Consider the following 111,919-nt stretch of genomic DNA (forward strand, 5'->3'; position numbering starts at 1 on the left):
CAGCCTCAAGCACGCCACCCACTTCAAGCGCCACAGCCAGGCCGGCATGGTCATGGTCAACCTGCCCACGGCCGGCGTGGACTACCACGTGCCCTTCGGCGGCCGCAAGGGCAGCAGCTACGGCCCGCGCGAACAGGGCCGCTATGCGCAGGAGTTCTATACGACGGTGAAGACGGCGTATACGCTGGCCTGAACAAGGCTTTGCTGTACGAAAAAGCACCTGCCCAGGTGCTTTTTTCATTGGGCAAGCGCGATGGAAATTCACCCACCTCTGCGGCGCAGCTTTCCAAAGGCCATCAACCCGATCAAGCAGGCTGCAGAAAAGAGAGCCCATGCACCTGAGGCAGGCACCGGCGTCGGTGCTACCGCTTCGTAAGGCCTGAAGCTGTAACGCACCGTGCCAATTTTCGAATTTGGATGCAATCCAACATTGTATTCAACATCCAAATCAAAACTCACCGGATTGTTTGACGTGAAGTACATGATCATCGGACCCACATACTGCACATCAACTCCAGAGGGAATATTTCCTCCTACAAAATTCGCTGTCGCGCCATTCACGAATAAAGCTGAACCACAGCCAAGATTAATATCAGCATTGTATTTATTATTGACTGACGAGTACCACCACTTCAGTTGAACTGATGCTGGCGGCGGAACCCATACCGAGTATGGAAGATTTTCATCAAACGAGGCGCCAACAGAATCAGTGACTTTTAATCTATACCCAGAATGACTTCCAGAAGTAGAACAATTCACAGAATCATTCAGCTCCTCAATACTGAGCAAACCATTTGGCGATACAGAATACTTCAGATAGGGAGGGCTCCCATTCGCTTCAATTTCAAAAACATAGGGAGGAACCCCGCCGTCCGCTTCGACCTGAAGCGATACAATCTCACCGCGGATACCTGTAGGCACCCGAAATGGTTTGATGACAAGATTTGCCGCAACTGCCATCTGCGCAGCCCCGCCAATAAGCAGGACAACAAATAAATTTCTTACCGCCATGGTTGTCAAATGCCAAATTTGATATGATTCATTTTATAACACAATTTACACGGCTTTTATATTTTTAAAGCCTTCGCGCCGCATTTTTTCCGTTTCGCGCATTTCATTGCCAGGAATCTCTTTCAACAGGCACAGCAGGCCAATTCACAGCAATTGCATATCGCTTTGCTGTCGCACCAGCAAAACCCGCCCTCGGTCAACCGTCAGGCAGACACTTGGCTTCGAAAAGCAAACATGCGGCAGGGCCTGAACAAAGCGGCGTCTACGCAGGCCTGAGGCACAGCGCGGGGCGCAGGAAAGCGGGCATTGCAGCCCACCTCTGCTGCGCCCAGGTCAGCCCTTCAAGCCGACCAGGGCTGCGGCCCTGCGCCGCAGTACCGCCGGGTCTTCCTCCCAGTACTCCACCCGCCCTGCCTCTTACTCCACGGATTCGCCCAGCCTGTCTGCGCTGTAGCGAATCGCCTGCAAGGCACTGGCCAGCACCTCCAGGTCCCCTCGGGCGTCTCCAGCTAGGCCCGTGCCATGCGCACCATAGCCGCCACCTCGCCACAGCTCTGCTGCACCAGCAGCGCCACCTCGGCCAATACATCGCCCGCCTGCTCGGGCCTAGCCTGTGAAGAAAGAACGGCATTCATACCTGCAACCTCCCCAGATCGGGCACCTGGATCGGCGATGAAAAAGGCAATGCCAAAGATTGAAAGACGGCGGACATGGTTAGTACTCCTTTGCGAGAGATCAGCACCACCATCCCGCGTTCTTGCACACAGAAAGGTGGACGGGATGTTAAGAACACGAACGAAGCCGTGCGGACGCCCTTGCGGGTAGCCCCATCCCGTCCGTAACCGCAGGAACGCAGGCTTGCGCCCACTCCCCGCAACCGCCACGGCGCAGGTGGCCCCGCAGCGAAGCGAAGGGGTCGCGGACATCCGGGTCGCCTTCTTTGATCTGACCTTTCTTGGCGAATCAAGAAAGGGCAGTCGGCTGCCGGGCCGAGACCCGGCCTCGAAAAACAACCACCCGGCAGGGGCAAAAGATTGCACCTAAGCCAAAAGCAAACAAGGTGAGCGGGAGGCAAGACCATGTGCAAGGCATGCTGACGCCCCCACGGGCAGCCCCATCCCGCCCCAAACCCAAAGACAGCCAGGCCCCCAAAAGCCCCAGCCATCAAACCCGGGCCAAGGATGGCAGCTCCCGCATCACTTCAGCAAATCACTTCAGAAAAACAGCACCCTCACCCAAGGCGCCACCACCACATTCAACGCCCCCGCAATCATCATCACCAACGAAGCAACCACCGCCTGCACATCCCCAAACTGCCGCGCCTTCGCCACCCCGCTGCCATGCGCGGCACCGCCCAGAATGGCGCCCGCAGCCAGCTTGCTGCGCACGTGCGGCAGCAGCCGCAGGATGGTCTCGCCCATGAGCATGCCGCTGACGCCCGTGAGCAGCACGAACAGCGCGGCCAGGTCGGTGGGCCCGCCCAGCACGCGCTCGGCCTCGATGGCGAAGGGGGTGGTCACCGAGCGCACGGCCAGGCCCTTTTGCAGGTCCACGGGCAGTCCGAAGGCCTGTGCGAACCAGATGGTGGTGGCAATGGACACGCCACTGGCCACGAGCACGCCGGTGGCGATCGACATCCAGTGCTTGCGCAGCAAGTGGCGGTTTTCGTGCAGGGGCAGCGCAAAGGCCACCGTGGTGGGGCCCAGCAGCCAGACCAGCCAGTGCGTCTGGGCGATGTACTGCGGGTAGCGCACATGGGTCAGCAGCGCCAGCGCGATCAGCACCATGGGCGTGGCGACGATGGGCATGAGCAGCGGATGCGGATGGCGGCGGTACACGCGCTTGTTGGCCGCATAGCAGGCCAGCGTGGCCAGCAGCGACAGCAGGCCTATGGCTTGGTCGGACATGGCGTTCACTCCTGCTCCCTGTGCAGCCCGGCGCGCGTGGAGCGGCGCCGGGCCAGCCACAGCTCCAGCCGGTAGACGCGGTCCACGGCCAGCGCCGTGGCGGCCATCACGCAGGCCGTGCTGGCCACGATGACGCCCAGGATGCGCAGACCCTGGTGCTGGATCAGGTCGGTGTATTCGGTGACGACCAGCATGGCAGGCACGAAGAACAGCAGCATCTCGGCCAGCAGCCAGTTGGTGCCGCCCTGCAGCCAGCGCGCCTTGACCAGCCCGCTGAACAGGCCCGTGGCCAGCAGCGCGAAGCCGATCAGCCCGGCCGGCATGCCCCAGCCGAAATGCGCGCGCACGGCCTCCATGGCCACCCACAGCGCACTGAGCAGCCCCACCTGCAGCACGCCGCGCAGCAGCGGCCAGCAGCGATGCAGCAGGCCCTGCAACACCTGCGGCCGCAGGACGGGCGTGGCGGAAATCTTTGACATGGGGCAATCCTAGGGTTTGCACTCGGATTCGTAAAATGAATAATCTCCATTTTTCCCATGCACAAAAGGAATCCTCATGGACCTGCGCGCGCTGCGCTACTTTGTCGAGGTGGTGCGCTGCAACAGCTTCACGCGTGCGGCCGAGGCGCTGCATGTGACCCAGCCCACCATCAGCAAGATGGTGCGGGCGCTGGAGGAGGAGCTGGGCGGCCCGCTGCTGCTGCGCGAGGGGCGCGGTGTGCAACTGACCGACGCGGGCCAGGTGGTCCATGCGCGCGGCCTGCAGGTGCTGGAGCAGTCACGCCAGCTGCTGCAGGAGGTGGCCGAGGTGGACGGCATTGCGCGCGGCAGCCTGAGCGTGGGCATCATGCCCACGGCCGGGCACTACATGGCGCCCGTGATCGCGCGCTTTCAGCAACTGCATCCGGGCGTGGAACTGCATGTGCAGGAGCAGGGCGCACGCGCCCAGCGCCAGCTGCTGCTGGACGGCAAGCTGGACATGGCGCTGGGCCTGCACGGCGCGGGCGAGGCAGGTGGTGACCTGGCCGGAGAGGGCCTGGAGTACTGCACCATCGCCCACCAGAAGACACGCGTGGCCTTTGCCGCGCACGAGGTGCCCGACCCGGACGCACCCGTGCACTGGAGCGAGCTGGCCCGGCGGCCCTTTGTGTTCTACACCTCGGACTTCGCCCTGCACCAGGCCGTGCTGGAGCATTGCGCGGCGGCAGGCTTCAGCCCACAGGTGCGGCTGCAGACGCGCTACTGGGACTTCATCGGCGACCTGGTGGCAGAAGGCGTGGGCGTGGCCGTGATGTTCGAGCACGTGATCGCGCGGTTCGACCCCCGGCGCGTGTCCAGCCGCCCGCTGGTGGGGCCTGAACTGCACTGGGACGTGGTGCAGCTGTGGCGCAGCGGCTATCTGTCACGCGCGGCGAGGGCCTGGCTGGAGTGCGTGCGTGCGGTCTATCCCGACGACAATCGCTGAGTCCATGCAACCCAGAAAACGCCCTCCTTCGCGCTCCTTTGCGGGCCCATCCCGGCGCCCGCAGACCGCCTTCGCCGACCGGCCCGACACCGGCCCCTCACGCCTGCTGTGCTTCAACAAGCCCTACGGCGTACTCAGCCAGTTCACCCCCGAGGGCCGCTGGCGTGGCCTCAAGGAATACATCGACGTGCCGGGCGTGCATGCGGCAGGCCGGCTTGACGCCGACAGCGAAGGATTGCTGCTGCTGACCAATGACGGCCCGCTGCAGGCGCGCATCGCCGATCCGCGCTTCAAGATGGAGAAGACCTACTGGGTACAGGTCGAGGGCCTGCCCGACGAGGCCGCGCTGCAGGCCCTGCGCCAGGGCGTGCAGCTCAACGACGGCATGACGCTGCCCGCGCAGGCGCGCCGGCTGGAGCCGCCGCCCGTGCTGTGGCAGCGCGACCCGCCCATCCGCGTGCGCCAGAACATTCCCGACTGCTGGATCGAACTGGTCATCCGCGAAGGCCGCAACCGCCAGGTGCGCCGCATGACGGCGGCCATTGGCCACCCCACGCTGCGGCTGGTGCGCGCGGCCATCGGGCTCTACACGCTGGACGGCCTGGAGCCCGGCCAGTGGAAGGACGTGGAGCCCGCCTAAGGCTCCGGCTTGTCGGGAAGTGCCACAGCCTGCCAGCGCTGCAGGCCGAGCCACGGATGAAAGCGCCGCGCCTCGCCCACTTCCACCCGCTCCACACTGCCGGCCAGCAGCGGCCACAGGCGCTGCAATTGCGCCGAGCGCTGCTGCGTGCAGCGCCGCGCGCGGGCCAGCAGTTCGCTGCCCTGGCCCAGCAGGCGCGACAGCTCGCGCAAGCGCGGCGGCGGCAGGCATTGGGCGCTGGCCAGCATCAGCCAGGACGGTGCCTGGCCCGCCTGGGCGGGGCCGCTGGCGGCGAACTGCTCCAGCAAAGCGACATGGGCGCTGAGCAGGGGCGCGGGCGGCTTCTCGGCCAGCATGATCTCCAGCAGCCTGCCATCGATGCGCCAGCGGGCGGGCACCACGGCGTGCTCTACCGAGTTGCCGAAGCGCGTGGACTGGCGATGGCGGACGGCGCGGCTGCCCTGCTCCAGCAAGGGCTGCAGCAGTTCGGCCAGGGCCTGCTCGCGCTGCGCCGTGGGCGCTTCGGCCAGCGTGATGCGCAGCGGCACGGCCTCGTAGCCGCGCAGCTGGTCGCGCCAGGCCATCCAGCCTGCCGTATCCGGGCCGCCCAGCAGCAGGGCGAGGAAGGCGCCCAGGCCGGCCAGGGCCGATCCGGTCCACCAGGACACCTGCACAGGCTGCCGCCCGGCGATCAGCCAGCCCGTCAACCAGACCAGCGCCCCCGCGCAGGTGGCTGCCAGCAGGCCCATGCCGAAGGCGAGGAAGGGTGCGCCATCGAGCCGGTCGGGCAGCAGCACCAGTATGGCCACGCAGGCCGCGCCGGCGCACAGCGCGATAGCCCACCAGCCGGCCACGGGCAGGGTGCGCGCGGTGTGCTCTGTGTGGCCTATGCGCCCCGCCACCGCAAGCAGCATGAGGGCCACCACCGCGCCAGCGGTCAGCGCAATGAACAGGGGCGCAAACACCCACAGCGCCAGCAGCCCGAGGACCGCCGATACCGCAAGCGACAGCGCCAGCATGCTCAGGCCTTCTTGAGGAACTCCGACTTGAGCAGCATGGAGCCCAGTTCGGTCTTGCAGTCCACGTTATGGCCGTCGGCGCCATCGACCAGGCGGATGCCCTTGATCTTGCTGCCCTTCTTGAGCACGGTGGACGAGCCCTTGACCTTGAGGTCCTTGACCAGGATCACGGCATCGCCGTCGGCCAGCGCATTGCCGTTGGCGTCGCGCACGATGCCGTCGCCAGCGGCGGCTTCGCCGGACTCTTCTTCGGCCTGCATGGGCCATTCGAAGGCGCAGTCGGGGCAGATGTAGCTGGTGGCGTCGGGATAGGTGTTTTCAAGGCCGCACTGGGGGCAGGCGGGAGTGGTCTGGGGCATGGGATTGAACAGATTCGGTGAAGACAAAGGGGCGCGGCGGGCGCGCCGTACCTGGCGATTGTCGCCCCTGCCCCCGCAGGCATGCCCCGGCAAACCCGAGCGGCCTGCTACGCTGCGCGCCACTCTTTGCTTTTTCCCCATGGATACGCTGACCCCCTTGCGCGCCTTCCGGCGCATCGTAGAACTGGGCTCCATCGCCAAGGCGGCCGACGCGCTGGACCTGTCCTCGGCCGCGCTGAGCAAGCAGCTGCGCGCGCTCGAAGCCCATCTGGGCGCCGTGCTGCTGCAGCGCACCACGCGCCGCATGAGCCTGACCGACACGGGCCAGGCCTACTACGCAGAGTGCTGCCGCCTGCTCGATGAATTCGATGCGCTGGAGCAGTCGGTGCGCGCGCAGTCGCAGCAGGTGGCCGGCCGGCTGCGCGTGAATGCGCCGCTGTCGTTTGCGCTGAGCACGCTGTCGCCGCTGCTGGCGCGCTTCATGCAGCGCCATCCGCAGCTGCAGATCGACCTGTCCATGGAGGACCGGTTGGTGGACGCGGTGGGCCAGGGCTTCGATGTGTCCATCCGCCTGAGCGCGGAGCTGGCGGACTCCTCGCTGATCGCGCGGCGCCTGGCCTCGCTGTCGCAGATGCTGTGCGCGGCCCCGTCCTATCTGCAGGCGCATGGCCGCCCAGCCAGTGCCTCCGCGCTGCGCGGCCATGCGCTGCTGAACTACAGCCTGGCGCATGCGCCCCGCGAAGCGGGCGAGAGTTCCCAGGCGCCGTCCGAGGCGCGCGCCAACGTCAACAACAGCCTGATGCTGCGCGACCTGCTGGTGGCGGGCCTGGGCATTGGCGCCCTGCCCTCGTTCCTGGCGCGGCCGGCGATTGCGGCAGGCCAGCTGGTCGCACTGGACCTTGCGGACCAGGCCGCGCAGGCCCGCCATGTCTACGCGGTCTATCCCACGCAGCGCCACCTGCTGCCCAAGGTGCGCGCCTTCGTGGACTTCCTGGCCGAGGAACTGCCTGCCGCCATGGGCGAGGATTGTTGACGCCGCGTTAAGAGTTCCTCAAGCGCACGCCCCTTTTTCGCGCCGGGCCTGCGGCCTACGCTTGCCGTCCATCACAGCCATGAAGGACACAAGCATGACGCAATGCAATGATTTTTCCTGCGCCCTGCCCGCGCAGGATGCGGCGGCGCCCTCGCCGCAGCAGGCCCTGCAGGCGGCGCCTGCTGCGGCGCCCGCGGTCGCCCCCGCCATCGACTTCTTCCATGACGTGGTCTGCGGCTGGTGCTACGTGATGTCGCCACGCCTGCGCCAGGTGGCGCGCGAGCTGGGCCTGCGCGTGCGCCACCGCAGCTTCGTGCTGCAGGCCTCGCGCGCCGAGATGGTGGCGGCCTTCGGCTCCATGGAGCGCGCCAAGCAGGTCATCCTGGAGCACTGGCAGGCCTGCGCGGAGCATGACGACGAGGACCGCATCGACATCGAGGGCATGCGCCGCGAGGCCTTCGAGTACCCCAGCGGCATGGCCGGCGCACTGGCCTGCCAGGCGGCCCAGATCCTGGGCGGCGATGACGCGCACTGGGATCTGTTCGACGCCATCCAGCACGCCCACATGAGCGAGCACCGCAACATCGGCGACGCCGAAGTGCTGCTGGACATCGCCACGCGCACGGGCTTCGAGCGCAATGCCTTGGCGGGCTGCATGGAAGGCGCCCAGGCGCTGGAGCAGGTGCGCCAGGACCGCGCGCTGGCGCAGCGCATGGGCCTGCGCTCCATTCCCACGCTGATCGCGCCGCGCCTGCCGCCGCTGCAGACCCAGTCGCTGGCTGCGCTGCGCGAACGCCTGCACTTCCTGGCGGCCTGAGCGCCCCCGTCTTTGCTTTTTTCATCGGCGTTTTTCCGCCTTCCCTCGCGCGCGGCATGCGCGCCCTTTTTCAGCAGACCAAGGACTTTTCCATGACTCTCCAACGCTTCGCTCGCCGCATGGCGCTGCCCTCTCTCGTGATCGCCCTGACCGCCGCCTTCGCGGGCACCGCGGCCCAGGCCCATGGCGGCCACGAGCCCCCGGCCGGCGCACGCCAGGACGTGGGCACCAGCCCCTGGGGGCCTGCCGACGAGATCGGCCGCCTGAACCTGATCACGCCGGCCTCGCGCGCGGCCATCCTGCAGCGCATCACGGGCGGGCAGGTCTATGACCTGGCCACCGAGTACTACGTGGGCATGCCCAGCTGGCAGGACGCGGGCGATCCGCACTACCAGTTCTGGATGACGCACACGCCGCGCGGCACCGTGGTGGACGACCCGATGAACGTGGGCAAGGACATGAACGCCACGCGCAGCTACACGGGCACGGCGTTTTCCATGTACAGCCACACGGGCACGCACATCGATGCGCTCAACCACTTCGGCATACGCGGCAGGATCTGGAACGGCTTCAGCGCCGACCAGCATCTGGGCGACCGGGGCTGGCAGCGCACGGGCATCGAGAAATTCCCGCCGCTGGTGGCGCGCGGCGTGCTGATCGACGTGGCGGCCGCCAAGGGCCTGGAGATGCTGCCCGACCAGTACCGCATCACGCGCCAGGACCTCAAGGATGCGCTGGCACGCCAGAAGGTGACGCTGCAGGAGGGCGACATCGTGCTGGTGCGCACGGGCCGCATGAAGCTGTACGGCCAGCCCCAGGCCTACATGGCCAAGCCGCCGGGCCTGGGCCTGGATGCCGCGCGCTTCCTGGTGGAGGAAGGCGGCGCCATGATCGTGGGCGCCGACAACCTGAGCCTGGAGACGTTCCCGTCCGAGGTGGACGACGACTACGTACCGCTGCACAGCTACCTGCTGGCGCAAAAGGGCGTGCCCATCATGGAGCTGGTGGCGCTGGACGATCTGTCGCGCGACAAGGTCTACGAGTTCGCCTTCATCGGCGGCCCGCTCAAGATCCGCGGCGGCGACGCCGCGCCGCTGCGGCCCATCGCCATCCCGGTGCGCTGAGCGGGGCAAGACGAGATTTCTTGAGCTTGACCTCGAAACTCCCGCGCCCCCAAGGCGAGGGACACCGAGCAAGGGCCGCCCCGCAGCAAGGGTGTCGTCCCCCTCCGAAGAGAGGGGGAAGGCGCGAAGCGACTCAGGGGGTGATCACAGACTCGTGCCCATTTTGCTGAGGAAGCGCTCGCAGGCGTCGAGCTGGGCCAGCTCGACGAACTCGTCGGGCTTGTGCGCCTGCTCGATGGAGCCGGGGCCGCAGACCACGGTGGGAATGCCGGCGTTGTGGAACAGGCCGGCCTCGGTGCCGTAGGCCACCTTGCGCTTTTCCTGGTCGGCGGTCAGCGCGCGCACCAGCTGGGTGATGGCGGCTTCTTCCGAGGCTTCCAGCGCGGGCGCGCTGGCGCCGGTCTCGATCTCGATGCGCGCGTCGGCGAATTCGGCGCGCATGCGCGGCAGCAGTTCGTCGCGCACATAGGACTCGACCTGGGCCTGGATGCCATCCACCGACATGCCGGGCAGGTTGCGGAATTCATAGGCGAATTCGCACAGCTCGGGGATGGTGTTGACCGCGATGCCACCCTGGATCTGGTTGGTGGTCATGGTGGTGAAGGGCACGTCGAAGAATTCGTCGTAGGGGCCGTGCGCCTTGAAGTGGTCGGCGATGTCCCGGATACGACAGATCAGCCGCGCCGCGTACTCGATGGCATTGCTGCCGCGCGGCGTGAGCGACGAATGCGCGGCCTTGCCGTGCACGCGGCAGCGGTAGAGGTTGATGCCCTTGTGCGCCACCACCACCTGCATGCTGGTGGGCTCGCCGACCACGCAGCCGTCGAAGCGCGCGCCCTCGGCCTTGAGCTGGTTGATCATCACGGGCGCGCCCGCGCAGCCGATTTCCTCGTCGTACGAGAACGCCAGGTGCACGGGCCTGGCGCGCTGCGTGGCCAGGAATTCGGGCACCAGCGCCAGCGAGGCGGCGATGAAGCCCTTCATGTCGCAGCTGCCGCGACCATACAGGCGCCCGCCCTTTTCGGTGAGCGCAAAGGGGTCGGTGCTCCACTGCTGGCCATCGACCGGAACCACGTCGGTATGGCCGGACAGCACGATGCCACCCTGCGTTTCGCCGTTGTGGGCCGGCAAAGTGGCGAAGAGATTGGCCTTGGCGCCGTCCGGAGAGTGGAACAATCGGGCACTCACGCCCAGCGTGGCCAACTCATCGCGTACACACTCGATCAGCGCCAGGTTGGAGTTGCGGCTGGTGGTGTCGAATGCGACCAGTGTTTCCAGCCAGTCGCGGGTGTTTTTCCAGGTAGTCATGTGGTTCCATCTGCGCCATGGCCTGCGCCGCCCTTCGTGGACGACGCAGGCCATGGCATAGGCATTGCATATGGCGAAGCAGTGTACGCCCGGGTTGCGGCCCGGGCAGGCACGCCGACCCATGCCCCGGGCGTGACTGCCGTCTTTTCAATCCCTTTTCGGAAATGGACCCTGCTTTGACCAAGCAAACCGTCTCGACCCGCAACATCGTGGCTGCCGTCATCGGCAACGCGCTGGAGTGGTATGACTTCCTGGTGTTCGCCTTCATGACACCCATCGTCGCCAAGCTGTTCTTCCCCAGCAATCCCGACAATCCGGACGACAACATCAACCGCATCCTGATGACCACGGCCGTGTTCGGCGTGGGCTTTTTCATGCGGCCCGTGGGCGGCATCCTGCTGGGCCTGTACGGGGACCGCAAGGGCCGCAAGGCGGCCATGGTGATGGTGACGGGCCTGATGGCGGTGGCGATCGCGCTGATCACGCTGGCGCCCACGTATGCGGCGGTGGGCATCCTGGCGCCGCTGTTCATCGTGCTGGCGCGGCTGCTGCAGGGCTTTGCGGCCGGCGGCGAGTTCGGCACGTCCACGGCACTGCTGATCGAGCTGGCACCGCCCGGCAAGCGCGGCTTCTATGGCTCCTGGCAGATGGCCGGCCAGATGCTGGCCCTGCTGATCGGCGCGGCCACGGGCACGCTGATCACCGAGATCTTCACCGAGGAGGAGCTGATGGCCTGGGCCTGGCGCGTGCCCTTCGCCGTGGGCCTGCTGATCGTTCCCGTGGCGCTGTACATCCGCCGCCATGTGGAGGAGCCCGAGGTCTTCAAGGAAATGCAGGCCGCACAGGCCAGCGGCAAGGCGCGCCAGATCGGCATCATGGAGATGCTGCGCACGCATGCGCGCGAGACGCTGGTGGGCATGGGCCTGGTGGTCACGGCCACGGTGTCCATCTACATCACCTTCACCTATCTGGTGACCTATGCCACGGTGACGCTGAAGCTGCCCATGCGCGATGCCTTCATGGTGCAGATGGCCGGCGCCGCGCTGATGGTGGTGATCATGCCGTTCTTCGGCGCCCTGTCGGACCGCGTGGGCCGCCGCATGCTGACCATCGGCTCGCTGATCGGCTACCTGGTGGTGCTCTACCCGCTGTATGCCTGGCTGACCGACGGCCCCACGGTGCAGAAGCTGCTGATCACCCAGCTGGTGGTCTGCGTGTTCGTGGCCGTGTTCTTCGGCGTGTTCAGCACGGTGATGGCCGAGCTGTTCCCGCCCCAGGTGCGTTCGGCCGGCATGTCCATGGCCTACAACGTGGCGGTGATGATCTTCGGCGGCTTCGCGCAGTTCATCGTGACCTGGCTGATCCGCTCCACGGGCTCGCCCATGGCGCCGGCCTTCTATGTGATGTTCGGCGTGACGCTGGGCCTGTTCGCGGCCTTCTTCATCAAGGACCGCGCTCTGGAGCGCAACCTGCGCTGATCCCGGTGCGGTGCGCAAGGCACCGCGCCCGCGCATGCCGCGCATGCCCCGCCACGGGGCCTGCGCCCCGCCCGCGCACCCGCCTGCGCACCATGCGCGGGCATGACGGCCACCCGCCCTGCACCACGGCGGGGAGGCCCGCCCGCATCGGCGGATTTCATGCAGAAAAAGTCAGGGCTGATGCTCTCTGGAGTGCCGCAAATCTGCAGGGATTACCCTCTGCTGGCACGCGTTTCGCTTGTCTACATTCTTGCATGCAAGTTGTAAATCCACTTGCATACAAGATTCCACAACTTGCGAAAGACGACTATGCGCCGCTTTGCCAGATCACTGTTCGGACAGGTGGTGATCGCACTCATCCTGGGTGTGCTCGCCGGAATATTGGCCCCTGAATGGGCCGTGAAGCTCAAGCCCCTGGGCGATGGCTTCATCAAGCTCATCAAGATGATCATTCCCGTGCTGGTGTTCTGCGTGGTGGTGCACGGCATCGCGGGCGCAGGCGACCTCAAGCGCGTGGGCCGGGTCGGCGTCAAGTCGCTGATCTACTTCGAGGTGCTGACCACCATCGCCCTGGTGCTGGGCCTGGTGCTGGCCTTCGTGTTCCAGCCCGGCGCGGGCATGAACGTGGACCCGAGCAAGCTCGACGCATCGGCCATGAGCGCCTACGCCAGCAACGCCGACAAGCTGACCAGCGGCGGCACGGTGGACTTCCTGATGAAGCTCATCCCCACCACCGTGGTGCAGGCCTTTGCCACGGGCGACGTGCTGCAGGTGCTGCTGTTCGCCGTGCTGTTCGGCTGCGCGCTGACCATGCTGGGCGAGCGCGGCGCGCCCGTGCATGCGCTGATCGACACGCTGTCGAACGTGCTGTTCAAGATCATGGGCATTCTCATCAAGCTGGCCCCGCTGGGCGTGCTGGGTGCGATCTCGTTCACCGTGGGCCAGTACGGCATCGGCTCGCTCAAGCAGCTGGGCATGCTGGTGCTGCTGTTCTACGTGGCGGTGATCTTCTTCGTCTTCGTGGTGCTGGGCCTGGTGATGCGCTTTTCGGGCTTCAGCCTGATCAAGCTGCTGCGCTACCTGCGCGAGGAGCTGATGGTGGTCTTCGCCACCACCTCCTCGGACAGCGTGCTGCCCCAGATCATGGCCAAGCTGCGCAACATGGGCGTGCGCGACTCCACCGTGGGCCTGGTGATTCCCACGGGCTACTCGTTCAACCTGGACGCCTTCTCCATCTACATCACGCTGGCGGCCGTGTTCATCGCCCAGGCCACGAACACGCCCATCGGCATGGCCGACCTGCTGACCATCCTGGCGATTGCGCTGGTGACCTCCAAGGGTGCCCACGGCGTGCCGGGCTCGGCCATCGTGGTGCTGGCGGCCACGCTGCATGCGATTCCGGCCATCCCCGCCATCGGCCTGGTGCTGGTGCTGTCGGTGGACTGGTTCATGGGCATTGCCCGCGCGCTGGGCAACCTGATCGGCAACTGCGTGGCCACCGTGGCCATCGCCGCCTGGGAAGGTGACATCGACCGCGAGCGCGCCCATGCCGTGCTCAACGGCCTGGCCGACAATCAGGGGCCCGACGCCGAGCCCTCCGGCGCCGCCGCCGTCCCCGCAACCGTGACTCCTGCCCACCCTGCAACGCAATGACACCTGTAAGCCCCCAGCACATCGCCGAGCGCGTCGTCGAAGCCATCCTGGCCCAGAAACTGGCGCCCGGCGAACGGCTGGGGGAGCAGGAGCTGGCCGACAACTTCGCGGTCAGCCGCACCATGGTGCGCGAGGCGCTGATGCAGCTGCAGGCGCGCGGCTTCGTGCAGGTGCAGCCCCGGCGCGGCTGGTACGTGGTCCAGCCCTCGGCCGAGGAGGCGCAGGACGCCTTCGCGGCGCGCCGCATCATCGAGACCGGCATCCTGGGCGAGGCCGGCCGCCCGATGCAAAGCGTGATCGGCCAGCTGCGCCGCCACATCGCCCAGGAGCAGGAAGCCATTGCCGGCGCCGACGCGGCCACGCGCGCCTTCCTGCTGGCCGACTTCCACGTCTGCCTGGCCGAGCAGATGGGCCACCGCCTGCTGGCGCTCACCCTGCGCGACCTCACGGCGCGCACCACGCTGGCGGCCACATTGTTCCAGTCCACGCACAGCGCCAGCCAGTCCTGCGCCGAGCACGAGCGCATCGTCGAGGCGCTGGAGCGCGGCGACACCGAGGGCGCCAAGGCCCTGCTGCTGGAGCACATCGGCACGGTGGAGCGTTCGCTGGAGATCCGCCCGAGCGAGGCGCCCGACGCCAGCGACCGCCTGCGCGCCACGCTGGCGCCCCTGTTCGGGGGATAACCCTGTGTCGGAGGGTCGGCAAATTTCCACCGACCGTCGCTAAAACGCCAATCTGGGTCATACGGGACGCACTGTCATGGTGCCGACACGGCTGACTGCATACGCTGCTGAGTTGGCGCATTGCGCGCCGTTCATCAACCCACCACTGCTTCGGATATGACCCAACGTCCTATGTCCTTTTCCCGCACTCCCCTGCTCGCGTCCCTGTGCGCGGCTGCAGTCCTCACGGCCTGCGGCGGTGACGGCGGCTCGTTCTACCTCACGCTCGACGGAAAGCAGCCCCAGGTGATCGCCCACCGCGGCTTCTCGGGCAAGTTCCCGGAGCAGACGCGCATGGCCTACGAGGCCGCCGCCGATGCAGGCGCGGACATGCTCGAACTCGACATGCACATGACGAAGGACTGCCAGCTGGTCGCCCGCCACAACGCCTGGCTCAGCGACAGCACCAACGTGGCTGACGTGGCCAAGACCAATGCCGAAGTGGCACGCCGCCAGCGCACCACGGCCGGCGTGCTGGTCAACGTGAAGTACCCGGCCATTCCCGCCAACGGCCCGGCCCAATACCTGAGCGACCAGCTCGATGCCAACGATCCCAAGTCCGTGCTCAAGGCCCTGGTGGTCGATGGCGAGGACCACCGCAACGACTGGTCCATCAGCGACTTCACGCTGCAGGAGCTGCGCAGCTGGCTGACCGGCACCATCCTGGACAACCGCAGCGAGCGCCCCACCGAGTGGAACGGCAAGCTGCCCCTGATCAGCGCCCAGGACGTGCTGGACATCGCCGCCGCCAAGGGCAAGGCCCTGGGCCGCACCATCCCCGTCTACGCCGAGACCAAGAACCCCTACTGGAACAACCAGCAGGCGATCGCCAACGGCTGCGGCGCGCCCGGCTCGCGCCCGTTTGAAGACGCGGTGATCAAGCTGCTGGACCAGAACAAGCTCAACGCCAAGGACTCGGCCATCTACATCCAGAGCTTCGACCCGGCCAGCCTCAAGTACCTGCGCCAGGCCGGCATGAAGGCCAAGGGCGTGCAGCTGATCGACGGCAACGACTTCAGCCTGCGCGACGGCTCCATGGTCTACATCACCAACGATGAATGGACCTTTATCAGCGGCCGCCCCTACAGCTGGACCCTGGCCGGCGACGCCCGCACCTTCGCCGCCATGCTCACGCCCGCAGGCCTGGCCGACATCAAGACCTATGCCGACGGCATCGGTCCCTGGAAGCCCCAGGTCCTGGCCCACTCCGTCGTGCCCTACAAGGACGGCGCCGGCCTCAAGGACGTGAACACCGTCAAGGACACGGGCCTGATCCGCGACGCCCACAAGGCCGGCCTGATCGTGCACAGCTTCACCTTCCGCAACGAGCCGGGCCGCCTGGCCGGCCTGTACAAGGGCGACCCCGTGCAGGAATACCTGACCTACTACCGCCTGGGCATCGACGGCGTGTTCACCGACTTCACGGACACGGCCGTGACGGCGCGCAAGGCGTACAACAAGGAAATCGGGCTCTGATCGAGCGCTGAATGCCGCTGCGGCGGCGTCCATAAAAAAGCCAGGGCATGCCCTGGCTTTTTTCTTGCAACGCGCGGCACCAGTCCGCGCGGACAAACGTTCTCACCCCAGATTCGGCGCCAGCAACCGGCGCAGTTCCTCGATGTCCATGCCCCGGCGCGCAGCCATGTCGGCCAGTTGGTCCTCGCCGATCTCGCCGACGTTGAAGTAGACGGAGTCGGGGTGGCCGATGTAGAAGCCGCTGACGCTGGAGGCCGGGTTCATGGCCAGGCTTTCGGTCAGGGTCATGCCGATCTCGTCGGCCTTGAGCACGGCGAACAGGTCGGTCTTGGCGCTGTGGTCGGGGCAGGCCGGGTAGCCGGGCGCGGGGCGCACGCCCTTGTACTGTTCCTTGATCAGCGCTTCGTTGCTGAGGTCCTCGTCGGGCGCATAGCCCCACAGGTCCTTGCGCACGCGCTGGTGCAGGCATTCGGCGAAGGCCTCGGCCAGGCGGTCGGCCAGGGCCTTGAACATGATGCCGGAGTAGTCGTCCAGCGCGTCCTGGAACTCCTTGTCCTTCTTCTCGGCGCCGATGCCGGCCGTGACGGCGAACAGGCCCGCATAGTCCTGGATGCCCGATTCCTTGGTGGCCACGAAGTCGGACAGGCAGCGGCTGGGGCGCATCACGGGCTGGCCATCCGGGCCTTCCACCATCTGCTTTTCGGTCTGCTGGCGCATGCCGTACCAGGTCATCAGCACCTGGCTGCGGGACTCGTCGGCGTAGAACTCGATGTCGTCGCCCACGCGGTTGGCAGGGAACAGGCCGATGGCGCCGTTGGCCTGCAGCCAGCGGCCTTCGATGATCTTCTTGAGCATGGCCTGGCCGTCAGCCAGCACCTTGCGCGCCTCGACGCCCACGATCTCGTCGTCGAGGATGGCCGGATAGGGGCCTGCCAGGTCCCAGGTCTGGAAGAACGGGCCCCAGTCGATGTACTCGGCGATCTCGGCCAGGTCGAAGTTGCGGAACACGCGCCGGCCCAGGGCACGCGGCGCAACGGGGGCCTGGGAAAAGTCCACGGGCGTGGCGTTGGCGCGGGCCTTTGCCAGCGGCCACAGCGGTGTCTTCTTCTTGTTGGCGTGCTGGGTGCGGACCTTGTCGTAGTCGGCCTGGATCTCGGCCAGGTAGTTGCCCTTGTTCTCGCCCAGCAGGCTCTGGGCCACGCTGACGCTGCGCGAGGCATCGGGCACGTAGACCACGGGGCCTTCGTACTTGGGCGCGATCTTGACGGCGGTGTGCACGCGCGAGCAGGTGGCGCCGCCGATCAGCAGCGGAATCTTCTTGATGCGGAAGTAGTCGTCCTTGTGCATCTCGCCGGCGACGTATTGCATCTCTTCGAGGCTGGGCGTGATCAGGCCCGACAGGCCGATGATGTCCGCGCCCTCGGCCTTGGCCCGGGCCAGGATCTCATGGCAGGGCACCATCACGCCCATGTTGATGACCTCGAAGTTGTTGCACTGCAGGACCACGGTGACGATGTTCTTGCCGATGTCGTGCACGTCGCCCTTGACGGTGGCGATGACGATCTTGCCCTTGCTGGACACGTCCAGGCCCGCCGCTTCCTGCTGGCGCTTTTCCTCTTCGATGTAGGGCACGAGGTGGGCCACGGCCTGCTTCATCACGCGCGCCGACTTGACCACCTGGGGCAGGAACATCTTGCCGGCGCCGAACAGGTCGCCCACGATGTTCATGCCGTCCATGAGCGGGCCTTCGATCACGTGCAGCGGGCGGCCGCCGCCCTGCACCACGATCTGCTGGTAGGCCTCTTCGGTGTCGGCGACGATGAAGTCGGTGATGCCGTGCACCAGGGCGTGCGACAGGCGCTCGCCCACGGTCTTCGGGTTCTCGGGCGTGCCGCGCCATTCGAGCTTCTTGCTGTCGTCCTTGGCGGCGCCCTTGGCGGCGTCGGCAATCTCCAGCAGGCGCTCGGCGGCGTCAGGGCGGCGGTTGAGCACCACGTCTTCCACGCGCTCGCGCAACTGGGGCTCCAGGTCGTCATAGACGCCGACCATGCCGGCGTTGACGATGCCCATGTCCATGCCCGCCGAGATGGCGTGGTACAGGAACACGGTGTGGATGGCCTCGCGCACGGGGTCGTTGCCGCGGAAGCTGAAGCTCACGTTGGAGACGCCGCCCGAGACCTTGGCGCCGGGCAGGTTGCGCTTGATCCAGCGCACGGCCTCGATGAAGTCCACGGCGTAGTTGTCGTGTTCCTCGATGCCGGTGGCCACGGCGAAGATGTTGGGGTCGAAGACGATGTCCTCGGGCGGGAAGCCCACCTCGTCCACCAGAATGCGGTAGGCGCGCTCGCAGATCTCGATCTTGCGCTGGTAGGTGTCGGCCTGGCCCTTCTCGTCGAAGGCCATGACCACGGCGGCCGCGCCGTAGCGCCTGATCAGCCGGGCCTGGCGCTTGAATTCATCCAGGCCTTCCTTCATGGAGATGGAGTTGACGATGCCCTTGCCCTGCAGGCAGCGCAGTCCGGCCTCGATGACCTCCCACTTGGAGCTGTCCACCATGACCGGCACCTTGGCGATGTCGGGCTCGGAGGCGATGAGGTTCAGGAAGCGCACCATGGCGGCCTTGCTGTCCAGCATGGCCTCGTCCATGTTCACGTCGATCACCTGGGCGCCGTTTTCCACCTGCTGGCGAGCCACGGACAGCGCTTCCTCGTACTGCTCGTTGAGGATCATGCGTGCAAAGGCCTTGGAGCCCGTGACGTTGGTGCGCTCGCCCACGTTGACGAACAGCGTGCCCTCGCCGATGGAGACGGGCTCCAGGCCCGACAGACGCATGGGAGGGGGAGTGAAAGAGGACGACATCAAGCTCACCTGCAAAAACGGCATGGCAACAGGTGAGCGTCGTTGGCACCGTGGGCGCGGTCCGGCCGGGAACCTGCACCTGGCCCAAGCCTGACGCGGCACGCGATCCGGTGTACGGATGGGCGGGTGCCGCGCTGCAACGCTCCTCGGGCCAAAGCCCGGGATTCTACGGCGGCTGGCGGCGGCCTGCAGTGCGGGTTTTACGCCCGCATTCGGGGCAGGCCTGCACAAAGCCATGCGGCACTGCACCAAAGCGCGGCAGTGCGGGCCGCTGGCGGCGCCTTCGGGGCGGATTGTGGATACCCCATCGCCCCGGTTTCTTTGCAGCGCCTGAGGACACCGCTCCTTTTTTTGCATCTGGCACGCAATTCGCTATCTGCTGGGTACGTGGTCTGACCAGTCAGGCCAAAACCCTCCACCCGCGCCAGCCCATGCAAAGCATTCCGATCTCGATGGCCCAGACGCTGCAGCAGCACATCCTGAGCGGCCACTACCCCGGCGGCAGCCAGCTGCCGCCGCAGCGCGAGCTGGCCCGGCAGCTGGGCATCAGCCGCGCTTCGCTGCGCGAGGCGCTGTCCATGCTGGAGGCCCTGGGCCTGGTCGAGATCCAGCCGGGCAAGGGCGTGCGCATCAACGGCCCGCACAGCGGCCGTGCACGCATGCACCGCGCCTATGCCACCCCGGCGCTGGGCACGCTGTCGCCGCGCCAGCTGATCGAGCTGCGCCTGGTGCTGGAGCCCGGCTGGGCCGCGCTGGCGGCCGTGCGCGCCGACGACAGCGGCCTGCGCCAGCTGCAATGGACCCAGTCCCAGCTGGCCCACGCCCTGGGCCGCAGCGACCTGCTGGCCGCCGCCGACGCCGACCTGCAGTTCCACCTGCTGCTGGCCCAGCTGTCGGGCAACCCGGGCCTGGTGGCCATGGCGCGCCAGCTGGAGCTGGCCATCAGCCACAGCCTGCGCCTGCCCTTTGCCTGGAGCGGCGCCGACGACCAGCCCGTGCGCGAGCACGACGCCATCGTGCAGGCCGTCTGCGCGGGCGATGCGCCGGGTGCCGCGGGCGCCATGCGCGCCCACCTGCTGTCGGCCGCAAGGCGCAGCGGCATCGATCTCGACACACCGGCGCCCGACGCAACGGCGCCCGACGCAACGCCGCCCGACGCAACGCCGCCCGATACATCTGCGCCCGACCCTGACCCGCTTTCCTTTCGCCTCACCCCACCTTCCGAAGGAGCTTTCGCATGACTTCCCCCCTGACACCCCGCCGCGCATTCATCCGCACCGCCCTGGCGGCCGCCACCCTGGCCGCTGCCGGCCTGGGCGGCGCAGCCCATGCCGACATGCTGGCCAACATCCAGAAGGCCGGCGTGCTGCGCGTGGCGATTCCGCAGGACTTCCCGCCCTTCGGCTCGCTGGGCACCGACCTGAAGCTGCAGGGCTATGACATCGACATGGCCGCCCTGGTGGCCCAGGAGCTGGGCGTGAAGGTGGAGCTGGTGCCCGTGACCAGCACCAACCGCATCCCCTTCCTGACCACGGGCAAGGCCGACATCGTCATCTCCAGCCTGGGCAAGAACGCCGAGCGCGCCAAGGTGATCGACTTCACCCAGGCCTATGCGCCCTTCCCCAAGAGCGTCTACGGCCCCAAGGACGTGAGCATCAAGGCCCCTGCCGACCTGGCCGGCAAGACCGTGGGCGTGACGCGCGGCTCCACCGAGGACCTGGCCCTCACGCAGGTGGCGCCGGCCTCGGCCACCATCAAGCGCTACGAGGACAACAACGCCACCGCGCAAAGCTATCTGACGGGCCAGGTGCAGCTGGTGACGCTGGGCAACATCGTGGCCAACGCCGTCAACGAGCGCACCAGGCTGCGCCAGCTGGACGCGAAGTTCGCGGTCGAGGACACGCCCTGCTACATCGGCGTGGCCAAGGGCGAGCCGGCGCTGCTGCAGAAGGTGGACGCCATCATCACCAAGCTCAAGGCCGACGGCCGCCTGACCGGCCTGTCCCAGCGCTGGATGAAGATGCCGCTGCCCGCCACCCTGTAACCGCTGCGCCCCTGTTCCCGGAAATCCTTCCATGGCCTATCAATTCGACTTCGGCGCCGTGTTCGACTACAGCGGCCTGCTGGCACAGGGCGCAGGCTTCACGCTGGCGCTGACGGCGGCGGGCGCCGTGCTGGGCGGCGCCATCGGCGTGGCCGGCGGCGTCAGCCGCGCCTGGCGCATTGCGCCGCTGCACTGGCTGTTCAAGGTGTACGTGGAGGGCATACGCAACACGCCCTTCCTGGTGCAGCTGATGTTCGTGTTCTTCGGCCTGCCTTCGCTGGGCGTGCAGATCAACGAATGGCAGGCCTGCCTGCTGACCACGGTGATCAACCTGGGCGCCTACATCACCGAGATCGTGCGCGCCGGCATCCAGGAGACGCCGCGCGGCCAGCTGGAAGCCGCTGGCGCGCTGGGCATGGGCCGCTGGGCGGTCTTCCGCCATGTGGTGCTGCGCCCTGCGCTGCAGCGGGTCTGGCCCTCGCTGAGCAGCCAGATCGTGATCGTGATGCTGGGCACCTCGGTGGTCTCGCAGATCGCCGCCCAGGACCTGACGTTTGCGGCCAACTTCATCCAGTCGCGCAACTTCCGCGCGTTCGAGACCTACCTGGTGGTGACGGCGGCGTACTTCTTGCTGGCCCTGGCACTGCGCCAGTTGCTGGCCTGGATAGGCCAGCGCTTCGTGGTGGGCCGCCGCACGCCGCGTGCAGCCCGGCCCGCTGCACCCGCTGCACCCGCAACCACTGCCGGAGACGCCGCATGATTGCCGACATTCCCCTGCTGCCCATCCTGGCCAAGCTGGCCGAGGGCCTGCTGGCCACGCTGGCGCTGTCGCTGCTGGCCTTCGTGCTGGGCGGCGCCACCGGATTGCTGGTGCTGTTCGCCCGCGTGGGCCGCAGCCAGAACCTGCGCCGCCTGGCCAAGGCCTATATCCAGGCCTTCCAGAACACGCCGCTGCTGATGCAGATGTTCATCGTGTTCTTCGGCTCGTCCATGGCCGGCCTGGACATCTCGCCCTGGACGGCGGCCGCCATCGGCCTGACGCTGTACACCAGCGCCTACCTGGCCGAGGTCTGGCGCGGCTGCGTGGAGTCCATCCCCAGCGGCCAGTGGGAAGCCTCGTCCAGCCTGGCCATGGGCTACCTGCAGCAGATGCGCCATGTGGTGCTGCCGCAGGCGCTGCGCCTGTCGATAGCGCCCACGGTCGGCTTCTCGGTACAGATCATCAAGGGCACGGCCGTGGCCTCGATCATCGGCTTCAGCGAGCTGACCAAGCTCGGCTCCATGCTGGCCAACGCCACCTTCCAGCCCTTCCTCATCTACGGCCTGGTCGCCGCAGGCTACTTCCTGCTGTGCTGGCCCCTGTCCCTCTACGCATCCCATCTGGAGAAGAAACTCTATGCCGCTCGTTGATGTGCGCGCCGTTCACAAGCATTACGGCAACAACCATGTGCTCAAGGGCGTGGACCTGAGCGTGGACAGCGGCCAGGTGGTCGCCATCATCGGCCGCAGCGGCTCGGGCAAGAGCACGCTGCTGCGCTCCATCAACGGGCTGGAGGCCATCCAGTCCGGCCAGATCGTGGTGGACGACGCCGTGCTCAAGGGCTCGGAGGGCAGCGCGCCCTCGCCCGCCCAGCTGCGCGCGCTGCGCCTGAACGTGGGCATGGTGTTCCAGCAGTTCAACCTGTTCCCGCACCTGACGGCGGGCGAGAACGTGGCCCTGTCGCCCACCGTGGTCAAGGGCGTGAAAAAGCCCGAGGCGGCGGCGCTGGCGCGCCAGATGCTGGCCAAGGTCGGCCTGGGCGACAAGTACGACAGCTACCCCGACCAGCTCAGCGGCGGCCAGCAGCAGCGCGTGGCCATTGCACGCGCGCTGGCCATGCAGCCCAAGGTGCTGCTGTGCGACGAGATCACCTCGGCCCTGGACCCGGAGCTGGTCAACGAGGTGCTGGCCGTGGTCAAGCAGCTCGCCGCCGAGGGCATGACGCTGATCATGGTCACGCACGAGATGCGCTTTGCCCGCGACGTGGGCGACCAGCTGGTGTTCATGCACCAGGGCCTGATCCATGAAAGCGGCCCGGCCAAGCAGCTGTTCGCCAACCCGCAGACGCCGGAGCTGGCGGGCTTCATCGGCGCCGTGCACTGAGCGGTACGCCCAGGCAGGACAAAGGCCCGCGTCGCGGGCCTTTTTTGCATCGGTGCGGCGCAGGGGCCGAGGTCAGTGGCTGATCATCCAGGGCCGCTTGGTCGGGAAGGTCTTGGCACCGTTGGGCGCCGTGACCGTGGAGCCGCGCTTGCTGGCGCCGCTGCAGCAGCCGCAGCCCGAAGGGTGGCGCATGCGCGCGTAGCTGCCCTCGGCCACATCGCGTGAGCGCCTGGGCTCGTGCCGGGCGCGCTCGTTGGTGTCATGGGCGCGGCGCTGTTCGGGGCTGGTGCAGGCCAGGCGCGGCGCGCTGACGAAGACGCGGGGCGAGGCCGCCTCGCAGCTGGGGCAGGGCGCGGGCTCGTTGCGCTGCGAGAGGCTGCGCAGCGCGTCGAAGCCGCCGCATGCGGTGCAGTGGTAGTCATAGGTGGGCATGGGCGGCCTCTGGCGGATGGTGGATGGCGGGTGTCGTATGCCGGGCTTACTTGTCCTGGGCGATGGGCAGATCCACCCCGCCCGTGATGATCTTCTGTGGTCCCTCGGCCGTGGGATTGATGTCGAAGTCGAAGATCTCCGTGGGCAGCCACAGCGTGGCGCAGGCATTGGGCACGTCCACCACGCCGCTGATGTGGCCCTGCACGGGCGCCGTGCCCAGCAGCGAGTAGGCCTGGGCGCCGCTGTAGCCGAATTTCTTCAGGTACTCGATGGCGTTCAGGCAGGCCTGGCGGTAGGCCACGGTCACGTCCAGGTAGTGCTGCTTGCCCTTTTCGTCCACCGAGATGCCTTCGAAGATCAGGTAGTCCTTGTAGTTGGGCGTCATGGGGCTGGGCTTGAAGATGGGGTTCTTGATGCCGTACTTGGCCATGCCGCCCTTGATGAGGCTGACTTTCATGTGCACCCAGCCCGCCATCTCGATGGCACCGCAGAAGGTGATCTCGCCATCGCCCTGGCTGAAGTGCAGGTCGCCCACGCTCAGGCCCGCGCCGTCCACGTAGACGGGGAAGAACACGCGCGAGCCGCGCGAGAGGTCCTTGATGTCGCAGTTGCCGCCATGCTCGCGCGGCGGCACGGTGCGTGCGCCTTCGGCGGCGGCCTTGTCGCGCGCCTCGCCCTGCATCTGGCCCATGTGGGCGGTGGTGGCGTTGGGCGGGTTGGCCAGGCCGGGGATGCGGTCGGGGTCGGTGGCGATGAGGCCGGTCTCGCGCTCGTTCCAGCTGGCCAGCATCTTGGGGTCGGGCAGGCAGCCGATCAGGCCCGGGTGGATGAGGCCTGCGAAGTTGACGCCGGGGATGTGGCGGCTCTTGGTGAACATGCCGTGGAAGTCCCAGATGGACTTCTGGGCCAGCGGGAAATGCTCGTCCAGGAAGCCGCCGCCATTCTGCTTGGAGAAAAAGCCGTTGAAGCCCCAGAGGCTGTCGTCGCGCGCGCCGATGTCCAGCAGGTCCACCACCAGCAGGTCGCCGGGCTGGGCGCCCTTCACGCCCACGGGGCCGGACAGGAAGTGGACGGTGGACAGGTCCACGTCGCGCACGTCTTCGGCGCTGTCGTCGTTCTTGATGGCGCCGCCGGTCCAGTCATAGGTCTCCAGCTTGAACTCCGCGCCCGGCTCCACCCAGACCGCCATGGGAATGTCGGGATGCCAGCGGTTGTGCACCTGCGGGTTGTCGTAGGGGGACTGGTTGAGATCGACCTTGATCAGGGTTTCGGCCATGGTGTGCTCCTTGCGATGGCAGTGGGAAAAAACGGATCAGACGGAGAGGTAGGACTTGATGCGCTGTTCATCCGTATCAGCACGGGCCGTCTCATGGACCAGGCGCCCGCCCTCGATGACGAACAGCCGGTCGGCCACATCCATGGCGAAGGAAAGCACCTGCTCGCTGACCACGATGGTGATGCGGCGCAGCTTGCGGATCTCGTTGAGCGCCTTGGCGATGTCCTTGATGATGGAAGGCTGTATGCCCTCGGTGGGCTCGTCCAGCAGCAGCACCTTGGGGTCGGTGACCAGGGCGCGCGCAATGGCCAGCTGCTGCTGCTGCCCACCCGAAAGGTTGCCGCCCTTGCGCCGGCGCATGTCCCAGAGCACGGGGAACAGGGCGTAGATGTCGTCGGGCACCTGGCGCGTCTTCGCGTTCTCCAGGCCCGTCTGTATGTTCTCTTCCACGGTCAGCGTGGGGAAGATCATGCGCCCCTGGGGCACGTAGGCAATGCCCTTGGCCACGCGCCGGAAGCTCTCGTCCTTCGTGACGTCCTGGCCGGCCACGGTGATCTGGCCGCTCTTGGCGGGCATGACGCCCATCAGGCTTTTGAACAGCGTGGTCTTGCCCATGCCGTTGCGGCCCATGATGGCCACGGTTTCGTTCTCGCGGCCCTCGAAGCTGATGCCGTGCAGCGCCTCGCTCTGGCCATAGGCCACGTACAGATCCTTGACTTGCAGCATGTGAATTCCTTGTGCGTGCCTCAGTGGCCGAGGTAGACGTCGATGACCTTGGGGTCGGCCTGCACCTTGTCCATGGGACCCTCGGCGAGGATCTTTCCCTGGTGCATGACGGTGACCTTGTGCGCGATGCGCGCCACGAACTCCATGTCGTGCTCGATGACGATGACGGAGCGGTTCTTGCAGATGCGCTGCAGCAGCTCGGCCGTCAGCTCGCGCTCGCGGGCGCTCATGCCGGCGATGGGCTCGTCCAGCATCAGCAGCTCGGGCTCCTGCATGAGCAGCATGCCGATCTCCAGCCACTGCTTCTGGCCGTGGCTGAGCAGGCCGGCCTCGGTGTCCAGGCGCTCGTCCAGGCCGATGTCGGCGGCCACGGCCTGCACGCGATCGCGCACCGCCTCCGTGCACTTGAAGGCCAGCGCGCCGAAGACCGAGCGGCCTTGCGGGTAGGAGACCTCCAGGTTCTGGAAGACCGAGAGGTTCTCGTAGATGGACGGCGTCTGGAACTTGCGCCCGATCCCCAGGCGCACGCGCTTGTGCTCGGCCATGCGCGTGAGTTCCTCGTTCTTGAACTTGATGCTGCCGGCCGTGGCGCGGGTCTTGCCGCAGATCAGGTCCAGCAGCGTGGTCTTGCCCGCGCCGTTGGGGCCGATGATGACGCGCAGCTCGTTCTTGTCGATGTACAGGTTCAGCGCGTCGATGGCCTTGAAGCCGTCGAAGGAGACCGTCAGGTCTTCCACGGCCAGCGTGAAGTCGGTATTGCTCATGGTGTGCTCCCGCTGTGGTTCAGGCGCCCTGGCGGCCCATGCCTTCGGACAGGGCGGACGTGGGCTTGGTGGCGGTCGGGGCCGGGGCAGGTGCTGCCTGGGCTCCCTGCGCTGCGGCAGATGCCGTGCCCTTGCGGCGGCTGTTCCACCAGGGAACGATGCGGCTTTCCCACAGGCCGGCCAGCCCCATCGGGAAGGCCATGGTCACGCCGATGAACAGGCCCGCCATGAGGAACAGCCACAGGTCCGGGAAGCTCTCCGAGAAATAGGTCTTGCCCGCGTTGACCAGCAGCGTGCCGTACACGGCGCCCACCAGACTCATGCGCCCGCCCACGGCGGCGTAGATCACCATCTCGATGGAGGGCACGATGCCCACGAAGCTGGGCGACATGAAGCCCACCTGCAGCGTGAACAGCGCGCCGCCCACGCCCGACAGCGCAGCGGCCAGGCAGAACACGAAGACCTTGAAGTTGGCCACGTCGTAGCCGGAAAAGCGCACGCGGTCTTCCTTGTCGCGCATGGCCAGCAGCAGGGTGCCCACCTTGCCGGTCTGAATCCAGCGGCACAGCACGATGGCGCCGATCAGCAGGGCCACGCAGACGTAGTAGAGGATGTACTTGGCGCTGTCCGTGCGCGTGTCCCAGCCCCACAGGGTCTTGAGGTCGGTCATGCCGTTGACGCCGCCCGTGTAGCCCTGCTGGCCGATGATGAGCACGGTGACGATCAGCGCCACGGCCTGCGTGATGATGGCGAAGTACACCCCGCCCACGCGGCGCTTGAACATGGCGAAGCTGATGAGCCAGGCCAGCAGCGTGGGCACGGCGATGACGGCGGCCAGCGAGAACGGCAGGCTCTTGAAGGGCAGCCAGAACGAGGGCAGCTCGGTCAGCTGGTTCCAGTCCATGAAGTCTGGGATGCCTGGCGTGGACTGGATCTTGGTGCTGATGGGGTCGGACGCCTCCAGCTTCAGGAACATGGCCATGGCGTAGCCGCCCAGGCCGAAGAACACGCCCTGGCCCAGGCTGAGCACGCCGCCATAGCCCCAGACCATGACCAGGCCGATGGCTACGAAGGCATAGGTCAGGTACTTGCCGACCAGGTTGAGGCGGAAGATGTCCAGCGCCAGGGGCAGCACCACCGCCAGCAGGACGGTGAGCAGCACCAGGCTGGCGAGCTGGTAGCGCTGTATCCAGGCTTTGAGGGCTTGCATGGAATGACTCCGGTGAACTCAGGGGAAATCGGGGGAACGCGGGGAAATTCGTGGACAGGGCCGGCGCCGGGATCAGCGCCGCACCTTGGAAGCGAACAGGCCCTGGGGACGCAGCATCAGGATGAAGACGATCAGCGACAGCGTGATCACCTTGGCCATGGAGCCCGCGAGGAAGAACTCGGTGATGGACTGCGTCTGCGCAATGCCGAAGGCCGAGACCACGGTGCCCAGCAGGCTGGCCGCGCCGCCGAAGGTGACCACCAGGAAGGCGTCCACGATGTACAGCGAGCCCGAGGTGGGGCCGGTGGAGCCGATGGTGGTGAAGGCCGCGCCCGCCACGCCTGCGATGCCGCAGCCGATGGCAAAGGTCAGGCGGTCGGTCTTCTTGGTGTCGATGCCGATGGCATTGGCCATCACGCGGTTGCTGACCGTGGCACGCACGCGCAGGCCCCAGCGGCTCTTGTGCAGCGCGATCAGCACGCCGGCCGTGACCACCGCGGTCAGCGCCAGCACGAACAGGCCGTTGATGGGAATGTCCAGCCCCTCGGCCGGCGCCCACGAGCCCATCAGCCAGTCAGGCAGGGTGGGGCTGACTTCCTTGGGGCCGATGAAGGTGCGAAAGCACTGCTGCAGCGCCAGGCTCACGCCCCAGGTGGCCAGCAGCGTGTCCAGCGGGCGCTTGTAGAGGTGGCGGATCAGCCCCCACTCCACCAGCCAGCCGGCCGCGAAGGCGAACAGGAAGGCGGCCACGATGGCCAGCGGGAAGTAGTAGGGCATGAACTCGGGCGCGTGCTGCGCCGTGAGCGTGGAGCCCAGGTAGATGGTGTAGGCGCCAATGGTCATGAACTCGCCATGCGCCATGTTGATCACGCCCATCTGGCCAAAGATGATGGCCAGGCCCAGGCCCATCAGCAGCAGCACGGCGAACAGGCTCAGCCCCGCGAAGCCCTGCATCAGGCCGATGTTCATCATGTCGGAAAAACTCATGGTGCTGCTCCTGCGCGCAAGCCAATCGGGAGAGGGGGAAACGGTTCACGCGGCGGCCCGCCCACCAGGCCGCAGGCCGCCACGCATCACCTGCCTGAGCGGATCAGGACTTACTGGTAACCCTTGGGGAAGGGATCGGGTTTGATCAATTCCGGAGATTCCGAGACCACCTTGAACGTGCCGTCCGGCTGCCCCACGGCAATGCGCGACTTGCTCCACAGGTGGTGGTTGGCGTCCACCTTCACGTAGCCTTCGGGCGCGGTCTTGAGTTCCAGCCCCGGCGATGCGGCCACCACCTTGTCCACGTCGAAGCTCTTGGCCTTTTCCACGGCGGCCTTCCACAGCCAGGGGCCCAGGTAGCCGGCCTGGGTGACGTCGCCGATGACGGCATTGGGGCCGTACTTGGCCTTGAAGGCGGCCACGAACTTCTTGTTGTTCTCGTTGTCCAGCGTCTGGAAGTACTTCATCGAAGAGTAGAAGCCCGTGAAGTTCTCGCCGCCCACGCCGGTCATCTCGTCCTCGGTCACCGACAGCGTGACCAGCAGTTGCTTGTCACCCGTGATGCCCGCGGCCTTGAGCGCCTTGTAGAAGGCCACGTTGGAGCCGCCCACCACGGCCACGAAGATGCAGTCCGGCTTTTGCAGCTTGATCTTGTTGACCAGCGAGCCGAAGTTGGTGCTGCCCAGCGGGTAGTACTCCTCGCCGACGACCTTGCCCTTCTGGAAGTTCTCGATGTGCTTGCGCGCGATCTTCATCGAGGTGCGCGGCCAGATGTAGTCCGAACCGATCAGGAAGAAGGTCTTGGCCTTCTTCTCGGCCTTGGCCCAGTCCAGGCTGTACAGGATCTGCTGCGTGGCTTCCTGGCCCGTGTAGATCACGTTCTTGGACTGCTCCAGGCCTTCGTAGAAGGTGGGGTAGTACAGCAGGCCGTTTTCCTTCTCGAACACGGGCAGCACGGCCTTGCGCGAGGCGCTGGTCCAGCAGCCGAAGACGGCGGCGCAGCGGTCGTTGATGAGCAGTTTCTTGGACTTCTCGGCAAAGGTGGGCCAGTCGGAGGCGCCGTCTTCCTTGATCACGCGGATCTTGCGGCCCAGGATGCCGCCCATGGCGTTGATCTGGTCGATGGCCAGTTGCTCGGCCTGGATGGAGCCGGTCTCGGAGATCGCCATGGTGCCCGTGGCCGAGTGCAGCTGGCCCACGACGACCTCGGTGTCGGTCACGGCCAGCTTGGTGGTGTTGACCTGGGCCGTGGGCTGGGCGAAGGACCAGGCCGGCAGCCCGGCCACCGAGGCGGCGCCAAGCGCCTGCAGGACGCGGCGGCGGCCCATTTCCGTGCCGGGGGAACCAGGTGTGCGGGGGTCGGAGGGGTGGCTCATGGTGACTCTCCTGTAAGGATCGGTTGGGTGATCTGCAAGTGGCTGAAAACTGGCGTTGCGGTTACGGCTTGTTTCCGCGCTGGGTCCAAGATTAGGAAGAACCCTTGAAACCGCCCATACGTCAATTGACGTAGCCATCTGCGTACGCACCCCGCGCACTCCTCTTGAAAGCCGCGCCAGCATTGGCCCCGCACGTTTCTTGCTAGACCTGGGAATGCACTCCGCACCCCCGCCCGACAGCTCCGCCAGCACCTCGCCCGCGCCGCAGACCATCTTTCGGTTCCGGCGCGAATACAACGCCTGGGTGGCCGACGAGACCATGGAGGACTACGCGCTGCGCTACACGCCGCGCAGCTTCCGGCGCTGGAGCGAGTTCCGCGTGGCCAACACGGCCTTCGGCTCGCTGTCCTTCCTGGCGCTGGAGGCGATCGGCGGCGCCATTGCCCTGAACTACGGCTTTGCCAACGCCATGTGGGCCATCGTCACCGTGGGGCTGGTGATCTTCCTGACGGGGCTGCCCATCGCCGTCTGCGCGGCACGCTACGGACTGGACATGGACCTGCTGACGCGGGGCGCGGGCTTCGGCTACCTGGGCTCGACCATCACCTCGCTGATCTACGCCGTCTTCACCTTCATCTTCTTCGCGCTGGAGGCGGCCATCATGGCGCTGGCCCTGCAGCTGGTGGTGGACTGGCCGCTGCAGTGGTGCTATGCGCTGTCGGCCCTGGTGGTGCTGCCGCTGGCCATGCGCGGCATCACGCTGATCTCGCGCCTGCAGGCCTGGACGCAGCCGCTGTGGCTGTTCCTGCTGGTGCTGCCCTTCGTGTGGATGGCGCTGTCCCAGCCCCAGCTGTACCGCGACTTCGCCAGCCTCACCGGCCTGCGCTCGGGCAGCAGCCAGTTCGATCCGCTGATGTTCGGCGCGGCGGCGGCCGTGATCTTCGCGCTGGTGGTGCAGATCGGCGAGCAGGTGGACTTCCTGCGCTTTCTGCCGCCGCGCACCCGGGCCAACCGCCTGCGCTGGTGGGGCGCGGTGCTGGTGGCCGGGCCGGGCTGGGCCGTGATGGGCATGCTCAAGATGGCAGGCGGCGCGTTTCTCGCCTTCGCGGCCATGCAGCTGGAGGGGGTGGACGCCTCGCGCGCGGCCGAGCCCACGCAGATGTTCCTGGTGGGCTTCCAGCAGGTGCTGCAGGCCCTGGGCCTGCCGGGGCTGGCCGTGGCGGTGACCGTGGTCTTCGTGGTCATCTCGCAGGTCAAGATCAACGTGACCAATGCCTACGCGGGGTCGCTTGCCTGGTCCAACTTCTTCGCGCGCATCACGCGCAGCCATCCGGGGCGCGTGGTCTGGATGGTGTTCAACGTGGTCATCGCCACCTTGCTGATGACGCTGGGCGTGTTCGGCGCGCTGGAGAAGGTGCTGACCATCTACAGCAACGTGGCCATCGCCTGGGTGGGTGCGCTGGTGGCCGACCTGGTCATCAACAAGCCGCTGGGACTGAGCCCGCCGGGCATCGAGTTCCGCCGCGCCCATCTGTACGACTTCAATCCCGTGGGCCCGGGCGCCATGCTGCTGGCCGCCGCCGTGGCCTGCTGCGCCTATGCGGGCCTGCTGGGCGAGACGGCGGCCGCGTTCTCGCCCTTCATCGCGCTGGCGCTGTCCATGCTGCTGTCGCCGCTGCTGGCCTGGCTGACGGGCGGGCGCTACTACCTGGCGCGGCCCGCAGGCAACCTGTGGAAGCCCGGCGAGACCGTGCGCTGCGCCGTCTGCCAGAAGCATTTCGAATCCGAGGACATGGCGCACTGCCCCGCCTACGGCGCGCCCATCTGCTCGCTGTGCTGCTCGCTGGAGTCGCGCTGCCATGACCGCTGCAAGACCGGCTCGCGCGCAGGCGAGCAGTTGCATGCGCTGGCCTCGGCCCTGCTGCCGCCGCGCTGGGCGACCAAGGTGAACTTCCGCGCGGGCCAGTACCTGGTGGTGATGCTGTCGCTGTGCGCGGTGACGGCCTTCATGGTGGGCGTGGTCTACATGCAGGAAAGCCTGCAGGCAGGCAGCGTCGATGGCGGCGCGCTGCGCATCCCCTTCCTCAAGGTCTTCGCGCTGCTGGCCCTGCTGTGCGCCGTGGCCGCCTGGTGGGTGGTGCTGAGCACGGACAGCCGGCGCATGGCGCAGGACGAGTCCGAGCGCCAGAACCAGCTGCTGCTGCAGGAGATCGCCGCCCACAAGCGCACTGATGCCGAGCTGCAGGCCGCCAAGGATCATGCCGAGCAGGCCAGCCAGGCCAAGACCCGCTATGTGGCCGGCATGACGCACGAGCTGCGCTCGCCGCTCAACAGCCTGCTGGGCTATACGCAGATCCTGCTCAAGAGCCCGCAGGTCGATGGCTGGGTGCGCGAGACCCTGTCCACCATGCAGCACAGCGGCCAGCACCTGCGCGCGCTCATCGACGAATCGCTGGAGCTGGCCAGCATCGAGGCCGGCCGCCTGCGCCTGGACCTGGCCCCCCTGCCCCTGCCCGCGCTGATCGACGGCATCGAGGCCATGATGCGGCCCCAGGCACAGGCCAGGGGGCTGCAGTTCTCGGTCGAGACGCTGGGCACCATGCCGCGCTGGGTGCGGGCCGACGCCAAGCGGCTGCGCCAGATCCTGATCAACCTGCTATCCAACGCCGTGCGCTTCACCCAACGCGGCGAGGTGCGGCTGCGCATGGACTTCAGGCCCCATGTCTCGCGCATCGAGGTCATCGATACCGGCATCGGGATCGAACCGCAGGACATGGAGCGCATCTTCGTGCCCTTCGAGCGCGGCAGCGCGGGGCGGCGCGTCAGCGAGGCGGGCACGGGCCTGGGGCTGACCATCACCCATCTGCTGACCGAGCTGATGGGCGGGCAGCTCACCCTGAGCAGCACGCCCGGCGAGGGCAGCTGCTTCACCGTGCGCCTGTACCTTCCCGAGATGGCGCCCGACGCGTCCTGGGTCCCTCCGGGTGCCGCCGCCACGCTGCACACCGTCATCGGCTATCTGCCGCCCCGGCGCACCCTGCTGGTGGTGGACGACCAGCCGCTGCAGCGCCAGCTGCTGGCCGGCCTGCTGCTGCCCCTGGGCTTCGAGATCCGCGAGGCCGCCAGTGGCCGCGAGTGCCTGGAGATCGTGGAGCAAAGCCCGCCCGACCTGGTGCTGCTGGACATCAGCATGGACGACCTGGACGGCTGGCAGACCGCCGCCCTGCTGCGCGCGCGCTGGGATGCGCAGCAGCTGCCCGTGGTCTTCGTCTCGGCCAACCTGTTCGACAACGACCCGCCGCGCCTGGCCGATGCGCGCTGCCAGGGCTTTGTCGCCAAGCCCGTGACCGAGTCCGAGCTGCTGCAGGTGCTCGAGCGCGTGCTGCGGCTGGAATGGGTGCATGACAACCGCCCGCTGCTGCTGCCGGCGCCGCGTGCAGAGCAGGCGGAGGCCAAGGCAGAGGAGGCGCCGGCAACCGCCCCCTTCCCGCCCGATCTGCGTGAAGACCTGGCCCGGCTGGCGCGCTCGGGCCAGGCCACCGCCCTGCGCGAGCGCCTGCGCCAGGCGCGCCAGCAGGCGCCCGCGCATGCCGCGCTGTTCGATGCGCTGCAGGCCTGCGCGAACCGCTTCGACTTCGATGCGCTGGCGCGCATGCTGCCGCGGCCCGAGCAAGAGGATGAAGAAGACGAAGAAAGAGAGGAGACCGATGAATGAGAACCCGCAAAGGCCACAGATGACCACCGCCGACAGCAGCAGCCACCCCAGCCACCCCCCTCACAACGCCCACGTCATCCTTGTGGTGGACGACGCGCTGGACAGCCTGCGCATGCTGTGCGACGCGCTGGCCGCCGAAGGCTACGTGGTGCTCGCCGCCCGCGACGCCGACGAGGCCCTGCAGCGCTTCGCCCTCACCGTGCCCGACGGCGTGCTGCTGGACGCCGTGATGCCCGGCATGGACGGCTTCACGCTGTGCCGCACGCTCAAGGCCACGCCGGCCTGGGCCCATGTGCCCGTGGTGTTCATGACCGGCCTGTCGGACACGGACCAGATCATCCGCGGCTTTGCCAGCGGTGGCGTGGACTACGTGGTCAAGCCGCTTCGCATCCCCGAGGTGCTGGTGCGCCTGGCCACCCATGTGCGCAACGCCCGCGCCACGCGCCAGGCGCAGGAGGCCGTGGACGTGGCGGGGCTGGGCGTGGTGGTGCTCGACGGCCAGGGCCGCGTGGCCTGGCGTTCGCCCCAGGCATCGCGCTGGCTGGAGGAGGCCTTTGCGGACCAGCCCTTCCCGCTGGAGGCGGCCGGGGACTGGCTGGCCGGCGCCCGCCAGCCGGATGAGCACGGCAAAGCGGATCAGCCCGGCCAGGCGGATCAGGAGGGCCAGCCCGCCCCCCAGGATCTGGCGCTGGCCCTGGCAGATGGCCGCCAGCTGCTGGCGCGCCACATGGGCGCCAGCGGCCTGGGGGAGTCGATGGTGCTGCTCAGCCACGAGGCGCCGCAGACGCCCGCCGCGCGCCGGCTGCAGCAGGTGGCGCTCACCCCGCGCGAGACCGAGGTGCTGTCATGGCTGAGCAAGGGCAAGACCAACCGCGACATCGCCGACATCCTGGGCATGAGCCCGCGCACGGTGAACAAGCACCTGGAGCACATCTTCGAGAAACTCGGCGTGGAGACCCGCACGGCCGCCGCCGCCGTGGCCGGTCAGTTGCTGCAGGCCGGCTCGCCCTGAGCACGCGGGGCCACCGCAGCGGACGCCGAGGCCGAGGCCGGCAGGCCGAACACATGGTCGAAGCACCAGTTGAAGACATAGGTGTAGACCAGGAAGAAGACCAGCAGGCCGGCCTCCATCACCGTGGCCTCCCACAGCGTGACGCCGAACCACCAGGCCATGAGGGGGATCAGCACCATGGCCAGCCCGCCCTCGAAGCCCAGGGCGTGCACCACGCGGCGCAGCACCGAGCGGCCCTTGACGCTCTGGCGCGCCTCCCATTGCTCGAACAGGTGGTTGAAGGTCAGGTTCCAGACGATGGCCAGCGTGGAGGCCGCAATCGCCATGCCGCCCGAATGCCCGGCGCTCTGGCCGATGGCCATGAACAGCAGGCTGGAGGCCGCGATGGCGATCAGTTCATACAGGGTCACGAAGACCACTTTGCGCTTGGGCCCCTGGAGGCCCTTTTTGTGTGTCTGCAAGGTCATAGGGGGCGCAGTTTATTTGTCAGGAATTGAACGTTAAAGTCAGATTCTTTCAATAAAACTGACAGGTTCCCGCCATGTCCTTCCCCGCTGACCAGGTGCCGCTGTTCCTTGCCGTGCTGGACCACGGCTCCTTTTCTGCCGCCGCACGCCGGCTGGGGCGGGTGCCCTCGGCCGTGAGCATGGCCATCGCCCAGCTGGAGGCGGAGCTGGACCTGCAGCTGTTCGACCGCAGCGGCCGCGAGCCCCGGCCCACGGCGGCGGCGCGCGCACTGGAGCCCCAGGCCCGGCTGCTGGCCGCCCAGCTGCAGCAGCTCAACCACCAGGCACTGGCCCTGCACCAGGGACTGGAGGAGCGGCTGACCCTGGTGATCGCGCCCGAGCTGCTGTCCACGGCCTGGGCCGCGCCACTGCAGCCGCTGGTCGAGGAATTCCCGGGGCTGGAGGTGGAGGTGCTGGTGGCCGCCCAGGTCGATGCGCTCAAGGAACTGCATTCGGGCCGCGCGCATCTGGCCCTGGTCTTCGAGCGCCCGGCCATCGACGGCCGCGAGGATTTCCAGGAGATGGGCCAGGAAACCATGGTCGCCGTGATGGCGGCCAGGCACCCGCTGGCCCGGCAACTGGGCGTGGACGGGCAGCAGCGCCTGGACGTGGGCCAGCTGGCCGGCGCGCGCCAGATCCTGCTGGCCAGCCGCGACCTGGCCCACACCGATCCGCGCTTCGTGTTCTCGCACCAGCTGTGGCGCACGGACAGCCACCTGGCAGCCCTGTCCCTGGTCTCGGCCGGCCTGGGCTGGGGGTGGCTGCCCTTCAGCGTCGCCGAGCCCCTGCTGCAAACGGGCGCGCTGCTGCGCATCCCGCTGTGCAACATCAGCAACGGCACCCAGCTGTTCGTCGACTGGGTGTGGTCCAAGGAGCGCCCGCTGGGGCTGGCGGCGCGGCGGTTCGTGGAGCAGCTGCAGGTGCCGGTGCGGCTGGAGCCCAGATGAGGCCTGCGGCTTGCAACCTGCAGGCAAGCCCTGCGCCTACACGCGGGAAACCGGCCGGTGCTTGCCGCCTGCAGGCAGGCCTGGGATAGTGGCGCAAGCGTCCGGCCGCCTCCTTCTTCTGGCTGGACATGGACCATCGAGAGGAACCCATGTTTCAAGATCACTTTGGGGGCAAGGCCCTTGTTGCACTGGCACTGGGTGCGGGACTGGCAGGCTGCGGCGGCGGGGGCGGCGGCTCCACGCCGGGCGACTCCATCACGACACAGCTGAGCCCCGCCTGCACGGGCGCCTCGTGCGGCGCGACCGACGCCACCACCTATTCCGGCCAGGGCGTCGGCGTCTGGAGCTACACCAACGCCACCGCCGCAGAGCAGCCCGTTGCCGTGGGCCTGCGCAATCTGGGCACCCGGCCCGTGACGCTGATCTATACCAACACCGGCGATGCCGCCGTGGCCCTGCCGCCCATCACGCTCACGCCGCCAGCCGCAGCGGCGCAGGGCATTGCGGCGCAACAGTCGCTGAGCGCTGCGCAGCTGGTCAACCAGATCCCCCAGCGCGTACGTGACTTCAAGCCGAGCCTGCCCGCCCCGGTTGCAGGGCAGAGCGTGCAGCCCTCGCGCGCTGTGTCGGCGGCCGTGCTGCCCGTGGGCAGCCAGCGCAGCTGGTTCGTCAACACGGAAAACCCCACGGTCGAGACGCGCAGCGCCACGCTGCGGCGCCAGACCACGGCGCCCACGCCCACGGGCACCCGCACCATCAATCTGTGGCTGGAAGACAGCGAGTACGGCGGCGCCAAGGTCAGCGACGCCCTGCTGGACACCGTGATACAGCGCTTTTCCAGCGGGCCGGATTCCGTGCACGCCCTGGTCACGGGGCTGGCAGGCCAGCCCTGGGGGCCCCAGGCCCACAGCGAGCTGATCGCGACCGACCAGCCGATCGACATCGTGTTCGTGAACTTCACGCCCGACAGCCAGCCCTACGGCCTGCTGGGCTACTTCTGGGCCGTGAACAACTTCAAGCGCACGGCCGGCAACTCGCAGTTCCAGTACAGCAACGAATCGCTGTCGTTCTACATGGACACGGAAACGCTGTACCTGGGCGGCGCCAACGGGCTGACCACGCAGATCAGCACACTGTCGCACGAGTTCATCCACATGATCAACTTCTACCAGCGCGGCGCGCTCAAGGGCTCGGACTACATGTTCGACACCTTCCTGGAAGAGATGTCGGCCCTGATGTCCGAAGACATCCTGGCCGAAAGACTCACACCCGGCACCAATCCCATGCGTGACGGCCGCATTACCGGCTGGATGTCCAAGCCCGGCTTCAACTGCGACCTGGCCAGCTGGGCCTCGGATGTCAACGCCACCTGCTTCGGCTACAACGTCACGGGCAGCCTGGGCGCCTATCTGCTGCGCCAGCACGGCGTGGGCTTCTACCAGCAGATGCTGAGGAACACCTCCTCGCCCGACTCGCTGCAGGTGCTAGGCAACGCCATTGCACAGGCCGGTGGCCCCTCGTTGCCCGTCACGCTGCAGCGATGGGGTGCCAACATCGCCCTGCTGCCTTCCAGCGGCCCGGCCGGCTACGGCTGGCCCGCACGCACGGACCAGGGCTTCACCCTGGTGGGCATCGACGGCCAGCGTTATGCGGCCGCACGCCGCCTGCCCGCCACCGTGCCCGCCCAGCTCGCGGCGCGCGGCCACTTCCCCTTCGTACGCCAGCCGGACGCCCAGGGCCTGTACCAGGAGCAGTTGCGCGTTCCCGCCGGCACCACCCTCACCGCCATCGTGCAATGACCGCCATGACCCAGACATCCCATACCGCAATCGCCCGGGCCCTGCCCCTGCTGCTGGCCGGCAGCCTGTCGCTGCTGGCCACGGCCTGCGCCGCGCCACCTCCACCTCCTGCAACCGCACCGGCGCCCGCTTCGGCATCGGCCGCGCCCGCCGCGCCCGCCGCGCCGGATGCCGGCCAGCCCCTGACCCTGCAAGGCCGTCTGGTGCTGCGTGGCAATGCGCCCCATGAGCAGCCCGTGCTGCAGACCGCCTCCGGCGAGACCTGGCAGCTCAAGGGCCTGAGCGCCGAGCAGGTCACGCAGTGGCAGCGGCAGAACGTGGAGGTCCGGGGCCAGCCCGACCCCAGGCCCGCCGCTGGCGCCGCGCCTTCGATGGCGCCGCCGCAACTGCAGGTGCAATCCATTCGCGCCCAGCCCTGACCTTCCCCGCTCACCCACCGCTCAAGCCATGGACGCCTTCAACCCTTTCTCCAGCCGCGATGCGGCCGTGCAAAAGCTCTGGGAGCAGTGGCAGCCGCGCTCCGCCAAGTCCGACAAGGACAAGCCGATTGCCCTGGCCGACTTCGACCCCGGCGCCAAGCCCTTTTCCAACGGCAACGGCAAGACCGAGGACAAGGCCGCCGTCGAGGCCCTGGCCGAAGAGATCGATGCGCTGCAGAACCTGCTGTACGCCGACCGCCGCTACAAGCTGCTGGTCGTGCTGCAGGGCACGGACACGGCGGGCAAGGACGGCACCATCCGTGGCGTCTTCGGCCGCACCAGCGCCCTGGGCATGAACGCCGTGGGCTGGAAGGCGCCAACCGATGCAGAGCGCGCGCACGACTACCTGTGGCGCATCCACCAGCGCGTGCCGGGCGCAGGCGAGATCACGGTCTTCAACCGCAGCCACTATGAGGATGTGCTGGTGCCCGTGGTCAACGGCTGGATCACGCCCGAGCAGCAGCGCCAGCGCTTTGCCCACATCAACGACTTCGAGCGCATGCTCAGCGAGACGGGCACCGTGGTCGTCAAGTTCCTGCTGCACATCAGCGCCGACGAGCAGCGCGCGCGCCTGCAGGAGCGCCTGGACGACCCGGCCAAGCACTGGAAGTTCGACGAGAACGACATGAAGGTGCGCACTCAGTGGAAGGACTACCAGCAGGCCTACGGCCAGTTGCTGGGCGCCACGCACACGCCCTGGGCGCCCTGGACCATCGTGCCCGCGGATTCCAAGACGCATCGCAACCTCATGATCGCCACCTTGCTGCGCGAGGTGATGCGCAACCTGGACCTGCGCTTTCCGCCCGGCGATCCGGCCCTCAAGGACTACAAGATCACCTGATCACTCGATGGCCTGCCTGAAGCCTCACAGCTGCAGGCGGGCCTCGGCGATGCCGTCCAGCTCGGCCACCACCAGGTCACCGGCCTGCGCAAAGGCCAGGCCATTCCACGTGCCCGTAGTCACCACCGTGCCTGCGGGCACGCTGCCATAGCGGCGCACCAGCTCCTGCAGCCAGCCGGCCAGCAGCCACAGCGGGTCGCCCAGCGGATGCGTTCCGGTGAACGCCTGCAGCGGCGCCGCGCCCACACGCAGCCGGCAGACCTGGGCTGACCAGTCCCGCGGCGACTCGCGCGGCAGCAGCCGCGAAGCGTCCTGCCAAGGTCCCAGTACCAGGGCGCCATGGCACAGGCCGTCGGCGGCCAGCAGCAGAGGCGGCGCCTTCAGGTGCTGGCGCCAGCGCGTATCCACCACCTCGATGGCGGCGGTGATGGCGTCGATCAGCTCCAGGCCCTCGCCAGGCTGCAGGGCGGCGGCCATCGCGGCCGTGACATCGCGGCCCAGGCGCAGGGCGATCTCGGCTTCGATGCCGCGCAGGTGCAGCGGCGCGCCACCGGCCACCGAAGGACTGGCCCAGACGCCTTCTTCGGGCAGCGGCGCATGGGTCAGCGGGGCATCGCGGCGCGGCGCGCCAGACTTCCAATAGCCCGGAACGCGGCCCGGTCCCTGCGGGCTGCCGGCCACGCGCCAGCCCAGCGCGGGCGCCATGGCGGCCTGCACGGCCTGTGCATCTGCGGGGGTGCGCACCACGTCGGCCCAATCGTCGGCGTCCAGCAATTCGCCGCTGTGGCGTGCCTGGAGCAGCGCGTGGGCCAAGGCTGTGGGAGTGCGGGGCATGTTCGTCATGGGGCGGCTTTCCTGGAGTGCATCGGTGGGTCTCAAGCGGCCCTGATTGTCCGCTGGACAAGGCTCTCCCAGGGTTATGCATTAAATGCATAAGGCTCTCGCTCATAAGGCGTTGGACAGCGCATAGCCCCGGGAATAAGCTCAAAACCCTCAGACAACTCTTGTGTGGAACCACCATGCAGCAACCCGCTTCGGCCGGCGTTACCAACCACGCCATCCCTTCCTACCTGCAGGCCGATCACCTCGGCCCCTGGGGCAACTACCTGCAGCAGGTCGATCGCGTCACGCCCTACCTGGGCCATCTCGCCCGCTGGGTCGAAACCCTCAAGCGCCCCAAGCGCATCCTGATCGTCGATGTGCCGATCGAGCTGGACAACGGCACCATCGCCCACTACGAAGGCTACCGCGTGCAGCACAACCTGAGCCGCGGTCCCGGCAAGGGCGGCGTGCGTTTCCACCAGGACGTGACCCTGTCCGAAGTCATGGCCCTGTCGGCCTGGATGTCGGTCAAGAACGCGGCCGTCAACGTGCCCTATGGCGGTGCCAAGGGCGGCATCCGTGTCGATCCCAAGACGCTGTCGCGCGGTGAGCTGGAGCGCCTGACGCGCCGCTACACCAGCGAGATCGGCCTGCTGATCGGCCCCTCCAAGGACATCCCCGCGCCTGACGTCAACACCAATGGCCAGATCATGGCCTGGATGATGGACACGTACTCCATGAACACCGGCGCCACCGCCACCGGCGTGGTCACGGGCAAGCCCGTGGACCTGGGCGGCTCGCTGGGCCGCGTCGAGGCCACCGGCCGCGGCGTGTTCACCGTGGGCGTGGAAGCGGCCAAGCTGACCGGCCTGTCGGTCCAGGGTGCGCGCATCGCCGTGCAGGGCTTCGGCAACGTGGGCGGCACGGCGGGCAAGCTGTTCGCCGACGTGGGCGCCAAGGTCGTGGCCGTGCAGGACCACACCGGCACCATCCACAACGCCAACGGCCTGGATGTGCCGGCCCTGCTGGCCCACGTGGCCGCCAAGGGCGGCGTGGGCGGCTTTGACGGCGCCGAGGCCATGGACGCTGCCGACTTCTGGAGCGTGGACTGCGACATCCTGATCCCCGCCGCACTGGAAGGCCAGATCACCAAGGACAACGCCGGCAAGATCAAGGCCAAGATGGTGATCGAGGGCGCCAACGGCCCCACCACCACCGAGGCCGACGACATCCTGACCGAAAAGGGCGTGCTGGTGCTGCCCGACGTGCTGGCCAATGCCGGCGGCGTGACGGTGAGCTACTTCGAATGGGTGCAGGACTTCTCCAGCTTCTTCTGGAGCGAGGACGAGATCAACGCCCGCCTGGTGCGCATCATGCAGGACGCCTTCGCGGCCATCTGGCAGGTGGCCCAGCAGCACGGCGTGACGCTGCGCACCGCCACCTTCATCGTGGCCTGCCAGCGCATCCTGCATGCGCGCGAGATGCGGGGACTGTATCCCTGATCACCCCCTGAGGCGCTGACGCGCCTTCCCCCTCTCTGCTTGCTTCGCAAGGGAGGGGGACGACACCCTCGCGGCGGGGCGGCCCTTGCTCGGTGTCCCTGACTTGGGCCGCGCCAGTTTTTGGCGCTGTGCACCACACGGTCAATGAAAGGCGCTTCGGCGCCTTTTTTCTTGTGGCCGTCTTTTCGGCAAGGGGTTAGCACGCGTTCCAGTGGGCCTAAGCGCGGGTTTCCGAATGGCGAAGCGGATCTCCAGTCAAACCCTGGTGCCCTGGGGCCCAGGGTTTTCTATCGTTGCGGGCAGTGAACTGGAGACTGCCCATGACCGTCCGCCGCAGCCTGCTGGCCTTGCTGGCCGCTTTGCCTTTTTTCTCCCTGGCTCCTGCCGCCGCGCTGGCGGCGGCTTGGCCTGAACGCCCCATCACCATCGTCGTGCCGGCCGCCGCTGGCGGCACCACGGACATTGCCGCGCGCGTGCTGGCCGAGAAGATGGGCAAGGACCTGGGCACCTCGGTGGTGGTGGAGAACAAGGGCGGGGGCGGCGGCAGCATCGGCACGGCCCAGGTGGCGCGCGCCAGGCCCGATGGCTACACGCTGCTGATGGGCAACATCGGCCCGGTGGCCATCAATTTCAGCCTGTACAAGCAGCTCAGCTACAAGGAAAGCGATCTGCGCGGCATCACCAATGTGATCTCCGTGCCCAACATCCTCGTGGTCCATGCCGATTCGCCCGTGCGCAGCGTGCGCGAGCTGGTGGAGCTGGCCAGGACCCGGCGCCTGAACGTGTCCACCTCGGGCGTGGGCCAGTCGCCGCACATGTCCTCGGAGATGTTCCGCCAGAAGGCCGGCATCGAGGTCACGCTCGTGCCCTTTCCCGGTGCCGCGCCTGCCGTCACGGCGCTGCTGGGCCAGCAGGTGGACTACATGATCGACAACCTGCCCAGCTCCATGCCGCACATCAGGAGCGGCAAGTTCCGCGCGCTGGCCATCACCAGCGCCACGCGCTCGGCCCAGTTGCCCGAGGTGCCCACCATGACCGAGGCCGGCGTGCCCATGCAGGTCACGGCCTGGTTCGGCCTGCTGGCCCCTGCCGGCACGCCCGATGCCGTGGTCGAGCGCATCCAGCAGTCGGCCCGGCGCGCCATGCAGACGGCCGAAGTGCGCCAGCGCTTTGCCGACCTGGGCGGCGTGCCCGGTGGCGAGACACCGGCCGAGTACGACGCCTTCATCGCCCAGGAACGCAAGAGCTGGGCCCAGATCGTCAAGGCCGCAGGCCTGTCGCTGGAATAGTGGTCCCCTCCCGTCCCTCCCGCCCCTCCCATGCAAGAAGACATCGCCTCCCTGCTGCGCCAGCCCTTTGGCTCGCTGCCCGAACTCGTCGCGCTGCAGGCCAGCCAGCGCCCCCGACACACCGCCCTGGCCTTGGATGGCCGCAGCCTCGACTACGCCGCGCTGCGCCTGGGCATGGACCGCGTGGCCCTGCGCCTGCAACGCCAGGGCCTGGGCCCCGGCGACGTGGTGGCCATCTGCGCGGGCAGCTCGCCCGAGTACGTGCTGGCCTTCCTGGGCGCGCTGCGCGCGGGCGTGGCCGTGGCGCCGCTGGCCCCGTCGGCCACCGCCGGCCACCTGAGCGCCATGCTGGACAACTGCGGCGCCCGGCTGGTGCTGCGCGACGCGGACACCGCCGCGCAATGGCCGCTGCAGGCCGGACAGGATCTGCAATGCGTGGCGCTGGACGGCGCTGTCGAAGCCGGCATGCCGTGGTCGCAATGGCTGGCTGCGGACGAAGCGGACCATGGCACGGCACCCACGCCCATCCATCCCCAGCCCGACTGGCCCTTCAACGTCATCTACTCCTCGGGCACCACGGGCGTGCCCAAGGGCATCGTCCAGTCCTGGGCCATGCGCTGGGCCCACGTGCAGCGCGCCATCCACAACGGCTACGGGCCCGATGCCGTCTCGCTGTGCGCCACGCCGCTGTACTCCAACACCACCCTGGTCGCGGCCCTGCCCACGCTGGGGCTGGGCGGCACCCTGGTGCTGATGCGCAAGTTCGACGCGGCGCATTACCTGGAACTGGCCGAGCGCCACCGTGCCACCCACACCATGCTCGTGCCCGTGCAGTACCAGCGGCTGATGCAGTGCCCGGGGTTCGACGGCGCTGACCTGAGCCGTCTGCGGCACAAGTTCTGCACCAGCGCACCCTTCCATCCCGCACTCAAGGCCGAGGTGCTGCGCCGCTGGCCCGGACGGCTCATCGAGTACTACGGCATGACCGAAGGCGGCGTGCGCTGCGAGCTGCACTGCCATGACTTCCCCGACAAGCTGCACACCGTGGGCAGGCCGGGACCGGGCGCCGACATCCGCTTCATCGATGAGCAGGGCCGCGAACTGCCGCCCGGCGAGCAGGGCGAGATCGTGGGCCGCTCGGCCGGGATGATGAGCGGCTACCACCGCCTGCCCGACAAGACGCAGGAGGCCGAATGGTTCGATGCCCAAGGCCTGCGCTTCATCCGCAGCGGCGACGTGGGCCGCCTGGACGAGGACGGCTTCATCGTGCTGGGTGACCGCAAGAAGGACATGATCATCACGGGCGGCTTCAACGTCTACCCGAGCGACATCGAGTCCGTGCTGCTGCAGCACCCGCAGGTGGCCGAATGCGCGGTGATCGGCGTGCCCTCCGATGCTTGGGGCGAGACCCCCGTGGCCTACGCCGTGGCACGCCCCGATGCCACGCCCTCGGCCGCCGAGCTGCGCGAATGGCTCAACGCCCGCGTGGGCAAGACCCAGCGCGTGGCCGAGCTGCGGCTGGCCGCCAGCCTGCCGCGCAGCGAGATCGGCAAAGTGCTCAAGCGCGCGCTGCGCGAGCAGTACCAGGCCGGCGCCCTGTCCTCTTCATGAAACGGAGTCCCCCCATGCCCATGCACCCACTCCCGCGCCGCCGCCTGCTGTCCTGCCTGGCCCTGGCGACCTGCGCCCTGCTGGCCCCGGCCGCCCATGCTGCCGAGGCCTGGCCTGCCAAGCCCATACAGCTGGTCATTCCCTATCCACCCGGCGGCAGTGCCGACCTGCTGGGCCGCCCTCTGGCCGTGCAGCTGCAGCAGCAGCTGGGCCAGCCCGTGGTGCTGGAGTACAAGCCCGGCGCAGGCGGCACGCTGGCCTCGCAATACGTGGCGCGCGCCAGGCCCGATGGCTACACCGTGCTCATGGTGCTGGCCGCCCATGCCATCAACGACAGCCTCTATCCAAAGCTGCCCTACGACACCCGCCGCGACTTCGCGCCCGTGTCTTTGGTGGCCAACCTGCCCATGGTGGTTGCGGCCAGCAGCAAGCTGCCGGCAAAGAACATCCAGGAACTCATCCAGGCCGCCAAGGCCAACCCCGGCAAGCTCACCTTCGGCTCGGCAGGCAACGGCAACACGGGGCATCTTGCGGCCGAGTACTTCGGTTCCATGGCAGGCGTGCGCATGACCCATGTGCCCTACAAGGGCAGCGCGGGCGTGGTCAACGCCATGCTGGCCGGCGACATCGACCTGACCTTCGACAGCATCTCCACCTCCATGCCCCACATCCGCAGCGGGCGCATGCATGCACTGGCCGTCACCAGCCCGCAGCGCTCGGCGCTGGCGCCCGAGGTGGCCACCATCCAGGAGCAGGGCATCGCAGGCTTCGACGTGACCGGCTGGTACGCCGTCATCGCGCCGGCCGGCACGCCCGCCGAAGCCACCCAGCGCCTGAGCCGCGAGATCGCCACCGCCCTGCGCCAGCCCGCGCTGCAGGCCCAGCTGGCCGCCGGCGGCTACGAACCCGTGGGCTCCACGCCCGAGGCGCTGCAGGCGCATATCGACAAGGAAATCACGCGCTGGGCCACTGTCGTCAAATCGACAGGTGCACGGGTGGATTGAAAGTCACCCCCTGAGCGGCTGCGCCGCTTCCCCCGTGTGCACGGCGCCCTCTCTCGCTTCGCGGGAGGGGGACGGCACCCTCGGTGCGGGACGGCCCTTCCTCGGTGCCCCGGAGTCGGTACACGCCAGTCTCGAGCGCCGCGCCCAATGCGATGATCATGTCCATGAACACACCCATCAAAGACCACCCGGCCAACCCCTTCGAAGGCGAGGCGCCCGGCATCCTCTTCGGCCTGCCCATGCCCATGGCCCGCGCCATGAAGCTCAGCGGTGAACGCATCGGCGAGGACCGCGCCCAGATCCGCATGGGCTTTCAACCGGACCAGGCCAACAGCCGCGGCGACGTGCACGGCGGCGCCATCGCCTCGCTGCTGGACTGCGCCCTGGCCTCGGCCTGCCGCTCGCACGACCCCACGGCCTTCGGCGTGGCCACCATCGATCTCACGCTGCACTACGTCTCGGCCGGCAGCGGCGATCTCATCGCCACCGCCCACTGCGAGCGGCGCGGCCGCTCCATCAGCTTCGCGCGCGGCGAAGTGCGCTCCGAGGACGGCACCCTGGTGGCCCTGGCCACCGGCACCTTCAAGCTGATGGCGCGCAGCCCGGCACAGGCCTGAGCGCAGAGCACACGCTGCGCCGGATGGCGCCGGACGGCACTTGCGTGCCGCCACGTCGTCAGAGCCGCTTTTCCTTGGCCTCGATCAGCTTTTGCATCAGTTCGCAGACCTGCCTGGCCTGCTCCTGCGTGATGTCGATGTTCTCGATCACCGAGCGCTTGAACTGGATGCCGTTGACTGCGCCGCTGTTCTCGATGAAGCCCAGCGTCAGGGTGCGGTTCAGGAAGTAGATGACGGCGGCGATGCCCCAGCCGATCAGCATGACCACCAGGCCTGCAAAAAAGCTCTGGGCCATCATGGACCCGCCCATGAACAGGGACAGGGCACCGATGCCCAGCGCCGTCTTCCAGGGCTTGTGATAGCCGTAGTAGGTGGAGCAAATGCCCTGCAGCGGGATCAGGCGCGACTGGGTGCCCGACAGCGAGGCGCTGCTGAACTCCAGGCGCTCGCTGCCCACGCGGATGGTGGTGGTGGGATCGATGTTGACCTTGGACAGGATCCAGGCGACCAGGCCGCCTTCGCGGCCTGTGATGGCAATGTGGTTGCCCTTGTCGTCTATGGGTTGCTCGCTGGCCTTCCAGGCCTTGATGACCAATGCACTCACGGTAATACCCTCTCTTGAATGTTTGAGAAACCACGGGCTGTCCCGTCATGGCATTGCACCACCGGGGCCGCCTGAGGAGGGGCGATTACAGCACAGGGCATGAGTGCAGCCTTGGGCAACCAGGGCCGCTGTGCGCCATCAACCGGGTTGCACCCCCGCCGCCTGCAGCAGCCGCCCCCAGACCGGAGCCTCTTGCGCCCAGGCCTTGCCGAAGCGCTGAGGGCTGTCGTCATCAACAGGGACGAAGCCGGCCGCGATGATGCGGGCCGTGCCTTCGCGGCTGGCCACGGCGCGGTTGGAGATCTCGCCCCATTGCCGCGTGAGGTCGGCCGGCAGGCCCTTGGGGCCGGCGATGGCCAGCCAGCCGGACAGTTCCATGGCCTCGTGGCGGTAGCCGGCCTCGGCAAAGGTGGGCACCTCGGGCAGCAGGGGCACGCGGCGCGTGCCGGTGACGGCCAGGGCGCGCAGCTTGCCTGCATCGATGTGGGGCTTGAGCGTGAGCAGGCTGCCCATGCCGATGGGGATGCGTCCGCCCAGCATGTCCTGCACCATCAGCGCCTCGCCCCGGTAGGCGGCATGCGCCATGCCGGCACCGGCCATGTCGCTGAGCACGGCGCAGGCCAGGTGGCCGTGCGAGCCTATGCCGTAGGAGCCATATGAGAGCTTGCCCGCGTTGGCCTGGGCCCAGGCCATGAATTCGCGCAGGTTGGTGGCGGGCACGTCGGCCGTGACCACCAGGGCGATGGGCGCCATGCACACGCGCGACAGGGGCGTGAGGTCGGTCAGCGGGTCGTAGGCGGTCTTCTTGTAGAGGTATTTGTTGGTGAGCATGGTGGAGGTGGTGCCCAGCAGCAGGGTGAGCCCGTCGGGCGCGGAGCGGACCACCATTTCGCCGCCGATCAGTCCGGCCGCGCCGGGCTTGTTGTCCACCACCACGGTCTGGCCCAGCTGCTGGGCCATGCGCTCGCCCAGGATGCGCGCAATCACATCGGTGGCGCCGCCCGCCGCAAAGGGCACGACGATGCGCACGGACCTTGTGGCAAAGCCGGCCTGCGCCAGCACGCTGGCGGGCCCTGCCGCCACGGCGCCGGCCGCCAGGGCCAGCGCCTGGCGCCGATTCAATCGGTTGTTCAGTCTGTCATTCAGTCGGTCATTCAATTGGCCGTTGAATCCGCTGTTCGATGCCGTCCCCGAGATCACTGCCATCACACGCTCCTTTGCCTGGGTGCCACCATGGACGGAGACACCGGATCAAGAAACCGCCGTCTCGAAATCAATCGAGTTGGCAAAGCGTATTCGAGGCAGATGGATTCACCATCAGGGAAATCATTGGACTGCTTGCACCAGAATCAGAAAACTCTGAGTGCAAAACGGCCTTTCAGTCTCATTTTGATCAAGATCGTGCTGCAGATCTCTGTTGCGCCCAGGCATGGCGCAGCAGCACCTGTTCGGCCTGCTTGAGCACGGGCGCATCGACCATGCGGCCGTCCAGCACGCAGACGCCGCCTCCGGCCTCGGCCAGGGCCTGGCGCAGGCGCTGCGCGTGGGCCACGGCCGCTGCATCGGGGTCGAAGACGGCGTGCAGGGGCTGGACCTGGGCCGGGTGGATGCACAGCTTGCCGCCAAAGCCCATGCGCCGCGCGCGTGCCGCGTCCTGGGCCAGCCGCTCGGGGTTGCGCGTGTCCACCGTCACGCCGTCCACGGCCGCGCCGATGCCGGCGCGGCGCGAGGCCAGGACCAGGGCCATGCGCATGGGCAGCAGCTCTTCCTCGCCCTGCTCGCAGGCCATGCCCGCATCGACCTGGAAGTCCAGGTGGCCGAAGGCCAGGCGCACCACCTGGGGCGCGGCAGCCAGGGCGTCGGCCGCGTCCAGGCCGGCCACGCTTTCGATGAGGGGCAGCACGGCTGCCCGTGCGCCTGCAGCCTGGGCCACCGCATGCAGGGTCTGGGCGCGCTCGGCCTTGGAGACCATGGCGCCGGCCACGCCCTGCTCCACCAGCTGCGCCAGCGCGCGCAGGTCATCCGCATGCCAGGGCGTGCCTTCGGCGTTGATGCGCACCAGCAGGCGGGCACGGGCCGGACCTTCCAGCGCACCCACGGCCTGGGCCAGCGCCTGGCGGGCGCCGTCCTTGTCGGCAGGGGCCACGGCGTCCTCCCAGTCGGCGATGACCATGTCGGCGCCGCTGTCCAGGGCCTTGCCCAGGCGCTCGGGCCGCGTGGCGGGGACGAAGAGAAAGGAAGTGGCCTGTCGCGCCAGATCGTGCATGCGGATGTCCTTGGGAGAGCGGTTTATTCGGCCGAGACGCCTGCGGCCTTGATGACCTTGTCCCAGCGCGCCACCTCGGCCTGCAGGTGGGTGCGCAGGCCTTCCGGCGTGGCCTTGTCGGGCGTGACCAGGTCGGAGCTGAGTTCGGCGATGCGTTTCTTGACGTTCTCGTCCTTGATGGCCACGTTCAGCGCCTTGTTGATGGCCATGACCACCTCCTTGGGCGTGCCCTTGGGCGCGTACATGCCGTGCCAGACCTTGACGTCGAAGCCCTTGAGGCCCTGCTCGTCCAGCGTGGGGATGTCGGGCAGCGAGGACAGGCGCTTGGGCGTGGTCACGCCGAAGACCTTGGCGCGCTGGCCGTCCTTGATCACGGGCACGGTCTGCGTGGTCTGGTCGCACAGCAGGTCCACCTGGCCGCCCATGAGGTCGTTCATGGCCGGGCCTGCGCCCTTGTAGGGCACGGTGGTGAGCTTGACGCCCGCCTGGTGCATGAACAGCATGCCGCACAGCTGGGAGACGGCGCCGATGCCGGCATTGGCCAGCGAGACCTTCTCCTGGTTCTTCTTCACGTAGTCCAGCAGCTCGGCAAAGTTGTTGGCCGGGAAGTCCTTGCGCGACAGCAGGGTCATGGGCACGTCCAGCACCTGGCCGATGTACTCGAAGTCCTTGAGCGGGTCATAGGGCAGCTTCTTGTACAGCGCAGGCGCCGTGGCCATGCCCATGTGGTGGATGAGGATGGTGTAGCCGTCGGCCTTGGCCTTGGCCACGCGGTTGGGCGCAATGGTGCCGCCCGCTCCCACGGTGTTTTCGACCAGCACGCTCTGGCCCAGCACCTGGCCCATGGGCACGGCCAGCAGGCGCGCCACCACATCGGTGGGGCCGCCAGCGCTGTAGGGCACGACGAGGACGACGGGCTTCTCGGGCCAGGCCGCGGCCAGGGCGCCGGTGGTCGCCCCGCCGGCGGCAAGGGCGCAGGCGGCGGCCGCTGCGTAAACGAGGCGGCGGCGGAAAGAAGTGGTGCGTTGCATGGTTTGTCTCCTGTGCACTTTGGTGGAAGCGGGAGGCGCTCTGTGGCGGCGCCTTTCCCATGGATTCGCCAGCCGGGGCCGGCGCGAAAACTCAGTCAAAAACTCAGTCAAGCAGGCGCTGCACGCGCGGCCAGTGCGCGATCTGCCACAGCCGCGCTACAGCGGCCTGGGCGGGGTCGTCCTGCAGGGCACCGCCATAGGCGATCAGTCGCAGCGCCTTGGCCGTGATCTCCTCGCGCGACAGCGTGTTGCCCGGATCGCCCTTGGGCTCTTCCACACGGCCGTGCAGCGTGCGGCCATCGGTGGTGAGCACGGTGACCTTGCCGATCCAGCGCTGCGGGTAGGCGGCATCGACCTCGGGGTCCAGCACCATGCCCACCTTCTCGCGCAGGGCCACCGTGGTGGCGGCCAGGTATTCGTTGTCGAACTCGTCCAGGCCCGCATGGCCGTGGCGCGCGGCCAGCGCCAGCACCGTGCCCATGGAGAACTTGCTCTGGTGCACCGTGCCGGGATCGACCACGGGGCCCAGCACGTCGATGGCGCCCTGGTGCACGTGGCAGGTAACCTGCGCCAGGTCGGCGGGGGCCAGGCCGTGGTCCTGCATGACCTGCAGCAGCGCGTCGGCGGCCGGGTGCGTGTGGCGGCAGGAGGCATGCCATTTGAACGAGGTCTCGGCCGTGGCCCAGCGCGTGCCGATGCCGTCCGTGAGGCGCGTGGGATCGGCGTCCGTGGACATGCCTGCCGCCAGGCCCTGCGGCCCGGTGAAGATGTCCTGCGCACCGGTGAATCCGTCCCGGGCCAGGTAAGCCGACATCAGGCCCGCAGCGGCCGCATGCGCGGTGTGCAGCTGCTTGCTGTCGGCGCCCGTGCGCAGGAACTCCCACAGCCCTGCCGACTGCGTGCCGGCCGAGCCGAAGGCATGCTGCATCTGCGCGGGCGTGAGGCCCAGCAGCCGGCCCACGGCGGCCGCGGCGGCCAGGGTGCCGGCCGTGGCCGTGGTGTGGAAGATGCGGTAGTGGCTGCGGCCCAGGAACTCGCCCACGCGGATGCCGACCTCATAGCCGGCCACGCAGGCGGCCATGAGCTCGGCGCCGCTGGCGCCGATGCTCTGTGCCACGGCCAGCGCGGGCGGGAAGACCACGGCGGCGGGGTGGAAGACCGAGCCGTTGTGCACATCGTCCTGCTCGGCCACATGCGAGGCCGCGGCATTGGCCAGGGCCGCCATCATGGGCGAGGTGGTGTCGGCACTGCCCAGGATCTCGCTAGGTCCCTGCGCCGGTCCCTGAGACAGCGCAAAGCGCGTGATGCTCTGCACGGGGCGCGCGCCCTGGCCTGCCAGCACGGAGCCGAACCAGTCCACCCAGAGGTCTTCGGCGCGCTGCTGAACGGCGGCGGGAACGTCGTCCCAGCGCAGCGAGGCAGCGAATTGGGCCAGCGGATGGATGCTCACTTGGGTGTCGTTTTTCATGGGTTGGGTCTCCGGCGCATTCTTGGGCATGCGCCCTGGTTTCAGGGGGCGGTTTTTCCCGGGGTCGGGCACAGGGCACTGATGCGCTCGGCGCTCCAGCCCAGCTCTGCCAGGATGGCGGCGCTGTGCTCGCCCACGGCGGGCACGGCCTCCATGCGGTAGTCGAAGGCGCTGTTGGCACCGGGGGGCAGCAGGGCCTGCACGGGTCCGGCCGGCGTGTCCACGCTGCACCAGCGCTGGCGTGCGGCCAGCTGGGGATGGGCCCACAGGCCGGCCATGTCGTTGACGCGCGCATTGGCAATGCCGGCCGCATCCAGCCGCTGCACGACCTGGGCGGCATCGAGCGCGTTGAACACGCCCAGGATCAGCGCGCGCAGTTCCTCGCGGTTGGCGTTGCGGCGCGCATTGCTGTCAAAGCGCGCATCCGTGGCCAGCGTGGGCTGCAGCAGCACCTGTTCGCAAAAGAGCTTCCACTCGCGTTCGTTTTGCAGGCCCAGCATCACCGTCCCCCCGTCACCGGCCTCGAAAGGCCCGTAGGGATAGATGCTGGCGTGCGAGGCGCCGGTGCGCGGCGGCGGCGGCGCGCCGTCGAAGGCGTAGTACATGGGGTAACCCATCCACTCGCCCAGCGCCTCCAGCATGGACACGTCGATGTGGCTGCCCTCGCCCGTGCGCCCGCGCAGCAGCAGGGCCGACAGGATGTTGGTGTAGGCATACATGCCGGCCGCGATGTCGGCCACCGAGATGCCGGCCTTGGACGGCACCTCGGGCGTGCCCGTGACCGAGAGAAAGCCCGCCTCGCTCTGGATCAGCAGGTCGTAGGCCTTCTTGTCGCGGTAGGGGCCGTCTGCGCCGTAGCCGCTGATGTCGCAGACGATGAGGCGCGGAAAGCGCTCGCGCAGCGCCGCATAGGACAGGCCCATGCGCGCGGCCGCGCCGGGCGCCAGGTTCTGCACCAGCACGTCGGCACCCTCCAGCAGCTGCAGCAGCGCCTGCATGGCCTCGTCCTGCTTGAGGTCCAGCGCCAGGCTCTGCTTGCTGCGGTTGATCCAGGTGAAGTGCGAGGACTGGCCCTGCACGCGCTGGTCATAGCCGCGCGCAAAGTCGCCGCTGCCGGGCCGCTCGACCTTGATCACGCGCGCGCCCAGGTCGGCCAGCTGGCGCGTGCAAAACGGTGCGGCCACCGCATGTTCCAGCGAGACGACGGTGGTGCCGTCCAGGGGCCTCAGGCGTTGCTGTGTCATGCGCGAGCCTTCAGAAAGAACGCGGGAGACCGAGGATGTGCTCGGCCACGTAGGAGTAAATGAGATTGGTCGAGATCGGCGCCACCTGGTACAGGCGCGTCTCGCGGAACTTGCGCTCCACGTCGTATTCGCAGGCAAAGCCGAAGCCGCCGTGGAACTGGATGCAGGCATTGGCCGCCTCCCAGCTGGCCTTGGCCGCCAGGTACTTGGCCATGTTGGCCTGGGCGCCCATGGCCTGGTTGGCGTCGAACATCTCGCAGGCCTTCCAGCGCATGAGGTTGGCGGCCTCGACCTCGATGAAGGCATCGGCAATGGGGAACTGCACGCCCTGGTTCTGGCCGATGGGGCGGCCGAACACGTTGCGGTCGCGCACATAGTTGGTCACGCGGTCCAGGAACCAGTAGCCGTCGCCAATGCATTCGGCCGCAATCAGCGTGCGCTCGGCATTGAGGCCGTCGAGGATGTACTTGAAGCCCTTGCCTTCCTCGCCGATCAGGTTCTCCTCGGGGATTTCCAGGTTCTCGAAGAACAGCTCGTTGGTCTCGTGGTTGACCATGTTGGGGATGGGGCGCACGGTCAGGCCGCTCTTTTGCGCCTCGGCCAGGTCCACCATGAAGATGGACATGCCCTCGCTCTTTTTCTTCACCTCGGCCAGCGGCGTGGTGCGCGCCAGCAGGATCATCCAGTCGCTGTGCTGCACGCGGCTGATCCAGACCTTCTGGCCGTTGACCACGTAGCGGCCATCCTTCTTGACGGCGCTGGTCTTGATCTTGGTGGTGTCCGTGCCCGTGGTGGGCTCGGTCACGCCCATGGACTGCAGGCGCCATTCGCCCGAGGCGATGCGCGGCAGGTACTTCTCCTTTTGCGCCTGCGAGCCGTGGCGCAGCAGCGTGCCCATGTTGTACATCTGCCCATGGCAGGCGCCCGAGTTGCCGCCGCAGCGGTTGATCTCTTCCATGATCACGCTGGCCTCGGTCAGGCCCAGGCCCGAGCCGCCGTACTCCTGCGGTATCAGCGCGGCCAGCCAGCCGGCCTTGGTCAGCGCGTCCACGAAGGTCTCGGGATAGGCGCGCTGCTCGTCGATCTTGCGGAAATACTCGTCAGGGAACTCGGCGCACAGCGCACGGATGGCGTCGCGGATTTCGGGGAAATTGTTGGAAAGCGTGTGTTCGATCATGGTGGTCTCAAGGCTCGGTGTTCAGGGGTCTCAGGCCAGGGTGGCTTTTCCGGTCATGGTCAGCCAGCCTTCGTGGTCCTGGGCCCAGAGTTCAATGGTCTTGCCGTCTGCAGAAGGCTTGCCGTGCACGCTGAAGGCATGCAGGTCGAAGGTGGGGCGCACGGCCTTGAACTCGAAGGACAGCACGCGCGCCTGGGGCAGCTCGCGGCGCAGCAGGTCCAGCAGCAGCGTGGCGATCAGCGGGCCGTGCACGATCAGGCCCGGATAGCCTTCGACGCCCGTGACGTAGCGGCGGTCGTAGTGAATGCGGTGGCCGTTGAAGGTCAGGGCCGAGTAGCGGAACAGCAGCACGTCGTCGGGAACGATGGTGCGCGACCAGGTTTGCTGGCCGTCCAGCGGCGGCTTCTGCGGCGTGGGCGCGGGATCGCCGGGCTGGGCAGCGGCGCGGTAGACGATGTCGTGCTCCTCGGTCAGCGCCAAACCCTGGTCATTGCTGTAGGCATGCTCGACCAGCACGAACAGCAGCTCGCCCGAGCGGCCGCTCTTGTGGCTGACCGAGCCGATGGTGGAGCGGCGCTGCACCTTCTGGCCCACCTGCAGCGCGTTGCCTGCCTCCCAGCGCAGGCGCCCGCCGGCCCACATGCGGCGCGGCAGCGGCACGGGCGGCAGAAAGCCGCCACGGCGCGGGTGGCCGTCGGGGCCGAGCTCGCTTTGGCGTGCATGGGGCAGGAAGTACATCCAGTGCCACAGCGGCGGCAGCGCCGTGCCGTCGGCGGGCTCAGGGTCTTCCCGGTCCAGCGTGGCCGACAGCGCGGCCACGGGCGCGGCCGTGATGCTGTCTGCCAGGGTTTCGCTGCGGCCCTGCCAGGACTGAAGATGCGCCAGCGCGGCGGCGTCGAGGGTGTCGGTAGCTTGCTTGTCTGTCATGGCCGCCATGGTCGGTGCAAGCGCGGCGGCCCGCAATCCGCGTTTTCTTAAGCAAGCCTTTGGCCGCGCTGAAGGCTGGGCCGGCGCGGCCTGTCCGCCGCGCTGCTTTCATTCCCGCGAAGTCCGCCCTTGTGATTGGCGAATGGCGCGGTGCGGCGTTTGCCGGCATCCTTGGTCCCGACTTCTTTCCAACGAACACTGAACGGGGACGACAGGCCATGGCGCAGAAAATGATGCAGGACAAGGTAGTGGTGGTGACGGGTGCCGGCGGCGGCATCGGGCGCGACATGGCGCTGGCCATGGCGGCCGAGGGCGCCAAGGTGGTGGTCAACGACATCGGCACCTCCACCACGGGCGAGGGCACGGACGCCGGCCCGGCGCAGAAGGTGGTCGATGAGATCAAGGCCGCAGGCGGCCAGGCCGTGGCCAACACCGACAGCGTGGCCGAGGCCGCCAGCGCGGCCCGCATCGTGCAGTGCGCCGTGGACAGCTTCGGCCGCATCGACGGCGTGGTCAACAACGCCGGCATCCTGCGCGACCGGTTCTTCCACAAGATGAGCCTGGACGAGTGGGACGCCGTCATCAAGGTCCACCTGTACGGCAGCTACTACATGAGCCGCGCGGCCGCCAACCATTTCAAGGAGCAGGAAAGCGGCGCCTTCGTGCACATGACCTCGACCTCGGGCCTGATCGGCAACCTGGGCCAGGCCAACTACAGCGCGGCCAAGCTGGGGCTGACGGCCCTGTCCAAGTCCATTGCGCTGGACATGCAGAAGTTCAACGTGCGCTCCAACTGCATCGCGCCGTTCGCCTGGAGCCGCATGATCGGCTCCATCCCCACCGACACGCCCGAGCAGCAGGCGCGCGTGGCCAAGATCCAGCAGATGACGCCCAACAAGATCGCCCCGCTGGCCGTCTACCTGCTGTCCGACGCGGCCCGCGACGTGAACGCCCAGGTCTTCGCCGTGCGCAACAACGAGATCTTCGTCATGAGCCAGCCGCGCCCGCTGCGCTCGGTGCACCGCAGCGAGGGCTGGTCGCCCCAGTTCATTGCCGAGCACGGCATGCCTGCGCTCAAGGCATCGTTCGTCCCCCTGGACCGCTCGGCAGATGTCTTCAGCTGGGACCCTGTTTGAACGACACCCCCTGAGGCGCTACGCGCCTTCCCCCTCTCTACTCGCTTCGCGAGGGAGGGGGACGACACCCTCGGTGCGGGGCGGCCCTTCCTCGGTGTCCCTGAGTCGGGCCGCGCCAGTTGCGAGGGTTGAAGCGCGCCAGCGCAATCAAACACTGAGAGGAACCGTGATGGCCATCAGCTATCAGCACCTGAAACAGCGCCCCTTCGAGCCCGTGCGCCAGCACTATGGCGAACGCGACACCATGCTCTATGCGTTGAGCCTGGGCCTGGGCAGCGATCCGCTGTCGGATGCGGCCCTGCCCTTTTTCTACGAAGGGGCGCCGGGCGGGCTGCGCGCCCTGCCCTCGCAGGCCGTGGTGCTGGGCTACCCGGGCTTCTGGGCGCGCGAGGCCGATACGGGCATCGATTGGGTGAAGCTGCTGCATGGCGAGCAGCGCATGCGGCTGCACCGCCCGCTGCCGGCCAGCGCCGACGTGGTGGGCCACAACCGCATCACGCACCTGACGGACAAGGGCGAAGGCAAGGGCGCCATCATGGTCACCGAGCGGCGCCTGGAGACCACTGGCGGCGAGCTGCTGGCCACCGTGCAGCAGGTCAGCTTTCTGCGCGGCGATGGCGGCTACAGCCTGCTGGACGGCGGCCAGCCCAGCGACGCGCCCCTGGCGCCGCTGCGCCCCACGCCGGAGGACCGCGCGCCCGACTTCACCGACACCCAGGCCATACGCCCCGAGGCCGCGCTGCTGTACCGCCTGATGGGCGACTACAACCCGCTGCATGCCGACCCGGCCGTGGCGCGCAAGGCCGGCTTCGAGCGGCCCATCCTGCATGGCCTGGCCAGCTACGGCCTGGTGGCCCATGCCGTGCTGCGCCAATGCGGCGACCGCAACCCCGCGCGCCTGAAGGCGCTGGATGTGCGCTTCACCGCGCCCGTCTATCCTGGCGAAACCCTGGTCACCGAGATCTGGCGCACGCCCGACCAGCCCTGCCAGCTGCAACTGCGCGCCCGCGTGCTCGAACGTGACAAGGTCGTTCTGAGCCACGGCTACGCCGAACTCGCTTGAATGGATCACCCCCTGAGTCGCTGTGCGCCTTCCCCCTCTCTCGCTTCGCGGCAGGGGGACGACACCCTCGCTGCGGGGCGGCGCGGCCGGCCCAGGCCCTTGCTCGGTGTCCCTGGCTTGGGACGTGCCGATTTGGACGCCTCGTCAAAGGTGCGCATAGGAGCAAGCAAGACATTCCAGCTTTTGATCTCAAAGAATCCAACCTCGGCACCATGACTACATCACCTGAAACCTCCCCCGTATTGACCTCCGTCCAGGACGGCATAGGCACGATCACGCTGAACCGGCCCGAGGCCCGCAACGCGCTCAACCAGGCCATGCGCCCGGCCCTGGCCGCCGCCGTGGCGCAGATGCGCGATGACGCGCAGGTGCACACCGTCATCCTCACGGGCGCGGGCGGTGCCTTCTGCTCGGGCGGCGACATCAGCCAGATGATGGATGCCAGCCAGGCCGGCCTGCCCTGGCGCCAGCGCATGCGCAGCCTGCACCAGTGGTTTCCCGAGCTGGTCAACCTCGAAAAACCCGTGATCGCCGCCGTGGACGGCCCGGCCTTCGGTGCGGGCCTGAGCCTGGCGCTGGCCGCCGACTTCGTGCTGTGCACGCGGCGCGCGAAGTTCTGCGCCGTGTTCGGCCGCATCGGCCTGGTGCCCGACCTGGGCGCCATGCACATGCTGCCGCGCATCGTGGGCCTGCAAAAGGCCAAGGAGCTGGTCTTCACCGCGCGCACCGTGCAGGCCGAGGAAGCCAGGTCGCTGGGCATGGTCTACGAGATCGTGGAAGACGGCGAGGCCCTGCAGGCCGCCGCCTTGGCACTGGCGCGGCGCTTCGGCGAGGCATCCACAGCCGCCATCGGCATGGCCAAGACGGCCATGAACCAGGCCTTCGAGCTGGACGCACGCGCCATGGCCGAGCTGGAAGCCTATGCCCAGACGATGTGCCGCGGCTCCGACTACCACCAGGAGGCGGTGCAGCGCTTCAAGGACAAGCAGCCCACGCGCTTCGACTGGGACCGCGCGCCATGAGCGCGCTGTCGCCGGACGCCCTGCAAGAAAGGCTGCAGGCCCTGATCCGCCCCGGCGACACCCTGTGGTGGGGCCAGGCCACGGCCGAGCCGCTGACGCTCACGCGCGCCGTGGTCGCGCAGCGCCATGCACTGGCCCGGCACAGTGGCCAGGGCCGGCTGCGCGTCTTCGTGGGCATGGGCGCATCGGACACGCTGCAACCGGCGCATGCCGACGCCATCGACTTCTTCGGCTACGCGGCCGGCGGCCCCCACCGCGCGCTGGCCCAGGCGGGCGTGCTGGACATCCTGCCCAGCCACTACTCCCACCTGCCCGGCCTGATCGACGAGGGCCTGCTGCCTGCCGACGTGGTGCTGCTCCAGGTCTCGCCACCCGATGCACAAGGCCGCTACAGCCTGGGCCTGGTCCATGAATACCTGCCGGCCGCCACACGCAAGGCGCGCGTGCTGATCGGCGAAGTCAACCCCGCCATTCCGTGGACGCACGGCAGCCTGCACCTGCAGGCCGGCGACTTCGCCCTGCTGGTCGATGCCGAACACCCTCCGCTGGACCAGGCGCGCAGCGTGCCCGGCCCTGCCGAGCAGGCCATTGCCGGCCATGTGGCCGCCCTCATCGAAGACGGTGCCACGCTGCAGGTGGGCGTGGGCAACCTGCCCGAGGCCGTGCTCGCCGCGCTGCACGGCCACCGCGACCTGGGCCTGCACAGCGGCGCCGTGGGCGACGGCATTGCAGCCCTGGCCGAAGCCGGCGTGCTGACCCACGCGCGCAAGAGCCAGGACCGCGGCGTGGGCATTGGCGGCATCCTCATGGGCGGCGAATCGCTCAGGCGCTGGGCCCACCGCAACCCCGCCCTGCAACTGCGCGAGACGCGCTACACGCACGACGCCGAGGTGCTGGCCGCCAGCCACCGGCTGGCCGCCATCAATTCGGCGGTGGAAGTGGACCTCACGGGCCAGATCAATTCCGAAGTGGCGGGCGGCGTCTACGTGGGCGCCGTGGGTGGCGCCGTGGACTTTCTGCGCGGCGCGGCACGCAGCCGCGGCGGCCTGCCCATCATCGCCCTGCCCGCCACGGCCAGGGGTGCCACGCGCATCGTTGCGCGGCTGTCCGGCCCCGTCAGCACGCCGCGCAGCGATGCCGGCCTCATCGTCACCGAACACGGCGTGGCCGACCTGCGCGGCCAGACGCTGTCGCGCCGCGTGAAACGGCTGATCGACATCGCGGCACCGGAGCACCGCGCCGACCTGGAACAACAGGCACATACCCTGCTGCGCCAATGCGGCGCAGCCTTTTCCTGATCCACTGATCCACTGATTCCCAAGGAGACAACACCATGCGCAGAGCCGCCATCGTCACCCCCCTTCGCACGCCCGTGGGCACCTTCGGCGGCAGCCTGCGGCCGGTATCGGTCGAGGAGCTGGCCGCCACCACGGTGCGCGCCGTGGTCGAGAAAAGCGGCATCGACCCCGCACGCATCGACGACGTGGTCTTCGCCCAGTCCTACGCCAGCAGCGAGACGCCCTGCGTGGGCCGCTGGGCCGCGCTGCAAGCCGGCCTGCCGGTGACGGTGCCGGGCATGCAGCTGGACCGGCGCTGCGGCGGCGGCCTGCAGGCCGTGGCCACGGCGGCCATGATGGTGCAAAGCGGCGCCGCCGACGTGGTGATCGCAGGCGGCGTGGAAAGCATGAGCAACATCGAGTACTACAGCACCGACATGCGCTGGGGCGCGCGCTCGGGCAATGTGCGCTTCTACGACCGACTGGACCGCGGCCGCGAGCGCTCCCAGCCCGTGGAGCGCTTCGGCAAGATCTCGGGAATGATCGAGACCGCCGAGAACCTGGCGCGCGACTACGGCATCAGCCGCGAGGCAGCCGACGCCTATGCCGTGCGCAGCCACCAGCGCGCCGCCGCTGCCTGGGAGGCGGGCCGCTTCGCCGACGAGATCGTCCCCGTCAAGGTGCCCCAGCGCAAGGGCGACCCCGTGCTGTTCACGCGCGACGAAGGCTTTCGCGCCGACGCCACCACCGACAGCATGGGCAAGCTGCGCGTGCTCATGCCCAATGGAACGGTCACGGCCGGCAACGCCAGCCAGCAGAACGACGCCAGCGCCGCCTGCCTGATCGTGGCCGAGGACCGGCTGGCTGAACTGGGCCTCACCCCCATGGCCACCCTGGTGGGCTGGGCCGCCGCAGGCTGCGAGCCCTCGCACATGGGCATAGGCCCCGTGCCCGCCGTCAAGAAGCTGCTGGCGCGCCTGAACCTCACGCTGGACCAGATGGACCTGGTCGAACTCAACGAAGCCTTTGCCTGCCAGGTGCTGTCCGTACTCAAGGGCTGGGAGTGGAACGACCAGGGCGCCATAGACCACAAGCTCAACGTCAACGGCTCCGGCATCTCCCTGGGCCACCCCATAGGCGCCACCGGCGTGCGCATCCTGGCCACCCTACTGCACGAGCTGGAGCGCCGCAAGGGCCGCTATGGGCTGGAGACCATGTGCATCGGCGGCGGCCAGGGGATTGCGGCGGTGTTCGAGCGGGTGTGAGGTCGGGGGAGTATCCGCTGGATGCTCCCAAGGATTGGCATACTATGCCAATCCTTCTAGACTGAAGCCCTATTCACCGCAGGAGCAGACGACCATGCCGACACGCAATGTGGTGCTCAGCGACCACCAGCACGAACTTGTCGAAGAACTGGTGCAGTCAGGCCGCTATCAGAACGCCAGCGAGGTGCTGCGTGAAGGCCTTCGCTTGGTCGAGCAGCGAGAGTCCCTCGAAGCTGCCAAGCTCAAGGCCCTTCAGGAGGCGGCGCGGCAAGGCTGGACCGATATCGCCGCTGGCCGCTACATCGATCTGTCGGACAACCAACTCGACAGCTTCATCGCAAACCTGGGACAGGAAGCTTCCAGCCGCACCCAGACGAAGGCCTGATGGCGCAATACCGCCTTTCCACGGCAGCGCAAGCAGACCTTGTCGACATCCTCTCTTGGTCTCAACAGCGCTTTGGCGTGCCAGCCCGCATGCGCTATCAAGCCCTGATTGCGACTGCATTGCGCGATCTTGCTGCCCAGCCCTGCCGAGCGGGCAGCATGGAGCGGCCCGAGTTGGGAGACGGCGTGCGCTCATGGCATTTGCGTCTGAGCCGTGACCGGGCACGCACAGCCACCGGCATCGTGCGCCACCCCAGGCATTTCCTGATCTACCGAATGCATGGCGAACAACTGGTCATCGGCCGCGTGCTGCACGATGCCATGGAGCTGGAACGGCACTTGGCCTCCGACTCGCCATGGGACGAGGGTTGAAGCCAGTCACGCTCCCGCCTCAATCCGCCCGCGCCCCCGAGGCCTTCACGATCTCTTCCCACTTGCGGGCTTCGGCCTGGATGTAGCGCGCGAACTCGGCGGGCGTGGAGCCCACGGGCTCGGCGCCCAGGCGGCGGTACTGCGCGGCGATCTGGGGTTCGGCAAGCACGCGGCGGGACTCGGTCCACAGTTTCTGCACCACGTCCTGGGGCGTGTTCTTCGGTGCCCACAGTCCGTACCAGGTGCTGGTGCGAAAGCCGGGCATGCCGGCCTCTTCCATGGTGGGCACATCGGGCAGGGAGGGCGAGCGACTGGCCGAGGTGACGGCCAGCGCACGCAGCCGGCCCGAGGCGATGAAGGGCATGGCCGAGGGCATGGAGTCGAACATGAGCTGGATCTGTCCGCCCATCAGGTCGGTCAGGGCCGGCGAGCTGCCCTTGTAGGGCACATGCTGCATCTGCGCGCCGGTCTTCAAGCGGAACAGCTCGCCCGACAGGTGCTGGGACGAGGCATTGCCGGCCGAGCCGAAGTTCACCTGCCCGGGATGGGCCTTGGCCCAGGCGATCAGCTCCTGCACATTGCGCACCGGAAGCTGGCTGCCCACGACCAGCACCAGCGGGACATCGACCAGCTGCGTGACCGGCTCGAAATCGCGGAAGGCGTCATAGGGCGCGCTGGCATAGACGTAGGGATTGATGACGTGGATGGAGGCATTGACCAGCAGCGTGTAGCCGTCGGCCGGCGCCTTGGCCACCAGGGCCGCGCCGACCATGCCGCTGGCGCCGGCCTTGTTGTCCACCACCAGGGGCTGGCCCAGCGCCTCGCCCAGCCGCGTGGTGACCACGCGCCCGACCACGTCGGTAGGCCCGCCCGGTGGATAGGGCACGACGACGCGGATGGGCGCCTTGGGATAGCCCTGAGCCCCGGCGGATGGCTGCGCGCCTGCGGTTCTCCATGCGGCCAGCGCCGCCGCGGCGCCCAGCAGGGTGCGGCGGGAAAGCGCGGGGCCTGTGCGTTGCGTTGTCATACCTTGTCTCCTTGAATGGCGAGTGCGAGCTTGCCGGTCACGTTGCGGCCGTGCAGCGCATCCAGCGCAGCCGGCAGTTCATGCATGGCGAAGACCTGGCTGACCTGGGGATGGATGCATCCCCGGGCCGCCCAGTCGAGCAGCGTGGCAATGACGGGCTGCAGCTGCGCCGCGAAGGCCTGGCGTTCGTCGGCCGGCGTCCAGCCGATGTAGCGGCCGTAGAAGAAGCCGTGCAGCGTGAGGTTCTTGACCAGGGCCAGGTTCATGGGCACGGCGGGAATGGCGCCGCTGGCGAAGCCCACGCTCAGCAGCTGCGCGTTCTGCGCAGCGGCGCGCAGTGCCTGCAGCAAGAGATCGCCCCCCACGGGGTCGAAGACCAGGGAGGCGCCCCGGCCCTGCGTGGCCTGCTTGACCTGGGCGGCCAGGTCCTGCGGGGTGACTGCCTGGTGCGCGCCGCGGCGCAGCGCATCGGCGCGCTTGGCCTCGGTGCTGGCGCAGGCGATGACCTGCACGCCGGGCGTCTGCCGGGCCACTTCCACCGCCGCGGCGCCCACGCCCGAACCGGCGCCCAGCACCAGCACCACATCGCCTTCCTGCAGGCGCGCGCGCCAGTGCAGGGCCGTGTAGGCCGTGCCGTAGGACAGGGGAATGGGCAGGGCCTGCAGCCAGGGCATGCCCGCAGGCAGGCGGTAGACGGTGGATGCATGCACCACCGTTTCCTGCGCAAAGGCACCCCAGTCGGCAATGAAGGCCACGGCATCGCCGGGCTGCAGGTGCTGCACCGCGCTGCCGCATTCCAGCACGCGCCCCACGCCTTCGGTGCCGGGCACGAAGGGCAGCGGCGGGCGCCGCTGGTAGCGGCCCTCGATCAGTAGGCCCGTGGCGTGGCTGACGTTGGCGTAGGCCACGGCAATCCGCGCCTGGTGCGCGCCCAGGGGCTGGCCGGGCCGGTCCATGGACTGCAGGCTGACCACCTCGTGCGGCGCGCCGAATTGATTGCAGACCAGGGCCTGCATGCGGGAGTGCGGGGATGGGGATGCCGGGGCGCTCATGCCATTTCCTCCGCCGCGCACTGGCGCACAACCTCACTGTCTATCAGTTGATCGATCTCCTGCGGCGTGCAGCCGGCCTCGGCCAGGATCTGGCGCGTGTGCTCGCCCGTGCGCGGCGCGGCGCCAAGGGATGCACCGCAGGCTGCTGCGTCTGCCGGCCAGGGTGATGCCGCATACAGCAGCGGCCCGAACCCGGGCTGCGCCAGCGTGGCGAACGATGCGCGGTGCACGGCCTGGGGGTGCGCCACCACGTCGGCCAGCGTGCGCACGCCCGCATGCAGGGCGCCCTGCGCTGCCAGGCGCTGCTCCCAGTGGGCGCGCGGCTGCTGCGCCAGCAAGGCCTGCAGCCCGGCATGCAGCACATGGCGGTGGGCCATGCGGCCCGCATTGGTGGCAAAGCGCGCGTCCTGCAGCCAGTGCGGCAGGTCCAGCGCGCGGCACAGCCGCTCGAACTGGTCGTTGTTCAGGGCCAGCACGGTGATGAAGCCATCGGCCGTGGCGAACACGCCGTTGGGGGCGCTCACGCCTTCGGCGGGCAGGCCGCCGCGCAGCGTGTCTTCGGCCAGCACCGTGGATTGCAGGGCGCAGCAGACCTCGAACAGGTTCAGCTCCACATGGCGCCCGCGCCCGCTGCGCGCCTTGCCCAGCAGGGCCGCCGTGCAGGCCTGTGCGGCGTAGACGCCGGCTGCGATGTCGGCCAGCAGCAGACCCACGCGCTGGGGCTGGCCCTGCGCGTCGCGGTTGCTGGTCATCAAGCCCGTGTCCGCCTGCATGACGGAGTCGGTGGCGGGCCGGTCCGCATACGGCCCCGTGGGTCCGTAGCCGCTGATGGAGACGTACACCGGGTCCAGGCCGGCCGCGCGCATGCTGTCGTAGTCCACGCCCATGCGCTGCACGACCTGGGGGCGGAAGTTCTGCACCACGATGTCGGCCTCGCGCGCCAGCCGCAGCAGCAGCGCGCGCCCCTGGGCCTGGCGCGCATCGACGGCAATGCTGCGCTTGCCCGCGTTGTAGGTGGCCGACAGGCTGCTGTGCCCATCGCGCGAGATGCCCACGTGGCGCGCCCAGTCGCCTTCGGGCGGATCGACCTTGATCACCTCGGCGCCCTGGCGCGACAGCAGGTGGGTGCAGTAGGGGCCGGCCACGCCCTGGCTCAGATCGAGCACACGGTAGTGCGCCAAGGGCGCCGGCGGCGCGGTTTGCAAAGCTTCTTGGTTCACGGTCTGCGGCCTTTCGCCATGGTTTCCTCCATGCTAGGGAGGCAGGGCTGGCGCCACAATCCTCGCCAGCAGGCCAGGCCTGGTGACTCCCGATCAACAATGGCCGGCCCCGGCCCTGCAAAGAATGCCGAGATGGACCTGAACCTGTGCCGCGTCTTCATCGACATCGCCGAGGCCAAGAGCCTCACGCGGGCGGCCGAGCGCGGCGGCATGACGCGCTCCAACGTCTCGCGCCGGCTGCGTGCGCTGGAGACCGAGATGGGTGCGCAGCTGCTGCGCCGCACCACGCGCAATGTGGAGCTCACCCAGGCCGGCCAGCTGCTGTACCGGCGCTGCCTGGCCATGATGGAGGAGCTGCAGCGCGCCCGCGATGCCATCCACCAGTTGCGCTCCACCGTGAGCGGCGAGGTGGGCGTGCGCGTGCCCACCGGCTTCGGGCATTTCTATCTCAAGCCCCTGATCCTGGGCTTTTGCCGCGAGCATCCCGACATCCGCCTGCGCCTGCTGATCAACGACCAGATGGCCGATCTCGTGGCCTCCAAGGTCGATCTGGCGGTGCAGATCACCTCCGCGCCGCTGGACGATCTGGTGGCCACGCGGCTGTGCGATGTGCGCTGGAACTTCGTGGCCACGCCCGCCTGCCTGCAGGCGCTGGAGCAGTCGCTGGGCCGGCCCCTGCGCGCGCCTGCCGACCTGCTGCGGGCCCGCCTCATCCTGCCGCTGGCCATGGGCGGCAGGCTGGCCTGGCTGACCGGCAGCGGCGACGATGGCGTCGCCGCTGCCCTCGATGTGCTGCCCTCGCTGCAATCGGGCGACTACCGCCTGCTGTACGACGCCGTGCTGGACGGCCTGGGCCTGGCCCTGTTGCCGGACTACGTGACCTCGGCCGCGCTGGCCGGCGGCACCCTGGTGGCCGTGCTGGACCAGGTGGTGTTCTCCGGCCTGGGCAATGCCATGTACCTGGTGCGCATGCCCGACCGCCAGCCCACCATGGCGGCCCGCGCCTTCCAGCAGTTCCTGCGCGAGGCCATCGTCACCGCCGCGCCCAGCTGGCAGGCGGGCGCCGAGGAGGCGGGCGCAGACCTGTCTTCCTAGGACGTCCTAACAGCCGGCAAACCCCGGCTTAGGCAAAAGCAGATTCCCAAGAAGCGCCGGCGTGCGCACCATTGCCTGCATGTCCGGCGCAGACCGGGCGCGCCGCCGTGCAGGCCACGGCAGCGCTTCATTCATTTTTTGCAGGAGACATGCACATGCCCGCCCAACACCGCCGCAAGGCCCTGGCCACCCTGGCCCATGCCCCGCTTCTGGCGTCCCTGGTGACCGCCCTAGCCACCCTGAGCGCCCTGACCGCCCTCCCCGCCGCCGCGCAGGACGCGCAGCCCGTGCGCCTCATCGTGGGCTACTCGGCCGGTGGCCCCGTGGACCAGGGCGCCCGCCTGCTCAGCGTGGCGCTGACCAAGGAGCTGGGTGCCTCGGTGGTGGTGGAGAACAAGCCCGGCGCCAACGCCACCATGGCCGGCAGCGAGGTCGTGCGCGCCAGGCCCGATGGCCTCACGCTGTGGTTCGCGGCCAGCCCCACCATCACCATCAGCCCCAACGTGATGAGCAAGATGTCCTTCGACCCGGCCCGTGACCTCACGCCCGTGGCGCCCGTGCTCAGCTACTACAACGTGCTGGTGGTCAACAACAACGAGCCCTACAAGACCACGGCCGAGCTCGTGGCCTATGCCAAGGCCCATCCGCAAAAGCTCAACTACGGCTCGGCCGGCGTGGGCGGCTCCAACCACCTGGGCGCGCTGCTGTTCGCGCGGCGCAGCGGCATCGAGATGAACCACATCCCCTACAAGGGCAACGCACCGGCCATGACCGACGTGATCGGCGGCCAGCTGAGCATGATGCTGGACATCATCAGCACCGCCAGCACCTACATCCAGAGCGGCAAGGTGCGCGCCGTGGCCGTGACCTCGCCGCAGCGCAATGCCTCGCTGCCCGATGTGCCCACCTTTGCCGAGTCCGGCATCGAAGGCCTCAAGGGCTTCGACGTGGGCGGCTGGTATGGCGTCTACGGCCCCAAGGGCATGTCGCCTGAACTCGTGGCCCGCCTGAACAAGTCCATCAACGCCGCCCTGGCCCAGCCGGAGCTGCGCAAGCGCCTCAAGGAACTGGGCTACGAAGAGTGGACCGGCGCCCCCCAGAAACTGGCCGAGCGCGGTGCCAAGGAGCGCGCGATGTGGGCCACCGTCACGCAAGGAATCGTGGTGGACTGACACCCCCTGAGTCGCTTCGCGCCTTCCCCCTGAAAGGGGGACGACACCCTCGGTGCGGGGCGGCGCGGCCGGCGTAGGCCCTTCCTCGGTGTCTCTGAGTGGGGCCGCACCATTTTGCAAAGGCCATGCCATGGCATCCATGAATCAACGAATACACCATCTGCTGGACCGCTGGCTGGCCGAAGCGCCGCAGCGTCCCTTCATCCACCTGCCCGACGGCAGCAGCCTGAGCTTTGCCGATCTGGGCGCGCTGGCGGACACGGCCGAGGCCGAGCTGCGCGCGCTGCAGGTGCGGCCCGGCGACCGCGTGCTGGTCGTGGCCGAGAACTGCCCCGAGCATGCGGCGCTGATCCTGGCCTGCAGCCGCGTGGGCGCCTGGTCCTGCGGCGTGAACGCGCGCATGGCGCCCGGCGAGATCGATGCCTTTGCGGCCAAGGCCGATGCGCGCGTGGTGTATTTCACCTCGGCCGCATCGGACAGCGCCAGCGGCCACGCGCGGCGCTTTGGCGCAGGCGACTCGGCCCTGGCCGGCATGCAGCACAGCCCCGTGCGCGCGCAGGCCGTGGCCGAATCCGGCGCGCTGCAGGACGAGGTGGCGGCGCTGATCTTCACCTCGGGCACCACGGGCACGCCCAAGGGCGTGATGGTGGGGCATGACGCGCTGACGCTGTTCGCGCGCGTCTCGGCCGCATCGCGCGGCCTGGGTCCGCAGGACCGCAGCTACGCCTTCGTGCCCATGACCCACATCTTCGGGCTGGGCACGGTGCTGCTGGCCTCGCTGCATGCGGGCGCGCAGATGGTGATGCGCCCGCAGTTCGACCCCGCCGATCTGCTGGATGCGCTGGCCCGCCACGGCATCTCGCAGCTTCAGGGGCCGCCTGCGCTGTACGCGCGCCTGCTGGCCTATCTGCAGGAGCAGGGCCTTGCCCACCCGCAGGCGCCAGCGCTGCGCTATGTCTATACCGGCGCAGGCCCGCTGGACCTGACGCTGAAAAAGCGCGTGGAGGCCGCCTTCGGCCAGGCGCTGCACCATGGCTACGGCCTGTCGGAATACGCAGGGTCGGTCCACCTCACACGGCAGGGCGAGCAGCGGCCCGACACCAGCGCGGGCTACGTGGTGGAAGGCGCGGAAGTGCGCGCCGTGGACCCGGCCACGGGCCGCAGCCTGCCGGTGGGCGAGCGCGGCGAGCTGTGGATACGCGGGCGCGGCCTGATGCACGGCTACTTCCGCGATGACCAGGCCACGGCCGCCGTGATGCGCGAGGGCGGCTGGTACGCCAGCGGCGACCTGGGCGAGCTGCATGCCGACGGCGCACTCTTCGTGGTGGGACGGCTCAAGGAAATGATCATCCGCTCGGGCTTCAACGTCTATCCGGCCGAGGTGGAACTGGCGCTCAACGAGCTGCCCGGCGTGCAGCGCAGCGCCGTGGTCGGGCGGCCCGAGGGCGATGGCAACGAGGAGGTCATCGCCTTCGTCGAGCTGCAGCCCGGCGCCACGCTGGACAGCGCCGCAGCGCGCTCCCACCTGCGCGAACGGCTGGCGCCCTACAAGCTGCCCGCCCGCATCGTGCCCCTGGCCGAGCTGCCCACCAGCCCCAACGGCAAGGTGCTCAAGCGCCTGCTGCAGGAACAGGCGCTGCGCGTTTCCTGAGCCCGGGCCGCCCAGCAGTTGCGCCGGCACCGCTGCCGGTGCAACCTTTGTCTTGCCTGCCCCTTCCCTGCCCCAAGCCCGGATGTGCGCACGCGCCACTGCCTTCCGGAGCCGGCCTCTGCAGCATGGACGCAACACCCCTACATTGCGCATCCGCAGGCCTTGCACCCCATCCTTCATGATGTAAAACTATGGCACTCAATGTTTCAATAGTTTTAACAAATTCATTATTTTTTTGCCTGCCTTGGCCTTGCCTGCAGTTACCGGATCCATCGTGAGATGCATCCCGGCGTGTCGGCCCGGATCTGCACAGGGCATGCATCCTCTCCCCCGCAACCACATGAATCAAGCCCATGAAAAGAATCCTCAGCCTGTTTCTCGGAGGTATTTTCCTGGTCGCTGCCAGCCTGGTTCATGCGGCCTGGCCAGACCGGCAGATCACGCTGGTTGTACCTTTCCCGGCAGGCGGTGGCACTGATGTCGTGGGGCGCATCATCGCCAAGGAGCTTGCACAACGCCTGCGCGTCAACGTGGTGGTGGAAAACCGCCCTGGCGCCTCGGGCAACATCGGCGCGCGCCAGGTCTCCAAGGCCAGTCCCGATGGATATACGCTGCTGATCTGCACCACGGCCCAGACCATCTCGGGCGCGCTGTACACGCAGGCCGGGTATGACGTGGCCAGCGACCTGGAAGCCATCTCCACCATCAACGACAGTCCCCTGGTGCTCATCACACGCCCGGGCCTGCAGCTGTCGTCGGTGCAGGAGCTGATCGAGCTGGCGCGGCGCAGCCCCGTCAAGCTGACCTATGCCACGCCGGGCTATGGCAGCGCGGGCCACATGGCGGCCGAGGCCCTGAGCCTGGCCGCCGACATACGCATGCTGCACATCCCCTACCAGGGCGCCGCGCCCATGATGGCCGACCTGGTCAGCGGCCAGGTCGATATCGCCTTCGACCTGCTGATCACGGCCAAGCAGTATGTGAACCAGGGCAAGGTCAATCGCGTGGGCGTGGCCACGCGCGAGCGCTCGCCCCTCATGCCCGACTGGCAGACGCTCAGCGAGCAAAGCCCGGCCCGGCTCGGCAATTTCAACGAGACCGCATGGAATGTGCTCATGGCACCCAAGGGCACGCCGGCCGCGATAGTGAACGCCATCAATGCACAGATGAAAAATATCCTGGCCGATGAAAAGGTGCAGCGCAAATTCATGGAGCTTGGCAGCATTCCCCTTTGGAAATCCGTGGGCGGCACCAAGGCATTCGTATCCGACGACGCCAGAAAATGGAGAAAGGTGGTCAGTGATGCCGGCATCGCGAAAATCTGAAATACCCCCTTCGCCGCAGAAACTGGCAGGGCCCGATGTCAATGCGCTGCACGAATTGCTCAATGCGCTGAAAAAGCACGGCATCGACATCCCCTTCGAGCGGCTGGGACCCATCCTGGCGGAGCACCAGTTGCTGATGGAGCACCGCGGCCTCGTCAACGAACTGGCGCATGAGGCGGGTCCCTCGCACATCCACACCACCATTTCCCGTCAGAGCAACCATGCGCGGCAGTCCTGAACTTTCCATACGGCAGATGGCCAGCGCGCTGCGCGCCGGCAAGACCACCTCAGAGATGCTGACCCGGGCGGCGCTGGGACGCATCCGCGCCATGGACATCGACATCCATGCCTTCACCAATCTCGATGCCAGCGGTGCCATGGAGGCTGCGCGCAGCGCAGACATGGCGCGCGCCGAAAGCGCCGACCTGCCGCTACTCCATGGCATTCCCGTGGCCATCAAGGACGTCTACGACGTGGCCGGCCTGCCGACCACCTGCCAGTCCTGGCTGAGCCTGGACTATGTGCCCGAGGAAGACTGCACGCCGGTGCGGCGCCTGCGCGATGCCGGTGCCATCATCCTGGGCAAGCTGGCCACGCACGAGTTCGCCATCGGCGCGCCCAGCCCCGACCTGCCGTTTCCCGCGGCCCGCAATCCCTGGGACCTGGCCCATATCCCGGGCGGATCGTCGTCGGGCTCGGGCGCCGCCATTGCGGCAGGCTTCACGCGGCTGGCCCTGGGCACCTGCACGGGCGGCTCCATCCTCATACCGGCCGCCTGGTGCGGCGCCGTGGGGCTGAAACCCACCTACGGCCGCGTCTCCAAGCACGGCGTGTTTCCGCTGGCCTGGACGCTGGACCACTGCGGCCCGCTGTCGCGCAGCGTGGAGGATGCGGCCATTGCGCTGCAGGTGCTGGCCGGGCACGACCCGCTGGACCCGGCCAGCTCCACCGAACCCGTGGACGACTACTGCACGGGGCTTGAGCAGGGCGTGAAGGGCCTGACCATCGGCGTGCCGCAGGACCACTTCCAGTCGTCGCCCCAGGCGTCGCCCACGTTCCTTTCGGCCTTCGATCGCACGGCCGCGCTGCTGGCCGAGGCCGGCGCCCGCCCCATCCACGTGAGCCTGCCCCACAGCCAGCAGTTCCTGGCGGCCGGCCGCGTCATCCTCAGTGCCGAGATGTTCACCATCCATGCGCAGGACCTGCGCTCGCGCCCGCTGGACTATGGCGAGCTCACGGCGGCGCGGCTGCTGCTGGGCGCCACCGTGTCCTCGGAGGACTACCTGAACGCCCTGCGCGTGCGCCGCATGCTGGCGGCCCGCGTGGACGCGGCCCTGGACCGCTGCGACGTGCTGCTGACCGCCATCACCCTGGATACGGCGCCGCGCTTCGATCCCATGCCGCATTTCCGCCACTGGCCGGTGCAGACCCATGCCTTCAACGTGACCGGGCACCCGGCCATCAGCGTGCCGGTGGGCCTGTCGCCGCAAGGCCTGCCGCTGGCCGTGCAGGTGGTGGGACGCTACTTCGACGAGGCCCGCCTCCTGCAGGTGGCCCGGGCCATCGAGCGGCTGACCGGCTGGGAAAACCAGCTGCTGCCCGACGGCACCTGACCGCCGTGCTTGGCTTGGACACAGCCGCAGCAGCAGCCCCGGTCCTCGCTATCAGCCTGACCTCAGGCCTCCATGCGGATGATCTGGCGTATGGCCTCGCCACGCGCCAGGCGGTCGAAGCCCTCGTTGATCTGGTCCAGCGTCAGGTGGCCGGTGACCAGGCGGTCCACCGGCAGCCTGCCGGCCGCATGCAGGGCCAGGTAGCGGTCGATGTCGCGGCGCGGCACGCAGCTGCCCATGTAGCAGCCCTTGAGCGTGCGCTCCTCTGCCACCAGGTGCCAGATAGGGCGCGGCTGCGCCCGTTCTCGTGAGTACGGCGGCGCGTGTCTTCATGATGTCTTCACCAGCTTGCAGCTGCTCTTGGACAGCGGGCGGAAGGCCTCGTCACCGGGAATGGTGGAGAGCACCTTGTAGTAGTCCCAGGGGTATCTGGATTCCTCGGGCTTCTTGATCTGCACCAGGTACATGTCGTGCACCATGCGGCCGTCCCCGCGCACCCTGCCGTTCTGGGCGAAGAAGTCCTCGATGGGCCTGCGGCGCCGCCGTCCACAGCATGCCGGCGCCCAGCGCGCAGCCGGCAGCGCGCGCCTTGGTCAAGCCGCCTCGCATCAAGCCTTTCCGCATATCCGTCTCCTTGTCTCGGGGTTGTTTTTCTGGATACCGAAGGCAAGCCTAAGCAGGCCATAGCGGCCCGCCTATGCGCGATTGCGAAAGGCGGGGTTGCAGCGCTGCGAAGCCGGGTTTGCCCCGACTCCGGCCCGCCGCCGCGCTCAGTCCGCCTGGATGCCGGCCACCTTGACCACCTGGGCCCATTTGCGCAGCTCGCTGCTCAGGCGCTCGCGCATCTGCTGCTGGGTGCCGGGGTCGGCCTCGGCGCCCGCCGTCAGCAGGCGCTGGCGCACGGCGGCATCGCGCAGCGCGGTGTTGAAGTCGGCGTTGATGCGCGCCAGCACGGCGGGCGGCGTGCGGGCCGGCGCAAACAGCGCGGCCCAGGAATAGGCCTCGTACTCGGGCAGGCCCGACTCGGCAATGGTGGGCACCTCGGGCAGCATGGCCGAACGCTGGCGGCTGGCCACGCCCAGCACCTTGATGCGGCCGGACTTGATGTGCTGCAGCGCGCTGGGCGCATCGGCAAACATCAGCTGCACCTGACCGCCCAGCAGGTCGTTCATGGCCGGCGCGCTGCCCTTGTAGGGAATGTGCTGCAGCTTGATGCCTGCATGCATGTTGAACAGCTCGCCGGCCAGGTGCGTGCCGCCGCCATTGCCCGAGGAGCCGAAGCTCAGGCCGTTGCCGGACTTGGCCAGCGCGATCAGCTCGCGCACATTGCTGGCGGGCACCGAGGGATGGGCCACCAGGAAGACCGGGAACATGGCAGCAAAGCTCACGGGCGCGAAGTCGCGCTCTATGTCGTAGGTCATCTTCGGCTGCAGCGCCGGGTTCACCGCATGGTGGATGGAGCCCACGAACAGCGTGTAGCCGTCGGCAGGCTCCTTGGCCGCAAGGGCCGCACCCACCATGCCGCCGGCGCCCGCGCGGTTGTCCACCAGGTTGGGCTGCTGCCAGATCTCGCCCAGCTTCTGGGTGAAGGCGCGCGCCGTGGTGTCCACGGGACCGCCGGGCGGAAAGGGCACGATGAAGCGCACGGGCCGCGTGGGCCAGGCATCGGCCGCATGGGCCACCCGGGCTGCGGGAAACAGGCTGCTGGCAGCCAGCGCGCCACCGGCGGACAGCAGGCGGCGGCGCTGCGACGAAAAGGAAGACGGGCAAGAGGATGGGAAGGAAGACGGGGGCATGGCGAAACTCCGGGCAACGGGCGGCGGCTTGCCGCGCGGCCCATTCTGGGCAAGCCGGCCTGCGCCGTGTTTCGCGAATGTGGAAGGCGCGCTTCCAGGGCTCCCAAGCGGTGGAAACCCTGGGAAGCGGTCCACTCCGATGCAGCCTAGTGGCTGATCATCCAGGGCCGCCGCGAGGGCGCGGACTTTGCGCCGTTGGGCGCCGTCACCGTGGCGCTGCGCCGCCCCGATCCGCAGCAGCCGCAGCCTGCCGGGTGCTTGAAGCGCGCATAGCCATGGTCATAGTCGCGCGAGCTGGCGGGCTCGTGGCGCGCGCGCTCGTTGGTGTCCATGGCGCGGCGCGTGCCGTCGGCCATCAGCGCCAGCCGGGGCGCGGCGGCCAGCACGCGCGCAGCAGCCGTGCCGCAGCCGGGGCAGGCCACGGGCTCGTCGCGCAGGCGCAGCGGCCGCAGGGCCTCGAAGCCGCCGCATTGCACGCAGTCATAGTCGTAGGTGGGCATGGGCGGACTCCTTGGCGTCAGCGCAGGTCGGGGGACAGGGGCATGTCGATGCTGCCGTCGAACTGGACGACCGGCCCCGCCGCGTTGGGGTTGATGTCGAAGTCGAAGATGCCCGTGGGCAGCCACAGCGTGGCGCAGGAGTTGGGCACGTCCACCACACCGCTGATATGGCCCTGCACGGGCGCCGTGCCCAGGATGGAATACGCCTGGGCGCCGCTGTAGCCGAATTTCTTCAGGTATTCGATGGCGTTCAGGCAGGCCTGGCGGTAGGCCACGTTGACATCCAGGTAGTGCTGCCTGCCGCTCTCGTCCACCGAGATGCCCTCGAAGATCAGGTAGTCGTCATAGCGCGGCGTGATGGGGCTGGGCTTGAAGATGGGGTTCTTGATGCCGTACTTGGCCATACCGCCCTTGATGAGGCTGACCTTCATGTGCACCCAGCCGGCCATCTCGATGGCGCCGCAGAAGGTGATCTCGCCATCGCCCTGGCTGAAGTGCAGGTCGCCCACGCTCAGGCCGGCGCCGTCCACATAGACGGGGAAGAACACCTTGGCGCCGCGCGAGAGGTCCTTGATGTCGCAGTTGCCGCCGTGCTCGCGTGGCGGCACGGTGCGTGCGCCTTCGGCGGCGGCCTTGTCGCGGGCCTCGCCGCGCATCTGGCCCATGTGGGCCGTGCCGGCCGACGGCGGGTTGGCCAGGCCGGGCACGCGCTCGGGGTCGGTGGCGATCAGGGCGCGCTCGCGCTCGTTCCACATCTCCAGCATGGGCCGGTCGGGCAGGCAGCCGATGAGGCCGGGATGGATGAGGCCGGGGAAGTTCACGCCCGGGATATGGCGGGAGCTGGTGAACATGCCCTTGAAGTCCCAGATCGATTTCTGGGCCGAGGGGAAATGGTCGGTCAGGAAGCCGCCGCCATTGTTTTTGGAGAAAAAGCCGTTGAAGCCCCAGAGGCTGTCGGGCTTGGCACCGATGTCCAGCAGGTCCACCACCAGCAGGTCGCCTGGCTGGGCGCCCTTCACACCCACGGGGCCGGACAGGTAGTGCACCGTGGTCAGGTCGATGTCGCGCACATCGTCGGCGCTGTCGTTGTTCTTGATGAAGCCGCCGGTCCAGTCGTAGGTCTCCAGGATGAAGTCGTCGCCGGGCTGGACCCAGCAGGCCATGGGAATGTCCGGGTGCCAGCGGTTGTGGACTCTTTCGTTGTCGGTGGGCGGGCGGTTCAGGTCCACCTTGATCAGCGTATCCGTCATGTGCAAAAACCTCCTGGGTGGGTGGGGATCGACAGCGGAGAACGGGCCGGGGTGCGGCGCGCCATTGCCGGCCTTCCTGTGGCACCACGCTGTGCCAAAGCAGCGGCGCGCCCTCGGTGCGCCGGCAGGCGGCGCAGGGCGGGTATGAAGAAAAGGCCGGGAATGCATAAACACCATAGCAGCCGTGCCCGCCGGCCCGCCTAGGCAGCAACCCTGGGTTGACAGCCGGGCGCCGGCACTGGTGAAGCCACCCTTCCAGATTGGCGAATTGAAGCGGCCCCGCGATGCGGGCATGCTGGCGGACAGCCGCTGCGCCCGCGTGCCGGGTGCAGCGCCAAGAACACCGAGAACGGAGACACCGCCCATGCACCTGAGCGCACAGACCCACTACCAGGCCGAACTCGATGCCGGCCGCTTCTGCATACAGCAGTGCCCGCAATGCACGCGCCATGTCTTCACCCCGCGCGAGCTGTGCCCGCACTGCGGCGCCAGCCCGCTGCGCTGGGTGCGCGCCAGCGGCCAGGGCACGGTCTACTCCACCAGCACCGTCGCGCGCAAGAGCGATGCCGGTGGCGACTACAACGTGGCCCTGATCGACCTGGACGAAGGCGTGCGCATGATGGGCCGCGTCGAAGGCATTGCGCCGGCCGACGTGCGCATAGGCCAGCGCGTGAGCGCCCATGTGGCGAGCAAGGACGGACGCGGCCTGGTGCTGTTCCAGCCCGCGCTCGGACAGGCGGCACAGGGATCGCAGGGAGGTGCAGCATGAACACCCGCATCCCCCAATCCACCCTGGACGCCGCCGCCGTGAACCGCCCGCTGCGCGGGCGCGTGGCCATTGCCGGCGCCGCCACCTATGGCTGCGGCGAGGCACCCGGCATGGACGACATGACCCTGCTGGTGCGCGCCGCCCATGCGGCCGTGGCCGATGCGGGCCTGACCATGCAGGACATCGACGGCCTGGCCACCTGCAGCGTCAACGCCAGCATGTGGACCATGCCGGTGATCGAGCACCTGGGCATCAACCCGACCTATGTGGACGGCACGATGATCGGCGGCAGCAGCTTCATCGCCCACCTGCTGCCCGCCATCCGCGCGCTGGAGGCAGGCCAGTGCAAGGCCGTGCTGGTGTGTTACGGCAGCGCCCAGCGCTCGGCCACCTTCGGCCGCAAGGAAGGCCAGGCGGCGCGGCGTTTCCTGGACCCGCAGCCCTACGAGTTCCCCTACGAGCCCGTGCTGCCCGTGACCGCCTATGCGCTGGCGGCCGCGCGCCACATGCACGAGTTCGGCACCACGCGCGAGCAACTGGCCGAGGTGGCCGTGGCCGCGCGTGCCTGGGCCCAGCTCAACCCCGAAGCCTTCATGCGCGACCCGCTGACCATCGAGGACGTGCTCTCGGCCCGCCCCATCGCCAGCCCCTTGAGCGTGCGCGACTGCTGCCTGGTGACGGACGGCGCGGGCGCCATCGTGCTGGTACGCGGCGACCGCGCCCGCGACCTGCCGCGCCCCCCCGTCTACGTGCTGGGCAATGCCACGGCCATCTGGAACCGCCAGATCTCCTGCATGCCCGACCTCACCACCACGGCCGCCGCGCAGTCGGGCGCCCAGGCCTTTGCCATGGCGGGGCTCACCGTTGCCGACATGGACATGGCCCAGGTCTACGACGCCTTCACCATCAACACCCTGCTGTTCCTGGAGGACCTGGGCTTTTGCGCCAAGGGCGAGGGCGGCGCCTTCGTGTCCAAGGGCGGTATCGCGCCCGGCGGGCGGCTGGCCGTCAACACCAACGGCGGCGGCCTGTCCTGCGTGCACCCGGGCATGTACGGCATCTTTGCGCTGATCGAGGCCGTGCGCCAGCTGCGCGGCGAGGCCGGCCAGCGCCAGCTGGGACGCCACCGCACGGCCGTGGTCCATGGCAATGGCGGCACGCTGTCCAGCCAATCCACGGCGGTGCTGGGAACCGCCGAAACCCTCTGAACCGCACAGGAAGCACACCGCAATGATCCGCGACCAAGAAACCCTCGAAGCCCTGCTGGACAGCGTGCGCCGCTTTGTGCGCGAGCGCCTGGTGCCCGCCGAGAACGAAGTGGCCGAGACCGACGAGATTCCCGAGTCCATCGTGCAGGAGATGCGCAACCTGGGCCTGTTCGGCATGACCATCCCCGAGCAGTTCGGCGGACTGGAGCTGACCATGGAGGAAGAGGTGCGCGTGCTCTTCGAGCTGTGCCAGACCGCGCCGGCCTTCCGCTCGGTGATCGGCACGACCGTGGGCATAGGCTCGCAGGGCATTCTCATCGACGGCACGCCCGAGCAGCAGGCGGCCTGGCTGCCCAAGCTGGCCACGGGCGAGATCATGGCCTCGTTCGCGCTGACCGAGCCCGAGGCGGGCTCGGACGCGGCCTCGCTGCGCACCACCGCCATCAGGGATGGGGACCACTACGTGGTCAACGGCAACAAGCGCTTCATCACCAATGCGCCGCATGCGGGCATGTTCACGCTGATGGCGCGCACCGACCCGGCCAACAAGGGCGCGGGCGGCGTCTCGGCCTTCATCGTCGATGCGAAGTCGCCGGGCATCAGCTTCGGCAAGAACGACGTGAAGATGGGCCAGAAGGGCGCGCACACCTGCGACGTGTTCTTCGACAACGTTCGCGTGCCGGCGGCCAACCTCATCGGCCTGAAGGAAGGCCAGGGCTTCAAGACTGCCATGAAGGTGCTGGACAAGGGCCGCATCCACATCGCGGCCGTGAGCGTGGGCGTGGCGCAGCGCATCCTGCGCGACGCGCTGAACTATGCGCTGGAGCGCAAGCAGTTCGGCCAGCCCATCTGCGAGTTCCAGCTGGTGCAGGCCATGCTGGCCGACAGCCAGGCCGAGCTGTATGCGGCCGAGTGCATGGTGATCGACGCCGCGCGCCGCCGCGACGAGGGCCGCAACGTCTCCACCGAGGCCTCGTGCTGCAAGATGTTCGCCACCGAGATGGTGGGCCGCGTGGCCGACCGGGCCGTGCAGATCCTGGGCGGCTCGGGCTACCTGGCCGAGTTCGGCATCGAGCGCTTCTACCGCGACGTGCGGCTGTTCCGCCTGTACGAAGGCACGACCCAGATCCAGCAGGTCATCATCGCGCGCAACATGGTGCGCGAGGCGCGCGCCGCATGAGCCGCATGAGCGCACCGGCCCCCGACCGCAATGCCTTCATGCGGCTGATCGGCGCCTCGCAGGTGCCCGCGCCGCCCGGCAAGGTCCATGTGCGCCTGCCCCACATGCGCGAGGAACTGCTCAACCAGCTGCCCGCCGCGCACGGCGGCGTGCTCATGACGCTGCTGGACTCCGTGATGTCGCGCGCCGCGGGCGAGCTGCCCGGTGCGCCATCGCAGACCGCCGTGACGGTGGAGATGAGCAGCCGCTTCCACCGTCCGGGCAAGGGCGCGCTGCTGGCCGAAGGCTGGGTGGTGCACGCCAGCCGCAGCCTGTGCAGCTGCGCGGCGCAGTTGCTCGATGAAGACGGAAAGCTGGTGGCCACGGCCACCGGCACTTTCAAGTACTGGCTGGCACCGACGGTATGAACACCCCCTGAGCGGCTACGCCGCTTCCCCCTCTCTCGCTTCGCGGGAGGGGGACGACGCCCTCGCTGCGGGGCGGCCCTTGCTCGGCGTCTCGCGCTTGGAACACGCCAGTTGCGTAGGCCGTGCGCAAGCACTGAATAGTTGAGTCCAAGCTACTCCAGCGTGAGCCGGCCCTGTGCGTCGGCCACCAGCAGCTCCACCAGCTCCTGGGCGAAGGACGGCAGGGCCTCCAGGCTGCGCACGCAGATCTGCATCTCGCGCACCGACCAGGCATCGGACAGCGGCACGATGGCGATGTCCATGGAATGCGCATGGCGGCTGGCGGCCGACTCGGGCAGCACGCCCACGCCCACGCCGGACTCGATCATGCGGCAGGCCGTCTCGAAGTTGCCCACCTGGATGCGCTGCTTGATGGGCCGGTGCAGCTGGTCGCTGGCCTGGCGCAGGAAGGCGTGGATGGCACTGGATTCGTGCAGGCCCACATGGTCCAGGTCCAGTGTGTCGGCAAAGGCCATCTGCATCTCGCCATCGAGCGCATGGCCGCGCGGCACCACCAGCACCAGGCGGTCGCGGCGGTAGGGCAGGGTCTCCAGGTTCTCGGTGCGCACCAGGCCGGCGACGATGCCGATGTCGGTCTGCCCCTCGGTCACGGCACGCACGATGTCATGCGACAGGCGCTCGCGCAGGTCGATGTTCACGTCGGGATTGCGGCGCAGGTAGTGGCGCAGCACGGGCGGCAGGAACTCGCCCAGCGAGGTGGTGTTGGCAAACACCCGCACATGGCCCTTGATGCCACGCACGTACTCCTGCATGTCGCCGCGCAGGTGCTCGATCTGGCCCAGCACCATGCGCGCATGGGTGACGAAGGCCTGGCCCGGCGGCGTCAGCGTCACGCCCTGGCTGGTGCGGTACAGCAGCTTGGTGCCGATGCTCTCCTCCAGGTTCTTGATGCGGGTGCTGGCCGCCGGCAGGGAGATGAAGGAAAGTTCCGCGCCACGCGTCATGCTGTTGGCGTCGGCGATGTGCACCATAAGGCGCAGATCCACAAGATCGAAATGCATGGCCATCCGGCATTGTAGAAAGCTGCAGGCTGCGGCACTGAGCCGCGCGCGTCAGTACAAACCGCAGTGCCGGCCCGTGCGCGAACGCGCGCTTTCACAAATGCGAAGCCGCAGCAGGCCCGCGCGCCGTAGCATGGGCTCATCTGCCCGGGATAGCCGCCTCAGCCCATGAACCACACAGAAACCCCCTCCCCCAGCCCCATCCACAACACGGCCACCCAGACCGCAGGAGCGCTGGGCCATCTGCGCGTGCTCGACCTCTCGCGCGTGCTGGCCGGCCCCTGGTGCACCCAGAACCTGGCCGACATGGGGGCCGACGTGATCAAGATCGAAAAGCCCGGCGAGGGCGACGACACGCGCCACTGGGGCCCGCCCTTCTTTCCCGATGCGCAAGGCAATCCCTCGGACAACGCCGTGTACTTCGCGGCCTGCAACCGCAACAAGCGATCGGTCACCGTGGACATGGCCACGGCCGAGGGCCAGCAGCTGATCCGCGAGCTGGCCATGCAAAGCGATGTGGTGGTGGAGAACTTCAAGACCGGAGGCCTCAAGCGCTACGGCCTGGACTACGCCTCGCTGAGCGCGCTGAACCCGCGCCTGATCTACTGCTCGGTCACGGGCTTCGGCCAGACCGGGCCCTATGCGCCGCGCGCCGGCTACGACCTGCTGGTGCAGGCCATGAGCGGCCTCATGAGCATCACGGGCCGCGCCGACAGCGAGCCCGGCGGCGGCCCGCTGCGCGTGGGCGTGGCCGTGATCGACCTGTTCACAGGCATGTATGCGACCACCGCCATCCTGGGCGCCGTGGAGGCGCGCCACCACACAGGGCGGGGCCAGCACATCGACATGGCCTTGCTGGACGTGGCCATGGCCGTGCTGGCCAACCAGGGCGCGGGCTTCCTGAACACCGGCCATGTGCCGGGCCGCCAGGGCAACACCCACCCCAGCGTCGTGCCCTACCAGGACTTCCCCACGGCCGACGGCCGCATGCTGCTGGCCATCGGCAACGACGGCCAGTTCGCGCGCTTTTGCGGGGCGGCCGGCGTGGACTGGGCGCGCGACGAGCGCTTTGCCACCAATGCCGGCCGCGTCATCCACCGCGACGCGCTGATCCCGCTGATGGCCGAACTCACGCGCGGCCGGCCCACGGCCGAGTGGATCGTGCTGCTGGAGGACAAGGCCGTGCCCTGCGGCCCCATCAACCACATCGGCCAGGCCTTCGACGATGCGCAGGTGCGCGCGCGCGGCCTGCGCGTGGAGCAGGAGCGCTATCCGGGCGCCACGCCGCCTGCGGGCGAGACCATCAACCGCGTGGTGACCACGGCCAGCCCGCTGCGCCTGTCGGACACGCCCACCACGCTGCGCCATGCACCGCCCGCCCTGGGCCAGCACACGGACGAAGTGCTGCGCGAGCGCCTGGGCCTGGATGCGCAGCAGCTGCAGGCCCTGCGCGGCAAGGGCGTGGTCTGAGCGACTGGCGACAGACGCCCGTCGCCTTGATGCGCTGAAGTTTCCGATGCCTTGAAACCGGCCATCCGCAGACGCGGATGGCTTGGCTGCGGGCCTGCAAACGGCTTTTAGGACACGTCCTATCCAAAATCAGATGGCGGGCATCCTCATCCTCAGACGGTGCGGAAATAATCCCCACCACAGATGCAGATAGCCACTTTTTCCCTGTCCGAAGTCCCTAGGACAACTACCCGCAATGCCCGCCCCCAGCGCGCGGCAGCAGCCGCCGAACGCCTGGCTGCAGCGGGTATCCGCGTGCCAAACGGTGCAGGCGGATGGTTCGCAATCCTCTGCATCTTCCCCGCTGCTGCGGCATGCCCGCGAAGCGCCCGCCGCAGCGCAGGCGCACGGACAGGGCCTGCGCCATGAGGCCCCGCATCAAGGGCCGCATCTGCCGGACCTCGGGCTGGTTCCCACCCTGAGCGGGCACTGCGGCCCTCGTTTTCTCTTTCGCTGATACCCGTTCCACCTTGCTCTGCACGGCAGGCAAGGTGCGCCCTGCTGCACGCCTTTTTCCCCCTTGCCGCTCAAGGGACACGCCTACAGGACTTCGCCATGCAAGCCTTTCGCAATCTCAAGATCTCCTCCAAGCTGCTGCTGGCCTTCGTGGCCGTCCTGGCGCTGACCACCTTCGTGGGCCTCTATGCCGTGCTGCAGCTCAGCCGGATCAACCAGGCGTCCATCGATATCGCGACGCGCTGGATGCCTTCATCACGCATGTTGCTCGACATCCGCGCCACCACGGCCCGCTACCGCGTCAACGAGCTGCAGTACCTGATATCCACCAGCGAGCAGGACATCGGTGCCTTCGACAGGATCATGGGCGAGCTGTGGAAGAAGACCCAGACCAGCTACGACAACTACGCCAGCTTCATCAGCTCCGCGCCGGAGAAGGCCGCCTACGACGAACTGGGCCGGCTGCGCAACGAGTACGCCAAGGAGCACGCCATGGTCATGGCCCTGGCGCGCAATGGCCGCAAGGACGAAGCCCTGGTGCTGGCCCAGGGCGAATCGCTGGAGCTGAGCCGACGCCTGTATGACCAGATCGACCGCATGGTGCAGATCGACCACGAAGGCGGACAACAGGCCAACGACCATGCCAATGCCCTCTACCGCAGCGCACGCATCTGGGTGGTCGGCCTGCTGGGAGCCAGCATTTTGCTGGGGCTGGCCCTGGCGCTCACGCTGGCGCGCATCGTGGCGCGTCCGCTGAACGAGGCCCTGGGCGTGGCCCAGGCCGTGGCCGAAGGCGACCTGACGCGCCGCATCCAGGCCACCACCACCGACGAAACAGGCCAGCTGCTGCACGCACTGCACCGCATGGACCAGAGCCTCATCCACATCGTCCGGCAGGTGCGCAGTGGCACGGACTCGATCGCCACGGCCTCCAGCCAGATCGCCTCGGGCAACAACGATCTTTCGGTGCGCACCGAGCACCAGGCCAGCTCGCTGGAAGAAACCGCTGCCTCCATGGAGCAGCTCACCGTCACGGTGCGTCAGAACACCGACAACGCGCGCCAGGCCAACCAGCTGGCGGCCTCGGCCTCGGCCGTCGCCCAGCAAGGCGGCGAGGTGGTCTCCCAGGTGGTGGACACCATGGGCGCCATCCATGCCTCCTCGCGCAAGATCGCCGACATCATCGGCGTGATCGACGCCATCGCCTTTCAGACCAACATCCTCGCGCTCAACGCGGCCGTGGAAGCCGCGCGTGCCGGCGAGCAGGGCCGGGGCTTTGCCGTCGTTGCAGCCGAAGTGCGCGCCCTGGCGCGGCGCTGCGCCGATGCGGCCAAGGAGATCAAGCTCCTCATCGAGGACTCCAATGGCAAGGTCAGCACCGGATCGGCCCTGGTGGCGCAGGCCGGGCAGACCATGCAGAACATCGTCAGCAGCGTGCGCAACGTGACCGACATCATGGGAGAGATCACGGCCGCCAGCGTCGAGCAGACGGCGGGCCTGGAGCAGATCAACCAGGCCATCTCGCAGATGGACCAGGTCACCCAGCAAAACGCCGCCCTGGTCGAGGAAGCCGCCGCCGCCGCCCAGTCCCTGCAGGAGCAGGCCTATGGCCTGCAGCAGGCCGTGAGCGTCTTCAAGCTGGAGCAAGGCCTGGAACTCACCGCCCTGCCCGCAACCCCTCAGCCCATGCCGGCTCCAGGCCTGGCCAGGATCACCAGCGCTGCCCAGTCAGGCCGCTGGGAAGCGCATTGATCAGAAGGAATGGGCCATGCCCACGCCGAAAGCGGTGCGCGAGCTCTGGTTCTCGTAGCGCTGGTGTCCCAGGCTGGTGTAGAGCATGGTGCGCTTGGACAGCGCGTACTCGGCGCCCAGCGACAGCATGTTGTTGGTATCGCGGTCCAGGCGCTGGCGTGCATAGCTGGCCTTGAGCGTGGTCGCCCCGATGCCGTAGGTGGCGCCCAGCGAGACCATGCGCGACTTGTCGGGCCCCGTGCCGGGCGTGCCCGACTTGCTGCGGTCATAGGCCAGCATCACCGCTGCCGTGCCGATGCGGTACTTGCCGCCCATGTACAGGTCGGTGTCGCCGCTGCCGTTGCGCTCGTGCGCCAGCATGGCCGCCACCGCGCCCTGGTCGTAGTTGACCGACACCGAACGCGCACGGCCCTGGCGGCCCGGCGCCTCGGTGCGCTCGGGCGAGGCGCTCAGGTGCAGCGAAAATCCGCCGAACTTGGGCGAGTCGTAGAACACGCCGTTGGACATGCGGCCGTACTCGGGCGAGCCGTTGTTGCTGGCGCGGTCGGTCGGCGTCAGGTAGTGGGCCATGTGCCAGGCCGGCGAGGCGATGCGGTTGAAGTTGCCCCATGGGTCGAACTGCCACTCCTGGCTCCACATGGCGCTGAGCGCGCGGCCCAGGCGCAGATGGCCCCAGCTGCCCTGCAGGCCCACGGTGGACTCGTCATGCCAGAAGGGCTTCTTCGGATAGTCCTCGGTCAGGCCCGTGTCCAGGTCGAAGCGCGTGCTCAGCCGGAAGGTGGCCTTCAGGCCACCGCCCAGGTCCTCGAAACCGGCAATCGCCAGGTTGCTGCGCTGAATCGTGCCCAGCTTGCTGGTCTTGTCGAAATCCCGGAACACGCCAGCGTCGAGATAACCGCTGATGGTGACGTTGGAGCCTGTGGCAGATGACTGGGCAGCCACCGGCAGGGCAGCCGCAACGGCGAGAGAAGCAAGGGTCAAGCGGGAGGTACAACGCATCCTGAACGGGTTCCTGGAAATGAAAGATGGCACAACACCGGCGCGGCCCGGGGGCATGCGCAAACGGCGACGGGGGTTGCCACGACAGAGGTGGCTGGAAGGTGCGCGGCGGGCTGGTGGCTTGCAGCGACTTGGAGGCAGCCAGGATGCAGATCGCAGCATGATCGCTGCACATTCATTGCACATCCCGGCCAAAGACGTCATCCGCGCAGATGGCGAACGACAGCCGGCATTATGAAAGCTGGGGCCGGCGATGACCACGCCACCGTCAGGCCCGGTCAGTTTCGTAGCGTGGCGGCCCCGGGCCGGGGCCAGGTCGTCAGCGGCTGCGCTCGGTGCGCGACACGTCCCAGAGACGGTTCATCTCGCTGCAAAAAGGCTGGGCGCAGGGCGCGCGGCCCTCGTACTGGCAGCCTTCGGTGGTGCAGAAATGCGACTGGTGCTCGAAGGCGCGGCGCTCGCGTGGCAAGGCACCCGAGGCCTGGGCCGCCGCCATGTGCAGCCAAGGATCGTTGCGCTGCTGCAGCATCTGCTGCACCTCCTGCGCAAGCGCAGGCGACAGCGAAGCCACCGAGGCCAGGCCGGCCGGCGACGCCATGGCGCCGCCCGGCTGGCGCAGCGGCTGCAGCTCCAGCAGCAGCAGGGCGCTGGTGCGCAGCGCATCGGCGCCACGCGGCTGCACCACCACGGCCACCGGCCCCGAGGCCAGCGATTGCAGCGAGGCATCCAGCGGCAGACGCAGGCCCGGCTCCGTGGCCTGCGCGCCCGCCAAGGGCAGCGCAGCGCCCGCAGGCAGGGCCGCAGCCGCCGTGAAAGGGGCCGCACCCGGCGCGGAAGCCGATGCGGCCGCCAGCGCCATGGCCGCGCCCTGCGCCTGCGCCCAAGCCTGGGGCACCTGCAGGCTCAGCGTGAAGCCGCGCTCGCCCTGGGGCGTCAGCAGCGTGCCCTGCTGTACCCACCAGCTTTGCAGTGCGGGCAGGGTCTGGGTAGCACCGCTTGCAACACCTCCAGGCGCGCTGGCACCGGCCTGCGGCGCCAGCCCCGATCCGGCGAGCAGCGCATCCACCACCTTGGCCTTGGCCGCTGCCACGGCCAGCATCACTGCGGCAGCAGAGGGCTGCAGGGAGGCTGCGGCCTGCAGTGCAGACGAGGAAGACGCCGCCTGCGGCGCAGCGCCGGCCTGGACAGAGGCTGATGCCGCTGTCTGCGGACTCTGGGATGGCTGCGCTTGCCCTCCGGCCGCCGCTGCACCAGCTGTCGTGCCGGCGGCCAGCGCCTGCAGCAACGCGGCCGATCCGGGCTGGGCCGCGAGCAACTGCAGGGCCTGGCCCTGCTGGGTACCTACCTGGGCCAGCAAGGCCTCCAGCAGCCGGCCCAGCGCCTCGGACACGCCGCTGGCCGGCCACTGCGGCGCGGGCGCGCCAGGGCTGGACTGGACCTGGCGCGCCAGCTGGGCCACCAATTGCTCGAAGGCCTGCAGGCGCAGGCTTTGCAGCATCTCGGGCGACCAGCGCACGGCCGTGGCCGCTGGCGGCGTGACGGGAATGGAGGGTGAGGCGGATGACGCGGGTGAATCCGGCGCCACCGGCGCGCCAGCGGCCGGGCCGGAGACTGGCGCCGCCACTGGCAGCGGCAGCCCTGCGGCTGGGGACGGGACGGGCGGCAGCGGCGAACTCATGTCAGAGGCTCCGCCCGGGCCATCAGGCCGATTCCGGGTAGAACAGGCGGCGCGTGGGCGTGCTGCCCACGGCCTTGGCGATGGCGCCGATGTGGTCCGGCGTGGTGCCGCAGCAGCCGCCCACGATGTTGACCAGGCCCTCGGACGCGAATTCGTGCACCAGGCGGCTGGTGACCTCGGGCGTCTCGTCAAAGCCCGTGTCGCTCATGGGATTGGGCAGGCCGGCGTTGGGGTAGCAGCTGATGAAGGTCTCGGGCGCGGCCTTGTTCAGTTCCTGGACGTAGGGGCGCATCAGCGCCGCGCCCAGCGCGCAGTTCAGGCCGATGGACAGCGGGTTGGCATGGCGCACGCTGTGCCAGAAGGCCGTCACCGTCTGCCCGGACAGGATGCGGCCCGAGGCATCGGTCACCGTGCCGCTGATCATGATGGGCAGGCATTCGCCGCTTTGCTCGAAGGCCTCGTCCACCGCGAACAGCGCGGCCTTGGCGTTGAGCGTGTCGAAGATGGTCTCGACCAGGATGACGTCGGAGCCGCCCTCGATCAGCGCCAGCGTCTGCTCCAGGTAGGCCTGACGCAGCTGCTCGAAATTCACGTTGCGCGCCCCCGGATCGTTCACGTCGGGGCTGATGCTGGCCGTCTTGGGCGTGGGGCCCAGGGCGCCGGCCACGTAGCGCGGATGGCCGGGCGTGCTGTACTTGTCGCAGGCCGCGCGGGCCAGCTGGGCGCTCTTGAGATTCATCTCGCGCGCCAGATCGGCCATGTGGTAGTCGTCCTGCGCAATGGTGGTCGCGCCGAAGGTATTGGTCTCGATCAGGTCGGCGCCGGCGGCCAGGTACTTGTCGTGGATGTCGCGGATCACGTCGGGGCGGGTGAGCGACAGCAACTCGTTGTTGCCCTTGACGTCATGCGGGAAGTCCTTGAAGCGGTCGCCCACGCTGCCGGGGCCCGTGTAGCCCTGGCCCCGGTACTGGGCTTCGCCCAGCTTGAAGCGCTGGATCATGGTGCCCATGGCGCCGTCAAGAATGACGAGGCGCTTGGCAAGAATGGCGGGAAGCTCTTTGGCGCGGGTGTACTGGGGCAGGCTCATGGGCAGCGATTGTAGGAACTCCGGGGCGGCCGTGCCGGGCACGAGGATTCCCCCAGAAAAACTGTCTGCGCCCCAAACAAGAGGCGCGACCTATGAAACTAGCGCACCCCCACGCCAGAGACACCGAGGAAGGGCCTATGCCGGCCGCGCCGCCCCGCACCGAGGGTGTCGCCGGTTGCCCGGACGCCCCCTCCCGCGTAGCGAGAGAGGGCGCCGTGCAACGGGGGAAGCGGCGCAGCCGCTCAGGGGGTGCTAACCATTTCAGGTGCAGACAGAGACGACTTGAGCCGGCTGGCGGCTCAGGCTCACATACACATGGCCCACGCCGCTGTCGAAATATGCGGCCTCGTGGCGGCCCAGCTCCACCGATTCGCCGTTCTCGAACAGGATGCGCACCCGGCCCGAGAGCACCATCACGAACTCCTGGCCCGCATGGCGGATGGTTTCGGAGAATTCGCCAGCCTCGCGCGCATTGATCACGGCCACCAGGGGCTGCATCTTCTTGCCCGGGAAGGCGCCGCACAGCACGCTGTAGAGGTACTGGTCGGTCTCGTAGCGCTGCACGTCCTCGAAGCAGTCCTTGACCACGGTGGGCGTGTCGCCGGCCGCCTGCTGGGCGTCCCCGACCATGAACAGCCGTGTCATGTCGATGTCCAGCGCGTTGCCCAGCATGAGCACCTTCTCGTAACTCAGCGCGATCTGGCCGCGCTCGGCCTTGGAGATGGTGGACACGGCCAGCCCGCTGCTTTCGGCCACCTGCTGCAGCGTCAGGCCGCGCTCCTTGCGCGCCTTGCGCAGCTTGGCGCCCACTTCGTGCTTGCCCGCAGGCATGGCGGCGGCCGTGCGGGCGCCCGGCAGCACGGCGGCGAGGACCTGGTCTGGCGTGGGGAGAGGGCTGGACCTGGGGCTGGACCTGGGGCTGGACCTGGGGCTGGACCTGGGGCTGGACCTGGGGCTGGATCTGGTGCGGGGGCTGGGCATGAAGCGGGCGATCGGGGCTGGCGACCGCCCGATTCTAGGGTCAGGCCCGGCCGTCAGGCGCCGCGCAGGCCGGCCCCGGGCGCCTGCCTGCGGCCCATGCGCAGCCAGCCCACCAGCGCGCAGGCCATGAGGGCGAAGCCGATGTAGCCATAGACCGGGTAGACCATGCCCACCAGCGTGATGAAGCCCGCGAAGCTGCCGCCCAGGGCCAGCACGCCCGCCACGCCCGTGCCCCAGCGAAAACGCGGCGTGCCGGCCGGCAGGATGCGGGCCACGAAGGCATAGAGCATGCCCACGGCCGTGTTGAGGATCATGCCGAAGATGACCAGCGACATCAGGTGCCCCAGCCAGGGCGAGATCTGCGTGGCCAGCGACAGCATGGGCATGGACAGGCCGCCCAGCGTGTCCATGCGCCAGTACATCGCGGCCGCGATCATCAGCATCAGCAGGCCCAGCAGCAGCCCGCCCGCCACGCCGCCCCACAGCGCCACGCGGCGCGAGCTGGCCTGCCCGCCCATGATCACCAGGAAGGGCATGCCCGCCACCACGTTGTAGGAGACATAGAGCAGCGCCGCCACCAGCCAGTGGCCGGCGCCCCGGGGCTGGGAGGCGGCGGCGGCCTCCAGCGCGGCCATGTCGCCGTGGGGCGTCAGCAGCACGTAGCCGGCGACCACCACGGTCATGAACACCAGCAGCGGCGTGACGGCGCCGATGAAGGCGATCACCCGGCCCACGTCCAGGCAGACGATGAGCACCGTGGCGACGGTGGCCAGCACGCTGCCCCAGACCTCGGGCAGGCCCAGCCACTGGTGCAGCAGCGAACCCGCGCCCGCCAGCATGACCACCGTGATGGCAAACAGGAAGAAGGTGATCAGCACATCGAACACCATGCCCACATGCCGGCCCAGCAGGGCCTGCACCACTTCCTTGTGCGAGCCGGCCTGCAGGCGCTGGCCCATGGTGGAGAACGCCATGGACAGGAAGACGAAGGCCAGGGCCGCCACCAGGCAGCCCGCCAGGCCGATGGCGCCAAAGCCCGCGAAGAACTGCAATATCTCCTGCCCCGAGGCGAAGCCCGCCCCGACGATGACGCCGACGAAGGCGCCGGCAATCCTGCTCACTTCCTTGAATGCACCCATGCCTGTCTCCTTGGATTGTTGTGTGTTGCGGGGGCTGAAAAGGTGAAAAAGGGATGACGGGTCAGGCCGCGAAGCGCGCCGGACTCAGCCGCAGGGCATCGACGCCCTGCGCCAGCAGCTCGGCGGGCAGCGGCTCGCGCATCAGCAGCGCGGCCGCGGCGGCCGAGGCGCCGGCTGCCGTCTGTATGCCGTAGCCGCCCTGCCCGGCCAGCCAGAAAAATCCCTCGCGCTGCGCATCCCAGCCGATCACGAAGTCGTCGTCGGGCGCAAAGCTGCGCAGCCCGGCCCAGACATGGCGCGGCCGGCGTATGCGCAGGCGGGTCAGTGTCTCGATGCGGTCTATGCCCATGGCCACGTCCAGCTCCTCGGCCACCACGTCGTGCGGCGGCACGGGATCGGCATTGGCGGGCGAGCCCAGCAGCTGGCCTGCATCGGGCTTGAAGTAGAAGCTCTCGTCCACGCCGATCACGGCAGGCCAGCCGTGGATGTCCTCGCCCTCGGGTGCGGCAAAGGTGAAGGCCGAGCGGCGCCGGGGCTCGATGCCCAGCGGCCGCGCGCCGCACAGCCGGGCCACGGCATCGGCCCAGGCGCCTGCGGCATTGACCACGGCGCGGGCGCGGACCTGCGACCCGTCCTGCAGCACCAGGGTCCACAGGCCCTGGCCATCACCATCCACCTCACGCTCGGCGCCCGACAGTTCGGCGCCGCAGCGCAGCCGCGCACCGGCACGCGCCATGCCGCGCAGAAAGCCCTGGTGCAGTTCGGCCACGTCGATGTCCATGGCGTCCAGGTCATGCACGGCGCCCACGAGCAGGCTCTCCTGCAGGCAGGGCACCAGGGCGCAGGCCTGGCGCGCGTCGATGCGCTCGGCGCGCAGGCCGTCGCGGCGGTACATGGCCAGGGCCTCGTCCAGCTGGGGTTCCTGGCCGGCCGTTCCTATGTAGAGCACGCTGCGGGGCTGCAGCAGCGCGTGCTCGCAAAAACCTTCGGGCGGCGCGCTGTAGAAGGCGCGGCTGGCGCGTGTCAGCGCGCGTATCTGCGCGGTGCCGTAGCTTTCCATGAACATGGCGGCCGAGCGGCCCGTGGCGTGGTATCCGGGCTGCGGCTCGCGTTCCAGCACCAGCACCGAGGCGCCCGCACCGGCCAGCCGCCAGGCCACGGAGGCACCGGCCATGCCGCCACCGATCACGGCGAAATCCAGAACATGGCTTTCCATCATCCATCGCTCCATTTTTTTCCAATGAGAAAATTATCCGATAAGAAAAAAATGAGGCAAGCCCCTGGTCCTCGTGGTTTTCACCGGGTGCGCCGGACAAGAAAAAAGGGACGGCGCCTGGCCGTCCCTTGTGGCAATGCGCGCCGCACGCTCAGGCCGGCGGCAGCTTTCCGTCCCAGCCGCCGGCCAGGGCCTGGTACAGCGCCACGGCGGCGCGCAGGCCGCGCGCACGGCTGTCGGCGGCCGCGTCCTGGGCCGCATACAGGTCGCGCTGCGCATCCAGCACTTCGTACAGGCCCACGCTGCCCAGCTGGTAGCGGCGCTGCGCCAGTTGCTCGGCACGCTGGCGCTGCTCGGCGGCCTGCGCCAGGTGGGCGTCTTCGCTGCGCGTGCGCTGCAGGCGCACCAGGGCGTTCTCCGTGTCCTCCAGCGCCAGCAGCACGGTCTGCTGGTACTGGGCCAGCGCAGCCTGGGCGCCGGCCTCGCTGGCAGCGATGCGCGCCCGCACGCGGCCCACGTCGAGAAAGGACCAGTCCACGCCCAGGAACACGCTGCTGCGGGCGCTGGCGCCCTCGAACAGCGCGCCGCCATGCAACGCCGTGCTGCCCAGCAGCCCGCCCAGCGACAGGCGCGGGAACAGGTCGGCCGTGGCCACGCCGATGCGTGCCGTGGCCGCATGCAGCCGTGCCTCGGCCACAGCCACGTCCGGGCGCCGGCGCAGCAGGCCGGCCGGCGTGCCGGGGTCGATGGCCGGCGGCAGCTGCGGCAGGGCGGCAGGCACATCCAGCGCGGCAATCAGCGCCTCGGGCACCTGGCCCGTGAGCACGGCCAGCCGGTGCTGCGCCATGGCGATCTGCGCCTGCAGCGCGGGAATGCGCGAACGCGTGGCCTCCAGCTGGGCCTGGGCGCGCGCCAGGTCGAACTCGGTGCCGCTGCCGTGCGCCAGGCGCAGCTGCACCAGGCGCAGCGTGTCCTGCTGGTTGGCCGCATTGGCCTGCGCCAAGGCCAGGCGCTGCTGCCAGCCGCGCAGGTCGGCGTAGCTGCCCGCCACCTGGGCCGCAATGGCCACCTGCAGGGCCGCCAGGTCGGCCGCATCGGCGCGCAGGTCGGCATGCCGCGCCTCGATGCTGCGCCGCACGCGGCCGAACACGTCGATCTCCCAGCTGGCGGCCAATCCGGCCGTGTAGCTGCGCTGGCTGCGCGGGCCATAGAAGGCCTCGCTCTCGCTGAGCTTTTGCTGCGTGGCCCGACCCGACATCGTGACCGTGGGCAGCTGGTCGAAGCGGCTTTCGCGCAGCAGCGCCTGGGCACCGTCCAGCCGCGCCAGCGCCACCTGCAGGTCCTGGTTGTCGCCCAGCGCGCGCTCCACCAGCTGCGTCAGCTGCGGGTCCTGGAACTGGCGCCAGAAGGCGGCGTCGGGCTCGGCCTGCGGGGTGGCCGGTGCAGGCTCGGCCCGCGCGAACTGCGCTGCGGCCCGCGGCGCCGCAGGCGCCTTGAAGTCGGGGCCGACCGCGCAGCCGCCCACCAGGGCGGCGGATGCCAGCGCCAGCGCGTGGCGGCTCAGGGACTTGCGTATCTCAGGCATGTAGGGACTCCAGGGAGGCGGGCTGGGCAGGCCCGGTGGAATGCGCAGGCGCATGCCCCGTCAGCGCGCGGCCCGAAAGCCGGCGCAGCGTGACGTAGAACACCGGCGTGAGGAACAGGCCGAACAGGGTCACGCCCAGCATTCCGGAGAACACGGTCACGCCCGTGGCCGCGCGCACCTCGCTGCCCGCGCCGCCACCGATGAGCAGGGGCACGGCACCCGCGATGAAGGCGATCGAGGTCATGACGATGGGCCGCAGCCGCAGGCGGCAGGCCTGCAGCGCGGCATCGACGATGCCCACGCCGCGCAGCTCCAGCTCGCGCGCGAATTCCACGATCAGGATGGCGTTCTTGCAGGCCAGCCCCATCAGCACCACCAGTCCCACCTGCACGAAGACGTTGTTGTCGCCGCCGGCCAGCCAGACGCCGAACAGCGCCGCGCAGATGCACACGGGCACGATGAGGATCACGGCCAGCGGCAGCGTCCAGCTTTCGTAGAGCGCGGCCAGCACCAGGAAGACCAGCATCACGGCAATGGCGAAGACCACGGCTGCGGCGTTGCTCTGCTCCACCTGCTGGTAGCTCAGGTCGGTCCAGGCCAGCTCGATGCCGCGGGGCAGCGTGCGCTGCGCGATCTCCTGGAGCTTGGCCAGCACCTCGCCCGAGGACAGCACGCGCGGGTCGGAGTCGCCGATCAGATCGGCCGCCGGAAAGCCGTTGTAGCGCAGCACCGGGTCGGGGCCGAAGCTGGGCACCACGGTGACCATGGAGCCTATGGGCACCATCTCGCCGCGTGCATTGCGCGTGCGCAGACTGGCGATGTCCTCCACGGTCTGACGGTGGTCCGCGTCGGCCTGCAGCATCACGCGCCAGACGCGGCCGAAGGCGTTGAAGTCGTTGACGTAGACCGATCCCAGGTAGGCCTGCAGCGTCTGGAACAGGTCGGTCAGCGCCACGCCCTGGGCCTTGGCCTTGGTGCGGTCCACCTTGACTTCCAACTGCGGGATGTTGGACTGGTAACTGCTGACCGGGTAGGTCATGCCCGGCGTTTTGGCGATCTCGGCCTGGAAGGCCTGCAGCGCCTGCTGCAGCGCCGCGTAGCCCAGGCCCGCGCGGTCCTGCAGGAACAGCGAGTAGCCCGAGCCGTTGCCCAGGCCCTGGATGGGCGGGGGCATCAGCGCATAGGCGAAGCCGCCCTCGATCTGCGAGAACTTGGCGCCCAGCTCGGCATTGATGGCCTCGGCGCTGCGCGTGCGCTCGCCGAAGGGCTTGAGCATGATGTAGGCGCTGGTCAGGTTGGGCGTGGTGGTGGACTGCAGCGCGTTGAAGCCCGCGAAGGCGGCGACCATGTCCACGCCTTCCACGCTTTTGGCGGCATCGACCATCTGGCGCGTGACCGCATCCGTGCGGTTCAGCGAAGCCCCCTCGGGCAGCTTGGCGCCGCCGAACAGGTACAGCTTGTCCTGCAGCGGGATGAAGCCGCCCGGCACGGCCTGGAACAGCACGGCCGTGCCCGCCAGCAGCGCCGCATAGACCGCGAACACCAGGCCCCGGCGGCGCAGCGAATGCCCCACCGAGTTCTGGTAGCCGTGGGCGCTGCGGTCGAAGAAGCGGTTGAAGGGCCGGAAGAGCCAGCCCAGGCTGCGGTCCAGCCCGCGCGCCAGCGGATCGCGCGGCGCGCCGCGCGGCTGCAGCAGCTTGGCCGCCAGCGCGGGCGACAGCGTCAGCGAGTTGATGGCCGAGATCACCGTGGAGATGGCAATCGTCACGGCGAACTGCTTGTAGAACTGCCCCGTCACGCCGCTGAGAAAGGCCATGGGCACGAAGACCGCGCACAGCACCAGGGCGATGGCGATGATGGGGCCCGAGACCTCCTTCATCGCCAGGTGGGCCGCCTCCAGGGGCGTGTGCCCTTCCTCGATGTAGCGCTCCACGTTCTCCACCACGACGATGGCGTCGTCCACCACGATGCCGATGGCCAGCACCAGGCCGAACAGGGTCAGCGTGTTGATGGAGTAGCCCAGCAGGTACAGACCCGCGAAGGTGCCGACGATGGACACGGGCACGGCCAGCAGCGGAATGATGGAGGCGCGCCAGGTCTGCAGGAAGACGATGACCACCAGCACCACGAGGATGACGGCCTCGATCAGCGTGCTCTGCACCGCCTTGATGGAGTCGCGCACGAAGACCGTGGGGTCCCAGACCGTCTCGAAGGCCACGCCCTCGGGCAGGTCCTGGGAGAGCTTGTCCATGGCCGCGTAGACCTGCTCGGCCACGCCCAGCGCATTGGCGCCGGGCGACAGGAAGATGCCCACGGCCGCCATGTTCTTCTTGTCGCTCCACGAGCGCAGCGTGTAGTCGCTGGCGCCCAGCTCGATGCGCGCCACGTCGGCCAGGCGCACGACCTGGCCGTCCGCGCCGCCCTTGAGCACGATGCTGCCGAATTCCTCGGGCGTCTTCAGCCGCCCGCGCACGTTGATGGACAGCAGCTTGTCCGCGCTCTGCGGACTGGGCTGCGCGCCCAACTGCCCGGCCGAGACCTGGATGTTCTGCTCGCGGATGGCGGCAATCACCTCGGGCGCCGTGAGCTGGCGCGCGGCCACCTTGTCCGGGTCCAGCCACACGCGCATGGCGTAGTCGCCCGCGCCGTAGATGCCCACATCGCCAATGCCCGGAATGCGCGCCAGCACGTCCTTGATCTTGAGCGTGACGTAGTTGCGCAGGTACAGCGCGTCATGCTGGCCGTCCTGCGACACCAGGCCCACGTACATCAGCGGCGTGGACGACTGCTTTTGCGTGGTCACGCCGAACTGGCGCACCTCCTCGGGCAGACGGCTCTGGGCTTGGCTGACGCGGTTTTGCACGCGCACGGCGGCCGTGTCGGGGTCGACGTCGGGGCGGAAGGTGGAGACCACCTGCAGGCTGCCGTCGGACGCCGCGACCGACTTCATGTACATCAGGCCTTCGACGCCGTTGATGGCCTCCTCCAGCGGCACGGCCACCGACTCGGCGACCTCCTTGGGATTGGCGCCCGGATAGGTGGCGCGCACCACCACGCTGGGCGGCACGACCTCGGGATACTCGCCCACGGGCAGCTGCGGAATCGCGACCAGCCCCACGGCGAACAGGATGATGGAGAGCACGACCGCGAAGATCGGCCGGTCTATGAAGAATTTGGAGAAGTCCATGGTGCTTCCCGGTTCACTGCGCGGCCACGGCCGGCGCCTTGGCCACCGCCGCCTGCCCGTCGCCGGGCGCAGGCTTGGGGCTGATGGGCATGCCGGGGTAGTAGATGCGCTGCAGGCCGCCGACCACCAGGCTGTCGCCCGCCGCCAGCCCCTTGTCCACCACGCGCCGGCCATCGACCATGCGGCCCAGTTCCAGGTCACGGCGCTCGGCCTTGTTGCCCTCGCCCACCACATAGACGTACTTGCGGTCCTGGTCGGTGAGCACGGCCTTGTCGTCGATCAGCAGCGTCTGCCGCTCGCCGCCCACGCCCTGCGCGTCTTGCAGTTGCACGCGCGCGAAAAGGCCCGGCGTCAGCAGGCGGTCGGGATTGGGCAGGCGGGCGCGCATGCGCACCGTGCCCGTGCCTGCGTTGAGCTGGTTGTCGGTGAAGTCCAGGCTGCCCGCATGCGGAAAGCCTTCGTCGCCAGCCAGCCCCACACGCACGGGCCGCTGCACGCCGGGCCGCCCCTTGGTGTCCTTGGCGGCCTGCTGCTGCCGCAGGAAGCTGTGCTCATCCGCATCGAAGTAGACATACACCGGGTCCTGCGAAACCACGGTGGTCAGCACGCTCTGGTCGGCCTGGGCCAGGTTGCCCACGGTGAGCAGGGCGCGGCCCGCGCGGCCGGAGACCGGCGCGCGCACCTCGGTGAAATCCAGGTTGAGCCGGGCTGCCGCCAGCGCGGCCTCGGCGGCGCGCACCTGGGCGGCGCTCTGGGCCAGGGCGCCGGCGCGCGTATCGGCCTCCTCGCGCGAGACGGCATGCTCGGCCACCAGCTGGCGGGCGCGCTGGTCCTGGGTGCGGGCCAGCGCGGCGCCTGCGCGCGTGCGCTCCAGCTCGGCCTCGGCGCTGGCCAGGGCGGCGCGGTAGGGCCGCTGGTCGATCACGAACAGCAACTGGCCCTTCCTGACCTCCTGCCCCTCGCTGAAGGCAATGCGCTCGATATAGCCCGACACGCGCGGGCGCAGTTGGACCGACTCCACGGCATCGATGCGGCCGTTGAACTCGTCCCAGACACGCACGCTGGCCGGCACGACCTCGCTCACCAGCACCTCGGGCGCAGGCGGCGGGCCGTCGCTGGCGTGGGCATCGCCCACGGCCTGCGGGCGGCAGCCGGCAAGCAGGGCCAGCGCCGCCAGGGCGCCTCCGAACAGGGCACGCCGCAACGGCGGCGGTGGAAGAACGGGCATGGATCGACTCTCCTTGAGGGGGATGGGCAAGGCCCTGCTGCCGGGGCTGCGGCGGGGCCGGAAAAAGGGGCGGGACCGCAGGCACTGGAGGCCTTCCAGGCGGTTGCTCACAATGGGTTGCATTCTTCAAGTTCAAGTGAACTTGAAGTCAAGATCCGCGCGCAAAGACACCACGAAAATTGAGGACGGTTTGCCGGGGACATCGCTGGCCGGATCGGACAAGCGCAGCGGCAATTGACCAGGAACGACCTGAGAAGACCTGGACAGGCGCGCACAGACGGACACACGCGCGTTGCCGCACCTGCAGGACGCCACCACTACACTGCAAGGCCATCTGACCCAGGGTGGCGGCCAGGCATTGCCAGGAACCGCCAGGTACCGCCAAAAAACGCCGACGAACGCCGACGAACGCCGACACCCTCCATGGAAAAGCACTGGATGCCTGCCGCATGAATCTGCTTGCTCACGCCACACTGTCCCGGCCACAGGGACGCAACGAACGCATCAGCACCGTGAGGGTGCTGGCCCTGGAGATGCCGGGCGGCGACACCACGGCCACCGCAGCGCGCCATGTCGTGACCTTGCAGGTCACGCAATTGAAGGCCGGCGTCGTCGCGCAGGTCGATGACAGCACGCTCACCCCCTTGCCCCAGGCGCTGGAGCCTGCACGCCAGCGCGCGCTGGCCTACCTGCGCCAGCGCCTGGGCGCGGGCGATGTGCTGCAGTCCCATGAGGGCTTTGCGGAGCTGGATGCTGAAGCAGGCCCGGCGTCCTCCCCCAGCCCGGCCCGGGAACAGGCCACGGTGCCGCCAGGCCTGCCGGAGTCGGCCCTGCAGGCCGGCGCCATTTCCGCCCTGTGCAAACGCCTGGACGGCAGCGCCTGGCGGCTGATGCCCTCGGGCCAGCAGGCCCGGCTGGTGTGGCGGCTGGCCGAGTATGCGGACCCCGCGCGCGGCGGCGCCGCCCAGCGCCTGCTGCATGCCCAGGTTCCACGCCTGGTGGCGCTGCTGGGCACCGGGGACGATCTGCTCGACTACTGCCTGGCCTACCTCATCGGGCGCCTGGGCGATGGCGGCGCGGCGGTGGCCCTGCAGGCGCTCTCGCAACGCGGCACCAGCGAGGCCACGCGCGATCTGGCGCACCAGGCCTGGCTGGCCCTGCTCGCGCCGCAGGAACGCCAGGCGGCGCTGCAGGAGTACCAGGCGCAGTGGGCCGGGATCCCCCCGCAGGAAAACGGCCCGAAAGAGGACGGACCGCAGGCCGAACAGGCCTTCTTCCAGGCACTTGGGCCACAGGCGCTGCTGGCGGCCGATGCGCTGGGCGCGCACGACGGCGCCGTCCACCAGCAGCTGCTGGCCTGGATGGAGCGCATCCCCTTCACGCGCGCCTGGTGGCCGGCCCTGCGGCGCATCCACAAGCGTGCCGAGTGGCGGCGCGACCACGCCCTGCTGGCCGTGCTGCATGCGCGCTTCGATGGCCCGCGCGACGAGGGTGCCGTCTTCAGCCGCGACACCTCGCTGTACCTGCGCCTGCGCGGCTGGCGCCAGCTGCGGCGCATGGCCTCGGCCGACCACAGCGAAAGCGCCGCCCATGCCGCAGCCCTGCTCCAGGCCATGGACCGCTGCTGCGCGGGCCAGCCTGCCTCGCGCTCCGGCCGCCTGCCCGAATCGCGCTGGCTGCTCGCCGCCCGGCTGCTGTTGCCACGCTGGCCGCAACTGCATGCCTCGGCCCGCGCCCACACCTGGTACACCGACGAGCCGCTGGACCTGCAGCAGCTGCCCGCGCAGCGCGTGGAAGGGCTTTCGGCCATGTGGGACGCCCACCCCGGGCAACTGCTGCAACTGGTGGGCCGTTCGCAGTCCACGCTGCTGCTGTGGTCGCTCACGCGCGCCCTGCAGGACCAGAAGGCCTTTCTGGACGGCCTCGATGCAGCGGCCACCGCGCCGCTGCTGCACAAAACCTATGCACCGGCGGCTGCGCTGGGCCTTCAGATCGCGCAGCAGCGCATGGTCTCGCTGACCGACGATGCGGCACGCCGGCCCTGGCTGCTGGCGCTTGCGCAATGCGGCGACGGGCCTGCCGCCAGCTACCTGGGCGCCTGGCTGTCGCGTGACCGCGCAGGCGCCGCGCGCGATGCCGAACTGGTGGCAGCCCTGCTGCTGTCACCGGCCGCCAGCTCGCGCACCCAGGGCCTGGCCCTGCTGTTTTATGCCGATGGTGCAGCCGTGGCCCTGGCCTTGCTGGCGGCGCTGCCCACGCTGGACACCGAAAGCCCCGCGCTGGCCGATATCCGCGATGCCGTGCAGGCGCTGTTCGATGGCAACGGCCCGCTGGCTGCGCAGGCCGCCAGCGTCCCGGCCCCGCCGCTGCACCACCTGCTGGCGCACTCGGTGACGGCGCTGGTGGAGATGGCCACCGCCTGGCTGCTGGCGCATCCGCAGGGCCTGCGGACCCTGCCCCCGGCGGCGTTGCGCGGGCTGCTGGAATCCGGGGAACCTGCGCGCATGGCCTGCGGCATCCGGCTCATGGGCAGCCTGGCCGATGACCTGCTGTGCGAGCAGGCCGCCATGCTGGCCGAATTCGCCGTATCACCGCATGCCGCCTTGCGCGCAGCGGCAGCGCCCCTGGTCGAGCGCCTGGCCGGCATCCCCCTCTACAACACGCGCTGCAACGCCCAGATCGCCGAACGCCTGCACGAAGTGCTGTTCCGCGCGGAAAAGGCCGAAGGCGTGCACGACGCGGCGCTGCGGCTGCTCACCGGCCCGCTGGCCGCCGTGGCCCCGGCCCGCGATGCCTCGGGCATCTGGCGCGCCCTGCAGGCGCAGGCCAAGGGCGCACAGCGCTACGGCGCCTGGGGCCTGAAGGCGCTGGACCTGCAGGCTTACACGCTGCGCCAATGGTCCACGCTGGCCCGGCATGCCGATGCCGACGTGCGCGCCTTGAGCCGCCAGAGCATCGATGCGCAGCTCACCCCCATGGACCGGACCCTGCCCGAGCAGGCCGAACAGCTGATGCCGCTGGCCGACGCCCTGTTTGCCGACACGCAGCAGTACGCACGCGAGATGTTCGGCCAGCGGCTGCCGGACGGCGCCCTGTCGCCGCAGCTGCTGCTCGGCTGGGTCGATCACGCCCAGCCCTGGGTGCAGGCCCTGGGCCGCCAGCGGCTCGCGCAGCACATGAGCGCGCCCGAGGCCAGCCTCTTCCTCACGCGCCTGGCCCAGCACCCCGCCACCAGCGTGCAGCTGTTCGTCACGCAATGGCTGCTCGCCCTGCCCGACGAGCCCGCACCGCAGCGCGCGGCGCGCCTGCAGGAGCTGCAGCCCTACTTCCTGGCCGTGCTCAGCCAGGTGCACCGCGCGCGCGCCAGCAAGACACGCGTGCTGCATTTCCTGCGCAGCCAGGTGCAGGCGCCCGAGACCGCCGCCGTGGTGGCGGCCATCTTTGCGCGGCAGGTGGTCAGCGCCAGCCATGCCGACCAGCCCGACTATGTGGCCGGGCTGCGCGACATCGTGCAGCGCCATCCCCAGCTGGCGCAAAGCTTCATGCAGCCCCTGGCAGCGGAGCGGCGCGGCCAGGCCCCGTCTTCAACCTGAGCGCCGCAACAAGGCACGGAGTCGATCGGACATGGAATTTCGCTATCAGTACTACGGCAGCACGCAGGTCAACGACACGGCGGCCGAGCAGGCCTTCTCCTTCGCGCCCGACCTGCTGCGCCCACCCACACGCTTCGACGGCCTGCTCCGGCGCGACGGCCCGGCCTACCTGCAGGTGCGCGAAGGGCTGTCCGCGCTGCACAGCGTGGTCGTCAGCGACCTGCGCACGCGCGGCCGCGACAAGACGGCCTACCGCGAATGGCTGCAGGAGCACGAAGCGCAAATGCTGGCCACCTTCATGGCCGACACCGGCGGCGCCCAGGCGCGCGCCAAGGAAATCAGCGCCGAACTCAAGAACCTGCGCGAGACCCGCAACCAGGTGCTCTCCCCCTTCTACAAGGCCCAGCGCAAGTACTTCGACTGGCTGTTCGTGGCCAACCGCGATGCCTGGTATGTGCTGGACCCCGTGATCACCGTGCACCCGGACCGGCTGCTGTTCGAGGCCTTCAGCCAGGACGAGTCCAGCTACTGCGCGGTCAGCATCCGGCACGAGGCCTTCGAGCATGCGGGCGAGCGCATCTGCGGCACCACCAACATCGATTACTCGGCCAGCCTCTACGAAGAATTCCAGAAGATCCGCAACTACCGGGACACACGGCTGACGCTGGACCCGGCCGGCTTTGCCGTGCAGGTGGGCGGCGACCCCGCGCTGCGCGAGGAAAAGATCGACCTGCCCGACAGCTGGCTGCGCGGCTTCGTGCAGGTCTCCAGCGCCATGGCCCTGCCCGCCACCGTGCTGGAGCTGCACCCCATGGACCTGTTCAACATCTGCGCCCGGCTGCGTGCCCGGCGCGAGCGCCATGGCCCGCGCGCGCTGCGCTTCGAGCTGGCGCCGGGACAGCCGCCCACCGTGGTGTTCGAGCCCTGGGAGGAGCGCCTGGCCACCCGGCGCTCGCACGTCGTCAGCGATGCCATGGGCACGGGCGGCGGCACCATCCGCCTGTGGGGGCGCCGCCGCCTGCTCACGCTGGAGCGGCTGATCTCCCAGGCCACGCGCGTGCGCGTGCACCTGCTGGGCAGCGGCATGCCCAGCTTCTGGGTGATCGAGCTGGGCCTGGTCACGGTCACGCTGGGCCTGTCGGGCTGGAGCGCCAACGACTGGGCCGCCAGCGCACGCTTTCACCTGATGGCGCCGCAGGCCGAGGTCACGCCTGCCGATGTCCAGGCCGTGGGCCGGCAACTGCAGTCGTGCTGGCAGGCCAGCGCGCAGGATCTGGCCCAGGCCACGGGCCTGTCCACGGCCCAGGTGCACACGGCCATGACACGCTGGATGCAGGCCGGGCGCGCGGTCTACGACCTGGACGCCGGGCGCTACGCCTGGCGCGAGCTGCTGCGCGAGCCGCTGACGGCGCAGCAATTGCAGCCCGCCAACCCAGAGCAAGACAAGGCGCTGGCCCTGGTGCGCGGCAAGGCCATTGCCCCGCCGCGCATCGACCGCAAGGACGGGTTCAGCCGCATCACCGGCCAGATCCCGCGCGCCGACGGCAAGCGCCTGTTCGACACCCAGCTCGAACTCGATGCCGACGAGCGCCTGACCGATGCGCGCTGCAGCTGCAACCACTACCAGCAGTACCGGCTGCGCCAGGGGCCCTGCGAGCACATGATTGCGCTGCGCCTGGTGGCGCAGCCCCAGCTCGATGCCGCCCGCCAGCCGACCGGCCCGCAGATGAAGGCCGCAGGACAAGGAGAAATCGCGTGAACCGCTTCAATTGCTCTACACTGCCACGCGGAGCGACGCGCAGGCTCTTGCAATCCGGGTGGTGTTTCGCCACCCTTGTGAACTGCCGTTTCATGCACCACGGGCGCCGTTTTCACTGTGCCACCCCAGCGACGGTATGCGTTTTCCTGAGTGGCTTGCCACAAGCGAAACACGCATACCGTCGCGGGGTGGCGTCGAGCGAACAGCTCCCGTCCCGTGAGCCCTGCGGGCTCTTCGACGAGAAGCGCGTCGCTCCATTTCTTTGCCCGCCGCACAGCGGCCGGGCCCGCCTTGCCGGGGTGGCCGCATGAGCCAGCCGCAACCCACACGCGCCGAGATCTACGAGCGCATCAAGGCCTCCAGCAAACAGGAAGTCATCCTCGACGAGATGCAGCGCCTGGGCTTCTGGCCCAAGGGCGAGGGACAGCCGCAGCTGGCCGCCGCCCACATCCAGCGCGAGGGCGAGCTGCAGCGCGAGCTGGCCGAGCTGCGCCAGCAGATCGCCGTGCGCCAGAACCCCGAGCGCGCATTGCGCCAGATGCGCAAGGAGCGCATGCAAAAGGCGCTGGCTCAGCGCGAGGAAACCAAACGCCGCCAGGCCCAGGAGCGCCACGACAAGGCGCTGGCCTGGCATGCGAAGCGGGCCACGCACGTGGGCTATCTGGGCCCCGGCGTCTCCGCTGCCCTGCAGGGGCCGCAGGCCGGTGAGGCACCGCCTGCTGCCGGGGAACGCCGGCAGGCCGACCCGCAAAGGCTGGCCCGGCATGGCCTGCCGGAACTTGCCGATGCGGCGCAGCTGGCCGATGCCATGGGCATCACCGTGGCCGAGCTGCGTTTCCTGGGCTTTCACCGCGAGGTGGCCCGCACCCACCACTACCACTCGTTCACCCTGCCCAAGAAGACCGGCGGCGAGCGGCTGATCTCCGCGCCCATGCCGCGCCTCAAGCGCGCGCAGTACTGGGTGCTCGACAACATCCTCGCCAAGGTGCCCGCGCACGATGCCGCGCACGGATTCCTGGCCGGCCGCTCCATCGTGAGCAATGCCGCGCCGCATGCGGGCCACGACGTGGTCATCAACCTGGATGTGAAGGACTTCTTTCCCAGCATTGCCTTCGGCCGCATCAAGGGCGTGTTCCGTCATCTGGGCTATGGCGAGGCCATGGCCACCCTCCTGGCCCTGCTGTGCAGCGAAAACCGCGCCCAGGCCTGGCAGGTGGATGGCGAAAAGCTCTTCGTCGGCGGCAAGGCGCGCGAGCGCGTGCTGCCCCAGGGCGCGCCCACCAGCCCCATGCTCACCAACCTGCTGTGCCGCCGCCTGGACCGCCGCCTGCTGGGCTTGGCCAGGCAGCTGGGCTTTGTGTACACGCGCTATGCGGACGACCTGACCTTCTCCGCCTCGGGCGAGGCCGCGCGCGACAACGTGGGCCGGCTGCTGGGCCGCGTGCGCTGGATACTGCGCGACGAAGGCTTCACGCCCCACCCCGACAAGGAGCGCGTGATGCGCAAGGGCCGCCGCCAGGAAGTCACCGGGCTGGTGGTGAACGCGGACAAGCCCGGCGTATCGCGCGAGACGCGCAGGCGCCTGCGCGCCGCCCTGCACCGCGCCACGCAGGCCAGCGCCGGCAAGCCGGCGCACTGGCAGGGGCAGGCAGCCCAGCCCTCGCAATTGCTGGGACTGGCGCAGTTCGTGTACCAGGTCGACCCCGTGCAGGGCGGCCCGCTGCTGGGCCAGGCCCGCCAGCTCACGCGCAGCCCCATCGACCGCGCCAACGATGCCCTGCTGCAGGCCAGCCGGCAGGACCGCGCGGCGGCGCGTGCGCAGCCGCCCGCAAGCGCACAGTTCCGGCGTCTGGCCGCCAGCGGGCAGGCGCCTGCGCTGGCCAGCGGCAAGACGTGGTGGCAGCCGGCCGAGCCGGCGGCACCCGTGATCGAGAAGACCGACCAGCAGCGGCGCGAACAGCGGCTGCAAGAGCGCGAGGCCGCACGCGCCCAGGCAGCTGCAGCCGCCCGGACGGCCGTGGACACGCCGCAGCAGCCGCCCGCACAGGCGCCGAGCCCCGATGCACAGGCCCCCGGCCCATCGCCGATGCCCGGCCTGCTGACCTACTGGGCGCAGATCGTGATCTGCTTCTTGCTGGGCACGGTGTTCCAGGCGCGCCTGATCACGCTGATCGGCATCGTGCTGGTCCTGCTCCTGCGCTACCGGCGCATACGGCGCTGGGATGTCTTTGCCGGTGCGATGGTGGTGGCCGTGCTGCTGGGCCTGGGGCTGCGGCTGTCGTGATGTTCGCGGGGCCGCAGGCCTCAGAGGCCTGCGCCGCCGCCCGCCAAGGGTGCGCTGCGCAGCGCCAGGAAGCGGCGCGGCGAGGTGCCCACCGCCTTGCGGAACATGGTCACGAAGGCGGGTGCGCTCTCGTAGCCCAGGGCATCTGCCACGGTCTGTATGCGCAGCCCCTCGGACAGCTTTTGCAGTGCGGTGAGCACATGCAGCTGGCGGCGCCACTGGTTGACCGTAAGCCCGGTCTCGGCCAGGAACAGCCGCGTCATGCTGCGCTCGCTCATGCCGATGCGCTGGGCCCAGTCGGCCAGCCGTGCCTGCAGCTGCGGCTGCTCGCAGAGGGCGTTGGTCATGCGGCGCAGGCGCCGGTCGTGCGGCAGGGGCAGGTGCAGTCCTTCGGGCTGCGCCGCCTGGATCTCGTCGAGCAGCACCTGCATGAGCCGGCCATCGCCGCTGTCGGGCTCGTAGTCCTGCGGCAGGCCCTGCACGCGGTCCAGCAGCGCACTGAGAAAGGGCGAGACGGCCAGCGCATGGCAGGGTCCGGGCACGGGGCGCACGGCCCCTGCCTCGACAAAGACCACGTAGCCGCTGGCCGCACCGCTGCAGCTGACGCGGTGCAGCGTGCCGCCCGGAATCCAGGCGGCGCTGCGCGGCGGCACCACGCAGACGCCCGCATCGGTCTCCAGCGTGATCAGCCCCGCATGGGTGACCATGAGCTGGCTCTTGCGGTGGGCATGGAAGTTCATCCCCCAGTCGCCGGGCCCCGACCGCATGGGCAGGACGATCACGGGACGGTCCACATGGTCGGGGTCCCACCTCTCGGGCAGGACTTTGAGCAGGGCGGAATCCACGGCATTCATGGTGTTTCTCTCAGTTCATGTCAATCGGTCATCAATCGGACCCGAGCAGCTCCCGTGCACGCTGCTGCGCCTCCTCGGGGGAGGCCACCAGCAGCATGGGATAGCCCCAGGCCTTGCCGAACATCTGTGCGAAGGCCTCGGCCTCGGCGCGCTTGTGCGCATCGGGCTCGGCGTGGACCAGGGCGCGCACCAGGCTTTTGAGCTCGGGGCGGCGGGCCTTCATCCACAGCACGACCTGCTTGCGCTCCTCAGGTGAGCGCTCCTCCTGGGCCATGTCGCCGTCGCTGAAGAAGACAAAGGCCTGGCCGCGGGCCAGCAGGGCCGAGAAGTCCTCCAGCAAGCGGTCCACGGGCACGGCCTTGTCGCGCTCGTAGCCCATGCGGACCAGGGGAAAGCTGCTGCTGTCGATGTACATGGAAACCTCCGGCCGATGCCATTCAATACAAATGAGACCCATTACTGTATGAATGAACGGCAGCTGCGTCATTGCAGCACTCAGCCAAAGAATTTCGCAGTCCGGCCAGGACGCTCGCATGGGCGGTACAGACCCGGTTGCCCTGTTCCTGCGCTTTCGCTCAGAATGGCCGCATTCTTCGAGTTCAAGTGAACTTGAAGTCAAGCCACAAAGGAAAGCCACCATGAAAACCGAGGATGATCCGCTGCTCAGCATCGGCGACGTGGCGCAGCGCAGCGGGGTCAAGGCCTCGGCGCTGCGCTTTTACGAGTCGCTGAACCTGATCGAGTCCGTGCGCAGCGCCAGCGGCCACCGGCGCTACCACCGCTCGTCGCTGCGGCGCATCGCCTTCGTGGTGTTCGCCCAGCGCATCGGCTTCACGCTGGAGGAGATCGCCGAGCAGCTGGCCAAGCTGCCCAGCCGCCATGTCCCCACGGGCGGGGACTGGCAGAAGATGTCGCGGGTCTGGAAGCAGCGGCTGGACGACCGCATAGGCGAGCTGCAGCGGCTCAGCGAGAGCCTGGACCAGTGCATTGGCTGCGGTTGCCTGTCGCTGCGCCACTGCGTGCTGCACAACCCCGGCGACCTGTGCGCACAGAACGGCCCGGGGCCGCGCCGCTGGCTGGGCGACCCGCCTCCCGTGGCCATGGGCGGGCCCTGCCCGGGCCACTGCCACGACGAAGGCTGATCAGGACACGCGCCGTGTCGTGACGAAGTCCAGCACCGCCTGCAGCATGCGCTGCAGCGTGGGCTGGATCTGTTCGGCGCGCTCGGGCAGGTAGTCGAAGGGCAGGGCTTCCTGCATGTAGCTGCACTGCGTCATCTCCAGCTGCACGGCGTGGATGCCGGCCTCGGGCTGGCCGTAGTGGCGCGTGATGTAGCCGCCCGTGAAGCGGCCGTTGAGTATGGCGGTGTGGCCCGGCGCGGTCTGCGCAATGGCCAGCAGATGCTCGGCCAGCTCCAGCGCGCAGCTCGTGCCCTTGCCGGTGCCCAGGTTCAGGTCGGGCAGCTTGCCTTCGAAGAAACGCGGCAGCACCGAGCGGATGGAGTGCGCGTCCCACAGCGCCACGGTGCCGTGCACGGCCTTGAGGCGGTCCAGCTCGGCGCGCAGCTGTGCGTGGTATGGGCCCCAGATGGCTTCGCGGCGCGCGGCGATCTCGGCGTCCGCGGGCACATCGGCCGGGTCGGCGTACAGCGGCGTGTCGTCGAAGGTGTCCACGGGGCACAGGCCGGTGACGCTCTGGCCCGGGTAGAGGCTGGCGCCATCGGGCGGACGGTTCAGGTCCACCACATAGCGCGAATGCGTGGCCACCAGGATGGAGGCGCCCATGGCCTTGGCGAACTCGTATAGGCGCGGCAGGTGCCAGTCGGTGTCGGGCACGTGGCGGGCTTCCTCGGTCAGGCGCGCGGCGATGTCGGGCGGCACATGGGTGCCCGCATGCGGCATGGAGATCAGCAGCGGCGCCGTGCCCTGGTGGAAGACGAAGGGAGGGGGAGCGGTATCGGTCATGGTGTGATTCTGGAACGTTTCTGGCGGATTTTGCGGGCCCATGGCATGCGGGTGCCTCAGGATTGCAGGGTGGCCGCGCGGGCCGCGACAAAGCCATGGGCTGCCGCCTCGTGCAGCGCATGCCGTCCAGCCTGCACGCGGCGCTCGCCCCCCACCCAGAGGCTGTGCAGGGCGCTGCTGCGGTGGCTGCCAAAGACATGGGCCGAGACCATGGCCTGCACCGGCAGGCCGGCCAGCGCCACATGGTCTGCGTCCAGCGCCAGGAAGTCGGCCTGCTGGCCCACGGCCAGCCCGGCCACGGGGCGGCCTGCGGCCTGGGCGCCGCCCTGCACGGCGGCGGTCCACAGCGCGGTGCCCACCTGCGGGTCGGGGCCTGCCAGCACGTTGCGCTGGCGCAGCGACAGGCGCTGGCTGTATTCGAGCATCAGCAGTTCCTCGGCCGCGTTGACGCAGGCATGGCTGTCCGAGCCCACGCCCCAGGCACCGCCGTGGCCCAGCCATTGCGGCATGTCGAAGATGCCGTCGCCCAGGTTGGCCTCGGTGGTGGGGCAGATGCCGGCCACGGCGCCGCTGCGCGCGGCGCCCGCGTATTCACCGGGCGTCATGTGGGTGGCGTGGACCAGGCACCAGCGCGCGTCCACGGGGGCATGCTCCAGCAGCCATTGCACGGGGCGCTGGCCGCTCCAGGCCAGGCAGTCGTCCACCTCCTGGGTCTGCTCGGCAATGTGGATGTGGACGGGCGCGCGCGCGTCCAGCGCCGTCAGGCCCTCCACCGCCACGCGCAGGCTGTCGGGCGGCACGGCGCGCAGCGAGTGCGGCGCCAGGCCCAGGGCCGCGCCTTGTGCGCGCGCCTCGGGCAGCAGGCGCTGCAGCAGGGCCAGCATGTTGTCGGTGCTGCGGATGAAGCGCGCCTGGTCGGCGCGCGGCGGCTTGCCGCCGAAGCCGCTGGTCTGGTAGAGCACGGGCAGCAGGGTGATGCCCATGCCGGCCTTGCGCGCGGCGCGCAGCAGGGCCAGGGACAACGTGGCGTCGTCGGCATAGGGCCGGCCATCCCGGTCGTGGTGCACGTAATGGAATTCGCAGACCGAGGTGTAGCCGGCCTCCAGCATCTCCACGTACAGCCAAGTGGCGATGGCCTCCAGCGACTCGGGCGTGATGCGCGCGGCAAAGCGGTACATGAGGTCGCGCCAGCTCCAGAAGCTGTCTTGGGCCTCGGCGCGGTATTCGGTCAGGCCCGCAAAGGCGCGCTGGAAGGCATGCGAGTGCAGGTTGGGCATGCCGGGCAGCACGGGGCCGGGCGCGCGCGGCGCACTGCCGGGTGGGGCGTCGGCCTGTACGGCCTGCAGGCGCCCTGCGCCATCCCAGCGCAGCAGCACATTGCGCGCCCAGCCCGTGGGCAGCAGCGCGTGCTCGGCGAACAGCGTGCGGCTGTCGGGTGTCGGGTCGATGCCGCTCATTGCACGGCCTCCAGGATGTCGGCCAGCGCGCGCACGAAGCGTTCGTTGTCGGCCTCCGTGCCCACGGAGACGCGAATGAAGTGCTCGAAGCCCGGCTCCTTCCAGGGCTTGGTGATGATGCCCCGGGCCAGCAGCGCCTCGTTCACGGGACCGTTGGGACGGCCGATGTCGATGAACAGGAAGTTGGCGGCCGAAGGCGCCATCCGAAGTGCGGGCAGGGCAGGCAGGGCGGCCAGCCGCTGCGCCAGCACATCGCGCAGGCGCACGGTCTCGGCCACGCCGCGCTGCATGAAGTCCTCATCGCCCCAGGCCGCCAGCGCCGCCGCCTGGGCGGCCTGGTTGACGTTGAAGGGCGTGCGCACGCGGTCCAGCAGTTGCACCAGGGCCGCGTCGCTGGCCAGGCCGTAGCCCACGCGCAGGCCTGCGAGGCCCCAGGCCTTGGAGAAGGTGCGCAGCACGATCCAGGGCATGGCGCGGCCGCGCAGCAGGGCCAGCACGTCGGGGTAGCCGTCGGCGTGCAGGGCGTACTCGTAGTAGGCCTCGTCCACCACCAGCAGGGTCTGCGGCGGCGTGGCGTCCAGCAGGCGCCCGAAATCTCCGGCGCTGAACATGCAGCCCACGGGATTGGAGGGATTGGCCAGCATGGCGATCTTGGGGCCGCGCGCCAGCGCCTGGCACCAGGCATCGACATCGAAGCCCAGTGCGGGCGTCAGCTCCAGCAGCTCGACGCGGGCGCCCATCATGCGCGGGTAGATCTCGTGCAGGCCGAAGGCCGGGCACTGGGTGAGCACGCGGTCGCCGGGCGAGAGAAACGCCTGGCACAGCATCTGCAGGATGTCCTCGGAGCCGTTGCCCACGGCAATGGCCTCGGCCGGCACGCCGGTGCGCGCCGCGATGGCCGCGCGCAGCGCCGTGCATTGCGCATCGGGATAGGTGCCCACATGCAGGGCCAGGTCGGCCAGGGCGCGGGCCACAGCAGGGCTGGCGCCAAAGGGGTTCTCGTTGCTCGCCAGCCGCGCGATCTCGGTGACGCCGTAGCGCGCCCGCACGGCCTCGGAGGACAGGCCTGCGTTGTACGGCGGCAGCGGCGGCACTTCGGGGCGTGCCAGGGTGTGGATCGCGTGGAGGGCGGGAGCGTTCATAGGTCGAATACCTTGCCGGGGTTGAACAGATGCAGGGGGTCCAGCGCCTGCTTGATGGCGCGCATCACGGCCAGTTCGGCCGGCGTGCGGCTGGCGCCGAGATAGGGCTTCTTGTGCAGGCCGATGCCGTGCTCGGCCGAGACGCTGCCGCCGAACTCCGCGACCAGGTGGTACAGCGCGGCCTCGACGCCTTCGCAGTCGCCGTTGGCGGTGGCACCGTCCACCGAGACATGCAGGTTGCCGTCGCCCACATGGCCGAAGAACAGCGAGTGGTGGCCGGGCCAGCGCGCGTCGAACGCGGCGCGGCAGGCATCGGCGAAGCGGCCGATGTCGGCCTGGGGCAGGCTGACGTCGAAGTTGACGGGCGGATGCATGTTCGTGTTGAGCTCGGCCGGCGCCTCGCGCAGCTTCCACAGCTGGCGCGCCTGGGCCACGGACTGGGCGATGACGGCATCGGCCACCTCGCCGGCCTCCATGGCCTCGCCCAGGGCCTCTTCCACGTCGGCGCGCAGCGTGGCCTCGTCCTTGCCGTCCACATCGATCAGGGCCAGCAGCGCATGCGCCTGGCCAAAGGGCGGCTGCAGCTTCTGCCAGCGGATGGAGGCCTGGATGAAGCTGTCCCACATCAGCTCGAACGCCGCCACGCCGTTGCCAAAGCGCGATTGCATGCGCGCGAGCACGGACAGCGCCGCATCGAAGTCCGGCACGGCCACCAGGGCCGTGGCGCGGGCCTGGGGCGCGGGACGCAGGCGCAGCAGCACGCGCGTGACGATGCCCAGCGTGCCCTCCGAGCCGATGAAGAACTGCTTGAGGTCGTAGCCCGTGTTGTTCTTGAGCATGGGGCGCAGCATGGGCAGCACCGTGCCGTCGGCCAGCACCACCTCCAGGCCCAGCACCTGCTCGCGCATCATGCCGTGCTGCAGCACGCCGTTGCCGCCCGCATTGGTGGCCACGTTGCCGCCGATCTGGCAACTGCCGCGCGCGCCCAGGTCCACGCCGAAGACCATGCCTGCGGCCACGGCCGCCTCCTGCACGGCCTGCAGCGTGGCGCCGGCCTGCACGGTCATCAGCGCGGTGCGCGCGTTCACGTCCTCGATGGCGTTCATTCGCTCCATGGAGACGGCCACGGCACCCGGCACGGGCACGGCCGCACCGGCCAGGCCCGTGAGCCCGCCCTGGGGCACGACAGGCACGCGGTGGGCCGTGCACAGGCGCATGAGCGCGCTGACCTCGTCGGTGCTGCGCGGGCGCACCAGGGCCAGCGGGCGCTGGGGCGGCGTGCCGCTCCAGTCGGTGTGGTAGCGCGCGGGCACATCGTCGCCGCGCTGCGCCACTTCGGCGCCCAGGGTGGAAATCAATTCATCGAGAAACAGTGCATGGGACATGAGCAGGCTTTCAGTGGCTCCCCTGCCCGCAGCGGGTCCGCACGATGCGGCCCTGGCGCACGATGGTGCAGTCCGGCCGGTTGCCGAACCAGTAGGCCAGCTCGGCCGCATGGCGCACGGGCCAGAGCACGAAGTGGGCAGGACGGCCGGCCGCGATCAGGCCATGCTCGTCCTGCAGGCCCAGGGCGCGCGCGGCATGGCGGGTGATGCCCGCCAGGGCCTCGGGCACGGTGAGCCGGAACAGGGTGCAGGCCATGTTGGCCATGAGCAAAAGGCTCAGGCAGGGGGAGGTGCCCGGATTGTGATCGGTAGAGACGGCCATGGGAACGCCCGCGGCGCGCAGGCCAGCGATGGGCGGCATGTGGGTGTCGCGCAGCGTGTAGTAGGCGCCGGGCAGCAGCACGGCCACGGAACCCGCGCCGCGCATGGCGGCAATGCCGGATTCGGACAGGTGCTCGATGTGGTCGCACGACAGCGCGCCATAGCGGGCCGCGAGGGCCGCCCCCTCCATGTTCGACAGCTGCTCGGCATGCAGCTTGACGGACAGGCCCAGGCGGCGTGCGGCCTGGAAGACCTGCTCGGTCTCGGCCAGCGAGAAGGCGATGCGCTCGCAGAACACATCGACCGCATCGACCAGGCCCTCGGCCGCCAGCGCGGGCAGCATGGTGCCGGCGACGAGGTCGATGTAGTCCTGGCTGCGCCCTGCGTACTCGGGCGGCAGCGCATGCGCGCCCAGGAAGGTGGTGCGCACGGTCACGCCCAGGGCCTGGCCCAGGCGCCGGGCCACGCGCAGCTGCTTGCGCTCGTGCTCCAGCGCCAGGCCGTAGCCCGACTTGATCTCGATGGCGCAGACGCCCTCGTCCAGCAGCTGCTGCAGGCGCGGCAGGGCCTGGGCGAACAGCTCGTCCTCGCTGGCCTCGCGCGTGGCACGCACGCTGGAGACGATGCCGCCGCCGGCGCGGGCCACTTCCTCGTAGCTGGCGCCGTCCAGGCGCATGGCGAATTCGTTGGCGCGCTCGCCGCCATAGACCAGGTGGGTGTGGCAATCGACCAGGCCCGGCGTGGCCAGCATGCCCTGGCCGTCATGGCGCGGCAGGGACGCATATGCGGGCGGCAGGGCCTGCTGCGGC

The 111,919-nt window shown here is 68.8% G+C and carries 98 protein-coding genes, 1 pseudogene and 1 riboswitch (2 of these 100 running past the window's edge); of the genes and pseudogenes, 49 read left to right on the top strand and 50 right to left on the bottom strand.

The features are described 5' to 3' along the window. On the top strand, positions 1-193 hold the end of the coding sequence (locus ACUTR7_RS21355) for an aldehyde dehydrogenase family protein (RefSeq protein WP_445609778.1). Its footprint begins 1,256 nt before the window's first position; 193 of the gene's 1,449 nt are visible here — the last part of the coding sequence; its start codon lies off the left edge, out of view; the stop codon is at positions 191-193. A 68-nt stretch (positions 194-261) separates the two neighbouring features. Here ACUTR7_RS21355 and ACUTR7_RS21360 read toward each other — a convergent pair whose 3' ends face one another. From ACUTR7_RS21360 to ACUTR7_RS21375, 4 genes are all read right to left on the bottom strand, one after another. Further along, the gene (locus ACUTR7_RS21360) at positions 262-1,020 is read right to left on the bottom strand and encodes a hypothetical protein (protein WP_445609779.1); all 759 of its coding nucleotides are present in this window, start codon (positions 1,018-1,020) and stop codon (positions 262-264) included. A 500-nt stretch (positions 1,021-1,520) separates the two neighbouring features. Then, complete coding sequence (locus tag ACUTR7_RS21365; RefSeq protein ID WP_445609780.1) at positions 1,521-1,646, bottom strand: hypothetical protein; 126 nt, start codon at positions 1,644-1,646, stop codon at positions 1,521-1,523. A 579-nt stretch (positions 1,647-2,225) separates the two neighbouring features. Then, complete coding sequence (locus ACUTR7_RS21370) at positions 2,226-2,918, bottom strand: LrgB family protein (protein WP_013800125.1); 693 nt, start codon at positions 2,916-2,918, stop codon at positions 2,226-2,228. Between the two features lie 5 nt (positions 2,919-2,923). Further along, positions 2,924-3,397, bottom strand: a complete 474-nt coding sequence (locus ACUTR7_RS21375) for a CidA/LrgA family protein (protein ID WP_445609781.1) — start codon at positions 3,395-3,397, stop codon at positions 2,924-2,926. A gap of 76 nt (positions 3,398-3,473) precedes the next feature. Here ACUTR7_RS21375 and ACUTR7_RS21380 point away from each other — a divergent pair, with 76 nt between their 5' ends. Both ACUTR7_RS21380 and ACUTR7_RS21385 read left to right on the top strand, forming a co-directional pair. Continuing rightward, positions 3,474-4,382, top strand: coding sequence for a LysR family transcriptional regulator (locus tag ACUTR7_RS21380; RefSeq protein ID WP_012202182.1), 909 nt, complete (start codon positions 3,474-3,476; stop codon positions 4,380-4,382). A gap of 4 nt (positions 4,383-4,386) precedes the next feature. Further along, entirely contained in the window at positions 4,387-5,022 is a 636-nt protein-coding gene (locus ACUTR7_RS21385; RefSeq protein WP_278537877.1) for a pseudouridine synthase, read from the top strand. Here the strand turns inward: ACUTR7_RS21385 and ACUTR7_RS21390 are convergent. Both ACUTR7_RS21390 and ACUTR7_RS21395 read right to left on the bottom strand, forming a co-directional pair. Next, on the bottom strand, positions 5,019-6,041 hold the full coding sequence (locus ACUTR7_RS21390; protein ID WP_445609782.1) for a hypothetical protein: 1,023 nt from the start codon (positions 6,039-6,041) through the stop codon (positions 5,019-5,021). The genes ACUTR7_RS21385 and ACUTR7_RS21390 overlap by 4 nt on opposite strands. Before the next feature lie 2 nt (positions 6,042-6,043). Beyond that, positions 6,044-6,400, bottom strand: coding sequence for a zinc ribbon domain-containing protein YjdM (locus ACUTR7_RS21395; RefSeq protein WP_013800120.1), 357 nt, complete (start codon positions 6,398-6,400; stop codon positions 6,044-6,046). A 139-nt stretch (positions 6,401-6,539) separates the two neighbouring features. On the opposite strand from ACUTR7_RS21395, the gene ACUTR7_RS21400 reads away from it, so the two are divergent. The 3 genes from ACUTR7_RS21400 to ACUTR7_RS21410 all read left to right on the top strand — a co-directional run bounded on the left by ACUTR7_RS21400 (position 6,540) and on the right by ACUTR7_RS21410 (position 9,374). After that, positions 6,540-7,433, top strand: a complete 894-nt coding sequence (locus ACUTR7_RS21400; protein WP_216294490.1) for a LysR family transcriptional regulator — start codon at positions 6,540-6,542, stop codon at positions 7,431-7,433. A gap of 94 nt (positions 7,434-7,527) precedes the next feature. After that, entirely contained in the window at positions 7,528-8,250 is a 723-nt protein-coding gene (locus tag ACUTR7_RS21405; RefSeq protein WP_445609783.1) for a DsbA family oxidoreductase, read from the top strand. 92 nt (positions 8,251-8,342) lie between these two features. Next, positions 8,343-9,374 carry a cyclase family protein gene (locus ACUTR7_RS21410; RefSeq protein ID WP_445609784.1) on the top strand — a complete coding sequence of 344 codons (1,032 nt, stop codon included), beginning with the start codon at positions 8,343-8,345 and terminating at the stop codon, positions 9,372-9,374. Positions 9,375-9,518: 144 nt separating this feature from the next. Here the strand turns inward: ACUTR7_RS21410 and argE are convergent, their stop codons facing one another. After that, on the bottom strand, positions 9,519-10,682 hold the full coding sequence (gene argE, locus ACUTR7_RS21415; protein ID WP_071953864.1) for an acetylornithine deacetylase: 1,164 nt from the start codon (positions 10,680-10,682) through the stop codon (positions 9,519-9,521). Between the two features lie 164 nt (positions 10,683-10,846). Between argE and ACUTR7_RS21420 the strand changes: the two genes are divergently transcribed. The 4 genes from ACUTR7_RS21420 to ACUTR7_RS21435 all read left to right on the top strand — a co-directional run bounded on the left by ACUTR7_RS21420 (position 10,847) and on the right by ACUTR7_RS21435 (position 16,011). Continuing rightward, positions 10,847-12,160, top strand: coding sequence for an MFS transporter (locus ACUTR7_RS21420; RefSeq protein ID WP_071953865.1), 1,314 nt, complete (start codon positions 10,847-10,849; stop codon positions 12,158-12,160). Positions 12,161-12,469: 309 nt separating this feature from the next. Next, positions 12,470-13,813: a C4-dicarboxylate transporter DctA gene (locus ACUTR7_RS21425; RefSeq protein WP_043823239.1), complete on the top strand. Its 1,344-nt coding sequence runs from the start codon at positions 12,470-12,472 to the stop codon at positions 13,811-13,813. Then, positions 13,810-14,496 carry a GntR family transcriptional regulator gene (locus ACUTR7_RS21430; protein WP_207442896.1) on the top strand — a complete coding sequence of 229 codons (687 nt, stop codon included), beginning with the start codon at positions 13,810-13,812 and terminating at the stop codon, positions 14,494-14,496. Before ACUTR7_RS21425 ends, ACUTR7_RS21430 begins: the two co-directional genes overlap by 4 nt. 171 nt (positions 14,497-14,667) lie before the next feature. Beyond that, entirely contained in the window at positions 14,668-16,011 is a 1,344-nt protein-coding gene (locus ACUTR7_RS21435) for a glycerophosphodiester phosphodiesterase family protein (protein WP_445609785.1), read from the top strand. A 102-nt stretch (positions 16,012-16,113) separates the two neighbouring features. Here the strand turns inward: ACUTR7_RS21435 and metH are convergent, their stop codons facing one another. Beyond that, positions 16,114-18,870 carry a methionine synthase gene (gene metH, locus ACUTR7_RS21440; RefSeq protein ID WP_445609786.1) on the bottom strand — a complete coding sequence of 919 codons (2,757 nt, stop codon included), beginning with the start codon at positions 18,868-18,870 and terminating at the stop codon, positions 16,114-16,116. A 27-nt stretch (positions 18,871-18,897) separates the two neighbouring features. Further along, positions 18,898-19,024, bottom strand: a riboswitch (S-adenosyl-L-homocysteine riboswitch). Positions 19,025-19,301: 277 nt separating this feature from the next. Here metH and ACUTR7_RS21445 point away from each other — a divergent pair. Genes ACUTR7_RS21445 through ACUTR7_RS21465 form a run of 5 tightly spaced genes read left to right on the top strand, consistent with a single transcriptional unit; the run spans position 19,302 to position 23,057 of the window. Continuing rightward, complete coding sequence (locus ACUTR7_RS21445; protein ID WP_445609787.1) at positions 19,302-20,111, top strand: FadR/GntR family transcriptional regulator; 810 nt, start codon at positions 19,302-19,304, stop codon at positions 20,109-20,111. Further along, complete coding sequence (locus ACUTR7_RS21450; protein ID WP_071953866.1) at positions 20,108-20,914, top strand: transporter substrate-binding domain-containing protein; 807 nt, start codon at positions 20,108-20,110, stop codon at positions 20,912-20,914. Before ACUTR7_RS21445 ends, ACUTR7_RS21450 begins: the two co-directional genes overlap by 4 nt. A gap of 31 nt (positions 20,915-20,945) precedes the next feature. Further along, complete coding sequence (locus tag ACUTR7_RS21455) at positions 20,946-21,674, top strand: amino acid ABC transporter permease (RefSeq protein ID WP_099732519.1); 729 nt, start codon at positions 20,946-20,948, stop codon at positions 21,672-21,674. Next, positions 21,671-22,324, top strand: coding sequence for an amino acid ABC transporter permease (locus ACUTR7_RS21460; protein ID WP_012202167.1), 654 nt, complete (start codon positions 21,671-21,673; stop codon positions 22,322-22,324). The genes ACUTR7_RS21455 and ACUTR7_RS21460 overlap by 4 nt, the downstream gene beginning before the upstream one ends. Next, a complete protein-coding gene (locus tag ACUTR7_RS21465; RefSeq protein WP_012202166.1) occupies positions 22,311-23,057 on the top strand; it encodes an amino acid ABC transporter ATP-binding protein in 747 nt (248 codons plus the stop codon). Before ACUTR7_RS21460 ends, ACUTR7_RS21465 begins: the two co-directional genes overlap by 14 nt. Before the next feature lie 72 nt (positions 23,058-23,129). Here the strand turns inward: ACUTR7_RS21465 and ACUTR7_RS21470 are convergent, their stop codons facing one another. From ACUTR7_RS21470 to urtA, 7 genes are all read right to left on the bottom strand, one after another. After that, positions 23,130-23,489, bottom strand: a complete 360-nt coding sequence (locus ACUTR7_RS21470; protein WP_012202165.1) for an FmdB family zinc ribbon protein — start codon at positions 23,487-23,489, stop codon at positions 23,130-23,132. Positions 23,490-23,535: 46 nt separating this feature from the next. Further along, positions 23,536-24,765 carry a formamidase gene (gene fmdA / locus ACUTR7_RS21475; RefSeq protein ID WP_013800108.1) on the bottom strand — a complete coding sequence of 410 codons (1,230 nt, stop codon included), beginning with the start codon at positions 24,763-24,765 and terminating at the stop codon, positions 23,536-23,538. Between the two features lie 36 nt (positions 24,766-24,801). Continuing rightward, a complete protein-coding gene (gene urtE / locus ACUTR7_RS21480) occupies positions 24,802-25,491 on the bottom strand; it encodes an urea ABC transporter ATP-binding subunit UrtE (protein WP_012202163.1) in 690 nt (229 codons plus the stop codon). A gap of 20 nt (positions 25,492-25,511) precedes the next feature. Next, positions 25,512-26,255, bottom strand: coding sequence for an urea ABC transporter ATP-binding protein UrtD (gene urtD / locus ACUTR7_RS21485; protein ID WP_012202162.1), 744 nt, complete (start codon positions 26,253-26,255; stop codon positions 25,512-25,514). A 19-nt stretch (positions 26,256-26,274) separates the two neighbouring features. Then, a complete protein-coding gene (gene urtC / locus ACUTR7_RS21490) occupies positions 26,275-27,465 on the bottom strand; it encodes an urea ABC transporter permease subunit UrtC (protein WP_445609788.1) in 1,191 nt (396 codons plus the stop codon). 72 nt (positions 27,466-27,537) lie between these two features. Then, the gene (urtB, locus tag ACUTR7_RS21495) at positions 27,538-28,452 is read right to left on the bottom strand and encodes an urea ABC transporter permease subunit UrtB (RefSeq protein ID WP_013800106.1); all 915 of its coding nucleotides are present in this window, start codon (positions 28,450-28,452) and stop codon (positions 27,538-27,540) included. 110 nt (positions 28,453-28,562) lie between these two features. Beyond that, positions 28,563-29,828 carry an urea ABC transporter substrate-binding protein gene (urtA, locus tag ACUTR7_RS21500; protein ID WP_012202159.1) on the bottom strand — a complete coding sequence of 422 codons (1,266 nt, stop codon included), beginning with the start codon at positions 29,826-29,828 and terminating at the stop codon, positions 28,563-28,565. A 214-nt stretch (positions 29,829-30,042) separates the two neighbouring features. Here urtA and ACUTR7_RS21505 point away from each other — a divergent pair, with 214 nt between their 5' ends. Both ACUTR7_RS21505 and ACUTR7_RS21510 read left to right on the top strand, forming a co-directional pair. Next, positions 30,043-33,543, top strand: a complete 3,501-nt coding sequence (locus ACUTR7_RS21505; RefSeq protein WP_445609789.1) for a hybrid sensor histidine kinase/response regulator — start codon at positions 30,043-30,045, stop codon at positions 33,541-33,543. A gap of 19 nt (positions 33,544-33,562) precedes the next feature. Next, positions 33,563-34,555 (top strand): response regulator transcription factor, encoded by a 993-nt coding sequence (locus ACUTR7_RS21510; RefSeq protein WP_238001568.1) that lies wholly within the window; start codon positions 33,563-33,565, stop codon positions 34,553-34,555. Here ACUTR7_RS21510 and ACUTR7_RS21515 read toward each other — a convergent pair. Then, a complete protein-coding gene (locus ACUTR7_RS21515; RefSeq protein ID WP_445609790.1) occupies positions 34,528-35,022 on the bottom strand; it encodes a PACE efflux transporter in 495 nt (164 codons plus the stop codon). The genes ACUTR7_RS21510 and ACUTR7_RS21515 overlap by 28 nt on opposite strands. A 74-nt stretch (positions 35,023-35,096) precedes the next feature. On the opposite strand from ACUTR7_RS21515, the gene ACUTR7_RS21520 reads away from it, so the two are divergent. The 4 genes from ACUTR7_RS21520 to ACUTR7_RS21535 all read left to right on the top strand — a co-directional run bounded on the left by ACUTR7_RS21520 (position 35,097) and on the right by ACUTR7_RS21535 (position 39,127). Beyond that, positions 35,097-36,008, top strand: a complete 912-nt coding sequence (locus tag ACUTR7_RS21520; protein ID WP_034397696.1) for a LysR family transcriptional regulator — start codon at positions 35,097-35,099, stop codon at positions 36,006-36,008. A gap of 149 nt (positions 36,009-36,157) precedes the next feature. Next, complete coding sequence (locus ACUTR7_RS21525; protein ID WP_445609791.1) at positions 36,158-37,807, top strand: M30 family zinc metallopeptidase; 1,650 nt, start codon at positions 36,158-36,160, stop codon at positions 37,805-37,807. 5 nt (positions 37,808-37,812) lie between these two features. Further along, positions 37,813-38,226 (top strand): hypothetical protein, encoded by a 414-nt coding sequence (locus ACUTR7_RS21530; protein WP_445609792.1) that lies wholly within the window; start codon positions 37,813-37,815, stop codon positions 38,224-38,226. A 28-nt stretch (positions 38,227-38,254) separates the two neighbouring features. After that, entirely contained in the window at positions 38,255-39,127 is an 873-nt protein-coding gene (locus ACUTR7_RS21535; protein WP_043823254.1) for a PPK2 family polyphosphate kinase, read from the top strand. Positions 39,128-39,151: 24 nt separating this feature from the next. On the opposite strand, the gene ACUTR7_RS21540 is transcribed toward ACUTR7_RS21535, so the two are convergent. Then, a complete protein-coding gene (locus tag ACUTR7_RS21540; protein ID WP_445609793.1) occupies positions 39,152-39,970 on the bottom strand; it encodes a fumarylacetoacetate hydrolase family protein in 819 nt (272 codons plus the stop codon). Positions 39,971-40,146: 176 nt separating this feature from the next. On the opposite strand from ACUTR7_RS21540, the gene ACUTR7_RS21545 reads away from it, so the two are divergent. From ACUTR7_RS21545 to ACUTR7_RS21565, 5 genes are all read left to right on the top strand, one after another. After that, positions 40,147-41,451, top strand: a complete 1,305-nt coding sequence (locus ACUTR7_RS21545) for a Glu/Leu/Phe/Val family dehydrogenase (RefSeq protein WP_013800098.1) — start codon at positions 40,147-40,149, stop codon at positions 41,449-41,451. Positions 41,452-41,771: 320 nt separating this feature from the next. Continuing rightward, positions 41,772-42,740, top strand: coding sequence for a Bug family tripartite tricarboxylate transporter substrate binding protein (locus tag ACUTR7_RS21550; protein ID WP_012202149.1), 969 nt, complete (start codon positions 41,772-41,774; stop codon positions 42,738-42,740). Positions 42,741-42,770: 30 nt separating this feature from the next. Next, positions 42,771-44,351: a class I adenylate-forming enzyme family protein gene (locus ACUTR7_RS21555; protein WP_445609794.1), complete on the top strand. Its 1,581-nt coding sequence runs from the start codon at positions 42,771-42,773 to the stop codon at positions 44,349-44,351. A 14-nt stretch (positions 44,352-44,365) separates the two neighbouring features. Next, complete coding sequence (locus ACUTR7_RS21560; protein WP_207442907.1) at positions 44,366-45,355, top strand: tripartite tricarboxylate transporter substrate binding protein; 990 nt, start codon at positions 44,366-44,368, stop codon at positions 45,353-45,355. 164 nt (positions 45,356-45,519) lie between these two features. Then, entirely contained in the window at positions 45,520-45,972 is a 453-nt protein-coding gene (locus ACUTR7_RS21565) for a PaaI family thioesterase (protein ID WP_034399057.1), read from the top strand. A 58-nt stretch (positions 45,973-46,030) separates the two neighbouring features. Here ACUTR7_RS21565 and ACUTR7_RS21570 read toward each other — a convergent pair whose 3' ends face one another. From ACUTR7_RS21570 to ACUTR7_RS21605, 8 genes are all read right to left on the bottom strand, one after another. After that, on the bottom strand, positions 46,031-46,576 hold the full coding sequence (locus ACUTR7_RS21570) for a hypothetical protein (protein WP_012202143.1): 546 nt from the start codon (positions 46,574-46,576) through the stop codon (positions 46,031-46,033). Positions 46,577-46,714: 138 nt separating this feature from the next. Then, positions 46,715-47,782: a Bug family tripartite tricarboxylate transporter substrate binding protein gene (locus ACUTR7_RS21575; protein WP_445609795.1), complete on the bottom strand. Its 1,068-nt coding sequence runs from the start codon at positions 47,780-47,782 to the stop codon at positions 46,715-46,717. A 187-nt stretch (positions 47,783-47,969) separates the two neighbouring features. Then, entirely contained in the window at positions 47,970-48,842 is an 873-nt protein-coding gene (locus tag ACUTR7_RS21580; RefSeq protein ID WP_012202141.1) for an HpcH/HpaI aldolase/citrate lyase family protein, read from the bottom strand. A gap of 23 nt (positions 48,843-48,865) precedes the next feature. Further along, positions 48,866-49,873 (bottom strand): tripartite tricarboxylate transporter substrate binding protein BugD, encoded by a 1,008-nt coding sequence (locus ACUTR7_RS21585; protein ID WP_063327777.1) that lies wholly within the window; start codon positions 49,871-49,873, stop codon positions 48,866-48,868. Between the two features lie 103 nt (positions 49,874-49,976). Continuing rightward, positions 49,977-51,341, bottom strand: coding sequence for an MmgE/PrpD family protein (locus tag ACUTR7_RS21590; protein WP_012202139.1), 1,365 nt, complete (start codon positions 51,339-51,341; stop codon positions 49,977-49,979). 41 nt (positions 51,342-51,382) lie between these two features. Further along, the gene (locus ACUTR7_RS21595) at positions 51,383-52,585 is read right to left on the bottom strand and encodes a CaiB/BaiF CoA transferase family protein (protein ID WP_445609796.1); all 1,203 of its coding nucleotides are present in this window, start codon (positions 52,583-52,585) and stop codon (positions 51,383-51,385) included. Between the two features lie 10 nt (positions 52,586-52,595). Next, positions 52,596-53,762 carry an acyl-CoA dehydrogenase family protein gene (locus tag ACUTR7_RS21600; RefSeq protein WP_012202137.1) on the bottom strand — a complete coding sequence of 389 codons (1,167 nt, stop codon included), beginning with the start codon at positions 53,760-53,762 and terminating at the stop codon, positions 52,596-52,598. A gap of 30 nt (positions 53,763-53,792) precedes the next feature. Next, complete coding sequence (locus tag ACUTR7_RS21605; RefSeq protein WP_016450243.1) at positions 53,793-54,698, bottom strand: FAS1-like dehydratase domain-containing protein; 906 nt, start codon at positions 54,696-54,698, stop codon at positions 53,793-53,795. A 209-nt stretch (positions 54,699-54,907) separates the two neighbouring features. Here ACUTR7_RS21605 and ACUTR7_RS21610 point away from each other — a divergent pair, with 209 nt between their 5' ends. From ACUTR7_RS21610 to ACUTR7_RS21640, 7 genes are all read left to right on the top strand, one after another. After that, entirely contained in the window at positions 54,908-55,825 is a 918-nt protein-coding gene (locus ACUTR7_RS21610; RefSeq protein WP_017406887.1) for an SDR family NAD(P)-dependent oxidoreductase, read from the top strand. A 169-nt stretch (positions 55,826-55,994) separates the two neighbouring features. Beyond that, positions 55,995-56,888, top strand: coding sequence for a MaoC family dehydratase (locus tag ACUTR7_RS21615; protein WP_313236421.1), 894 nt, complete (start codon positions 55,995-55,997; stop codon positions 56,886-56,888). Between the two features lie 212 nt (positions 56,889-57,100). Continuing rightward, a complete protein-coding gene (locus tag ACUTR7_RS21620) occupies positions 57,101-57,910 on the top strand; it encodes an enoyl-CoA hydratase/isomerase family protein (RefSeq protein WP_319074160.1) in 810 nt (269 codons plus the stop codon). Then, positions 57,907-59,208 (top strand): acetyl-CoA hydrolase/transferase family protein, encoded by a 1,302-nt coding sequence (locus ACUTR7_RS21625; protein ID WP_445609797.1) that lies wholly within the window; start codon positions 57,907-57,909, stop codon positions 59,206-59,208. The genes ACUTR7_RS21620 and ACUTR7_RS21625 overlap by 4 nt, the downstream gene beginning before the upstream one ends. Before the next feature lie 35 nt (positions 59,209-59,243). Continuing rightward, positions 59,244-60,452 carry an acetyl-CoA C-acetyltransferase gene (locus ACUTR7_RS21630; protein WP_013800084.1) on the top strand — a complete coding sequence of 403 codons (1,209 nt, stop codon included), beginning with the start codon at positions 59,244-59,246 and terminating at the stop codon, positions 60,450-60,452. 94 nt (positions 60,453-60,546) lie between these two features. Next, positions 60,547-60,837 carry a type II toxin-antitoxin system ParD family antitoxin gene (locus ACUTR7_RS21635; RefSeq protein WP_180318510.1) on the top strand — a complete coding sequence of 97 codons (291 nt, stop codon included), beginning with the start codon at positions 60,547-60,549 and terminating at the stop codon, positions 60,835-60,837. Then, complete coding sequence (locus ACUTR7_RS21640) at positions 60,837-61,208, top strand: type II toxin-antitoxin system RelE/ParE family toxin (protein WP_445609798.1); 372 nt, start codon at positions 60,837-60,839, stop codon at positions 61,206-61,208. The genes ACUTR7_RS21635 and ACUTR7_RS21640 overlap by 1 nt, the downstream gene beginning before the upstream one ends. A 19-nt stretch (positions 61,209-61,227) precedes the next feature. On the opposite strand, the gene ACUTR7_RS21645 is transcribed toward ACUTR7_RS21640, so the two are convergent. From ACUTR7_RS21645 to ACUTR7_RS21655, 3 genes are read right to left on the bottom strand one after another with little or no spacing between them, the layout of a single operon-like run. Beyond that, positions 61,228-62,235 carry a Bug family tripartite tricarboxylate transporter substrate binding protein gene (locus tag ACUTR7_RS21645; protein ID WP_034397674.1) on the bottom strand — a complete coding sequence of 336 codons (1,008 nt, stop codon included), beginning with the start codon at positions 62,233-62,235 and terminating at the stop codon, positions 61,228-61,230. After that, the gene (locus ACUTR7_RS21650; RefSeq protein ID WP_034397673.1) at positions 62,232-63,251 is read right to left on the bottom strand and encodes an NADPH:quinone oxidoreductase family protein; all 1,020 of its coding nucleotides are present in this window, start codon (positions 63,249-63,251) and stop codon (positions 62,232-62,234) included. Before ACUTR7_RS21650 ends, ACUTR7_RS21645 begins: the two co-directional genes overlap by 4 nt. Positions 63,252-63,283: 32 nt before the next feature. After that, on the bottom strand, positions 63,284-64,507 hold the full coding sequence (locus tag ACUTR7_RS21655; RefSeq protein ID WP_174549370.1) for a CaiB/BaiF CoA transferase family protein: 1,224 nt from the start codon (positions 64,505-64,507) through the stop codon (positions 63,284-63,286). Positions 64,508-64,606: 99 nt separating this feature from the next. Here ACUTR7_RS21655 and ACUTR7_RS21660 point away from each other — a divergent pair, with 99 nt between their 5' ends. The 6 genes from ACUTR7_RS21660 (at position 64,607) to ACUTR7_RS21685 (ending at position 71,363) form a co-directional block, all read left to right on the top strand. Continuing rightward, a complete protein-coding gene (locus tag ACUTR7_RS21660) occupies positions 64,607-65,602 on the top strand; it encodes a LysR family transcriptional regulator (RefSeq protein WP_445609799.1) in 996 nt (331 codons plus the stop codon). A 155-nt stretch (positions 65,603-65,757) separates the two neighbouring features. After that, the gene (locus ACUTR7_RS21665; RefSeq protein WP_043823455.1) at positions 65,758-66,774 is read left to right on the top strand and encodes a Bug family tripartite tricarboxylate transporter substrate binding protein; all 1,017 of its coding nucleotides are present in this window, start codon (positions 65,758-65,760) and stop codon (positions 66,772-66,774) included. A gap of 139 nt (positions 66,775-66,913) precedes the next feature. Further along, positions 66,914-68,425, top strand: coding sequence for a class I adenylate-forming enzyme family protein (locus ACUTR7_RS21670; RefSeq protein WP_445609800.1), 1,512 nt, complete (start codon positions 66,914-66,916; stop codon positions 68,423-68,425). A gap of 353 nt (positions 68,426-68,778) precedes the next feature. Beyond that, the gene (locus tag ACUTR7_RS21675) at positions 68,779-69,750 is read left to right on the top strand and encodes a tripartite tricarboxylate transporter substrate binding protein (protein ID WP_445609801.1); all 972 of its coding nucleotides are present in this window, start codon (positions 68,779-68,781) and stop codon (positions 69,748-69,750) included. Next, entirely contained in the window at positions 69,728-69,988 is a 261-nt protein-coding gene (locus tag ACUTR7_RS21680; RefSeq protein ID WP_013800077.1) for a hypothetical protein, read from the top strand. Before ACUTR7_RS21675 ends, ACUTR7_RS21680 begins: the two co-directional genes overlap by 23 nt. Continuing rightward, a complete protein-coding gene (locus ACUTR7_RS21685; RefSeq protein WP_445609802.1) occupies positions 69,972-71,363 on the top strand; it encodes an amidase in 1,392 nt (463 codons plus the stop codon). The genes ACUTR7_RS21680 and ACUTR7_RS21685 overlap by 17 nt, the downstream gene beginning before the upstream one ends. A 62-nt stretch (positions 71,364-71,425) precedes the next feature. Here ACUTR7_RS21685 and ACUTR7_RS21690 read toward each other — a convergent pair whose 3' ends face one another. From ACUTR7_RS21690 to fmdA (ACUTR7_RS21710), 5 genes and pseudogenes are all read right to left on the bottom strand, one after another. After that, entirely contained in the window at positions 71,426-71,635 is a 210-nt protein-coding gene (locus tag ACUTR7_RS21690; protein ID WP_063327789.1) for a hypothetical protein, read from the bottom strand. Positions 71,636-71,692: 57 nt separating this feature from the next. Further along, a pseudogene (locus ACUTR7_RS21695) lies at positions 71,693-71,902 on the bottom strand (ABC transporter substrate-binding protein); the annotation flags it as partial. Positions 71,903-72,133: 231 nt separating this feature from the next. Next, positions 72,134-73,159, bottom strand: a complete 1,026-nt coding sequence (locus ACUTR7_RS21700) for a tripartite tricarboxylate transporter substrate binding protein (protein WP_013800073.1) — start codon at positions 73,157-73,159, stop codon at positions 72,134-72,136. Positions 73,160-73,305: 146 nt separating this feature from the next. Then, complete coding sequence (locus ACUTR7_RS21705) at positions 73,306-73,659, bottom strand: zinc ribbon domain-containing protein (RefSeq protein ID WP_445609803.1); 354 nt, start codon at positions 73,657-73,659, stop codon at positions 73,306-73,308. A 17-nt stretch (positions 73,660-73,676) separates the two neighbouring features. After that, positions 73,677-74,909: a formamidase gene (gene fmdA, locus ACUTR7_RS21710; RefSeq protein WP_013800071.1), complete on the bottom strand. Its 1,233-nt coding sequence runs from the start codon at positions 74,907-74,909 to the stop codon at positions 73,677-73,679. A 364-nt stretch (positions 74,910-75,273) separates the two neighbouring features. Between fmdA (ACUTR7_RS21710) and ACUTR7_RS21715 the strand changes: the two genes are divergently transcribed. The 4 genes from ACUTR7_RS21715 to ACUTR7_RS21730 are packed head-to-tail and all read left to right on the top strand — an operon-like array spanning position 75,274 to position 78,473. Then, positions 75,274-75,678, top strand: coding sequence for a Zn-ribbon domain-containing OB-fold protein (locus tag ACUTR7_RS21715; RefSeq protein WP_016452202.1), 405 nt, complete (start codon positions 75,274-75,276; stop codon positions 75,676-75,678). Continuing rightward, positions 75,675-76,886: a thiolase gene (locus tag ACUTR7_RS21720; RefSeq protein ID WP_445609804.1), complete on the top strand. Its 1,212-nt coding sequence runs from the start codon at positions 75,675-75,677 to the stop codon at positions 76,884-76,886. The genes ACUTR7_RS21715 and ACUTR7_RS21720 overlap by 4 nt, the downstream gene beginning before the upstream one ends. A gap of 22 nt (positions 76,887-76,908) precedes the next feature. After that, positions 76,909-78,066, top strand: a complete 1,158-nt coding sequence (locus tag ACUTR7_RS21725) for an acyl-CoA dehydrogenase family protein (protein WP_013800068.1) — start codon at positions 76,909-76,911, stop codon at positions 78,064-78,066. A gap of 5 nt (positions 78,067-78,071) precedes the next feature. Continuing rightward, a complete protein-coding gene (locus ACUTR7_RS21730) occupies positions 78,072-78,473 on the top strand; it encodes a PaaI family thioesterase (protein WP_043795651.1) in 402 nt (133 codons plus the stop codon). 152 nt (positions 78,474-78,625) lie between these two features. Here ACUTR7_RS21730 and ACUTR7_RS21735 read toward each other — a convergent pair whose 3' ends face one another. Beyond that, the gene (locus ACUTR7_RS21735) at positions 78,626-79,540 is read right to left on the bottom strand and encodes a LysR family transcriptional regulator (RefSeq protein ID WP_012202113.1); all 915 of its coding nucleotides are present in this window, start codon (positions 79,538-79,540) and stop codon (positions 78,626-78,628) included. 162 nt (positions 79,541-79,702) lie between these two features. Here ACUTR7_RS21735 and ACUTR7_RS21740 point away from each other — a divergent pair, with 162 nt between their 5' ends. Together ACUTR7_RS21740 and ACUTR7_RS21745 are read left to right on the top strand one after the other, a co-directional pair. After that, positions 79,703-81,004 carry a CaiB/BaiF CoA transferase family protein gene (locus ACUTR7_RS21740; RefSeq protein WP_445609805.1) on the top strand — a complete coding sequence of 434 codons (1,302 nt, stop codon included), beginning with the start codon at positions 79,703-79,705 and terminating at the stop codon, positions 81,002-81,004. A gap of 594 nt (positions 81,005-81,598) precedes the next feature. Next, positions 81,599-83,251 carry a methyl-accepting chemotaxis protein gene (locus ACUTR7_RS21745; RefSeq protein ID WP_013800064.1) on the top strand — a complete coding sequence of 551 codons (1,653 nt, stop codon included), beginning with the start codon at positions 81,599-81,601 and terminating at the stop codon, positions 83,249-83,251. On the opposite strand, the gene ACUTR7_RS21750 is transcribed toward ACUTR7_RS21745, so the two are convergent. The 9 genes from ACUTR7_RS21750 to ACUTR7_RS21790 form a co-directional block, all read right to left on the bottom strand. Next, complete coding sequence (locus ACUTR7_RS21750; protein ID WP_012202110.1) at positions 83,252-84,250, bottom strand: porin; 999 nt, start codon at positions 84,248-84,250, stop codon at positions 83,252-83,254. Positions 84,251-84,569: 319 nt separating this feature from the next. Beyond that, the gene (locus tag ACUTR7_RS21755) at positions 84,570-85,928 is read right to left on the bottom strand and encodes a Fe-S oxidoreductase (protein ID WP_445609806.1); all 1,359 of its coding nucleotides are present in this window, start codon (positions 85,926-85,928) and stop codon (positions 84,570-84,572) included. A gap of 22 nt (positions 85,929-85,950) precedes the next feature. Further along, positions 85,951-87,015 carry a homocysteine S-methyltransferase family protein gene (locus ACUTR7_RS21760; RefSeq protein ID WP_043823294.1) on the bottom strand — a complete coding sequence of 355 codons (1,065 nt, stop codon included), beginning with the start codon at positions 87,013-87,015 and terminating at the stop codon, positions 85,951-85,953. 261 nt (positions 87,016-87,276) lie between these two features. Continuing rightward, positions 87,277-87,876, bottom strand: a complete 600-nt coding sequence (locus ACUTR7_RS21765; RefSeq protein WP_034397646.1) for a helix-turn-helix domain-containing protein — start codon at positions 87,874-87,876, stop codon at positions 87,277-87,279. Positions 87,877-88,049: 173 nt separating this feature from the next. Further along, positions 88,050-89,135 (bottom strand): YkvI family membrane protein, encoded by a 1,086-nt coding sequence (locus ACUTR7_RS21770; protein ID WP_012202106.1) that lies wholly within the window; start codon positions 89,133-89,135, stop codon positions 88,050-88,052. A gap of 61 nt (positions 89,136-89,196) precedes the next feature. Then, positions 89,197-90,351, bottom strand: coding sequence for an NAD(P)/FAD-dependent oxidoreductase (locus tag ACUTR7_RS21775; RefSeq protein ID WP_445609807.1), 1,155 nt, complete (start codon positions 90,349-90,351; stop codon positions 89,197-89,199). Positions 90,352-90,502: 151 nt separating this feature from the next. Next, positions 90,503-91,936 carry an efflux transporter outer membrane subunit gene (locus ACUTR7_RS21780; protein WP_043823460.1) on the bottom strand — a complete coding sequence of 478 codons (1,434 nt, stop codon included), beginning with the start codon at positions 91,934-91,936 and terminating at the stop codon, positions 90,503-90,505. Continuing rightward, positions 91,929-95,123, bottom strand: a complete 3,195-nt coding sequence (locus ACUTR7_RS21785; RefSeq protein ID WP_445609808.1) for an efflux RND transporter permease subunit — start codon at positions 95,121-95,123, stop codon at positions 91,929-91,931. The genes ACUTR7_RS21780 and ACUTR7_RS21785 overlap by 8 nt, the downstream gene beginning before the upstream one ends. 13 nt (positions 95,124-95,136) lie before the next feature. Next, positions 95,137-96,351, bottom strand: a complete 1,215-nt coding sequence (locus tag ACUTR7_RS21790; RefSeq protein WP_313236446.1) for an efflux RND transporter periplasmic adaptor subunit — start codon at positions 96,349-96,351, stop codon at positions 95,137-95,139. Positions 96,352-96,800: 449 nt separating this feature from the next. Between ACUTR7_RS21790 and ACUTR7_RS21795 the strand changes: the two genes are divergently transcribed. The 3 genes from ACUTR7_RS21795 (at position 96,801) to ACUTR7_RS21805 (ending at position 103,987) form a co-directional block, all read left to right on the top strand. Next, on the top strand, positions 96,801-99,944 hold the full coding sequence (locus ACUTR7_RS21795; RefSeq protein WP_445609809.1) for a hypothetical protein: 3,144 nt from the start codon (positions 96,801-96,803) through the stop codon (positions 99,942-99,944). Between the two features lie 31 nt (positions 99,945-99,975). After that, entirely contained in the window at positions 99,976-101,703 is a 1,728-nt protein-coding gene (locus ACUTR7_RS21800; RefSeq protein WP_445609810.1) for an SWIM zinc finger family protein, read from the top strand. Positions 101,704-102,010: 307 nt separating this feature from the next. Continuing rightward, positions 102,011-103,987: a reverse transcriptase domain-containing protein gene (locus ACUTR7_RS21805; protein ID WP_445609811.1), complete on the top strand. Its 1,977-nt coding sequence runs from the start codon at positions 102,011-102,013 to the stop codon at positions 103,985-103,987. Between the two features lie 20 nt (positions 103,988-104,007). Here the strand turns inward: ACUTR7_RS21805 and ACUTR7_RS21810 are convergent, their stop codons facing one another. Next, on the bottom strand, positions 104,008-104,841 hold the full coding sequence (locus ACUTR7_RS21810) for a helix-turn-helix domain-containing protein (RefSeq protein ID WP_013800053.1): 834 nt from the start codon (positions 104,839-104,841) through the stop codon (positions 104,008-104,010). A gap of 31 nt (positions 104,842-104,872) precedes the next feature. Beyond that, entirely contained in the window at positions 104,873-105,256 is a 384-nt protein-coding gene (locus ACUTR7_RS21815; protein WP_047473663.1) for a hypothetical protein, read from the bottom strand. Between the two features lie 223 nt (positions 105,257-105,479). Here ACUTR7_RS21815 and soxR point away from each other — a divergent pair, with 223 nt between their 5' ends. Then, positions 105,480-105,983 (top strand): redox-sensitive transcriptional activator SoxR, encoded by a 504-nt coding sequence (soxR, locus tag ACUTR7_RS21820; protein ID WP_012202096.1) that lies wholly within the window; start codon positions 105,480-105,482, stop codon positions 105,981-105,983. Here the strand turns inward: soxR and hutG are convergent, their stop codons facing one another. The 5 genes in view from hutG to hutI are tightly spaced (at most 14 nt apart) and all read right to left on the bottom strand, a layout consistent with a single transcriptional unit that may run on beyond the window. Beyond that, a complete protein-coding gene (gene hutG / locus ACUTR7_RS21825; RefSeq protein ID WP_051941033.1) occupies positions 105,984-106,847 on the bottom strand; it encodes an N-formylglutamate deformylase in 864 nt (287 codons plus the stop codon). A 14-nt stretch (positions 106,848-106,861) separates the two neighbouring features. Then, positions 106,862-108,262, bottom strand: a complete 1,401-nt coding sequence (locus ACUTR7_RS21830) for a formimidoylglutamate deiminase (RefSeq protein WP_445609812.1) — start codon at positions 108,260-108,262, stop codon at positions 106,862-106,864. Further along, positions 108,259-109,404, bottom strand: a complete 1,146-nt coding sequence (locus tag ACUTR7_RS21835; protein ID WP_445609813.1) for a histidinol-phosphate transaminase — start codon at positions 109,402-109,404, stop codon at positions 108,259-108,261. The genes ACUTR7_RS21830 and ACUTR7_RS21835 overlap by 4 nt, the downstream gene beginning before the upstream one ends. Beyond that, the gene (locus ACUTR7_RS21840) at positions 109,401-110,789 is read right to left on the bottom strand and encodes an FAD-binding oxidoreductase (RefSeq protein ID WP_445609814.1); all 1,389 of its coding nucleotides are present in this window, start codon (positions 110,787-110,789) and stop codon (positions 109,401-109,403) included. Before ACUTR7_RS21840 ends, ACUTR7_RS21835 begins: the two co-directional genes overlap by 4 nt. Positions 110,790-110,799: 10 nt before the next feature. Further along, positions 110,800-111,919 carry the 3' portion of an imidazolonepropionase gene (gene hutI / locus ACUTR7_RS21845; protein WP_445609815.1) on the bottom strand. It continues 167 nt past the right edge of the window, so only the last 1,120 of its 1,287 coding nucleotides appear in the window; its start codon lies off the right edge, out of view — the gene reads right to left on this strand; its stop codon occupies positions 110,800-110,802.

The organism is Delftia sp. NA_296.1, assembly GCF_052692095.1.

Excerpts from the sequence above, each read along its gene's own strand:
- ACUTR7_RS21840 (WP_445609814.1), bottom strand. The coding sequence starts at position 110,789 with ATGTCCCATGCACTGTTTCTCGATGAATTGATTTCCACCCTGGGCGCC.
- urtB (WP_013800106.1), bottom strand. The coding sequence starts at position 28,452 with ATGAGTTTTTCCGACATGATGAACATCGGCCTGATGCAGGGCTTCGCG.
- ACUTR7_RS21800 (WP_445609810.1), top strand. The coding sequence starts at position 99,976 with ATGGAATTTCGCTATCAGTACTACGGCAGCACGCAGGTCAACGACACG.
- ACUTR7_RS21550 (WP_012202149.1), top strand. The coding sequence starts at position 41,772 with ATGACCGTCCGCCGCAGCCTGCTGGCCTTGCTGGCCGCTTTGCCTTTT.
- ACUTR7_RS21460 (WP_012202167.1), top strand. The coding sequence starts at position 21,671 with ATGATTGCCGACATTCCCCTGCTGCCCATCCTGGCCAAGCTGGCCGAG.
- ACUTR7_RS21405 (WP_445609783.1), top strand. The coding sequence starts at position 7,528 with ATGACGCAATGCAATGATTTTTCCTGCGCCCTGCCCGCGCAGGATGCG.
- ACUTR7_RS21630 (WP_013800084.1), top strand. The coding sequence starts at position 59,244 with ATGCGCAGAGCCGCCATCGTCACCCCCCTTCGCACGCCCGTGGGCACC.
- ACUTR7_RS21620 (WP_319074160.1), top strand. The coding sequence starts at position 57,101 with ATGACTACATCACCTGAAACCTCCCCCGTATTGACCTCCGTCCAGGAC.
- soxR (WP_012202096.1), top strand. The coding sequence starts at position 105,480 with ATGAAAACCGAGGATGATCCGCTGCTCAGCATCGGCGACGTGGCGCAG.
- ACUTR7_RS21770 (WP_012202106.1), bottom strand. The coding sequence starts at position 89,135 with ATGGGTGCATTCAAGGAAGTGAGCAGGATTGCCGGCGCCTTCGTCGGC.
- ACUTR7_RS21745 (WP_013800064.1), top strand. The coding sequence starts at position 81,599 with ATGCAAGCCTTTCGCAATCTCAAGATCTCCTCCAAGCTGCTGCTGGCC.
- urtE (WP_012202163.1), bottom strand. The coding sequence starts at position 25,491 with ATGCTGCAAGTCAAGGATCTGTACGTGGCCTATGGCCAGAGCGAGGCG.
- ACUTR7_RS21725 (WP_013800068.1), top strand. The coding sequence starts at position 76,909 with ATGATCCGCGACCAAGAAACCCTCGAAGCCCTGCTGGACAGCGTGCGC.
- ACUTR7_RS21590 (WP_012202139.1), bottom strand. The coding sequence starts at position 51,341 with ATGAAAAACGACACCCAAGTGAGCATCCATCCGCTGGCCCAATTCGCT.
- ACUTR7_RS21740 (WP_445609805.1), top strand. The coding sequence starts at position 79,703 with ATGAACCACACAGAAACCCCCTCCCCCAGCCCCATCCACAACACGGCC.
- ACUTR7_RS21450 (WP_071953866.1), top strand. The coding sequence starts at position 20,108 with ATGACTTCCCCCCTGACACCCCGCCGCGCATTCATCCGCACCGCCCTG.
- ACUTR7_RS21600 (WP_012202137.1), bottom strand. The coding sequence starts at position 53,762 with ATGATCGAACACACGCTTTCCAACAATTTCCCCGAAATCCGCGACGCC.
- ACUTR7_RS21660 (WP_445609799.1), top strand. The coding sequence starts at position 64,607 with ATGGCCGGCCCCGGCCCTGCAAAGAATGCCGAGATGGACCTGAACCTG.
- ACUTR7_RS21645 (WP_034397674.1), bottom strand. The coding sequence starts at position 62,235 with ATGACAACGCAACGCACAGGCCCCGCGCTTTCCCGCCGCACCCTGCTG.
- ACUTR7_RS21750 (WP_012202110.1), bottom strand. The coding sequence starts at position 84,250 with ATGCGTTGTACCTCCCGCTTGACCCTTGCTTCTCTCGCCGTTGCGGCT.
- ACUTR7_RS21775 (WP_445609807.1), bottom strand. The coding sequence starts at position 90,351 with ATGGAAAGCCATGTTCTGGATTTCGCCGTGATCGGTGGCGGCATGGCC.
- ACUTR7_RS21510 (WP_238001568.1), top strand. The coding sequence starts at position 33,563 with ATGACCACCGCCGACAGCAGCAGCCACCCCAGCCACCCCCCTCACAAC.
- ACUTR7_RS21795 (WP_445609809.1), top strand. The coding sequence starts at position 96,801 with ATGAATCTGCTTGCTCACGCCACACTGTCCCGGCCACAGGGACGCAAC.
- ACUTR7_RS21805 (WP_445609811.1), top strand. The coding sequence starts at position 102,011 with ATGAGCCAGCCGCAACCCACACGCGCCGAGATCTACGAGCGCATCAAG.
- ACUTR7_RS21390 (WP_445609782.1), bottom strand. The coding sequence starts at position 6,041 with ATGCTGGCGCTGTCGCTTGCGGTATCGGCGGTCCTCGGGCTGCTGGCG.
- ACUTR7_RS21425 (WP_043823239.1), top strand. The coding sequence starts at position 12,470 with ATGCGCCGCTTTGCCAGATCACTGTTCGGACAGGTGGTGATCGCACTC.
- ACUTR7_RS21535 (WP_043823254.1), top strand. The coding sequence starts at position 38,255 with ATGGACGCCTTCAACCCTTTCTCCAGCCGCGATGCGGCCGTGCAAAAG.
- ACUTR7_RS21625 (WP_445609797.1), top strand. The coding sequence starts at position 57,907 with ATGAGCGCGCTGTCGCCGGACGCCCTGCAAGAAAGGCTGCAGGCCCTG.
- ACUTR7_RS21565 (WP_034399057.1), top strand. The coding sequence starts at position 45,520 with ATGAACACACCCATCAAAGACCACCCGGCCAACCCCTTCGAAGGCGAG.
- ACUTR7_RS21395 (WP_013800120.1), bottom strand. The coding sequence starts at position 6,400 with ATGCCCCAGACCACTCCCGCCTGCCCCCAGTGCGGCCTTGAAAACACC.
- ACUTR7_RS21420 (WP_071953865.1), top strand. The coding sequence starts at position 10,847 with ATGGACCCTGCTTTGACCAAGCAAACCGTCTCGACCCGCAACATCGTG.
- ACUTR7_RS21410 (WP_445609784.1), top strand. The coding sequence starts at position 8,343 with ATGACTCTCCAACGCTTCGCTCGCCGCATGGCGCTGCCCTCTCTCGTG.
- ACUTR7_RS21780 (WP_043823460.1), bottom strand. The coding sequence starts at position 91,936 with ATGCCTGAGATACGCAAGTCCCTGAGCCGCCACGCGCTGGCGCTGGCA.
- ACUTR7_RS21520 (WP_034397696.1), top strand. The coding sequence starts at position 35,097 with ATGTCCTTCCCCGCTGACCAGGTGCCGCTGTTCCTTGCCGTGCTGGAC.
- ACUTR7_RS21575 (WP_445609795.1), bottom strand. The coding sequence starts at position 47,782 with ATGGCAGTGATCTCGGGGACGGCATCGAACAGCGGATTCAACGGCCAA.
- urtA (WP_012202159.1), bottom strand. The coding sequence starts at position 29,828 with ATGAGCCACCCCTCCGACCCCCGCACACCTGGTTCCCCCGGCACGGAA.
- argE (WP_071953864.1), bottom strand. The coding sequence starts at position 10,682 with ATGACTACCTGGAAAAACACCCGCGACTGGCTGGAAACACTGGTCGCA.
- ACUTR7_RS21640 (WP_445609798.1), top strand. The coding sequence starts at position 60,837 with ATGGCGCAATACCGCCTTTCCACGGCAGCGCAAGCAGACCTTGTCGAC.
- ACUTR7_RS21735 (WP_012202113.1), bottom strand. The coding sequence starts at position 79,540 with ATGGCCATGCATTTCGATCTTGTGGATCTGCGCCTTATGGTGCACATC.
- ACUTR7_RS21715 (WP_016452202.1), top strand. The coding sequence starts at position 75,274 with ATGCACCTGAGCGCACAGACCCACTACCAGGCCGAACTCGATGCCGGC.
- ACUTR7_RS21835 (WP_445609813.1), bottom strand. The coding sequence starts at position 109,404 with ATGAACGCTCCCGCCCTCCACGCGATCCACACCCTGGCACGCCCCGAA.
- ACUTR7_RS21515 (WP_445609790.1), bottom strand. The coding sequence starts at position 35,022 with ATGACCTTGCAGACACACAAAAAGGGCCTCCAGGGGCCCAAGCGCAAA.
- ACUTR7_RS21830 (WP_445609812.1), bottom strand. The coding sequence starts at position 108,262 with ATGAGCGGCATCGACCCGACACCCGACAGCCGCACGCTGTTCGCCGAG.
- ACUTR7_RS21380 (WP_012202182.1), top strand. The coding sequence starts at position 3,474 with ATGGACCTGCGCGCGCTGCGCTACTTTGTCGAGGTGGTGCGCTGCAAC.
- ACUTR7_RS21665 (WP_043823455.1), top strand. The coding sequence starts at position 65,758 with ATGCCCGCCCAACACCGCCGCAAGGCCCTGGCCACCCTGGCCCATGCC.
- metH (WP_445609786.1), bottom strand. The coding sequence starts at position 18,870 with ATGTCGTCCTCTTTCACTCCCCCTCCCATGCGTCTGTCGGGCCTGGAG.
- ACUTR7_RS21530 (WP_445609792.1), top strand. The coding sequence starts at position 37,813 with ATGACCCAGACATCCCATACCGCAATCGCCCGGGCCCTGCCCCTGCTG.
- ACUTR7_RS21545 (WP_013800098.1), top strand. The coding sequence starts at position 40,147 with ATGCAGCAACCCGCTTCGGCCGGCGTTACCAACCACGCCATCCCTTCC.
- ACUTR7_RS21365 (WP_445609780.1), bottom strand. The coding sequence starts at position 1,646 with ATGAATGCCGTTCTTTCTTCACAGGCTAGGCCCGAGCAGGCGGGCGAT.
- ACUTR7_RS21760 (WP_043823294.1), bottom strand. The coding sequence starts at position 87,015 with ATGAGCCTGCCCCAGTACACCCGCGCCAAAGAGCTTCCCGCCATTCTT.
- ACUTR7_RS21505 (WP_445609789.1), top strand. The coding sequence starts at position 30,043 with ATGCACTCCGCACCCCCGCCCGACAGCTCCGCCAGCACCTCGCCCGCG.
- urtD (WP_012202162.1), bottom strand. The coding sequence starts at position 26,255 with ATGAGCAATACCGACTTCACGCTGGCCGTGGAAGACCTGACGGTCTCC.
- urtC (WP_445609788.1), bottom strand. The coding sequence starts at position 27,465 with ATGCAAGCCCTCAAAGCCTGGATACAGCGCTACCAGCTCGCCAGCCTG.
- ACUTR7_RS21670 (WP_445609800.1), top strand. The coding sequence starts at position 66,914 with ATGAATCAACGAATACACCATCTGCTGGACCGCTGGCTGGCCGAAGCG.
- ACUTR7_RS21615 (WP_313236421.1), top strand. The coding sequence starts at position 55,995 with ATGGCCATCAGCTATCAGCACCTGAAACAGCGCCCCTTCGAGCCCGTG.
- ACUTR7_RS21400 (WP_216294490.1), top strand. The coding sequence starts at position 6,540 with ATGGATACGCTGACCCCCTTGCGCGCCTTCCGGCGCATCGTAGAACTG.
- fmdA (WP_013800071.1), bottom strand. The coding sequence starts at position 74,909 with ATGACGGATACGCTGATCAAGGTGGACCTGAACCGCCCGCCCACCGAC.
- hutG (WP_051941033.1), bottom strand. The coding sequence starts at position 106,847 with ATGGGCCCGCAAAATCCGCCAGAAACGTTCCAGAATCACACCATGACC.
- ACUTR7_RS21455 (WP_099732519.1), top strand. The coding sequence starts at position 20,946 with ATGGCCTATCAATTCGACTTCGGCGCCGTGTTCGACTACAGCGGCCTG.
- fmdA (WP_013800108.1), bottom strand. The coding sequence starts at position 24,765 with ATGGCCGAAACCCTGATCAAGGTCGATCTCAACCAGTCCCCCTACGAC.
- ACUTR7_RS21755 (WP_445609806.1), bottom strand. The coding sequence starts at position 85,928 with ATGAGTTCGCCGCTGCCGCCCGTCCCGTCCCCAGCCGCAGGGCTGCCG.
- ACUTR7_RS21370 (WP_013800125.1), bottom strand. The coding sequence starts at position 2,918 with ATGTCCGACCAAGCCATAGGCCTGCTGTCGCTGCTGGCCACGCTGGCC.
- ACUTR7_RS21540 (WP_445609793.1), bottom strand. The coding sequence starts at position 39,970 with ATGACGAACATGCCCCGCACTCCCACAGCCTTGGCCCACGCGCTGCTC.
- ACUTR7_RS21585 (WP_063327777.1), bottom strand. The coding sequence starts at position 49,873 with ATGCAACGCACCACTTCTTTCCGCCGCCGCCTCGTTTACGCAGCGGCC.
- ACUTR7_RS21730 (WP_043795651.1), top strand. The coding sequence starts at position 78,072 with ATGAGCGCACCGGCCCCCGACCGCAATGCCTTCATGCGGCTGATCGGC.
- ACUTR7_RS21680 (WP_013800077.1), top strand. The coding sequence starts at position 69,728 with ATGCCGGCATCGCGAAAATCTGAAATACCCCCTTCGCCGCAGAAACTG.
- ACUTR7_RS21445 (WP_445609787.1), top strand. The coding sequence starts at position 19,302 with ATGCAAAGCATTCCGATCTCGATGGCCCAGACGCTGCAGCAGCACATC.
- ACUTR7_RS21470 (WP_012202165.1), bottom strand. The coding sequence starts at position 23,489 with ATGCCCACCTATGACTACCACTGCACCGCATGCGGCGGCTTCGACGCG.
- ACUTR7_RS21815 (WP_047473663.1), bottom strand. The coding sequence starts at position 105,256 with ATGTACATCGACAGCAGCAGCTTTCCCCTGGTCCGCATGGGCTACGAG.
- ACUTR7_RS21790 (WP_313236446.1), bottom strand. The coding sequence starts at position 96,351 with ATGCCCGTTCTTCCACCGCCGCCGTTGCGGCGTGCCCTGTTCGGAGGC.
- ACUTR7_RS21555 (WP_445609794.1), top strand. The coding sequence starts at position 42,771 with ATGCAAGAAGACATCGCCTCCCTGCTGCGCCAGCCCTTTGGCTCGCTG.
- ACUTR7_RS21685 (WP_445609802.1), top strand. The coding sequence starts at position 69,972 with ATGCGCGGCAGTCCTGAACTTTCCATACGGCAGATGGCCAGCGCGCTG.
- ACUTR7_RS21430 (WP_207442896.1), top strand. The coding sequence starts at position 13,810 with ATGACACCTGTAAGCCCCCAGCACATCGCCGAGCGCGTCGTCGAAGCC.
- ACUTR7_RS21385 (WP_278537877.1), top strand. The coding sequence starts at position 4,387 with ATGCAACCCAGAAAACGCCCTCCTTCGCGCTCCTTTGCGGGCCCATCC.
- ACUTR7_RS21610 (WP_017406887.1), top strand. The coding sequence starts at position 54,908 with ATGGCGCAGAAAATGATGCAGGACAAGGTAGTGGTGGTGACGGGTGCC.
- ACUTR7_RS21675 (WP_445609801.1), top strand. The coding sequence starts at position 68,779 with ATGAAAAGAATCCTCAGCCTGTTTCTCGGAGGTATTTTCCTGGTCGCT.
- ACUTR7_RS21700 (WP_013800073.1), bottom strand. The coding sequence starts at position 73,159 with ATGCCCCCGTCTTCCTTCCCATCCTCTTGCCCGTCTTCCTTTTCGTCG.
- ACUTR7_RS21605 (WP_016450243.1), bottom strand. The coding sequence starts at position 54,698 with ATGGCGGCCATGACAGACAAGCAAGCTACCGACACCCTCGACGCCGCC.
- ACUTR7_RS21720 (WP_445609804.1), top strand. The coding sequence starts at position 75,675 with ATGAACACCCGCATCCCCCAATCCACCCTGGACGCCGCCGCCGTGAAC.
- ACUTR7_RS21375 (WP_445609781.1), bottom strand. The coding sequence starts at position 3,397 with ATGTCAAAGATTTCCGCCACGCCCGTCCTGCGGCCGCAGGTGTTGCAG.
- ACUTR7_RS21465 (WP_012202166.1), top strand. The coding sequence starts at position 22,311 with ATGCCGCTCGTTGATGTGCGCGCCGTTCACAAGCATTACGGCAACAAC.
- ACUTR7_RS21810 (WP_013800053.1), bottom strand. The coding sequence starts at position 104,841 with ATGAATGCCGTGGATTCCGCCCTGCTCAAAGTCCTGCCCGAGAGGTGG.
- ACUTR7_RS21560 (WP_207442907.1), top strand. The coding sequence starts at position 44,366 with ATGCCCATGCACCCACTCCCGCGCCGCCGCCTGCTGTCCTGCCTGGCC.
- ACUTR7_RS21650 (WP_034397673.1), bottom strand. The coding sequence starts at position 63,251 with ATGCAGGCCCTGGTCTGCAATCAATTCGGCGCGCCGCACGAGGTGGTC.
- ACUTR7_RS21705 (WP_445609803.1), bottom strand. The coding sequence starts at position 73,659 with ATGCCCACCTACGACTATGACTGCGTGCAATGCGGCGGCTTCGAGGCC.
- ACUTR7_RS21435 (WP_445609785.1), top strand. The coding sequence starts at position 14,668 with ATGTCCTTTTCCCGCACTCCCCTGCTCGCGTCCCTGTGCGCGGCTGCA.
- ACUTR7_RS21635 (WP_180318510.1), top strand. The coding sequence starts at position 60,547 with ATGCCGACACGCAATGTGGTGCTCAGCGACCACCAGCACGAACTTGTC.
- ACUTR7_RS21595 (WP_445609796.1), bottom strand. The coding sequence starts at position 52,585 with ATGACACAGCAACGCCTGAGGCCCCTGGACGGCACCACCGTCGTCTCG.
- ACUTR7_RS21580 (WP_012202141.1), bottom strand. The coding sequence starts at position 48,842 with ATGCACGATCTGGCGCGACAGGCCACTTCCTTTCTCTTCGTCCCCGCC.
- ACUTR7_RS21785 (WP_445609808.1), bottom strand. The coding sequence starts at position 95,123 with ATGGACTTCTCCAAATTCTTCATAGACCGGCCGATCTTCGCGGTCGTG.
- ACUTR7_RS21525 (WP_445609791.1), top strand. The coding sequence starts at position 36,158 with ATGTTTCAAGATCACTTTGGGGGCAAGGCCCTTGTTGCACTGGCACTG.